Raw genomic sequence first — 114066 nt, 5'->3', positions numbered from 1 at the left:
GCGGCATCGCCAGAATCGAGCCGACACCCAGGCACAGCAGCAATAACCCCAGCGTGCCCTCATCCAGCCCGGCCCGCGCCTTGGCATACGGCACCAGCGGCGCCCACGCGGCGATGCCGAGGCCAGCAATGAAAAAAGCGACGCGGGTGGACATCTGTTGCAGACGTCCGGGGACGAAGGTGTCTTGGGGGTTGAGACTGGTCATATCGATCCTTGGCAAAAAAACAACTGCATCCCGAGTGACATTCTGACGGCGTTGAGGTTCGATCTCAGGCCTTCGGGGCATAACGGTGAACATCCTACCCTGTGGGAGCGAGCCTGCTCGCGAAAGCGGTGGGTCAAATATGGAATTGTCGACTGACGCACCGCCTTCGCGAGCAGGCTCGCTCCCACACTGGTTTGCGGTTTACAGTCGGATTTTCGCCAGCATGGAATATGGGAACAAGGCATGACGAAGTTCTACGACGCACGCGGCAATATCTACGCCGTGGTCTCACCCCAAGCCTTGCGCGAGGCCGGAATCGCGTTGCCCACAAGCGCCGACGCCTGCGCCGCATCTCGGCAGCACTGGAGCGAAGCCGCTATCGCCCTGTGCTGCGATTGGCCGGAAGGCCAGCGTCCGGCCAACGGCAAACCCCACCGCAGTGACGGCCTGCTGATCGGCCCGTTTCAGGCATCTGCGCCGTTCGATGTGCTGATCGTCAACACCGACGGCAGTCTCGCCGAGCGCAGCGGTAACGGCCTGACGATTTTTCTCAGGCATTAACCGAGCAAGGCTTGATGGCGGAGCAGGGCGCCATGCTGCGCGTTCATCATGACAAAGGCGCGGCGCTGGAAACCTCAGTGAGACCCGCCGAAGTCGAAGGCGTGCGCGGTTTCTGGCTCGACCTCGGCCGGCCCGGATTCGGCCCGCGAGCCGTTGGGGCGCAGGCAGTCGAGAGCGTTCAAATCAATAATCGCGACGTCAGCCATGTCCAGCCCCTGGCGCAACTCGATCCCACTTGGACCCACAGCCAATTCGTCCGCATCGGCAATCCGCACTGTGTAACGCTGCTAAGCGATCCGGCCATGTTGCCGAGTAACGAGCAGATGCTTGAATCACCGCTGAACGAAAGGCTGACGGCAATTGCCTATGCCATGCCCACCGGTACCGGCAATCCCTGCCCGGCGGGCGTCAATCTGCAATGGGCCGCGCTGGCGTCGCCGCAGCAAATCCTCGCCCGGGTATTCGAACGTGGTGAGGGACCAACCGCGTCATCCGGCACCAGCGCCAGTGCGGTCGCGTGTGCCGCGTGGCGGGTGGGTTGGGTCGAGGCGGGAGAAGTGCGGGTGGTCATGCCGGGTGGCACCGCACCGGTTTTGCTTGAGGTTTCACAAGGGGAATTGCTGCGCGTCAGATTGTTTGGCACGGCGCGGTTGATGGATTGATTCGGCCGACGCTATCGCTGGGATCTACTGTGGGAGCGAGCCTGCTCGCGAAGAGGTCGGCACATCCAACATCGAGGTGCCTGGCATGGCGCTTTCGCGAGCAGGCTCGCTCCCACAGGTTTTGCTCTCGGCCCATCAGGTTCAGCGTACTTCTCAACTGAACTCCACCACCGGCATCTGCCGCTTCATCAACACCTTGCCGCCGCGAATCGAATACAGCGGCAGGCCTTGGCTGCGGATCACTTCGTAGTCGCTGTCCGCCGAGAGAATCAGCAGGTTCGCCGGGCGGCCCTGTTCCAGTCCGTAACGCTCGCCCAGGTGCATGGCTTTGGCGCTGTTGTCGGTGACCAGATCCAGCGCGCTTTGCAGGTTGCGATAACCGAGCATGTGGCAGATGTGCAAACCCGCTTCAAGTACGCGCAGGATGTTGCCGTTACCCAGCGGATACCACGGGTCGACGATCGAATCCTGACCGAAACACACGTTCATGCCGGCTTCGAGCAGTTCGTTGACGCGGGTCACGCCCCGGCGTTTCGGGAAGTTGTCGAAACGTCCTTGCAGGTGAATGCTTTCGGTCGGGCAGGAAACAAAGCTGATGCCGGAATGGCCGAGCAGGCGGAACAGTTTGGCGCAGTAGGCATTGTCATAAGAACCCATCGCCGTGGTGTGGCTGGCGGTGACGCGGGCGCCCATGTCGCGGCTGCGTGCTTCTTCGGCAAGCACTTCGAGGAAACGTGAATGCGGATCGTCAGTCTCGTCGCAGTGCACGTCGACCAGGCAGCCGGTACGCTCGGCCAGGTCCATGAGGAACTTCACCGAGCTGACGCCCTGATCGCGGGTGTACTCGAAATGCGGAATGCCGCCGACCACGTCAGCGCCCATGCGGATCGCCTCTTCCATCAGCTCGCGCCCGTTGCGGAACGACTCGATGCCTTCCTGCGGGAACGCGACGATCTGCAGGTCAATCAGGTGACGGCTTTCCTCACGCACTTCGAGCATGGCTTTGAGCGCGGTGAGTTGCGGGTCGGTGACGTCGACGTGGGTGCGCACGTGCTGAATGCCGTGGGCTGCCAGGGCCTGAATGGTCTTCTTGGCGCGGGTCTTGGTGTCTTCTTCGGTGATGGTGACCTTGCGCTCGCCCCAGCATTCGATGCCTTCGAACAGCGTGCCGCTCATGTTCCAGCGCGGCTCGCCGGCGGTGAGGGTGGCGTCGAGGTGGATGTGCGGCTCGACGAAGGGCGGCACCACCAGATTGCCGCCGGCATCGAGGTCATCCGGGCCGAGGGTCGGCGCTTCGGTCTGACGGGCGATGCTGTGGATCAGCCCGTCTTCGAGGTGCAATTCGTGCAGGCCTTCCTGGTTGCGCAGGCGGGCGTTGATGATGTGCATCAGGCAAATCCTTTTTATAGGTCTTGTAGTGGTGCGCTGACGCGACGGGCGCCCAGCACACCGGTGACGATGACATACGTTAGCGCGGCAGCGGCAATGCCTACCAGCGGCGCGACCCAGGGCGAGCTGAACGCAGCGACGGTTCCGACCCCGTAGGCCCCGAGGCCCGGCCAGTTGAACGCTGGCAACCGTGCGTCGGCCAGACGCGGATAGTGCCCGCGCCAGCGATAGAAAAAGTCAGCCATGATCACCCCGCCAATCGGCGGAATCACCGTGCCGAGCAGGATGAGATACGGCACCAGCATGTCGTACATGCCCAGCAGGGCGAGCAGAGTGCCGATCACCGCGCCACCGAGGGTCACGGTCTTGCGCCGCCCGGTGCGCAGCAGGTTGCAGCCGGCCACGGCGAAGTTGTAGATGGTGTTGTCCTGAGTGCTCCAGATGTTCAGCAACAGCATGGCCATCGCGGCCATGGCGAAGCCCTGCAACAGCAGCACTTCAACCACATCCGGCTGTTGATAGACGATCGCGCCGTACGCGCCGATCAGCACCATCAGCCCGTTGCCGATGAAAAAACCGATCAGGCTGGCCAGCACCGCGACTTTTGCCGAGCGCGAAAATCGCGTCCAGTTGGTGGCTTGCGTTGCGCCGCTGACGAAGGTGCCGAACACCAGGGTGATCGCTGTCGACCAGTCCAGCGAACCGCTCGGCACCACGCTGAGCAAGCCTTCGAAGCCACCGACTTTCACGGTCGCTGCCCACATCGACAGCATCAGCAGCAACATCATCGCTGGCACCGCGATGTACGAGAGAATCTCCAGTCCGCGATAACCGATGTACGCCGTAGCGCAGAAACCCAGACCGAACAGCACCATCAGGACCAGCACGGTGGTTTCATCGAGATTGAAATACTTGCCGATCACCACCGCTGCCGTCGCCGTGCCCCACGCGTACCAACCAATCTGGGTGAAGCCGAGAATCAGATCGCTGAGCTTGCTGCCGACCTCGCCAAAACAGAAGCGGCCCATCAGTACCGAATTGAGGCCGCTTTTGAAGGCGATGTAACCCAGCCCTGCCGCGTACAGGCCCAGCAACAGGTTGCCGACAATGATCACCGCCATCATCTCGGCGAAACCGAACGCGACCCCGAGCTTGCCGCCGGCAAACATGGTCGCAGTGAAAAACGTGAAGCCCAGTAACACCATCGCCGTCGAGGCCAGGCCTTTGCGCGCGTGCATGGGGACTTCACTGAGCGGGTAATCGTTGCCGGGGGCGTTCTGCGTCATGGGGCAGTCCTTGCAGGAAGGGGAAGACGCAGAAGGGTTGCAGCGGTCGTGCCAAGCGGCGCAAGTGACCGAATGTGTAGACGCGAATGGGGTTTTCAGCGCGAAAGCAGTGCACTGAATGCACCAGGAGCCCAATGTGGGAGCGAGCCTGTTATGTGCATGGCAGATGATTCAAACCTGGCGCCGGACTCTTGTGGGAGCGAGCCTGCTCGCGAATACGGAGTGTCAGTCACCGAATAAATTGACTGGAACGGCGCTTTCGCGAGCAGGCTCGCTCCCACAGGGGCGGGGGAGATGTGTGGTGCTTATTCGCCGCGATAGATGCAGCCGCTGGTGCACGTCTCATGAATGCGGATCGCGCTGAGTTCCGGCAGCAATGGCTTCATCTCATTCCAGATGAATTTGGCCAGCACTTCGCTGGTCGGGTTTTCCAGGCCAGGAATGTCGTTCAGGTAGTTGTGGTCGAGGCGCTCATACAGCGGCTTGAAAATCGCTTTGATCTCGGAGAAATCGCGAATCCAGCCAGTGTGCGGATCGAGGTCGCCGCTCAGGTGCAGCGCGACCTTGAATGAGTGGCCGTGCAGGCGGCCGCACTTGTGGCCGTCCGGGACGTGCGGCAGGCGGTGGGCGGATTCGAAAGTAAATTCCTTGAAGATTTCCACAGTATTTTCGGCTCTGTTCAGATGGCGTTCGCCGCAGCGATTCGGGCAGGCGGCGAGTTTATCAGCTTGTCTTTGGCCGTGCTGACTAAAGGGTCAGCAAGCGCTCGGCGAGGCGACCGTTGGCCGTCAGCTCGAGGAATTCGTCACCCAGTCGCCGGCTCTCGTCCATCGCCGCGTGCCAGTATTTCTGCCGGCTCGGCGCATCGCCCATAAAGCGTTTGAAGTCATTTCGATCGGGCAGTTTGCCGTAGGGCAGGCGCGCCAGATATTCCTTCGATGGCGCGACCAGCAGCACATCCTGCAGACGCTGCACCGAAGCGCGGCGCCATGGCAGGGTCTTGTCGAACCAGCCGGGAATCACCCGATCGGTGAAGTGCGGATAGAGCACGATGCCGTCGCCGCTGTAGGGCAGGTCGAGGTGGTAGTCGAGCAAACCGCCATCGCGGAACGTACCCGCGCCGGCGCCGGGCAGGTCGCGCACGCCTTCCATGACCATCGGAATCGACCCGGAAGCGAGCAGGGCCTGGCGCAGGTTGCCGGTATTGAGGGCAACGAAACGCGAGGGGAAATCGGTCAAGGCATCAAGCGGCGGCGCCAGGCGTGGATCGTGGATGATCAGCCGCTCAAAGTGTCGCGACAGCCGTGCACGGCCGCGCAGGTTGTCGGCGATCACCGAACCCAGCGCCAGACCGAGGCGTCCGCGATGGTCTTCGGCGAGGCGGCCCCGGCTTTTCACCACCATGATGTTCAAGCGGTAATCGGCGTTTTCAAGAATGCTCGCATCGCGGCCGTCGAGCAGGTCATTGAGCATGCGCTGCGAGCTCTGGCTGATCTCGGCCATGGTCACGCCTTTGTTGAAATGCTGCTCGGCGTACAGCTCACCGAGGCGGCGAATGCCTTCGGCGGCGTCCGGCAGGCAGGCGCTGGCGAAGCGCCAGGGAACCCACCGAGGCGCCGATCAGCGAACGCTCACGCGGCGCACCCGGCAGCCACTCGCCGAACAACGCCAGATCCAGCCCCTGAATCCCCAGCGCCTTCGGCCCACCGGCCGCACCGGGCAGGGTGCCGACGTCAGCGGCGTGCAAACCCTGCGCACGAATCCGCGCCATGGCCCGTGGGCCGGCCTTGAGGGTGAGGGCGGGAAACTTGATGTGGATGGCGGTCATACCGGTCTCGATCGTTAGCAAGCTGGCGATTATAAGCACATGTTGCAGGCCCATGTCGGAGTGAGCCTGCCCCACAAGGGGGGCAGACGCAAACCAGTGTGGGAGCAAGCCTGCTCGCGAAAGCGGTGGGTCAGAAACATCGTTGCAGCTGACACTGCGCCTTCGCGAGCAGGCTCGCTCCCACAGGGGAGCTTGCCAGCAATGGGGCACAATGATGGCCATTCAGTTTCAGTTAAGTTGACCTCGCTATGGTGCCCACCGTAAGCAACATATAAGAATTCGGAGACACCCATGAAAACCCTGACTGCCCTGACCACTGCCTCGATCCTCGGCCTTGGCGCCAACACTGCGCTGGCGCGCGATCTCGGACCCGACGAAGCGCTTCGTTTGCGCGACGCTGGTACTATCGTCTCCTTCGAGAAGCTCAACGCCATCGCGCTGGAAAAACACCCCGGTTCGGAAATCACCGAGACCGAGCTGGAGGAAGAGTACGGCAAGTTCATTTACCAGATCGAACTGCGCGACCCGAAAGGGCTGAAGTGGGATCTGGAGTTGAACGCGGTCGATGGTGAAGTGCTCAGGGATCATCAGGATACGTAATGAAGCTGAATAGTCGCGCCACCCGCCTGACGGCGCTGGCGCTGGTGTTGTTGTGCAGTACGGCCATGGCTCGCGACCTCGATCAGGACGAGGCGCTGGCCCTGCGTCGCGATGGTGTGATCCTGCCGCTGGAGCAAGTGCTGCAGCAGGCCATGGATCGCTACCCCGGCGCCAAACTGCTGGAAGTCGAGCTGGAAGAAAAACACGACGTGTACATTTACGAAGTCGAATTGCTGACGGTCGAGGGCGTGGCGCGCGAGCTGCACCTGAAGGCCGATACCGGCGAGTTAGTCAAAGACAAGGAAGATTGATCGATGCGTTTGCTTCTGGTGGAAGACCACGTACCGCTGGCCGACGAATTGCTCGCCGGCCTGCAACGCCAAGGCTACGCGGTGGATTGGCTGGCCGATGGCCGTGACGCGGTGTATCAGGGCAGCAGCGAGCCCTATGACCTGATCATCCTCGATCTCGGCCTGCCCGGCGTGCCGGGGCTGGACGTGTTGGCGCAGTGGCGCGCGGCCGGTCTGGCGATTCCGGTGCTGATCCTTACCGCGCGCGACTCCTGGGCCGAGCGCATCGAAGGGCTGAAAGCCGGCGCTGACGATTACCTGACCAAACCGTTCCACCCGGAGGAGCTGTACCTGCGCATTCAGTCACTGTTGCGCCGCTCCAAGGGCCAGGCCAACCAGCCGACCCTGCAAGCCGCCGGCCTGCATCTGGACGAAGGCCGCCAGTGCGTGGTTCGCGACGGCGCCGACATCCAGCTGACCGCCGCTGAATTCCGCCTGCTGCGTTATTTCATGCTGCACCCCGAACAGATCCTCTCGAAAAGCCACCTCGCCGAACACCTCTACGACGGTGAGACCGAGCGTGACTCCAACGTCCTCGAAGTCCACGTCAATCACCTGCGGCGCAAGCTCGGCAAAAGCGTGATCGAAACCCGTCGCGGTCAGGGATACCTGTTCGGCGGACAAGCTTCATGAGATCAATCCAGCGCCGTTTGAGCCTGGGTCTGATCAGCGTGATGGTGGTGGTCGGTCTGGTACTGGCGCAAACCAGCCTGTGGTTGTTCGAAGTCGGTTTGCAGCGCTACCTCGAAGCCGGCCTGCGCAACGACAGCGAAAGCCTGCTGGTAGCGCTGGTGCGCGGCCCGCAAGGTTTGCAGCTGGATGAGCGGCATCTGTCGCCGGCCTATCAGCGGCCGTTTTCCGGGCACTACTTTCGCATCGATTTCTCCGACAGCCACTGGCGTTCGCGCTCGCTGTGGGATCAGGAACTGCCGCTGCTGCAACACCCGGGGCTGCACAGCAATCTGCAACTTGGCCCGGACGGGCAACGCTTGTTGATACTGCGCTCGGACTATCGACGCCTGGGTCAGTCGATCTCGATCAGCGTCGCCCAGGATTACACGCCGGTCAGCGACAGTTTCCAGCGCATGCGCCAGATCGGCCTCGGTCTGGGGCTGGCGGCGTTGCTGTTGATCCTGTTCCTGCAACGCCTGACCGTACGCCGCGCGCTGAAACCGCTGGAACGCGCGCGCGAGCAGATCGCTCAGTTGCAGCAGGGCCAGCGCTCGCAACTCGACGATCAGGTGCCGGTGGAGCTGGAACCGCTGGTGGCGCAGATCAACCATTTGCTCGCCCACACCGAAGACAGCCTCAAGCGCTCGCGCAATGCCTTGGGCAACCTTGGCCACGCGCTGAAAACCCCGTTGGCGGTGCTGCTCAGCCTGGCCTCCAGCGACAAGCTCGATGACCATCCCGAGCTGCGCAGGATCCTCAAGGAACAACTGGAGCAGGTGCAGCAGCGCCTCAATCGCGAACTCAATCGCGCGCGGTTGGCGGGGGATGCGCTGCCCGGCGCGTTGTTTGATTGCGATGCCGAGTTGCCGGGGTTGCTGGCGACCTTGAACATGATTCACGGCGAGCATCTGGCCTTGAGCTACGTCGCACCGCCGGGTTTGCAACTGCCGTGGGACCGCGAGGACTTGCTCGAACTGCTCGGTAACCTGCTCGACAACGCCTGCAAATGGGCCGATGCCGAGGTGCGCTTGAGTGTGATCGAAAGGTCTGACGGCTTTGCCCTGAGCGTGGAAGATGATGGGCCGGGGATTCCCGAAGAGCAGCGCACTCAGGTGTTCAGCCGTGGCACGCGGCTGGATGAGCAGACCCACGGGCATGGGCTCGGCCTTGGGATCGTGCGGGATATTGTCGATACCTGGGGTGGCTTGCTGGTGCTGGGCGAAAGCGAGTGGGGCGGGTTGAAAGTGGTGATTGAACTGCCTCGGCGGTGAGCCCTTGAAAAGCCCCTCACCCTAACCCTCTCCCAGAGGGAGAGGGGACTGATTGTGTTGTTCTTGAGAGATGCACCCACTTGAAATCCGAGTCGAACTCAGGACTTGAATGGCATGAAAATCGGCTCCCTTTCCCCCTCGCCCCCCTTGGGGGGAGAGGGCTGGGGTGAGGGGGGATTGGAACTGACACCCCGCACTTGTGCATCAAACGCGAAACTGATCCATCAACCGCTGTTGCTGATTCGCCAGGCTGTTGAGCGACTGGCTCACGCGAGCCGATTCATTGGCCTGCCCGGACAGCGACTCGGTCACATCGCGAATCGTCGCCACGTTGTTGTTGATCTCCTCAGCCACTGCGCTCTGCTCTTCGGCGGCACTGGCGATTTGCAGGTTCATGTCGCTGATCACCGTCACCGCATCGCCGATCTGCCGCAACGCCGTGACAGCCTGACCCACCTGCTCAACGCTGCCCTGGGCCTGACGATGGCTGTTGCCCATCGCACCGACCACTTCCTGCGTGCCGTTCTGCAATTGCTCGATGACCTGGCGGGTTTCCTCCACCGACTCCTGAGTGCGGCGCGCGAGGTTGCGCACTTCATCGGCGACCACGGCAAAACCGCGTCCGGCTTCACCGGCGCGGGCGGCTTCGATGGCGGCGTTGAGTGCGAGCAGGTTGGTCTGCTCGGCGATGGCGCGGATGGTTTCCAGCACCGTGCCGATTTTCTCGCTGTTGGCGGCCAGGCCTTCGACCTGAACCATCGCTGCGCTCATGTCGGCGGCGAGGGTGTCGATGCTCGCGGTGGTGTGGTCGATCACGGTCAGACCCTGGCGGGTGGCGCGGTCGGCGTCCTTGGCGGCTTCGGCGGCCTGGGCGGCACTGCGCGCGACGTCCTGGGCGGTGGCGCTCATTTCATGGGACGCGGTGGCGACCTGATCGACCTGACGGTATTGCTGCTCCATGCCGGCGCTGGTCTGGGTGGCGATGGCCGAAGACTGGTCAGCAGTGTTGCGCGCGTCCTGCACCGAGCGTTTTACCTCGGCAATGATCGGCTGCAACTTGTCGAGGAACTTGTTGAACCAACCGGCCAACTGGCCGAGCTCGTCCTGCTTGTCGTAGGCCAGACGCCGGGTCAGGTCGCCTTCGCCGCTGGCGATGTCTTCAAGCATGTGCGCCACACCGAGGATCGGCTTGGTCACGCTGCGCGCCATCAGCCACACCAGCAGCAGACCGATCAGGGCGGCGAACAGGCCGAGGCTCAGTTCGATCAGCGTGCCTGAGGTATTGCTCGCATCCAGTTGCTGCTTGAGCGCTTCGGCACGGCTGACCAGGACTTTCTCCGGCACATCGAGCAATACGCCCCACGCCGGTCCATCGGGAATCGGCTGGAACGGCGACAGCACTTTCAACTGGCCGTTGCTGTGCAGGCTGCTCACGCCAGTGCTCGAGGCGAGCAGGCGCAGCAACTCGCTGCCGCTGGGCTGATCTACCGCATCCATGCGCTGGCTGAGTTTGCCGGCATCCGGGCTGTAACCGGCGAGCAGGCCGGCGGGGCTGACAATACTGACGGCGGTCTGACCGTCGTAAAGCTTGCGGCTGGCGTTCTGGCTGATCGCTTGCAGGCTATTGAGGTTGATGTCGACTGACAGCGAGGCGATGACTTTGCCATTGACCTGCAGCGGGAAGACGATGCTGGTCATCAGCACTTTCTGGCCGTCGATGACATAGAAGTACGGCTCGATCACGCAGGGTTTGAGCGTGGTGCGCGGGCAGGTGAACCAGGCATTCGCAGCCTGACCGCTGGGGCCGGTGCTGGTGTCGCTCATGTCGCTTTCCGGCAGCGCCATCGAAGTGACTTTGCCCGGGGTCGGCTGCGACCAGTACAGGGCAAAACGGCCCTTGTCGTTGCTGCCCAGCTCAGCCTGATCGGCGAACAGTTCGTCCTTGCCGTCCAGCGCATTGGCTTCGAACACCAGCGACAGGCCGAGCAGGTCCGGGTTGGCTTGCAGCGCGGATTTGACCTGACGGGTCATGTCCTCGCGCAGGTCGAAGGCATCGAGAAAGCGCTTCTCGGCCTGCTCACGCAAAAACAGTACCTGCCGCGAGAAACCGTGGCCGTACTGATAGGCGTCCATGAATTGCTGACGAATGCCGGCGGCCTGCACTTCACCTTGCGATTCGATCCGCGCCTGCGCCGACTCGGTGAGCATCTCCATGCTCGAGGCCTTGACCAGCGCCGAGCTGTGTTCCATGCGATACAGCGAAAGACCGACCAACAGGGTCACGATACCGGCCAGGCAGAGGCCGGCGAGCAGGGTGATTTTCCACTGGATGGAAAGTTGTCTGAGCGCCATGGAAAACATCCTTATCCGATAAATATCTGAGACTTTGCACTGTAGCGGCCGCGTTTCGGCTTTCTTTATGCCGTGAGCGCAATATGACCGATTGCCGCATGCGGGGCCTGTGGTCCTGTGATCCTGTGGTCCTGTGGTCCTGTAGTCCTGTAGTCCTGTGGCGAGGGGATTTATCCCCGTTCGGCTGCGAAGCAGTCGTGACACCTGCGTATTGATCGTTCCCACGCGCAGCAAAGGAATGCCTCAACGGACGCTCCGCGTTCGGCTCTGGAAGGGACGCGGAGCGTCCCGGGCTGCATTCCCACGCAGAGCGTGGGAACGATCAATCCCCTCGCCACAGGGCTTTGACAGCGCCGCCACTCTGCGGCACAGTGCGCGCCCTCTAATAAGACCCTTCATACAAATCCGCCGGCCAGCGCCGGGCGGACTCATCCTGTCTGGCGGTGTGTTTCCACCCGCAGTGTTTTTTGAGGTAGTGAAATGAATGCAGTCATAGCAGCCGTCGGCGTCATGCTGATCCTCAGCCTGTCGCGCGTGCATGTGGTGATCGCGCTGATCGTCGGGGCGCTGGTCGGTGGCCTGACCGGCGGTCTGGGCATCGACGCAACACTCAAGGCGTTCAACAGCGGGCTGGGCGGTGGCGCGACCGTGGCGTTGTCCTACGCCTTGCTCGGCGCGTTCGCCGTGGCGATTGCCAAATCCGGCCTCGCCCATGCGCTGGCCGACAAGGCCCTGGCCATGGTGGATCGGCAGCACGCAACCGGCGGCGGTAACGTCAAATGGCTGCTGATCGGCCTGCTGTGGGTGGTGGCGATTGCCTCGCAGAACATCCTGCCGATCCATATCGCGTTCATTCCGCTGCTGGTGCCGCCACTTCTATATGTACTGACCAAGCTGCAACTCGATCGCCGTCTGATCGCCTGCGTCATGACCTTTGGCCTGATCACCCCGTACATGTTTCTGCCGGTGGGTTTCGGCAACATCTTCCTCAACGAAATCCTGCTGGCCAACGTCGCCCGCAGCGGCGTCGACATCAGCGGCATCAATGTCACCCACGCCATGGGCATTCCGGCGCTGGGCATGGTTTTCGGCCTGGCGATGGCGTTCATCAGCTATCGCAAGAAGCGCGTGTATGACCTGGCGAAGATCGAACAGGTCGAGCAGACGGCGGTGCACTACAACCCGCTGAGCCTGATGATCGCCGGTGTGGCCATCGCTTCGGCGTTTGTCGTGCAGTTGCTGTTGGACTCGATGATTATCGGCGCTCTGGTCGGGTTCCTGATTTTCTCGGTGTCGGGCATCGTCAAATGGCGCGAGACCGATGACCTGTTCACCGAAGGCATGAAAATGATGGCGATGATCGGCTTCATCATGATCGCCGCCTCAGGTTTTGCCGAAGTGATGAAGGCCACCGGGCAGGTGCAGACGCTGGTCGAATCGTCGGCGGCCTGGATCAATCACAGCAAAGGCGTCGGGGCTTTGTTGATGCTGCTGGTGGGCTTGCTGGTGACCATGGGCATCGGTTCGTCGTTCTCCACCGTGCCGATTCTCGCAGCGATTTTCGTGCCGTTGTGCGTGCAACTGGGCTTCAGCCCGATCGCCATCGTCTGCATCGTTGGCACTGCCGGTGCGCTGGGCGATGCCGGTTCGCCGGCCTCGGACTCGACCCTCGGCCCGACCTCGGGCCTGAACATCGACGGCCAGCATCACCACATCTGGGACACCGTCGTGCCGACCTTCCTGCACTACAACCTGCCGCTGCTGGTGTTTGGCTGGGTTGCGGCGATGGTTCTCTAAAAAATCCACAATTGCCCCATGTGGGAGCGAGCCTGCTCGCGAAGGCGTCGTGTCAGTCGACACACAGGTTGCTGAGCCAACGCTTTCGCGAGCAGGCTCGCTCCCACAGGGGGGCGGCGATGTTTCAAGACTCAACTTTTGCCCCGGCGTGCCGTTAAAGCCTTTAACCACGCCAACAAAATCAAAAGAGTGAGTCCCCCGATGCGCCTGAGTCTCAAGGCTAAAGTCCTGTCCCTTGCCGTTCTGCCGGTGCTGCTCTTTGCGCTGGTCATCAGCGTGACCACGCTGTTCATCCTCCAGGAACAGGCGCGCAAGGAGGTCGAACAGACCCGCGAGCGGCTGCTCGGCGACGCCAAGGCCACCCTGCAAAGTTACGTCGCCGTGGCCATGACCACGATCAAACCGCTGTACGACGCCGCCGCACCGGGCGACGACGCGGCGCGGGCGCAGGCGATCAAGTTGCTCTCGGGCATCCGCTACGGCAAGGATGGCTACTTCTTCGGCTACGACTCCGAAACCGTGCGCCTGTTCAAGGCCAACGACCCCGACGGCGTGGGCAAAAGCTTCAAGGACAACCGCGATCCGAACGGCGTCTACGTCAACCTCGGCCTGGTCAAAGTGGCCAAGGACGGCACCCACTATCTGCAATACAGTTCGCCGCTGCCGGGTAACGCCAAGGTGCTGGTGCCGAAACTCGGCTACACCGAATACCTGCCGAAGTGGGACATGGCGGTCGGTACTTCGGTCAACCTCGACGGCATCGAAGCGCAAGTGGCGCAGGTCGAGGCGCAAGTGCAGGAACGCGTGCAAGGCGTGGTGCTGAGCATCGTCGGCGTTGCGGTGCTGGTGCTGTTGGTGATCGCGGCGGCGGGCATGCTGCTGGCCAACACCATTCTGCGCCCGCTGACCCTGATGAAAGCCAACCTCGACGACATCGCGGCGGGCGAGGGCGACCTGACCCGGCGCCTGAACATCACCAGTCAGGACGAACTCGGCGAACTGGCCGGCTCGTTCAATCGTTTCGTCGACAAGATCCACGGCCTGGTGCGGCAGATCACCGAGATGACCACGCAACTGACCGGTCTGGTCACCCAGGTCTCGGAACAGGCGCAGCGTTCCGATCAGGCCATGGAGCGTCAGCGCCACGAAACCGATCAGGTCGCCACGGCGATCAACGAAATGTCCGCCGCCGCTCAGGAAGTGGCGAAGAGCGCGCAAAACGCCGCCGTCGCCGCTCAGCAGACCGACGAAGAAGGCCAGAGCGCCAAGCGCGTGGTCGCGGGCAGCATCAAACAGATTCATGCACTGGTCGACGACATCCGCAACAGCGGCGTGTCGCTGGACAGCCTGCAGCAGGACGTCAGTTCGATTGTCGGCGTGCTTGGGGTGATTCGTTCGATTGCCGAGCAGACCAACCTGCTCGCGCTCAACGCCGCGATCGAAGCGGCGCGCGCCGGTGAGGCCGGGCGCGGGTTTGCGGTGGTTGCGGACGAAGTACGCGCACTGGCCAGCCGCACGCAGATCAGCACCCAGGAAATCCAGGGCATGATCGACCGCTTGCAGGCCGGCACGCAGCAGGCGGTCGAAGCGATGCGCCGTTCCAGCGAGGCCGGCGACGGCACTTCGCAGCAAGCCAATCAGGCCGGTGCATCGCTGGACGCCATGGCGCAGTTGATCGCGACGATCAACTCGATGAACGCGCAGATCGCCAGCGCAGCGGAAGAGCAGACGGCGGTGGCCGAAGAGATCAACCGCAGCGTGCATCAGATTGCCGTGGCGGTGGACAGCGTCGCCGATGAAACGCAACTGGGCGCGCAAACGTCGCGCAGTCTGGCGGAGCTCGGGCAGCGGTTGGGCAAGCTGGTCGGGCAGTTCCGTATCTGATGGCCTGAAAAGCCCCTCACCCTAGCCCTCTCCCAGAGGGAGAGGGAACCGATTGGGGAATATTGCGGGATTACGCCGACCTGAAAGTCCTGCTTTGAATCCATAATCGACGCGGTTTTTCAGGTCGATGCAGTAGGTGGGACACCTCGGTCGGTTCCCTCTCCCTCAGGGAGAGGGCCAGGGTGAGGGGGCTCTTGATCTTCAGGCTCTGTCCCAATAGGGAATCTCGCCAAAGCACTCGACAAAAAAATCAATCACCGTCCTCACCTTCACCGACAACCGCCGACTCCCCGGCCACAGCACCGCGATCTGCTGCGGTTCCAGGCTGTTCGACACCTGATACTCCCTCAGCACCGGCACCAGCGTGCCCTCGCGCACCGCTTCGCCAATCAGCCACGACGGAAACATCACCAGCCCGAGGCCTTGCTGAGCGGCCTGGGTCAGGGTGTCGGCGTGGTTGCCGGTGATCGGGCCTCTGACCGTGTATGGCGTCCAGTCCTCGCCGTCGCGGCGGAAAAACCAACGCTGCTGACCGGCCGCGCCTTTATAGGCCAGGCACTGATGTTGCGCGAGTTCGTCCGGGTGCTGCGGCGTGCCGTGGCGTTTGAGGTAGGCCGGGCTGGCGGCGACCTGAAAACGGTGCGGCGCCACAATGCGTGCCTGCATGCTCGAATCGTGCAGCGCGCCGATGCGAAACAGCAGGTCGGCGCCTTCCTGTAGCGGGTCGATGTAATGGTCGGTTTGCTGGATATCCAGTTGCAGCTTCGGATAGCGCGCGCAGAGCTGGCCGAGCCAAGGCGTCAGATGGCGCTGGCCGAACACCACCGGGGCGTTGATGCGTACCAGTCCGGTGGGCTCGCTTTGCTGTTCCTGCAACGCCTGCTCGGCTTCTTCCAATTGCACCAGCAGTAACCGCGCATGGTGGCCGAGCGTGCGCCCGGCTTCAGTCGGCGTGACGGCGCGGGTGTGGCGGTAGAGCAATTGCTGGTTCAGCGCCTGTTCCATCAACTGGATCTGCCGCGAAATGGAGGAGGGCGCGACCCCTTCGCGGCGGGCGACTTCGGAAAAACTGCCGTGGTCGAGGACCGCCACAAACAGCCTTAACGCTTTGAATCCGAGTTCGTTGAGCCCGTGCATGCCGTGTCTCGCTGTGCGTGTTGCGCAAAAGTGTTGTCCGGATGCTCCCATTTATCGCACAGCGGCGCCAGCCGATAATCCGCGCCATTGTTTTTGAGTGTGGAAGGTTATGTATGCAGACGTTGGATGAAGGGGTGGTTGCTGCACCGGTGAAAAGATCGGTGTTGCGTCTGCTGTTGCTGCCACTGGTAATTCTCGCTGGCATGGGCTTGTCGGTAGAAGCCGGATTGCTCGGGCCGCTGGGTGAGCAGGTCGGGCATTTGTGGGCGACGTTGAGCATCTTCGGCGTGGGTTCGGCGATTCTGTTTTTGCTCTTGCTGTTTGCCGGTCCGCAAAAAGGGCCGGCGCTGACCGAACTGCCGCGCTGGCAGTTGATCGGCGGTTTTCTCGGGCCGATCTACGTGGTGGTGCTGACGCTGGCGACGCCGCATATCGGCATTGCCATGACGATGATCGCGATTTTGTCCGGTCAGGTCGGCAAGAGTGTGCTGATCGACCATTTCGGCTGGTTCGGCGCGACGCGCAAGAAGGTCAACGGCGAGCGCTGGCTGGCGTTGGGCTTGATTGTGGTGGCTTTGGTTCTGATTGCGCGGGGGTGAGTGATGGGTTTGGTGATTTTGTTGGCGGTGGTGGTATTGGCCGGTGCGGTGTTGAGTGTGCAGGCCGCGATCAATGGGCGTCTGGGTGAAACGGTGGGGGTGCTGCGTAGCAGTTTGCTGACCTTTGCGGTGGGCGCAGTGGTGACCGGGTTGTTGATTCTGTTTTTCGAGCCGGCGCAGGCGGTGAGTCTGCTTGAGGTGCCGAAGTGGCAGTTGACCGGGGCGCTGTTCGGCGTGGTGTACATGATGGTGATGGTGGGTGCGGTGCCGGTGGTCGGGACGGCTGTGGCGACGGTGGCGGTGATTGTCGGGCAGTTGGGGATGGGGATGTTGATCGACAATTTTGGCTGGTTGGGGAATCCGGCGATCGGCTTGTCTGCGAGTCGGATGTTGGCGATGGTGTGTCTGGCGGTGGCTTTGGTGTTTATGTATCGGAGTTCGCGGCAGGCGCAGTGATTTTATTTGTTTGACTGTGTACATATCCGTTGCTGCGGGTGTTGCTGATTACGGTTCCGCTCTTACAGCGGGTCACTTTTTCAGACGCCAAAAAGTAACCAAAAGGCTTGGCCCCGGCGTTCGGCCCGCTCGCTGGGGCTCGGGGTTCCTTCGCTGCGGGACCGATCCCTCCACTCAGCCTGCCGATGGGGCCGGCACGGCAAGATCAAGGGCGGTACGCGAGCTTGCGCTCATTGTGTTGAGTGGTCAGGAGCGGGTGGTGTCTGGCTTTGGTTTTGTGCCGGGATTCGCCCCTCACCCCAGCCCTCTCCCGAGGGAGAGGGAGCCGACCGAGTTGTTTCGCGTTATACAGCGAACTGAAAGACCTTATCGATTATGGATTCGGTGACGCACGATCAGGTCGGTGTACTTTTGAAGCACTCCCCAATCAGTCCCCTCTCCCTTTGGGAGAGGGCTAGGGTGAGGGGCTTTTGATGTCATGTGCAGGTCTGTGCAGCGCGATGTCGTTCTGGTGGGAGCGAGCCTGCTCGCGAAAGCCATCTCTGCGTCGCCCAATCTCTCAACAGTTGGTCAGCCTGCAACACCACCTTCTACACTGTCCCTTACGGCTTACCACTCAAGCCTCAGACAACCACTACGCAAGGAGTCTGTCCCATGTCCGATAAAAAATGCGACTGCCCGGGCTGCAACTGCACGATCAAAGAAGGCGAACATTCCTACGCTGTACACGGTAAACACTATTGCTGCGAGGCTTGCGCTCATCACCACAAACACGGTGAAGAATGTGCGATGAAGGGCTGCGGTTGCGCTCATCCGAAATAAGCGCGGCAAAAAAAAGTGGAGCCTAATCAGGCTCCACTTCCATTTTCAGACTGTCGTCTTCCTGTCGTTCAAAGTGCCTCACCGTGCCTTGCAGTGTTCGCCCTTCGACCTTGACCACCACAACCTTGGCTTGGTGGAGGTCTTCCGGTACCGGTGCCTGGACGCACAAGGTGAAGCGGTAAGGGTCATCCGCGACCGTTTCCAGTGCGACTGCGCAATTCACCGTTTTGGTGATCTGGCCGAAGAAGGTGGTCAGGCCGTAGTCCAGTCGGGCCGTGTGATAAGTGTCGGTCATCGGTCGATTCCCCCTGTCGATTGCCAAGCCTGCGGTGGAGGCGGTGGGGTCAGTTGGTCTGGCGCCAGGTGACGTTTTCCAGACCGAATTTTTCTGCCATCGGTTTGCTGGTCTTTTGCACTTTCTCGCGGCCGAAGCGCGGGATGCGACCCACGCCCGCGTCGCAGCTTGCCCAATGCCAGGCTTCGGCGTTGTCCATTTTGTCCGAGCGGATAATGAACGACTTGGGGGTGCCATGCAGTGTGTAGTCGATGACGTAAAGTTTTGCGTTGTTCATAAAGCCCGAATTCCTCCCTGTGGTATTAAACGGATCGCGCTGTGCCGGGAAAATTCATTCGGATTGTCCGACGGTATCTATCGTTGGCGAGTGCGCGGCGTGCTGGTTACCATGGCGGCTTCGCCAACCCCCTGTGAATGCTCGCCATGGCCCTCGCCGCGCCCCCTGATCTGACCGACACCGATGTGCCCGTGCAACCGCTGGCGCGGACCTATCCGCGTGGTTTGTTCATCGAGCCGCACGAGCATGTCTGGGGGCAGTTGCTGTATGCGATGAGCGGGGTGATGTGGGTCGAAACCCCGCACGAAGCGCTGGTGGTGCCGCCGCAGCGGGCGGTGTGGTTGCCGCCGGGGGTGCCGCACGGGATTCGGGTGGTGTCGGATTTGCAGATGCGCAATATCTACCTGCGCCCGGCGCTGGCGGCGACGCTGGATGCGACGGTGCAGGTGATCGAGGTCGGTGGTTTGCTGCGAGAGTTGATCGTCGGGCTGGTGGCGCAGGGCGATGCCGGCGAGGCTGAGTATTACGACGCACTGGTCGGGCTGGCGTTGCTGGAGCTGCGCCGGGCCAGGCGTTCGCAGTTGAAGATTCCACTGCCGGACGAGTCCGACCGGCGTTTGATGAATCTGTGTCAGGCGGTGATGGCCGCGCCGTCGCTGGAGATCCCGTTCGAGCAGCATGCGCAGAACGCCGGGGCCAGCGTGCGTACCCTGGCGCGCTTGTTCAAGGACAGCCTCGGCATGGGCTTCGCCGAATGGCGACGGCAGGTGCAGTTGGCGACGGCGGTGGCGGCGTTGATTCAAGGCGTGGCGGTGAGCGTCATTGCTCGCGAACTGGGTTATTCACCGAGCAGTTTCAGCGACATGTTTCGCCGGGAACTTGGCGTAGCGCCTTCGCAATTCTCGGCAACTTGAACAGATCCATGTGGGAGCGAGCCTGCTCGCGAAAGCTTTGCACCAGGCAATGAAGTGCTGACTGGAAGACGCTGGCAAGCCAGCTCCCACAAGGATCTTTTTGAATTGGATTTTTTGTCCGAAATTCAGAAGTCCTTGGCCGATACCGCTCCGCCCGTTTCCCTAGACTCTGCCCATCACTTATCGCGGCGGAGTTCCCCCATGAACTACCTCATTTCTCTGGCCATTGGCCTGGGCGTCGGCCTGCTTTACGGCGCGCTCGATTTCCGTTCTCCCGCCCCACCGGCCATCGCGCTGGTCGGTCTGCTCGGCATGTTGGCCGGTGAGCAGTTGTGGCCGTTGGGCCGGCAACTGGTCGCTGGCTGGGTGTCCTGAATTTCCTCTTTCTTTTCGGTGGATGTGCCCATGAAAGCGTTGCAATTCGATCAGACCGGCGACCTGTCTTCCCTGCGTTTCGTCGACGTTCCGACCCCGGTGCCCGGCGCCGATGAAGTGCTGGTGCAGATCAAGGCTGCCGGGCTCAACCCCAGCGATGTGAAAAACGTCCTTGGGCGTTTTCCTTACACCACACTGCCACGGGTTCCGGGTCGGGATTTTGCCGGGGTGGTGGTCGAGGGGCCACAAGCACTGATCGGTCAGGAGGTCTGGGGTACCGGCCGCGAGCTGGGCTTCTTCGCTGACGGCGCCCATGCGCAATTCGTCAAATTGCCGGCCAGCGGCGTGGCGCACAAACCGGTGCATCTGAGTTTCGCCCAAGCGGCCAGCTTGGGCGTGCCGTACACCACGGCGTGGGATGCGCTGGAACGCAGCCTGGTCAGCGCCGATACGCGTTTGCTGGTGATCGGCGGCGGGGCAGTGGCAACTGCGGCTTTGGCCCTGGCAAAAGTGCGCGGCGCGCAATTGCTGGCGGCGGCGCGCCGGCCCGAGCAGGTCGCGGATCTGCAGAAGCAGGGCTATCAGACGATTCAACTGGATAAGCCTGAAGACCTCGGTGCCCAGGTCAATGCGGTGTATCGCGGCGGCGCCGATGTGATCTTCGACACCACCGGTTTCTGGCTGCCCGCCTCGGTGGCGGCACTGGCGACCTTCGGCCGCATCGCCATCATCGCCGCACCGGTCGACGGCCATGTGCAATTGCCGGCGCTGGCGCTGTATCGCAAGGGCGGCTCGGTGGTCGGGATCAATTCGTTGTTGTACGGCGTTGAGGCGTGCGCGGCGATGCTCGAGCAGTTCGGGCGGTTCTTCGATGAGGATCGCTTGCCGCTGCCGCAGGGCTTGGTGGAGGTGCCGCTGGCTGAAGGGCCGGCGCGCTATGCTGAGGTCAATCAAGGTGGTGGCGACAAGATCATCTTGCTGCCCTGATTCACGCAAATCCCTGTGGGAGCGAGCCTGCTCGCGATGACGGTAGATCAGTTAAACCGTCGGCGACTGACACACCGTTTTCGCGAGCAGGCTCGCTCCCACAGGGGAAAGGCATAGGATTCGGGATCATTTCCGTAGGATCCAGGGCGTTTCTCTGTGGGCCACGTCCTTTTCGCTCGCAGACCGGCAAAACAGGGAAACCTCTGACTTCACCCATTGCAGTGCACCGTTGCACAGTCCCGTCTTTCACTCAGACACAGGGACAGGTGGATGCGCATCGCTGGCAGGCCCGTTGTTTTCACTCTCGAGATAGAAGGCGTTTCCCACGATCTTCAAGTGTTCGATTTTCGCACCCGGGAAGTGCTCAACCAGACCTACGAACTGGATCTCGAGCTGGTCAGCGAGCGCCCCGATGTGGATCTGGAAGGCTTACTGCATCGGCCGGCCTTTCTCTGTTTCGGTGCCGACGGTAGCGGCATGCACGGGCTGGTCTATCGGGTCGGCCAAGGTGATTGCGGTGTTCGGCTGAGCCGTTACCAGATCACCCTGGCGCCACATCTTGCCTACCTCGCGCATCGGCGCAATCAGCGGATTTTCCAGAACCTGAGCGTGCCGCAGATCATCGCCAATGTGTTGAGCGATCACGGTATGCAGGCCGATGCCTGGCATTTTCAGCTCAGCGCCGAGTACCCGGCGCGGGTGTATTGCGTGCAATATCAGGAATCCGATCTGCACTTCATCCAGAGGCTGTGCGAAGAGGAGGGTCTGCACTTTCACTTCCGTCACCGCCGTGAGGCGCACCTGTTGGTGTTCGGCGACGATCAAACGGCGTTCCTCAAACACGACGTGACGACGCGCTATTTGCAGGGCAACGGCCTGGTTGCCGATGCGCCGGTTATCGACCAGTTCACTGTGCGCCTGGAGCCACGCTCCAACCTCGTCGAGCGCCGCGACTATCACTTCGAAAAGCCCGCAGTGCAGTTGGACGCCAAGGTCAGCGCAGCGTGCGTTCCGCTGCTGGAAGATTATGAGTTTCCCGGGCAGTTCACCCATCGCGAGCGCGGCAAGCACCTCAGCCAGCGTGCGCTGGAGCGCCATGGTGCCGACTATCGTCTGGCTAACGGGCGCAGCAATCAGGCGCTGATGCGCGGCGGCAGTTTCATGACCATGGCGGATTACTCGCGCGCCGACTGCAACGATTTATGGTTGCTGAGCGAGGTCGAGCACATCGGCAAACAGCCGCAAGTGCTCGAGGAAGCGTTCACCGAGCAGGCTGACGCAGATGGTTTCAGTCAGGGCTATCGCAACCATTTCGTCGCGACGCCGTGGGACGTGGTGTTTCGCCCGCAGCTCAAGCATGTCAAACCGCGCGTCAGTGGCAGTCAGTTGGCGGTGGTGACCGGCCCGCCCGGCGAAGAAATCTACAGCGATGCCTACGGCCGCGTGAAAGTGCAAATGCTCTGGGATCGCGACGGCCAGCGTGATGAACAGTCAAGTTGCTGGCTGCGCGTGGCCACTGCCTGGGCGCATGACCGCTACGGCAGCGTGCAGATTCCTCGCGTCGGTATGGAAGTGCTGGTGGGCTTCACCGATGGCGATCCGGACAAACCGTATGTGCTCGCCTGCCTGCCCAACGCCGAAACCCCGGTGCCACTGGACCTGCCGGCGCAACAGACGCGCAGTATCTGGCGCAGCCAGAGCAGTCCCGGTGGCGGTGGTTACAACGAACTGCGCATCGAGGACCGGCAAGGCGCGGAAGAAATCTCCATCAGGGCGCAGCGCGACTTGGTGCAGCACGTGCTCAACGACTTGCGTGTGCAGATCGACAACCTGCACAGCCAAGTGATTGGCGGCGTTTCCAGCCTTGAGTTGCGCGACGAAGAACATCACCTGACCCACGGCAACCGCCTGACTGAACTCAAGCAGGACGATCATCTGTGGGTGCAGGGCGAGCAGCATGTGCGGGTCGCCAGCCAGCGCGTCAGTGCCGCGCAGCAGCTGCATTTCGGCGCGGGCGAGCAGGTGGTTTTCAACAGCGGCCTGCAGATCACCCTGGCTGCTGGCGGGCATTGGCTGACGGTCGGCGCCGCCGGCATTTTCAGCAGTGTGCCGGTGGTGCAGGGGCGGGGCGCCAACGGTGTGTCTGCCAGCGGAACCGTTGCTACCGGGGGCTGCGCCGTTGCTCAAGGCGACGTTCGATGCCGTGCAGCAACGGCATGCGCTGCTGACCACGCGGACCTCGCGTTGCCTGATTTGCGAGGCGGCCCAGGCATGAGCCTTTTGACGGATTGGCCTGAAGGTTTGCCGTGGGCTGAGCAGCAGGCGTTTGTGCTGCTCGACGGCGCGACGATCGCCGATTTACCGGCGCAACTGCGAAGGCTCGACCCCGCCGCCAACGCTTTTGCGCTCTACGACCAGCCACCGTTTTCGGCCCTGCGCGATGTCTCGCCGCTGCTGGTGGCGCTCGCGGACGCTGACGATCCGGTGGCGCGGTTTTATCGCCAGCATGCCCAACAGGAATGGGGCGTGCTGTTGTTCAGCGCCGCGCCGGCGCATGAAATCGTCGCGCATTTGCGCCAGTTGCTGATCGTCGAGTTGCCGGTCGGCTCGCCGGTGTTGTTGCGGCTGGCGGATGCCGCCGTGGCGCAGGCGCTGTTTGCCAGCGGCGATGCGAGTCTGTTCGGGCCGCTGGGGTGTGTGGTCACGGCGGATGGCGCGCGGGGAGTCTGGCACTGTCAGCGACCTCGGCACGGGCAGGGTGGGGCGCTGGTGGTGCCGTATCGGTTGAGTGTTGAGCAGGATGCCGCGCTGGATCGGGTGGATCGGCGGCGGGTGTTGCTACAAGTCGATGCGTATTTGCTTGAATATTTTCCCCGGTTTCATACCGGGGAAACCATCGCTGAACGTTGGATGCTTCTGGAACAAATCGAGGCAAAAGCCAGCGCGCTCGACCTGAGCAGCCAATCGGAATGGCTTTACTTCGCCAACCTTGTCGCCTCTCTCAACGGCGCTGATCCGGATGAGCATCCGCAGATCCAGCACTTGCTACACGAGCCCTCCCTGCAACCGATCGGTGAGCGCTTGACGCTGGCCGTTTCAATGGCCCGCCAATGGGCGTCTGAAAGAGTCCGACCATGAACCATCCCGCCGACCTTGCGGCAGCCGCCGCGTCCAAAGCCCCGATCATCGGTCCCGCCGCCTGCCCCTTGCGCAACACCCACGTGCAACTGCTGCCCCTCGCGTACGGCCTTGTCGAAAAACCCTTCGACCCCAGCACCGAAATCACGCTGCCTTACACCCTGACCACGCGTCCCATGGGCATCCGCCGCCTGCGCGATGGCTGGCTGTACATCGTCGACAGTCTCAGCGGTGAGCTGTACGAATATCGCGTGCTCGACGGCGTGATCAGCGCATTGCTGCATCGCGGCAAAAGCGTCAGCGAGGAGCAGCGCAGCGCCATCGAAGAACGTCCGGCGTTGATCTTCTCGCGTAAAAGCACCCTCTACGTGACCTTCGCCGACGTGCAGTTGAGCGCGGCGAAGTGCCGACAGGTGCTGGACAGCGCGGAGGAGCGCGAGCACTTCATGCAGGCGGTCGATCTTGGCCCGGTGCATTGTCTGATCGGCGGCGAGCATCTGCTCACCGTGGCCCAGGCGAAACAGTGGCTGGCGGAAGTGGCCTGCACAGCGAAACCGCTGGCCGAGGCCGACGCCACGCGGATGTCGACGGTGCAGGTCAGCGACGCGCCGGAGCACGAACGCGAACCCTATCTGTGGGAAAACCCGCGACGTTTTCGCGAGGCGCATATCGGCGAATTTCTTGGTCGGGTGCGCGGACCTTATCAGGACGACACGCTGTTTCTGCTGGTCAACGACGACCTTGGAGTAATGCGCGATCTGGCCGATTATCAGGACCTGGTAGTCGGCTGGATCGAGCAGTGGAGCAACACCGACAACAACGAGCGCGACTATCTGCTGGCCAGTTACATCGAGTCGCTGAGCCAGCTCGGCGCTCAGGATTTCGACACCTTGGCCAAGGCCAGCGACGATCCGCGCGCCCAGGCATTGTTTGCTGAACTGGAGCAATTGCCCGAGCCGGATCGGGAAAATACCCGGCAGGCGCTGCTCGACTATTTGAACAAGGGTGGTGAGGTCGAGCCAGTTGCAGTCGAAGCCACGCCTGAGTTGCAACAGCTTCGCGAAAAGGCATTGGACGAGTCACTGGCGCTGAACCGCTTCGACGGCGTTGCCCCGGATTTCACCGCGCACGCTCGCGTCACCGCCGAGGCGGACCGACGCTTTTACACCCGCGAATATTTTTCTGAAGTCGCCCCGGCCGACTTCGTCGAGCGCCACCTGAACACACTGGTCGACCTCGGCAAGGATCAGAGCCGACGCATGAAAGACGTGCTCGACGGCCCATTGCTCAGCGGCAAACGCGGCATCAACGACCTGATCGACCGCCCGGCCATGGACGAGGTGCTGAACAGTCATCGCGACAACCTCGGACGCTGGAATCGCCTGCTCGAACGCATCACCGCCGATCGCGCGCAACTGCTGTGCGCCGGGCGTTTCCATCGCTCGGCGTGGTATTTCGACGGCCAACTGCCGGCGCAGATCGATCAGGCGCTCGCCAGCGAATACGCCTGCCTCAAGGACATCGGCCGTAGCGACGCGGCCAATGAGCAAATGCTCGATTACCTCGAACAACACCCGCAACTGACCCGCCCGCTGTTCTACACCTTGCCGCTGCGCTTGCAGACCGAACAGGCCGGGCAATATTCAACGCTGTTCAACGCCGGCATGGCGATGTTCAACAACCTGCCGGACTGGCTGGCCAAATTGCAGAGCATCGAGCAGCCGCAGCTGCCGGCCCTCGACGATCTGCCCGCACACAGCCGCGTCCTCGCCGATGCCGTGCAAGACACCTACAGCCCGGCGCTGAACCTCGGCCTGAGCCGGGCGCTGGAAGGCTTTGATCTCGCCGGCGAGAAAATCCCCGACCTCGACGAACTGTTCCAGCGCCTGCCCAAAGCCCTGCGCCTGCGCGTCTTCGACGCCGCGCGAACCAGCGGCGTGACCTTCACCGTATCCACCCCGGCGGAACAAGCGGCGCTGCAAGCCACGATCAAGGAAGTGCTGCGCGAACGCGACTACCTGAAAACCCTCAACCGTGAACGCAACCAGCTCACCCACAACAAAAACCGCCAGGGCCACAAAACCGCCCGCGCGGTGGAATTGCAGCAGGAAATCGTCCGCGTGCGCACGCAACTGGGCTTGTTCGAAGGAAGACTGGCGGCAGCGTTAAGCCCGATCGACGAACTGCCGGATCGCTCGGCCCGGCTGTATGGCGCCACACCGGCGAAAGCGGGCGTGACGGTGGTGTTTCCGCCGGCGCAGCAAGGGGAATTGCGCGGGTTGCTGGAGAACATTCGCGCGGGGGTGGCGGGGGTTTCGAAGGCGAGTCTGGTGCGGACGGAGGGGATGGGGTTGTTGGTGGTGTTGGTGCAGGTGGTGAATTTGGTGGGGGTTTATCGAGAGGTGATGAAGCAGACGAGGGACAGGAAGAAACGGGCGGATTTTGTTGCTGCCGTAATCGCGACAGGCGCAGCCGGATTTACCGCTGCGCAAGGGCTTGCCGATACGGCGCTCAAGGCTCGAAGCGCGAGTCTTATTGCCAGCATGCAGGTTGAAGCGCTGCGACAGGTTCATGTGCAGATGGGGAAGTTGCATGTTGGGTTGGGGGCGTTTACTTATGTTCTGGGTTTGAGAACTTCGTTTGCCAGCTTCAGAATTAGCGATCGAAAGTGGCAAGATGCAATTCGTAGTGGCACTCAATTTGAGCAGAAAGCGGCTGCGGTGGCGACGTTGGGCGCCGCAGGTATAGTTGCAACTAACGGATATGGGGCGAGCAACACTTTTCACGCTTCTTTTAAAGTGTTGACTGCAGCGAACAGTTCGGCACGCGCAGCGGCGTGGGCTGCCGCTGGCACACGTCTTTCTACTGTATTTTTTCGCTTCAATCTCGCCGGTGCGTTGTTCACCGTGCTGGAATTCGTCGGAACGTGGCTATTCCATCGCTACAACCTCTCTGCCCACGATAAGTGGTTGAAAGTCACGCCCTGGAGCCGTGATGAAGAGATGCGCGGTGACCACTCCCTGGATGACTATCAAAATTATCTGGCGTTTTTGATACACGCTCCTTACGCCCAATCAGGACCTGATCCCAGTGACACCTGGCTGAAGACTTTATTATTTGGCGCCAAACCCAGTGATATTCATTTGGTTCTGCCGAGGCTGGCGCTAAACGATCTTCTGCCGCCGTTAAACGGTAAACCGAGTCGACGCTTGGGAATCGGTGCCCATCGACTTGTTGCACCGCTGCATGGTCGCGGTGTGCCGCAAGTGCGCAAGGAAGTCATCAGTGAGGAGATATTGAGCAGTCTGCGAATCGTGAAGTCATCACCAGATGGTTTGGTGCTTTGTCTTCAGTACCCCATCCGTCCCGATTCTGACTATACGCCTGCAAAAGAAACGCTCGAACTTGCCATATGTATCCAGACCGTCAATGGCAAAGGTGGGGCGGAGTCAAGAACGCGCGTGATTCATATTGACCCTCTGGATAGCGGTCATTTTGCTGTAGTAACTCCCGGCTCAATTAAAGACAACCCTCCGGTTTTGCTGGTAGAAACTCAATACCTCGAATGGGCTGACCATGCTGAATAATCGCAGTAATCCTCCTTCCAGTTCGGAATATGAGGGGGTTAAAAAAGCGGGCGATATTGAGCCGTTCCCAAGCGGGAAGATTACCTATCTCGCACCGTTGCCATTACCTACATCAATGCCGCCTTACGGACCTCATATCGGAGCGTTCAATGACGGATACATGGACTTTGGTCTCGGCTCACTGGAGGTATTCCCATGGCAGCTAATTCTCGGCGCGACGACCGCAGGAACTTTTATGGTTCTCGTTTTGATTCCTTTATTTACGGGCTTGCTAGGGATTCTTTTTGGCTATGGAAACGAGGCGATTTGGGAATCAATGGTTGGTGTATTCGAAGTGGCGTTGGAAAATGAATTAATTTGCGGTCCCTTGATCTTGCTCATCGGTATTGGTGTCTGGCATCACCACCACAAAAAACGTCTCTCCCTCATCCCAACCCGCTTCAACCGTCAACGCCGCGAAGTCTGCTTCATGCCCGAAGGCGCCACCGAGCCGGTCTTTGTCCCGTGGGAGTCGCTCAGCGCCTGGATCATCGAAGCCAAGGGTGCCACCCAGTTCGGCATCCATCGCCAATACGGCATGGGCATCGGTTTCTACCAAGGTGAAACCCTCATAAGCCAGGAATTCCAATGCGCCGGCCTGGAGCTCGCGATCAGCCATTGGGAAGCAATTCGCGGTTACATGGAGTACGAAGTCAACGACCTCAAATCAATTCAGGATTTGCAGGATCTGCAAGGCCCGGACGACCCACCCCACGAAGGCCTGCACACTTTTCGTAACGCCCGGGCGCGGATGCATCAGCAGATCCGTGAAGGCCGCCGCTCGCGGTTGTCGGGATTTTTTTGGTACCTGTATCACGTCATGACTTTATGGACGATTCCCAATCGTCTGGTCGAATGGGAAGTGCGCCGTCTGGAAAGAATCGGCAAACAGGCGTTGCCGGAAGTCATGCGCGCCTGGTCCGAGCCGCTGCCCGAAGAGCAATGGGCCAAGCCCAGTGAAGAGTTGTTGCGACTGAGTGAACAAGTGCGGCGGATGCACAAGCGCCAGCCGCATCGGCCGATTACGCAGATTTTCGCTGAGATTTGCAGGCGGGCTGTGGACTGATGCAGAGCAGTTTTGTGACCAGAGGAGGGGGAGGTTTTTTGCCTGTTTGAGCGCCTTCGCGAGCAGGCTCGCTCCCACAGGGGACCGCGCTGGATGCGGATGTTTCGGTTGATCTTGGCCGAGGTGGGAGACCCTCGGGGTGGCGGCCATTTCTCAGTTGTTGCTACCGGGTCGGTCAAGGAAAACCCGATGGTTCTGCTGGTAGAAACTCAATACCTCGAATGGGCTGACCATGCTGAATAATCACAATGAGCCTATTGTTGATGCGCAATGTGAGGTGGTCAGAAAAGCGGGCGATGTAGAGCCATTTCCGAGTGGAAAAATTACCTATCTCGCACCATTGCCCTTACCTACAGCGATGCCGCCTTACGGACCTCACATCGGAGCGTTCAATGACGGATACATGGACTTTGGTCTCGGCTCACTGGAGGTATTCCCATGGCAGCTAATTATCGGCGGAACGACCGCAGGCACTTTTATAGTTCTCGTTTTATTTCCTTTGTTCACGGGCTTGCTAGGAATTCTATTTGGCTATAGAAACGAGGCAATTTGGGAGTCAATGGTTGGTGTATTCGAAGTGGCATTGGAAAATGAATTAATCAGCAGCCCCTTGATCTTGCTTATTTGTCTAGGCGTCTGGCACCACGCTCACAACAAACGCGCCACTCTCATCCCAACCCGCTTCAACCGTCAACGCCGCGAAGTCTGCTTCATGCCCGAAGGCGCCATCGAGCCAGTCTTCGTCCCATGGGAATCGCTGTCTGCCTGGATCATCGAAGCCAAAGGCGCCACCCAGTTCGGCATCCACCGCCAATACGGCATGGGCATCGGTTTCTACCAAGGTGAAACCCTCATAAGCCAGGAATTCCAATGCGCCGGCCTGGAGCTCGCGATCAGCCATTGGGAAGCGATTCGCGGTTACATGGAGTACGAAGTCAACGACCTCAAATCCATTCAGGATTTGCAAGACCTTCAAGGCCCGGGCGACCCGCCCCACGAAGGCCTGCATACATTCCACAATGCCCGCGCGCGGATGCACCAGCAGATCCGTGAAGGCCGCCGCTCGCGGTTGTCGGGATTTTTTGGTACCTGTATCACGTCATGACTTTATGGACGATTCCAAACCGTTTGGTCGAATGGGAAGTGCGCCGTCTGGAAAGAATCGGCAAGCAGGCGCTGCCGGAAGTCATGCGCGCCTGGTCCGAGCCGCTGCCGAAAGAGCAATGGGCCAAGCCCAGTGAAGAGTTGTTGCGGCTGAGCGAACAAGTGCGGCGGATGCACAAGCGCCAGCCGCATCGGCCGATTACGCAGATTTTCGCTGAGATTTGCAGGCGGGCTGTGGACTGATGCAGAGCAGTTTTGTGACCAGAGGAGGGGGAGGTTTTTTGCCTGTTTGAGCGCCTTCGCGAGCAGGCTCGCTCCCACAGGGGACCGCGTTGGATGCGGATGTTTCGGTTGATCTTGGCCGAGGTGGGAGACCCTCGGGGTGGTGGCCATTTTTCAGTTGTTGCTACCGGGTCGGCCAAGGAAAACCCGATGGTTCTGCTGGTTGAAAATCAATACCTCGAAAGGGCTGACCATGCTGAATAATCGCAGTAATCCTCTTTCCAGTTCGGAATATGAGGGGGTTAAAAAAGCGGGCGATATTGAGCCGTTCCCAAGCGGGAAAATTACCTACCTCGCACCGTTGCCATTACCTACATCAATGCCGCCTTACGGACCTCATATCGGAGCGTTCAATGACGGATACATGGACTTTGGGCTTGGACTGCCAGAGGTATTTTCGTGGCAGGTAATTCTCGGCGCGCCAACCGCAGGCGCCTTTATGATCATCGTTTTATTTCCTTTATTTACCGGCTTGCTAGGTATTATTTTTGGCTATGGAAACGGGGCAATTTGGGAATCAATGATTGGTGTATTCGAAGAGGCTTACAAGAACCAATTAATCTGCGGCCCCTCGATCCTACTTATTGGCCTAGGCGTCTGGCACCACGTCCACAAAAAACGTCTCTCCCTCATCCCAACCCGCTTCAACCGCCAACGCCGCGAAGTCTGCTTCATGCCCGAGGGCGCCACCGAACCAGTCTTCATCCCATGGGAATCGCTGTCCGCGTGGATCATCGAAGCCAAAGGCGCCACCCAATTCGGCATCCATCGGCAATACGGCATGGGCATCGGTTTTCATCACGGCGATACCCTCACCAGCCTCGAATTCCAATGCGCCGGCCTGGAGCTCGCGATCAGTCATTGGGAAGCGATTCGCGGTTACATGGAGTACGAAGTCAACGACCTCAAATCGATTCAGGATTTGCAAGACCTTCAAGGCCCAGACGACCCACCCCACGAAGGCCTGCACACTTTTCGTAACGCCCGCGCGCGGATGCATCAGCAGATCCGTGACGGCCGCCGCTCGCGGTTGTCGGGATTTTTTTGGTACCTGTATCACGTCATGACTTTATGGACGATTCCCAATCGTCTGGTCGAATGGGAAGTGCGCCGTCTGGAAAGAATCGGCAAGCAGGCGCTGCCGGAAGTCATGCGCGCCTGGTCCGAGCCGCTGCCCGAAGAGCAATGGGCCAAGCCCAGTGAAGAGCTGTTGCGACTAAGCGAACAAGTGCGGCAGATGCACAAGCGCCAGCCGCATCGGCCGATTACGCAGATTTTCGCTGAGGTTTGCAGGCGGGGCTGACTGGGCGGTGCAGGCAGGTTCGATAGCTTTCGCGAGCGGGCTAGCTCCCACAGGAGACCACCGTACAAATGTGGGAGCGAGCCTGCTCGCGAAGGGGCCGCTCGGTCAGCACAAAAATCTGCGCTCTCGCGCTCTGCTAGAATCCGCCCCATTCATTGCCAGAGACTCTCCCATGAGCGAGCCGATTCGTCTGACCCAATACAGCCATGGCGCCGGTTGTGGCTGCAAGATTTCCCCACAGGTGCTGGAAGTGATCCTCGCCGGCAGCGGCGCACAGAACCTCGATCCAAAACTCTGGGTCGGCAATGCATCGCGTGATGACGCGGCGGTGTATGCGATCGATGCCGAGCGCGGTGTGGTGTCGACCACCGATTTTTTCATGCCGATTGTCGATGACCCGTTCGACTTCGGCCGCATCGCCGCAACCAATGCGATCAGCGATATCTATGCGATGGGCGGCGATCCGTTGATGGCGATCGCGATCCTCGGTTGGCCGGTGAATGTGCTGGCGCCGGAGGTGGCGCGGGAAGTGATTCGTGGCGGTCGCTCGGTGTGCGACGCGGCGGGCATTCCGTTGGCGGGGGGGCATTCGATCGATGCGCCGGAGCCGATCTTCGGCCTCGCCGTCACCGGCCTCGTGGAAAAGCGCCACATGAAACGCAACGACACCGCCACCGCCGGTTGCCTGTTGTACCTGACCAAACCGCTGGGCATCGGCATCCTCACCACCGCCGAAAAGAAGGGCAAGTTGCGCGCCGCCGACGTCGGTGTCGCCCGCGACTGGATGTGCACCCTGAACAAGCCCGGCAGCCGTTTCGGCAAACTCGCCGGCGTCACCGCGATGACTGACGTCACCGGTTTCGGCCTGCTCGGGCATCTGGTGGAAATGGCCGACGGCAGCCAGTTGACCGCGCGCATCGCCTATGACCGCGTGCCGCGTCTGGACAGCGTCGAGTACTACCTCGATCAGGGCTGCGTGCCGGGCGGTACGCTGCGCAACTTCGACAGCTATTCGAGCAAGGTTGGCCGCGTGCAGGAACTGCACAAACGCGTGCTGTGCGATCCGCAGACCAGCGGCGGTCTGCTGATTGCGGTCACGCCTGAAGGCAATGACGAGTTCCTCGGCGTTGCCGCCGAACTGGGCCTGAACCTTGCGCCGATCGGCGAACTGGTTGAGCGACAGACGAACGCGGTCGAGGTGATTTGATGCTCCGCGACTGCACCGACTACCGCGATATTTTCCTCAACGACCGGCCAATGATGGATGTCCGCGCGCCGGTTGAATTTTCCCACGGCGCGTTCCCGGGTGTGATCAATCTGCCGCTGATGAACGACCGTGAGCGCGAACAGGTCGGCACCTGTTACAAACAGCACGGGCAGCAAGCCGCGATTGCACTGGGTGAGCGGCTGGTGTCGGCCGAGGTTCGGGAGGCACGCATTCAGGGCTGGGTCGAATTCGCCCGTAACCACCCCGACGGCTATCTCTATTGTTTCCGCGGTGGCCTGCGTTCACAGATCGTCCAGCAATGGATCAAGGACGAGGGTGGCATCGATTACCCGCGTGTGGGCGGTGGCTACAAGGCCATGCGCACGTTCCTCCTGGAAACCGTCGATCAGGCTGTGGCCGAATGCGATCTGGTTCTGCTCGGTGGCATGACCGGTACTGGCAAGACCGAAGTGCTGGTGCAGTTGAGCAATGGTCTGGATCTTGAAGGCCATGCCAATCACCGCGGTTCGAGTTTCGGCAAGCGCGCCACCGGGCAACCGGGCAACATCGATTTCGAAAATCGCCTGGCTGTCGATGTGCTGAAAAAGCGCGCCCGCGGGATCGGGCAATTTGTCCTGGAAGATGAGAGTCGGGTGGTCGGCAGCTGTGCCTTGCCGTTGCCGCTGTACCGGGGCATGCAAGCGGCACCGCTGGTCTGGCTTGAAGACAGCCTCGAGAATCGGGTAGAGCGAATCCTGCAGGATTACGTGATTGACCTGCACGCCGAGTTCGTCGCCTTGCATGGCGAGCAGGTGGGTTTCGCCCTATATGCCGAGCGATTGATTGCCAGCCTGAACAATATTCAGCGTCGCCTGGGTGGCGAGCGCTATCAACGACTGTACGGTCAGATGGAGGCTGCACTGGCCGAACAGGCCCTTAGCGGTTCGGTCGAGTTGTTTCGCGATTGGACAAGCGTGTTGCTGCGCGAGTACTACGACCCGATGTATGTATTCCAGCGCGAGAAGAAGGGCGGGCGGATCGAGTTTGCCGGGGAGCGTCAGGCGGTGATCGAGTATTTGCGCGAGCGGGTCAGCCAGAAGGCTTGAGGTGCAAGCAACTGGCCTCTTCGCGAGCAGGCTCGCTCCCACAGTTGAAATGCGTTCCCCTGTGGGAGCGAGCCTGCTCGCGAAGACGCAAGATCGGGCGATACAAAACTCAGGTCGGGCAAGTGTCCTTGCCGTTATCCAGCCCCTGTTTGTAGACATGGCTCTGCAAACTGGCCTTGCCGTTGTGCCACTTCAGGGTCAGCACATACAGCGAATCGAAGTCATCGCCGGCCCAGTCATCGGTGATCTTCTGTCGCTCGCCCACTGCGTTGCCGGCGACCTTGTTGATCAGATCCGGCAGATAACCGTGGGACCAGGCGGTGTAGATCGTCGAGTTGTGGTACTTCTCGTCCAGCAGCTCGCGGGCCAGATCGCTGGTGTCGTTGGCAGAGAATTCGATGTTCACCGGCAGGCCGAGCTTGATCGCGGCCGGGCTGATGGTCATCAGCGGACGAATGTAGCTGTAGGAATTATCCAGCTCGCCTTCCTCGACATTGCGCGTGGGGTTGGCGGCGAATACGTAATCGGCCTTGCCGAATTTTTCCGGCAGCAGCGTCGACAGGTCGATGGCGCGGTTCAGGCCCTGGCAGTTGAGCTGGCCGAGGCCGCCTTCGGGCTTTTCCGCGTGGCGCAGGAACACCAGCGTCTGTGTGCCGTCCGCCGGTTGGGCGCGGCTTTCGCTGGATTCGAGGGACAGAAAAAGCGCGCTGACTGCCAGCAGGGAGGGCAGGGCCACGTACGCGCGATGTTTGAAACGTTTGGCGAAACTCATCAGGTTCGTCATCAATTCGAGGGTTCTTCAGCAAAATCGGTTAAGGCTGACAAACCTTGGCACCGCGGGCTCCCAGCACCGGGTGTTTCCCTGTCATAAACAGCTTCCTCTGCGAGAAAGGCATAACTCAGAGTCCTGTAATGCCCGTTTGGTTCGATCCGGGCCAGTGCGCAGCACTCTAACGGCAACCTTTGCGGGCATGCAGGCAGGTTAGCGACAGGATGTTACGGTTCGTGTAGGCGCGGCAGCAGGCCTACTTTATGATCGGTTTTCAATTTGTGACTGGATGCTTCCAATGACCGATCTGTCTGCATTCCCGATTACTCAGAAATGGCCGGCGCAGTACCCGGACTGGATTCAGCTCTACTCCCTGCCGACCCCCAACGGCGTCAAAGTGTCGATCATGCTCGAAGAGATCGGCCTGCCGTACGAGCCGCACCGCGTCGGTTTCGACACCAACGACCAGACCTCGGCGGAATTTCTCTCGCTGAACCCGAACAACAAGATCCCGGCGATCCTCGACCCGCATGGCCCGGAAGATAAACCCCTGCCGCTGTTCGAATCCGGCGCGATCCTGATTTATCTGGCCGACAAGAGCGGCCAGCTGCTCGCTCAGGAAGGCGCGCTGCGCTACGAGACCATCCAATGGCTGATGTGGCAGATGGGCGGCATTGGCCCGATGTTCGGCCAGCTCGGTTTCTTCAACAAATTTGCCGGTAAGGATTACGAGGACAAGCGTCCACGCGATCGGTATGTCGAGGAGAGCAAACGCCTGCTGAATGTGCTCAACACTCGCCTCGAAGGCCGCGACTGGATCATGGGCGAGCGCTACACCATCGCCGACATCGCCACGTTCCCGTGGGTGCGCAATCTGCTCGGGTTTTATGAGGCCGGGGATCTGGTCGGCATTCAGAATTTCCCCAATGTCACCCGAGTGCTGGAGCGGTTTCTAGCTCGCCCGGCCGTCATTCGTGGCCTGACCATCCCGTCCTGACTTTCAGTTGTACACATGCCCCCTGTGGGAGCTGGCTTGCCAGCGATGAAGCCAGCACAGTCAACATCATTGGTGACTGACCTGCCGCCATCGCTGGCAAGCCAGCTCCCACAGGAATTTGAAATGTACATGCAAGATTATTACAAGCCCGGTAACGCTCTCTTGATTGATCCAGGTTTGTCCCGCACCCGCCGCAAGGCATAAGCTTCGCCCCCTACGACTTTCGTCTCATCCGCTGTTTTCAGGAAAGGCCCCATGTCCAGTCAGTTCCCCGAAGCACGTCCCCGCCGTCTGCGCCGCAATGCTAGCCTGCGCAGTCTGTTCCAGGAAACCGAGTTCAGCCTGAACGATCTGGTGCTGCCAATCTTCGTCGAGGAAGACATCGACGACTTCGTGCCGATCACCAGCATGCCCGGCGTGCAGCGCATTCCCGAGCGTAAACTGGCCAGTGAAATCGAGCGCTATGCCCGTGCCGGCATCAAGTCGGTGATGACCTTTGGCGTGTCCCATCATCTCGATGCCAACGGCAGCGACACCTGGCGCGAAGACGGTCTGGTGTCGCGCATGTCGCGCATTGCCAAGGACGCCGTGCCGGAAATGATCGTGATGTCCGACACCTGCTTCTGCGAATACACCGATCACGGCCATTGCGGCGTGATGCACAACCACGAAGTCGACAATGACCAGACCCTGATCAACCTCGGCAAACAAGCCGTAGCGGCCGCCCGCGCCGGTGCTGACGTGATTGCGCCGTCGGCGGCGATGGACGGCCAGGTGCGCGCGATTCGCCAGGCGCTCGACGCTGCCGGCTTCACGCAGATTCCGATCATGGCTTATTCGACCAAATTCGCCTCGGCGCTGTACGGTCCGTTCCGCGAGGCTGGCGGCAGCGCGCTCAAGGGCGATCGCAAAAGCTATCAGATGAACCCGATGAACCGCCGCGAAGCCCTGCGCGAATCGCTGCTCGATGAACAGGAAGGCGCCGATGCGCTGATGGTCAAACCGGCCGGCGCCTACCTCGACATCATCCGCGACATCCGCCAGGCCTCGAACCTGCCACTGGCGGCGTATCAGGTCAGCGGCGAGTACGCGATGATCAAGTTCGGCGCCCAGGCTGGGGCGATCGATGAGGATCGCGTGGTCCGCGAAAGCCTTGGCGCAATCAAGCGTGCGGGGGCGGATCTGATCTTCACTTACTTTGCGATGGATCTGGCGTTGGCGGGGATCTGAGAAAGGAATCGCAACTTGCAGCATTGCCTGTATGGAATGGTTGCTCCTTGTAGGCAGAGGCGTCAGGTTGCGATCGTCTCCATGATTCGATTTTTATCAGAAAAGAGCTTTGCTGAGTTTGACACCTAGCGACGCAGTGACATACAGCGTTGAAGCACCAATTTTGTGTTCGACTGGATCGAAATCAGCTTTGATTACTCCACTGAAACGAGTTTTATTTTCAGAAATCGTTAGATGCAAGATTGATTGATTGGGCGATGCGTACGTCCAACCTGCATGATTTGCAAAGTAGAATGCGGCGTACTGGTAGTAGGTCGAAGGTATTTCATATGTTCCATCTTCCAGATCGCTGAAAATTTGAAATATAAAAGACCTGTCGTTGGCCTCCGTTCTCCCTCGGAACTCATATTTTACCCGCTGGGTTGAACGCAACTCGATCAAAGCAGCATTTAAAGGTTGGTGGTCGGCGACTTCGAACAGTGCGTTTAATGTTCCAGTGACCTCTATGTCTTGCACTTGGTCTGCGGTGGACAGTTCCATCTTGATTGCTCCTTGAAAACGGTGAGCAATGATTAGAGGTGGCGCTGCGCAATGCGTCCACTGTCAGAGTTGACAGGTGTTCAGGTCTTTCCGACGAATGGCTGGCCAACAAAGTGTGAAGGTCACTGAAAAGGCCGGATGCCGTGATCGCGGAAGTAGCGTTCGATCACCTTCGGATCGGCACTGCTATCGGCAATCGCCACATAGGTATCCGGCCGCAACAGATAAAATCCGTTGCGCCCCAATCCCGCCGTTTCAAACGCCGGGCGCCAGTCGAAGACGTGCAGCGGCAAGTGGTGTTCGGCGCACCAGGCGATCATCTCGTCGCTGGTGTCGCCATAGACATGCACCTGCCAGCATGGCTGCCGTAGCGGTTCGAAATTATCCCCTTCGCCATCATGCGCCCACGGCAAGCGGTCGCCGCCGTGCACGTGGCCGGCTTCACCCTGGCTCAGTGGCATGCCGCGATAGTTGAGGGTGACTTGCGAGACCGTGCGAAACAGGAATTCGCGGCTGGCTTCGAACCCGGCCATTTTCGGCAGCAGAAACGGCGCCACACGCATCCGTAGCAGATCGGCCATGCGACCCTGCGCGGTGACGAAACTGAAGACCTTGTCGGTGGTGGAGACCAGTCGGCGAGCGAAGGCGATGCGCTCGGTTTCGTAGGTGTCGAGCAGTTTCGGTTCGGCACCACCGCTGAGCACGGCGGCGAGCTTCCAGGCCAGATTGATTGCATCGCCAATGCCCGTGTTCATGCCCTGGCCACCGGCCGGACTGTGTACATGGGCGGCATCGCCGAGCAGAAACGCCCGGCCGTTGCGAAAGTGCTCGGCCACGCGGTGATGCACGCGGTAGGTGGAGAACCAGTGCACGTCTTCGATATGCACTTTCAGGTGTTCGATGGCGCGGCTGCTGACGTCGGCAAATTGCAGGGTTTCGGCACGCTCGGCGCGTTCGTCACGCACCGTGCCGATCAGTCGCGCGCGGCCTTCGCCGGCCAGTGGAAACACCGCGAGAAAATCCGCTTGGTCCAGGTCCAGATGCAACTCGCCATTGAGCGCCGGGCCGCTGGCCGTGATATCGGCGACGTAGAAAATCTGCTGATAGGTGCCGCCGGGGAAGTCGGTGTCGAGGGCTTTGCGCACCACCGAACGGGCGCCGTCGCAACCGGCCAGATAGCAGGCCTGACAAACTTCCTGCCGGCCATCGGGCAGGCGCAGGTGGGCGGTGAGGGTGTCGCCGGTTTCCTCGAAGCTGTCCAGTGCGGTATTGCGCTCCACACTGACGCCGTAATCTTCGAGGCGCTCGAGCAACAGCCGTTCGTGCTCGTCCTGCGGGAAAATCTCGACAAACGCGTAAGGCGTCAGGCCTTCGCCGATGCGCTTGAGTGGCAGGTGCGCGACCGGTTTGCCGTTGACCCAGAAATTCGCCGCAGCGACCTGATGGCCGCGACGCACGATGGTGTCGGCGAGGTCGAGTTGGCGATACAGCTCGAGGGTGCGTGCCTGCACGGCCAGAGCGCGGGAAGTGGTGCCTGGCGCCGAGGTCTTGTCGATGATGCGCACGCGCACGCCGAGTTTGCTCAGCCACAGCGCCAGGACCAGACCGGTCGGGCCGGCGCCGATGATCAGCACGTCGCTGCGGTTCATGGGGCTGTCCTCCTGTGGCTGTGCAGCAAGTATGGATCAGGTCGCCAGTTCCGGCCTCTTCGCGAGCAGGCTCGCTCCCACAGGGAACGCATTCCAGTGTGGGAGCGAGCCTGCTCGCGAAGAGGCCGGATCAAGCACCACAAAAACCAGAAAGGCCCCGCAACCGTGAAGCTGCGGGGCCTTTTTTACGACGCGATGACGCTTAGAAGTCGATCGTCCCCGATAACTTCGCCACTCGCGGTTCGCCCTGGGTCAGGTAGCCGCCCTGAGCCGATTCCCAGTACTTCTTGTTCGCCAGGTTCTCAACACCGAACCGCACGGTCACGTCCTTCTCCGACACCTTGAACGCATAACGCGCGCCTGCATCGAAGCGGTTCCACGTCGGCAGGCTGAGGTTGTTTGCTGCGTCGGCGTATTGTCCGCCGGTGCGCAGCATCCGCGCGTTCAGCGCAACGCCTTGCAGGCCTGGCACGTCCCAATCCACGCCAGCGTTGAACTGGAAGGTCGGTACGCCGATGGCGTGGTTACCGTCGTTGGCGCCGTTGAGGGTGTTTTTCAGTTCGGTGTCCATCAGGGTCAGGCCACTGATCAGGCGCAGGCCGTCGATCGGCTCGCCGAACACGTTCATCTCCACGCCTTTGTTGATCTGTTCGCCTTCACGGACGTAGGTGCAAGTGGTCGGACTGTTGATTTCGCAGTAGCCATCGCTTGGCTGTTCGATGCGGTAAACACCGAGGCTCGCACCGTAGGTGCCCATGTCGACTTTCACGCCCAGTTCGGTCTGCTTGGAGCGTTTCGGTGCGTAGACCTCGTTGCCGTTGGTGACGCGGAAACCGCCGGAGCTGGTCGGCGAAGTCGGCCCTTGGGCCAGGCCTTCGATATGGTTGGCGTAGAACGACACATGCTCCCACGGCTTGAACACGATGCCGTACACCGGAGTGGTGATCGATTCGTCGTAGCTCGACGAACGCGGGCCGCTGCCGTAGCTGGCGTAGCTGTAACCCTGCACCACCAGTTGCTGGCGACGCAGACCGGCGGTGACCAGCAGGCGATCATCGAAGAAACCGAGGGTGTCGGAAATCGCCACGCTGCGGTTGAAGGTCTTGCCGACGATGCCCGGATCGTTGAGATCGCCACCGGCGAAGTTGCCGACCGGCGCTGGGGTAGTGATCGGGTGATAGATGTTGTTGGAGTAGCGGGTCAGGTCGAAGTCATAAGCGCTGCGCTGCTCGGCCCAGATCCCGGTCAGGCCGAAATTCAGCTTGTGGCTGACTGGCCCGGTGTTGAATTTGCCGTTGAGGCCGGCCATGACGCTGGTGTTGTCCTCATCGTGGGGGACGAACGAGCCGGTGGTGAACGAGGCGCCGCTGTTGCCGACCAGCGTGGTCGAGTTATAGCGCCCGACTTCACGGGTGTGCTTGGCGCCACCGGCGGCGTAAGCGGTCCAGTTGTCGTTGAGGTCGTACTCGGCGCGGAGCATGCCGAAGGTGTCTTCGATGTCGGTGTAGCCCCATTTCGGCGCGTAGTTGGTGTCCGCCGATGGCGCATCCGGGATGTGCGTGGCGGTGCCGAGGTTGACCGAGCTGCGGCCGCCGTTGACGCGTTCCTTCTGATAGGCGAAGTCACCGGAAACCCGTAGCGCATCGCCGCGATAATCCAGACCGATGGCGAACAGTTTCGAGCGCTGGTTCTCGTGATCGATGCCGGTGTCGCCCTCGCGTTGCGACAGGTTGACCCGCGCACCGAAGCGGTTGTCTTCACCGAAACGCTGGCCGATGTCGAAGTGATGACCGATGCGGCCTTCGCTGTTGATGTCGGTGGTGTAACGACGCAGCGGCACGTCGCCGGCCCGCTTGGGTTGCAGGTTGACGCCGCCGCCGATGCCGGAACCGGTCGGGGTCACGCCGTTGATGAAAGCGTTGGGGCCTTTGAACACTTCCACGCGCTCCAGCGCATCGGTGGAAATGATTTGCCGGGGCAACACGCCGTACAGGCCGTTATAGGAAATGTCGTCGCCATTGAGCGGCAGGCCGCGAATCATGAAGACCTGCGCCTGGTTGGAGAAGCCCGAGGCCTGGCGCACGGAAGAATCGTTGAGCAGTACATCGGCGACGTTTTCCGCCTGCTGATCCTGGATCAATTGCTCGGTGTAGGACGCGGCGCTGAAGGGCACGTCCATCATGTCCTGATTGCCGAGCACGCCCAACTGGCCGCCGCGCGCAACCTGACCGCCAGCGTAGACCGGGGGCAGGGCGTTGGGTGTCGGGGCTTGGGCATTGACGTTGACGTCGTCGAGCACCAGCTCTTTGCTGTTTTGTTCAGCGGCGTGGGCGGTAACGGTCAGGGTGCACAGCAGGGCAAGCAAAGTCGGGCGAAATGGAGCGCCGAGTCGAGCTGAAGCGGGCATGTCGGATCCTGGAGGCGAGCGGCCAAAGAAAAATAAGGGCGGCGCGGAACTCCTTGCGCTAATGCGACTCCAGGCGCGAATGATAGGGTTTCGCAGTAACGTTTTGCAATCAGTTTGTCATCAGCGTGTAGGAGCTGCCGAAGGCTGCGATCTTTTGATTTTGATCTTGATCTGATCTGCAAAAAGCAAGATCAAAAGATCGCAGCCTGCGGCAGCTCCTACGGGGGTTGTGTATGGTGTTGTGGCTAATTTGATTGGATGGAGCAACATGCGATTACTCATTACTCTCGGCGCGGTGCTACTGCTCGCCGGTTGCGCCAGCCAGCGCAGCAACGAACCGGCGCCGCGTCCGCCGGCTGAAGTGAAGGCGGAAATCGTTCGGCTGTTGCCGGCAAAAACCGCCGACCGTCAGGGCTGGGCCACGGACATCTACGCTGCGTTTGCCGCACAAGGCATCAATACCACCACGCAGAATCTGTGTTCGGTACTGGCCGTGGCCGAGCAGGAATCGACTTTCCAGGCTGACCCGACGGTGCCCGGCCTGGGCAAGATTGCCCGCGACGAAATCGACCGCCGCGCCGCCAAGGTGCACATCCCCAGCCTGCTGGTCAGCGGCGCTCTGCAAGTGCGCTCGCCCAACGGCAAGAGCTACAGCGAGCGTCTGAATGCGGCGCGCAGTGAAAAGGAACTGAGCGCGATTTTCGACGACTTCATCGGCATGGTGCCGATGGGCCGCACGCTGTTCGGCGGCTTCAACCCGGTGCACACCGGCGGGCCGATGCAGGTCAGCATCGAATTCGCCGAGGAGCACGCCAAGGATTATCCGTACACGGTGGACGGCACGATCCGCCGTGAAGTGTTCAGCCGGCGCGGCGGCATGTATTTCGGCATCGCCCATTTGCTTGGTTACCCGGTGAATTACCGCGAGCCGTTGTATCGTTTCGCCGATTTCAACGCCGGCTGGTACGCCAGTCGCAATGCCGCGTTTCAGAATGCGGTCAGCCGCGCGTCCGGCATTCCGCTGACTCTGGACGGCGACCTGATTCGCTACGACTCGATCATGCCCGGTAGCACCGAACTGGCGGTGCGCACCCTCGGCAAGTCGCTGGGCATGCGCAACCCGACGATTCGCGATCAACTGGAGAAGGGCAAAACCCTGGAATTCGAAGAGACCAAACTCTATCAGCGCGTGTTCGAACTGGCGGAGCGGGCCGAAGGCAAGGCGTTACCGCGCGCGGTATTGCCGGGGATTGTGCTGCAGAGTCCGAAGATCACTCGCAAACTCACCACAGCCTGGTTCGCCAAACGCGTGGACGAGCGTTACAAGCGCTGCATGGCGAAGGCCGGATAAAACACGCAGACATAAAAAACCCGGCTGCGGGAGCCGGGTTTCTCTGCGGTGTTGCGCTTGCAGTGATGCATCAGGCAACACGGCGTTCGATCAGACGATCCGAACCACCTTCGGCAACACGGCGTTCGATCAGACGATCCGAACCACCTTCGGCAACACGGCGTTCGATCAGACGATCCGAGCCACCTTCAGCAACGCGGCGTTCGATCAGACGATCCGAACCACCTTCGGCAACGCGGCGCTCGATCAGACGATCCGAACCACCTTCAGCAACGCGGCGTTCGATCAGACGATCCGAACCACCTTCGGCAACACGGCGTTCGATCAGACGATCCGAACCACCTTCGGCAACGCGGCGCTCGATCAGACGATCCGAGCCACCTTCGGCAACGCGGCGCTCGATCAGACGATCGGAACCACCTTCGGCAACGCGGCGTTCGATCAGACGATCCGAACCGCCTTCAGCCAGACGGCTTTCGATCAGTTTGTCCGAGCCGCCTTCGGCGATCATGGTGTGCGCCGGGGTGGCGGCGAAAGCATTAACTGCGAAAACCGAGAAAGCGATGCTGAGAAGAGTCTGGCGTTTCATGATGGTGTGCTCCGGGGTGTTGTTGGTTGGTATGGAGCTGATGTTACGCCCGGAATTTTTTATGAGAACTTCATTGCCGTGATGGTGAACATCGACGTCGATGATGGTTGCGGACAACCGCGTAGCAGAGCCTCAGAGCACCTTCACCGCACGCCCGATCGCCTGAATCGGCCCGGTCGGTTTGCCGATCGGTGAGCCATTGGCGCCTTCCAGGGTCAGCTCAAACAGCTGGTTGGGTTGCAGCGGCGGCAACTTGTCCAGCGGCACCGACAACGCTTGCCCCGGTTTGACCAGTCCCAATGAAACCGGTCCCGACCAGCCGTCAGCCTTGGTCCAGAACTCCAGCGCCTTGTCCGCCGGCACCTCGACCACCCCCAGCGGAATCAACTGGATCTCCCGCGCATTGCTCGCCTGAATCACCCAACCCGGCGCCTTGTCCTGCGGCGCCACCAGCACGACCAGATAACTCGGTTTCGGCGCAGTCTGGGTCAGTAGCATCGCGCCCAGAATCAGCGTCGCAGCCAGGCCCGCCGCACTCAAACCGCGCCATAGCGGCAGCAGGTTCCACCAGGAAGCGAGAGGTTTTCTCACCGTCAGCCGCTCGAGACTGCGCTCGATACGTGGCCATAACTGCGCCGAGGGTTGCTGAGGTTCGGCCAGATCGGTCAGCTCCAGCAGACGTCGCTCCCATGCGTCGACTGCCGCGCGCAACTCAGGATCGTTCGGCAGGCGCCGTTGCACCTCGATGCGCTGTTCGAACGACAAGGTGCCGAGCACGTATTCGCCGGCCAGTTCATCCCGTTCCTGCGCTGATTCGCCGGTCATCCCATGCACTCCCGCAAAGCATTGAGGCTGCGCTTGATCCACGCTTTGACCGTGCCCAGCGGCGTGTCGAGGCGCGCGGAAATCTGCGCGTGGCTATAACCGTCGACGTAGGCATGGAGGATGCAGCTGCGCCGCTGCGGTTCCAGTTGTTCGAGGCAGCGATGAATGCGCGCCGAGTGAACATCGACCGCCTCATCAGACGCCGCTGTCTCATGTTCTTCGCTGAACGGCGTTTCCCGACTTTGCTTGCGCAACTGATTCAAGGCCAGGTGCCGGGTCACGCTGAACATCCAGCCCCGCGCCGAGCCGCGCGCCGGGTCGAACCCGGCCGCGCCGTGCCAGATCTTGATGAATGCCTCATGCACAATGTCCTCCGCCAGCGCCGTATCGCGCACCAGCCGCTTGGCCACACCGAGCAGGCGCGGGCCTTCCTGCACATACAAATCGCGCAAAGCCGCGCGCTCGCCTCGGGCACAGGCGGCGAGGCGGGCTTCGTAATCGAAAACGGATTCGGGTAAAGGCATGGGGTGCAATCTAGCTCACATTTCCCAAACATCCAGAGGCATGGTTCCCTGTGGGAGCGAGCTTGCTCGCGAATGCGGTGGGTCAGAAAGTAATAAGGCGACTGACACTCCTTCTTCGCGAGCAAGCTCGCTCCCACAGGATTGTGCACTGCTTCCGGATATCAGTTAGCCGCCCAGAAAATATAATCCGCTTGGTACTTCACCACTTCCTGCTTGCCCTTGTTCGCCATGGTGCACTCACTGCCCGGCGCGACGCCGCCCTTGAGCGCAACACGCTGGATGTAGCTGACCCCGGTCATCGCGCCTTTGCCCTCGGCCGGATTGGCCTTGACCAGTTGATAGGGCAGGTTGCCCGGGCTCGACGGTGCCACGGCCAATTGCGTGCCGGTGACTATCGAACCGTCCTTGGCTTGCCAGGTCGCTGGCGGGCCGAAATAGGTGCCGACCTGTTTGCCGCTGCGATCATTGAGCACCGCTTTCGGGCCGACAAAGGTCCATTCGGTCTGCCCGGCCATATTGGGCTTGTCGCGGCATTCGTAGGTGATCTCGCCAACCCCGGTGGTTTCCAGGGCAATCTTGTGCCCGTCCGGCACCTTGATCGCGTCGGGATAACTGCTCTGGGCGAAGGTGGTCGCGGTGAAGGCGAGCAAACCGGTGAAGCCAATCAGCTGGGTGATGTTCATCCGATGATTCTCCGAAAAGGGAAGGGCGCTGACAGCACCAGAGTGGGCTGTTACAGGGACTACCCGTGGCGGAGGCGATTGGATGCAGTGCCGGAAAAATAAATTTCAAACACCACCTATCAAACCTGTGGGAGCGAGCCTGCTCGCGAAAGCGTCGGGCCAGCCAGCACTTATGTGACTGATGCACCGCATTCGCGAGCAGGCTCGCTCCCACAAGGTTCTTCATCAGGCTTCAGGCCGGAGGCTTTCAGGAGTTCCTGGGTATACGGATGTTGCGGCGCAGCGAAAATCTCCCGCGACGAGCCTTGTTCAACCACCTTGCCGTCCTTGATCACCATCAAGTCATGCGCCAGCGCATGCACCACCGCCAGGTCATGGCTGATGAAGAGGTACGTCAGCCCATGCCTGATCTGCAACTGGCGCAACAACTCCACCACTTGCTTCTGCACCGTGCGATCCAGCGCCGACGTCGGTTCGTCGAGCAGGATCAGCGCCGGTTCCAGCACCAGTGCGCGGGCGATGGAGATGCGCTGGCGCTGGCCGCCGGAAAACTCGTGGGGGTAACGATGGCGGCTTTGCGGATCGAGGCCGACTTCCTCGAGCACGCGAATCACCGCTGCCTCGCGCTCGGCCTCGCTGCCGATGCCATGGGTCAGCAAGCCTTCGGCGATGATCTGCTGCACCGACATGCGCGGGCTGAGGCTGCCGAACGGGTCCTGAAACACCACCTGAATCTGCCGGCGCAACGGGCGCATCAGACGCTGATTGAGCAGGCTCAACTGCTTGTTGCCGAAACGGATATTGCCCTCTGATTCGACCAGGCGCAGGATCGCCTGGCCCAGCGTCGACTTGCCCGACCCCGATTCGCCGACAATCCCCAGGGTCTTGCCGCGTTGCAGGGTGAAACTGACGCCGTCCACCGCTTTGATGTAATCCTGCTGGCGGCTGAAGAGTTTTTTCGGCAGGGCAAACCACACCTTCAAATCATCGACTTCCAGCAGGTTGTGCTCGTACTCACTGGGCACTGGCGCGCCGCTCGGTTCCGCTTCGATCAACAACCGGCTATAGGGGTGTTGCGGCGCTTGGAACAGCGTCTCGCAATCGGCCTGTTCAACGATCTCGCCCTGACGCATTACGCACACGCGCTGAGCGATCCGGCGTACCAGATTGAGGTCGTGGCTGATCAGCAACAGCGACATGCCGAGGCGCTGCTGCAACTCGATCAGCAGTTCAAGAATCTTCTGCTGTACGGTCACGTCCAGCGCCGTGGTCGGTTCATCGGCAATCAACAGTTCCGGCTCGTTGGCCAGCGCCATGGCGATCATTACCCGTTGGCGCTGACCACCGGAAAGCTGATGCGGATAGGCTTTGAGTCGCTGCAACGGCTGGCGAATACCCACCAGTTCCAGCAGCTCCAGCGTCCGCGCGCGGGCGGCGCGGCCCTTGAGGCCCTTGTGGATTTCCAGCACTTCGCTGATCTGTTTTTCCACCGTGTGCAACGGGTTCAGCGAAGTCATCGGCTCCTGGAAAATCATCGCAATGCGATTGCCGCGCAGACCACGCATCTGCTGTTCGCTGGCGTGCAGCAAATCCACGCCGTTGTAGCGAATCGCGCCGCTGCTGCTGACGTTCTTGCCCGGCAACAAACGCAGAATCGAATGCGCCGTCACTGACTTGCCCGAGCCGGACTCGCCGACCAGCGCCAGACACTCGCCACGGCGGATATCCAGATTCACACCGTGCACCACTTCCTGCCCGGCGAAGGCGACGCGCAGGTCGCGGATCTCGATTAAATGGTCTTGCATGTCAGCTCCTCGGATCAAAGGCATCTCGGCACGCTTCACCGATGAAAACCAACAAAGACAGGATCAGCGCCAGGGCAAAAAACGCTGTCAGCCCCAGCCACGGTGCCTGCAGATTGCGTTTGGCCTGGCCGATCAACTCGCCCAGCGACGCGGTGCCGGCGGGCATGCCGAAGCCGAGAAAATCCAGCGCGGTCAGGGTGGCGATGGCGCCGGTGAGAATGAACGGCAGGTAGGTTAGGGTGGAGGTCATGGCGTTGGGCAGAATGTGCCGGCGCATCAGTTCGCTGTCGGTCAGGCCCAGCGCCCGCGCGGCTTTCACGTATTCGAGATTGCGTCCACGGAGGAACTCGGCGCGCACCACGTCGACCAGCGCCAGCCAGGAAAACAGCGCCATGATCCCCAGCAGCCACCAGAAACTCGGCGAGACGAAGCCGGACAGAATGATCAGCAGATACAGCACCGGCAGCCCCGACCAGATTTCCAGGACGCGCTGCCCGAGCAAGTCGACCCAGCCGCCGTAGTAGCCCTGCAAGGCCCCGGCGACAATGCCGATCAACGCGCTGATCGCGGTGAGGATCAGCGCAAACAAAATGGAAATCCGCGTGCCGAAAATCACCCGCGCCAGAACATCGCGGGCCTGATCATCGGTGCCCAGCCAATTGCTCGATGACGGCGGGCTGGGCGCCGGTTCGGTGAGGTCGTAGTTGACCGTGTCGTAGCTGAACGGGATCGGCGGAAACAGCATCCAGCCGCCCTGATCCTCGATCAGTTTGTGCACATAACTGCTGGCGTAATCCGGTTGGAACGGCAACTCGCCGCCGAAATCGGTTTCCAGATAATCGCTGAGGATCGGAAAGTAAAAGGCGTCGTGGTAGCGGATCACCAGCGGCTTGTCATTGGCGATCAGCTCGCCACCGAGGCAGATCAGGCACAGGCCGATAAACAGCCACAGCGACCAGCGCCCACGGCGGTTGGCCTTGAATTGCGCGACGCGGCGCTGGCCCAGAGGCGACAGTGTGAACATCAGGCAGTCCTCGCCGAGAAATCGATGCGCGGGTCGAGCAGGGTGTAACAGAGGTCGCCGATCAGCTTGATCAGCAGGCCGAACAGGGTGAACAGAAACAGCGCGCCGAACACCACCGGATAGTCACGCGACACCGCCGCTTCGTAGCTCATGCGCCCGAGGCCGTCGAGGTTGAAGATGGTTTCGATCAGCAGGGAACCGGCGAAAAACACTTCGATCAGTGCCGACGGCACGCCGGCCACCACCAGCAGCATGGCGTTGCGAAACACGTGGCCGTAGAGCACGCGCCGCTCGGTCAGACCCTTGGCTCGTGCGGTGATCACGTACTGCCGGCTGATCTCGTTGAGAAAGCTGTTCTTGGTCAGGATCGTCAGCGTGGCGAAGCCGCCGATCACCAGCGCCGTGACCGGCAGTACGAGGTGCCAGAGGTAGTCGCCGACCTTGCCCAATGTGCTCAGTGTGGCGAAGTCGTCCGAGACCAGTCCTTGCACCGGAAACCAGTTGACGTAACTGCCCCCGGCGAACACCACGATCAACAGAATGGCGAAGAGAAACGCCGGCATCGCATAGCCGACGATGATCGCGGTGCTGCTCCAGACATCGAAGGCGCTGCCGTTCCTGATTGCCTTGCGAATGCCCAGCGGGATTGAAATCAGGTAGGTGATCAGCGTCGCCCACAAGCCCAGCGACAGCGACACTGGCAGCTTCTGCACGATCAGGTCGGTGACCTTGGCGCCGCGAAAGAAGCTGTTGCCCAGATCCAGTTGTGCGTAGTTTTTCAGCAGCAGCCACAGGCGTTCGTGCAGCGGTTTGTCGAAGCCGTAATGGTGTTTGATTTCCTCGATCAGCGCCGGGTCCAGCCCACGGCTGCTGCGCCCGGCACCGCCGACCGCCGCGACTTCGCCACCGCCGCCCATGCTGTGCCCGCCAAAGCCTTGCAGGCGGGCGATGGCTTGTTCCACCGGGCCGCCGGGCGCGGCCTGCACGATAAGAAAATTCACCACCAGAATGCACAACAGCGTGGGGATGATCAGCAGCAATCGGCGACTCAGATAACGCAGCATGTCACTGGCCTCCCGCAAGCTGAGCGCTCATCTGCTGAGTCGTCAGCGGCCTGGCCGAGACTTCCCACCAGGTGTTGAGACCTTCGTCATACGAAGGTTGCACGGCGGGCATGCCGAAGCGGTTCTGATACACCGTCGGCGTGCCTTTGGAGTAGTAGTTGGGAATCATGTAGTAACCCCATTGCAGCACCCGGTCGAGGGCGCGGGCGTAATGCACCATGGCTTCGCGGCTGTTGGCCTGGACCAGCCCGTCAATCAGTTGATCGATTGCCGGATCGGCCAGCACCATCGCGTTCGAGCTGCCGACTTGCGTGGCACTTTGCGAGCCGTACAGGCTGTACAACTCGCGGCCCGGGGAGACGATCGGATCGCCACTGCGCGGGAACGCGCAGACGATCATGTCGTAATCGCGGGCGTTGAGACGGTTGATGTATTGCGCCGAATCGATGCGGCGCAGATTGAGCGTGATGCCGATCTGAGCGAGGGTGCGTTTGAACGGCAGCAGCATGCGATCGAAGCCGCCCCGGCCATCGAGAAAGGTGAATTCCAGCGGCTCGCCGGCGGCGTTGACCAGACGATTGTTTTTCGCCGTCCAACCGGCTTCGGCGAGCAGCTTCAGCGCTTGCAGTTGCTTGTCGCGGATGTAGCCGCTGCCATCGGTTTTCGGCGCTTCATAGACCGTGGTGAACACCTCGTCAGGGACCTTGCCGCGCAGCGGTTCGAGGATCTTCAATTCCTCGGCATCGGGCAGGGCGCTGGCGGCCATTTCACTCTTGGGCCAGAAGCTGTTCTGACGCACGTAGAAGCCGCGCATCATCTGTTTGTTGGTCCACTCGAAATCCCAGAGCAGGCTGATCGCCTGACGCACGCGGCGATCCTTGAAGAACGAGTTCTGCAGGTTGAACACGAAGCCCTGAGCGGCGGTGGGTTTGTCCGGGGCGAGGATCGACTGTTGCAAACGACCGTCGCGCAATGCCGGGCTGTCATAGCCGACCACATAACCGGACGAGGAGAACTCGCGGTTGTAGTCGAACGCGCCGGCCTGCAACAGCTGGCGGGCGACGTCGGTGTCGCCGTAGAAATTCACCGTCAGGCTGTCGAAGTTGTACATGCCGCGACTGACCGGCAGGTCCTTGCCCCACCAGTCCGGGTCACGCTGGAAACTGATGCTGCGCCCGGCGTCGACCTTGCTCACCCGGTACGGGCCGCTGCCCAGCGGTGGCTCGAAGCCGCCGCCGTTGGCGAAGTCGCGGGTTTTCCACCAGTGCTCGGGCAGCACGCGCAGCGTCGCCAGATCCAGCGCGAGGGTGCGATTGAGGTTGTTCTTGAAGGTGAAACGGACCTGCCGTGGACCTTCGACCAGCACGTCCTGCACGTCGGCGTATTGCTGGCGGTAACTCAGGCTGCCCTTGGTCATCAGCAGGTTGAAGGTGTAGCGCACGTCTTCGGCGGTGATCGGCGTGCCGTCGGCAAAGCGTGCCTTGGGGTTGAGGGTGAAGCGCACCCACAAACCTTCGGGATCGCGCTCGATCTGCTGCGCGACCAGAGCGTAAACCGTGTAGGGCTCGTCCAGCGAGCGGAACGCCAGCGGCGCGTATACCCAGTCATTGACCTGCACCACCGAAATGCCCTGATCGGCATACGGCGTGATGTAGTTGTACTGACCGATCTCCATCGACGCACGGCTGAGCGAACCGCCCTTGGGCGCGTCAGGGTTAACAAAATCGAAATGCTTGAAGCCGGCCGGATACTTCGGCGCTTCGCCGTACACCGTCAGCGCATAACTGCCGCCGGCCAACGCCGACGCCCCGAAGCACAGCAGCGCACTGCCGAGCAGCAGGCCAGCCATGTTGCGCAAAAAACTCATGAAGTCACCTTGAAATCCCTGAAGGAACCCGGACCCGATGTGAGGCGAGCTTTTGTGGCGAGGGGATTTATCCCCGATCGGCTGCGCAGCAGTCGCAAGATCAATGCATGCGGTACTTCTGATTCTCCGCGTCGGCAGGTCTTGGGGGCGCTTCGCACCCCATCGGGGATAAATCCCCTCACCACAAAGGCTCGCTCCCACAGGGGGATGCGCTTTATCTCGGGTTAGAAGTGGTAAGTCATGCGCGCAAACAATGTCCGGCCCAGCGGGTCGGTGTAGCGCGGGTCATAGCCGCTCTGGAAGTTGTAGGCCTGGTTGGAGAACGGCGGGTTGCGGTCGAAAACGTTCTTCATTCCGGCATCAACGTCGAGCACTTTGTTGAAGGTGTAACCGGCCGACAGATCCCACACCGAATACGACGCCACCCGCGCGTGCGTCTCGCGGTCGTAATCGTTGTAACCGGTGGTGAAGCGGTTGGTCAGCGCTGCCCGCGCCGCCCCCGGGCTCCAGCTGCCGGTGAGGTTGTGCTTCCAGCGCGCGATCACGCCGTCACCCTGAAAGTCGCCGACCTTGTCGGTGAACGGGCCTTTGATGGTGCTCTGGAAGTCGTACTCGTCGACATAGGTGCCTTGCAGGCCGAGACCAAACTGACCGTACGGCGTGTTCGGGAAGCGATAGTCGAGCGACACGTCGACACCGTTGGTCTCGACGATGCCGAGGTTGGCGTTGCCGGTGACGATGTAGTTGAGCGTGCCGTCGGCGTTGCGCACGAAGCGATCCTGATAGGCGCCGGCCTGATCGAACACGGTGGATTCCGGGAACGGCTGGATCTGGTTGGAGATGTGAATCCACCAGAAATCCAGACCCACTGACAGATTGCTGATCGGCTGGTAGACGAAGCCCAACGTCACGTTGCGCGCCTTCTCCGGGGCCAGATCCTCGTTGCCGCCAATCTGGTTGAGGAATTGCTGACCGCAATCGCGCCCGCCGTTGCCGCCCGGTTGCACCACGCCGCCGGTACACAGCACCGGATCGTTGTAGTAACCCTGAGTGAACGTGATGCTGCGCGGCGAATACAGCTCGTACAGCGATGGCGCGCGGAAACCTTCGCTGTAGGCACCACGCACCACCAGCTCTTTGATCGGCTGATAACGGAACGAATATTTCGGGTTGGTGGTACTGCCGAAGTCGCTGTATTTGTCGTGGCGCACAGCGGCGGACAGTTCGAGGCTGTCGAGCACCGGCACGTTGAGTTCGGCATAGGCGGCCTTGACGCTGCGGTCGCCCTCGACGCTGCCGGCCGGGTCGATGCCGAGGCTCTGGATGTCGCCGGCGAACGACTCGAAGTCCTGATGGAATTTCTCCTTGCGGTACTCGCCGCCCAGAGCCGGGCCGGACGGACCTGCGCCGAACCAGTCACCGATTTCACGGCTGACGCGACCATCGAACCCGGCGACGCGACCCACGGCTGTGGAGTAGGCGCCGTGGTAGGCGGCGGCATCGATGTACTGCTGGCCGGCAGCGGTCTGCGGGCCGAACGGGTTGAGCAAACCGCTGGCCAGGCCGTCAATCATCGCCTGATCGCTGACATAGCCACTGGTGACGCTGGAGACGATTTTGTTCTGGTTGTACGAGGCGCCGACGTTGTAATCCCAGCCGCCAACCAGACCATCGAAGCTCAGCAGAAAGCGCTGGCTGGTGTTCTGGTCTTTCGATTCACGCGGGCCGGCGGCAGTCTCGCGCCAGTTGACGTCGACTGGCTGCGTCGGGTCGAGGGCGAAATCGGTCGGCGCCGGGGTGATGCCGTTGCCGGGGTAGTAGGGCGACGAAGCGTCAAGGCTCAGACCGGTCAGTGGCGCCGGGCCGACGGCGACGGCGTTGTTGTTGCGCGACCAGAAATATTCAAGGTTGGCGTTGTGATCATCGCCGAGCTTGGCAGTGGTCTTGCCGAAGAACGAGGTCTTCTCGGTCTGTGGCACCAGATCGATGTATTCACGGGTGCTGAAGCGGCACAAGCCGTCGCGGGCGATCAGGTTGGGGCCGTTGCAATTGCTGTTGGCCAACGGGTTGGTGGCGTTGCCGTTCTGGCTGTAGTTGCCGGGGAACGCGGTGCCGGAAGTCTGATCGAGACCGCGACCGGGCGCATAGTCGGTGGCGAAGGAGCGGTCGTTGGCGTCGAGGTTCTGCTGCTTGTTGTAGTTGAACACGCCGAGGACGTTGAAGCGGTCTTCTTCGAGATCGCCGTAGCCCCAACTGGCGCTCATGTCTTTGGTCGCGCCGCCACCGCTGTGGGTCGGCGTTTCGCCGCCCAGGGTCAGGGCGCCATCGGTGAGAGATTTTTTGGTGATGAAGTTGATCACACCGCCGATGGCGTCGGTGCCGTACAGGGCCGAGGCGCCGTCGCGCAGCACTTCCACGCGTTCGATGGCGGCAAACGGGATCATGTTCAGATCCACCGCGCCGCCGGCCGAGTTGGTCCCCGACAGGGCGTTATTGGCCAGGCGTCGACCGTTGAGCAGCACCAGCGTTTTGTTCGCGCCGATGCCGCGCATGTCGGCAAACGACGCACCGCCAGTGGCCGCGCCGACGGAGCCGGCGCTGTTGTTGATCGACTGGCTGCCGGTGATGCGCTGCACCAGTTCGGCGGTGGTGGTCACGCCCTGTTTGCGCAGCTCGTCAGCCTTGAGGATGGTGATCGGCACCGCCGTTTCCGCATCGACCCGGCGAATCGCCGAACCGGTCACTTCGACCCGTTGCAGTTGCGTGGTCGGCGCCGCCACGACAGCGGCTGCCGGCGTGGCACTGTTGTCGTCCTCGGCCGCTTGCACGGTCCCGGCGCCCATCCCCATGGCCACCAGATACAGCGGAACAAAACGGTGGCGAGACATCGTTGCCACCAAAGGTTTGAGCGTGAAGCGTGGAGTGTTCATCAGCATGGTTGTTTCCGATTTTCAGACGTTATCGAATTGGCCTTGTGAGCCGCTCATTGCTCCGCTTCCGGTGATACCGCGCGCGGAAAACCACTTTCTTCAAGCAAGCCGATCCCCTCCGAAGACGCGGGGCGTTTTTTCGGTCGGCCGGGTGCGACGGGATTTCTTTTTTCAGCGGCGCCGGGCGGGTGTTTCAACACCCATCCGGCACCGCACTCAGTGGGTGGTCATCACCGAAATCTTGCTGATGCCGGAGCGTTCGATCGATGCCATCGCCTTGGCCACCTGGCCGTAATTGACGGCGGCATCGGCCTGCAATTGCACACGCACTTCGGCGTCTTTGGCCTTGACCTCCTTGAGGCTGGCCTCGAGGGATTCCGGGGCCAGTTCGGTCTTGGCCAGATAGAACTTGCCATCCTGATCGACGCTGACCACCACCGGGTCTTTCTTTTCGGCAGGGGCGACGGCGTCGGTTTTCGGCAGGTTGACCTTGATCGCGTTGGTCATCAGCGGCGCGGTGACAATGAACACCACCAGCAGCACGAGCATGACGTCGACCAGCGGCGTGACGTTCATTTCGCTGAGCACTTCATCGCTGTCTTGAGTGGAGAAGGACATCAGCTGGCCTCCCGCACGGCGGTGGTGCTTTTGCTGGCGATGGCCTGGCGGCTGATGGAAAACGCACTGCGCGAGGCGAGGGCGTCGAAGTCGTGGGCGAAGTCGTCCATGTCCGCTGAGGCCAGTTTCAGCCGACGCAGGAAGAAGTTGTAGATCAGCACCGCCGGCACCGCGACGGCGATGCCCACGCCAGTGGCGATCAGCGCGTGGCCGATAGGCCCGGCGACCGCCTCAAGGCTGGCCGAGCCGGTTTCGCCGATGCTTTGCAGGGCTTCCATGATTCCCCACACGGTGCCGAACAAACCAATGAACGGCGCGGTGCTGCCGATACTGGCGAGGATCGCCTGGCCGTTTTCCAGCGAGCGACGTTCCTTCTGGATCTGCTGGCGCAGGTTGCGTTCCAAGCGATCGGAACGGTTGATGGTGTGCGCCAGTTGCTGCGTGGTACGCGGCGAATCTTCCACCAGCAGGGCTTCAAAACCGCTGCTGGCGATGCGCGCCAGCGAGCCCGGATACTGGCTGGCGTGTTCGGCGGCGGTGAGCAGGTCCGGCGCGCTCCAGAAGGCTTTGGCGAACTGTTTGTTCTGCGCTTTCTGGCGCAGGTACTGGGCCGACTTGACCAGCAGGATCGCCCAACTGACCACGGAAAACAGCACCAGACCCCAGAGCACACCGGGGACAATCATCGAAGACAGTGAATCGTTCATGGCTACACCTCGCTTGCGTTAATCAGTAATGAGTCGGTTGCGCCGTCATTGCGGCAATTTGAAATCGATGGTCTGGGTGGCGAAGCCGTCGATCGGCGTGTCACCGCGCTTGGCCGGAATGAACTTCCAGTTCTTCACCGCCGCGACGGCCGCCTCATCCAGTTGCGCCTTGCCGCTGGACTTGGTCACCGTCACCGCACCGGCACGGCCGTTGGCCAGCACCTGAATGCGCAGCACCACGCTGCCTTCCCAATTGCGGCGCAGCGCCAGCGACGGGTATTCCGGCGGCGGGTTGCCAAGGCTGGCCAGGCCGGAAATCGCCGCCGACTCCTTGACCGGAGCGGGCGCAGCAGGTGGTGCCGGTGGTGCGCTCGGTGTCGTCGGCGCCGCAGGTGCGGCAGGTTGCGCCGGGGCCGGCGGCGCTTTCGGTGGCTCGACTTTCTTCACCGGTTTGGGTTTCTCGACCGGTTTTGGTTTTTCGATTGGCTTGGACTTCTCCACCGGTTTGGGCGGCGGCTTGACCGCGTCCTCGTCTTCCACCGGCTGCTCGGGTTCCGGCGGCGGTGGAGGCGGGGGCGGCGGTGGTGGTTCCGGTGTCGGTGGGGCCGGAGGCGTCGGGCTGGTCAACTCGACGGTCATTTCCGGAATTTCCGGCGGCGTCGGCAGTGGCTCCGGCCGCGCCTGATGGAAGAACCACCACGCGCCGCCGTGTATCAGCGCCGACACGGCGATCAGCAAGAGCAACTGTGGTTTGTTCAACCCGCCGGGTCGTGACGTGTTGGCTGTAAACGCCGGCCTGCCCGGGGGCGGCGGGACCGGCGCTTGCCGCAACGGCCCCGGCAGGGTTTTGTGCTTTACCGCATCGTTCATTAAAGCTCCCTCGGGTCAGATGAAGGGCAATAAGGTGCCGTCCGAACATATGGCTGATGTTCGAGTGAGTGGGTGCAACTTTCTTCAAGGTGTACGCGAGCCGATAGTTGAACTATCTGTTTAAACGGCCTCGAACAAACTTAATGGCTTAGTAGCATCTATATCGATTGTTCATTACCCATTCCGTGGCTTGTTGTTGTGCGGAGACGTGAGCTGTCTCAGGTTTGTTACAGTTTGCAACAGGTGTGCCAGATGTTGCTGAAACCGGTTGAGCGCATATCTTCGGTGTTGCTGATGTCGCATTTATATAAGTTTCAAGTTCGCCCGCTGTTTATTCGGCGCGAAGTGGTCCTCAAGTCCTCGCAGAAGGGCTTTTTCCAGAGCGAGTCAGAGGGAACGCTCTATCACGCCGATCGGCGGGATAGAGCGGCTGCTCGGTGATCAGGCTTAGCACCTATCGGTGCGTGGCGAATCGATTTGGTGCAGGTCAGTCATTCAGCGGTTCACAGGGCATGCTCCTTATTTTGATTCTGGAGTATTGGTTAACTGCATCACATTCGGGCGTGCGGTTTTGGTGCAACTTCAATGACGGAAAGTCATTGTTCGACAATCTTGTTGTTGTGCCTTTTATTAATTGTCGTATTTAAAAAATAAATAACACTCTGCGTCCGGCGATCGCTCGATCGCCAGGCACGCAAAGTGTGCATTGGGTTTCAGGTAATAAAGGAGAAATGCGCCAGGCTGAATAGGCTCGGCTGAACTTGGGGCTGGATTTGCGAGTGAGTGGGGTATGTCGTACGGCGGAGCATTTGAAGATTCACGGAGGAACTCCTTATTGCCAGCTCGGACAGGCGAACTTTTGGTTCGCTGTCGCACCTTACAAGAACGCGGATAGCGTTCGATGAATGCTCTTGGTGCGGGATGGGCACCGCCAGCGCTGATTGGCGAAGGTCGATTTCGCAAGTCGGCAGTGCATGGGAAAAACGTGCCAATCACGACACATTTGCAGAATTTTCTACGTCAGGCCAGCCAGCCATCTACCCTGTGCAAAGGCCTTATCGGGGGAACGGACATGTACCAGCTCTACGGTCACAAGAATTCCGGCGCGGCTGCCATCGAGGCGGCACTGGAGTTGTGCCAGATCGCCTATCGTTTCATTGATACCGAAGCCAGCGCCGAGGCTGACGAGGCGCTGAGCAAACTCAATCCGTTGAAACAGATACCGACCCTGCAACTGCCGGACGGCAGTGCCATGACTGAAAGCGCGGCGATCCTGATTCACCTGGGCCTGACGTTTCCCAAATCCGGCCTGCTGCCGAGCAAGGCTGCCGATCGTGATCAGGCGATTCGCGGTCTCGCCTACATCGTCAGCAATTGCTACGCAGCGGTTGGCATCATCGATTACCCCGAGCGCTGGCTGAGCGCGCCTGACGAGAGCGCACGGCAAAACCTGATCGCCGGCACCCGCCAGCGCCTGCACTTCAGTTGGGAGGTGTTTGCCGATCAGTTTTCCGGGGAGTTGTATCTGGATGATGAAACGCCCGGTGCACTGGATGTGCTGGCGGCCGTGGTGAGCCGCTGGGCCGGCAGCCGCGAACACCTGCGCCAGACCCGCCCGGGCTTTTATGCGTGGCTGCAAAGGATCGACCGGCACCCGGTGCTGGCACCGGTGTTTGAGCGGCACTGGCCGGCCTGACAGGCGTGATCGTTCCCACGCTCTGCGTGGGAATGCCTCAACGGACGCTCCGCGTTCGGCTTTAGAGGGACGCGGAGCGTCCCAGTGCTGCATTCCCACGCAGAGCGTGGGAACGATCATCACTGACCTGGCGCATTCGCGAGCAGGCTCGCTCCCACAAGGGGATCACGGCGGTGGGCTCAGTCGCCGCGAATGTACTGCTCCAGCTGTTTGATCAGCTCGGCCTGTTCGGCAATTGCCTCTTTCACCAGGTCGCCGATCGACAGCAAACCAATCAGTTGCCCGTCCTCGACCACCGGCAGGTGGCGCAGGCGTTTGTCCGACATGATGCCCAGGCAGGTGTCGACGGTTTGTCGGGTATCCACGGTAATCACGTCCTTGACCATGATGTCGCGCACTGGCGTACCGACCGAAGAGCGCCCGTGCAGTACCAGTTTGCGTGCGTAGTCACGCTCGCTGATGATGCCGACCACTTTGTCGTCTTCGACCACCAGCAAGGCGCCGACGTTTTTCTCGGCCATCTTCATCAGCGCTTCGAGCACCATGTGATCGGGTTTGATCTGGTGCACTTCCTGATTTTTCTGATCTTTGAGCTTGAGCAGTTGGGCGACGGTCTTCATGGCGGTTACTCAGGTGTTGTCGTTGTTCATCAAGCATCGTAGACGCAGCTGCGCAGAGCAAGGTGGCAAAGCGGCAGTTAGCGTGCAAAAAACGCCATTTGCCGGAAAAAACTTCTTTGTATCGGTAAATGAAGCGTCTGTGGCTAGGGGATTTATCTGTAACAAGGGGGGATTATCTGTGGCAGAGGAATTATCTGTGGCGATGGGATTTATCTGTGGCGAGGGGATTTATCTGTGGCGAGGGGATTTATCCCCGCTGGCCTGCGCAGCAGGCCCTTTCATTAAAAGCGGGGCCGCTTCGCGGCCAGCGGGGATAAATCCCCTCGCCACAAATGCTGCGTAGAATGGCGTTCTGATTGAAACGTTGAGGTCGCATTGGTGGATTTACAGCAGGGCTTCGTCCTGACCCGGCATTGGCGCGATACGCCGGCCGGCACCGAAGTCGAGTTCTGGCTGGCAACGGACACCGGGCCGCGCCGCGTGCGTCTGGCGCCTCAGCCATCGGTGGCGTTTATTCCCGCCGCCCAGCGGGAAGCGGCCGAGCGTCTGCTGCACGATGAAAAGAATGTAGAGCTGCGACCGTTGGCCTTGCTCGATTTTCAGCATCGTCCGGTGCTCGGTCTGTATTGCCAGCAGCACGGCCAGTTGATGCGCCTCGAAACCGCGCTCAACCGCGCCGGCGTCGACGTCTTTGAAGCCGACGTGCGCCCGCCGGAGCGCTATCTGATGGAGCGCTTCATCACCGCGCCGGTGCTGTTTGGCGGCACGCCTGATGCTGACGGCGTACTGATCAACGCCCAACTGAAACCCGACCCTACTTACCGGCCGAAACTGCGCCTGGTCTCACTCGACATCGAAACCACCGAAAACGGCGAGCTGTATTCCATCGCTCTGGAAGGCTGTGGCGAGCGCCAGGTGTACATGCTCGGCGCGCCGAATGGCGACGCCAGCATTGTCGATTTCGACCTTGAATACTGCGATTCGCGCACGCTCATTCTGAAGAAGCTCAACGACTGGTTCGCCCGCCACGACCCTGACGCGATCATTGGCTGGAACGTCGTGCAGTTCGATTTGCGCATCCTCCATGAACACGCACGGCGTCTTGGCGTGCCGCTGAAGATCGGTCGTGGCGGCGAAGAAATGCAGTGGCGCGAGCACGGCAGCCGCAATCACTACTTCGCCTCGGCAGCGGGGCGGCTGATCATCGATGGCATCGAGTCGTTGCGTTCGGCGACCTGGAGTTTTCCCTCGTTCAGCCTGGAAAACGTCGCGCAGACCCTGCTCGGCGAAGGCAAGGCGATCAACAACCCATACCAGCGCATGGACGAGATCAACCGCATGTTCGCCGAGGACAAACCGGCGCTGGCCAAGTACAACCTCAAGGACTGCGAACTGGTCACGCGGATCTTCGCCAAGACCGAACTGCTGACTTTTTTGCTCGAACGCGCCAGCGTCACCGGTTTGCCGGCCGACCGCAGCGGCGGTTCGGTCGCCGCGTTCACCCATTTGTACATGCCGTTGATGCATCGCCGGGCTTCGTTGCACCCAATCTGGGCACCAATCCACCGCAGGCCAGCCCCGGCGGGTTTGTCATGGATTCACGCCCGGGGCTTTACGAATCGGTGTTGGTCCTCGATTACAAAGCCTTTACCCGTCGATCATCCGCACCTTTCTGATCGACCCGGTGGGCTTGATCGAGGGCCTGCAACACCCGGATGACGCCGACTCGGTGCCGGGTTTTCGTGGCGCACGCTTCTCGCGCACCCGCCATTGTCTGCCGTCCATCGTGGCGCGGGTGGCCGAAGGGCGCGAAACCGCCAAGCGCGAGCACAATGCGCCGCTGTCCCAGGCGTTAAAGATCATCATGAACGCCTTCTACGGCGTGCTCGGCTCCAGTGGTTGCCGTTTTTTCGATACCCGGCTCGCCTCGTCGATCACTTTGCGCGGCCACGAAATCATGCTGCGCACCCGCCAGTTGATCGAAGAACAGGGCCACGCGGTCATTTACGGCGACACCGATTCAACCTTCGTCTGGCTGCGCAGTCTGCACGGCCAGGAAGAAGCAGCGCAGATCGGCCATGCGCTGGTCAAGCACGTCAACGATTGGTGGCGCGCGCATGTGCGCGAGGAATACGGGCTGGAAAGCGCGCTGGAATTGCAGTTCGAGATTCACTACAAGCGCTTCCTGATGCCGACGATTCGCGGCGCCGAGGAGGGCAGCAAGAAGCGCTACGCCGGCCTGGTCACCCGCGCCGATGGCAGCGAGGAAATGGTCTACAAGGGCCTGGAAACCGTGCGCACCGACTGGTCGCTGCTGGCCCGGCAATTTCAGCAAGAGCTGTATGAGCGGATTTTTCAGCGCAAGCCGTATCAGGATTACGTGCGCGACTACGTGCGCAAGACCCTCGCTGGCGAGTTCGACGATCGGCTGATCTACCGCAAACGCCTGCGCCGCACCCTCGACGATTATGAACGCAACGTGCCGCCGCACGTCCGCGCGGCGCGGCTGGCCGACGAATACAACGCCGAGCATGGCCGGCCACGGCAATATCAGAACGGCGGCTGGATCAGCTACGTCATCACCCTGGCCGGCCCGGAGCCGCTGGAGGTGCGCCGCGCCGCCATCGACTACGACCACTACATCACTCGGCAGCTGCAACCAGTGGCGGATGCGATTCTGCCGTTTGTCGACGACGACTTCTCAACCCTGATCGGTGGGCAACTGGGCCTGTTTTGAGTCGAGCAATTGCAGCGTCCATTCATCGAGAATGCCGTGGAAGTAGCGCTCCAGTGCCTGATGGAACAGGCTGTCCTCGGCGCTGAACTGGGCGAACAAAGTCATCGAAGAATGAAATTTCAGGTCATCGGGATGGCCGAAAATGTCTGCAATCGAGCGCTGCGGCACATTCAGCACCAGTTGCGTGCAGGTGCGCAGCCGCGCCCCGAGCAGTTCATGGGCCAGATACGCCTGGGCTTCCTCGGCTGAACCAATGGCAAAGCGCCGGGCCATCTCGCTGCCGCCCAACCCGGCGAACTGCGGGAAGACGAACCACATCCAGTGGCTGCGCTTGCGGCCCGTCTCGAGTTCACGCTGGACCCGTTCGAACACCGGGTCCTGAGCCTGGACAAAACGTTGCAGGTTGTACGGGTCGTGCAGATCTGTGCTTCTCATGGCGAAGCCCTCGCAGTCGGCAGCTCAGACCATGGCCAGTCGCTGCTTGCGTTGTGGCGCCGGAAACACCTTGTCCAGCGCCGCCAGATCCCCGGCGTCCAGTTGCAACTGCGCCGCCTCGGCATTGAGTTGCACATGCTCCGGGCGCACAGCCTTGGGAATCGCAATCACGCCGTCCTGGCGCAGGAGCCACGCCAGCGAAACCTGCGCCGGGGTGGCGTTGTGACGGCTGGCAATGTCTTGCAGGACCAGCTCGGCGAGCATCGCGCCGCCCTGGCCGATCGGGCAGTAAGCCATCAACGGCAGGCGCTGATGCTGGCACCACGGAAGCAGATCGAATTCGATGCCGCGCTCCTCGAGGTTGTACAGCACCTGATTGGTGGCGCAGGCCGAGCTGGACAGTTCTTCGAGGTCGTCGACATCGAAATTCGACACGCCCCAACGGCCGATCTTGCCGTCCTCGCGCAGGCGTTCGAAGGCTTCGACGGTTTCCTCCAGCGGATACTGACCGCGCCAGTGCAGCAGATACAGATCGATGTAGTCGGTACCGAGCCGACGCAAACTGCGCTCGCAGGCTTGCGGGATGCCCTGGCGGCTGGCGTTGTGCGGGTAGACCTTGCTGACCAGAAAGACTTGATCGCGCAGACCGGCGATGGCTTCGCCGACCACCGTTTCGGCACCGCCCTCGGCGTACATCTCGGCGGTGTCGATCAGGGTCATGCCGAGCTCGATGCCCGTGCGCAGCGCCGCCACTTCACGGCTGTGCGCCGAACGATCCTCGCCCATGCGCCAGGTGCCCTGACCAATCACCGGAACCTGTACGCCGGCCAACTCAAGGGTACGCATTCAAACCTCCTGCCTTAAAGAGTCGATATCTTTAGTGGGCAGCAGGATAGAGCAAGGGTTCCCGGAAGGAAGTCAAGGATGAAACCAGATCAATTGTGGCGAGGGGATTTTGTGGCGAGGGGATTTATCCCCGCTGGGCTGCGAAGCAGCCCCAAAAACCTGCAATAGAACGCTGTCTGATACAGCGCGTGTTGCAGGATCAGGGCTGCTTCGCATCCCAACGGGGATGAATCCCCTCGCCACAGGGGGAGCATGGCAGGTTACTTGGCGGAGAACTTGAGGATCACGCTGTGGGCGTAAGTCTGCCCCGGATCAAGCCGCGTGCTCGGGAAGTCCGGCTGGTTCGGCGAATCCGGGTAGTGCTGGGTCTCGAGGGTGAACGCGCCCCAGTGTGGATAGACCTTGCCGCCCTTGCCCTTGACCGTGCCGTCTAGGAAGTTGCTGGTATAGAACTGCACGCCCGGCTCGCTGGTGAACAGTTGCAGGACGCGTCCGGATTGCGGGTCGCTGACTTCGGTGGCGAGCTTGCTGACATCGCCCTTGGTGTCCAGCGCCCAGTTGAAATCGAAGCCGCCCTGTTTCGGCTCGGCGAACTTCAGCTGCGGATGATCAGCCTTGATGTGCGTGCCGATTGCCGTCGGTTTGCTGAAGTCCATCGGCGTACCGGCGACAGGCGCCAGCTCCCCGGTCGGGATCAGTTTGGCGGTGACTGGCGTGTAATGGCTGGAGTTGATCATGGCGACTTGCTTGAGAATATCGCCATTGCCGGCACCGGCCAGGTTGAAGTAGCTATGGTTGGTCAGGTTGAGCACGGTCGGCTTGTCGGTGCTGGCCTTGTAGTCGATGCGCAGCTCGTTGTTGTCGGTCAGGCGATAGGTGACTTCGGCGGTCAGATTGCCCGGGAAGCCCATCTCGCCGTCGGCCGAGAGGTAGGTCAGGGTTACGCCAACCGAATCCTTGTCCTTGGTTTCTTTGGCCTTCCAGACTTTCTTGTCGAAACCTTCGGGGCCGCCGTGCAGGGCGTTGGATTTGTCGTTCTGCGGCACTTGATAACGCTTGCCATCAAGTTCGAAAGCACCTTCGGCCAGGCGGTTGCCGAAACGGCCGATGGTCGCGCCGAAGTACGCGGTGCCTTTCTGATAGCCCTGCACATCGTCAAAACCCAAGACGACGTCGTCGAACTTGCCGTGTTTGTCAGCGACTTTCAGCGCTTGCAGGGTCGCGCCGTAGGTGATCACGGTGGCCTGCATGCCGTGGCTGTTGCGCAGGATGTACTGTTCGACAGGCGTGCCGTCATTGGTTTTGCCGAAGGCTTTGTGTTCGGCGGTCAGGCCCGCCGCGTTGGCGGAAAGGGTAGCGATCATCAGGGACAGTCCGAGGCCGGAGAGCAGGTGACGGGATTGAAGCATGGTTGACCTTCCTTTTTGTTGTTGTTTTCGCATTGACCGTAGGAGCTGCCGAAGGCTGCGATCTTTTGATCTTGATCTTGATTTTTAGAAGCAAGATCAAAAGATCGCAGCCTTCGGCAGCTCCTACATGTCACTAGTCATGCTATTTGAGTCGAGAGAGAAGATTTATAGCGGATTTACCGCTGTTGGCAAATATAAAGTCCGACTAATTGACATGGCGAAAAGCGCCGAAGGTCGGCTTCACCGCCGGAGCACTGCACTTTTTCGCAATCGGCGGCTCTATGCATGGCCAGGATGCGGTGACTCCCGCCGCACAGGAATGTGCCTGTCCGAGACTTCATGCCGAGTGTTTTTGCCCTGATCACCGTCGCTCACCGCCGCCCGTGCCTGCTGCTGGCCTGCCTGTTGTCGCTGTTGCTCAGCGGCTGCAGCCATCAGAACGGCAATGGATTTTTCAATCAGATACGAGAAGGGCAGCCGCAGGAATTTCTGCAGACCAGCGTCGACCGCATGGCCACCCTGGCGATGCGCGACAACCTCGACAGCCTCTATCGATTGATGGGCAAGCTTTACCTGCGCAACCCGGAAGAACTGCGCAAATCCGGTTTCCTCACCGTCAACGCCGCCGTGAAACAGGTGCGTCTCGCTGTCGAGCAACAGCAGCCGTTGCCCGTGCTGGGCGGGCGCAAGGACCTGGCGGCGCTGAGCTATGCGATGAGTCCGGAATTCCTCGGCGACCGCGTCGGCGCCTTCATCTATGCGATCGGCAGCATGCTGGTTACCGCTCACGGCAATCGCACCGAGTTCTACATGACCGACGCGATCAACCCGACGTTCGTGCACAACGCCGCGCGTAACATCGAAAAAGCCATGTGGATTCTGTCGCAACGACAAAACAAGGAAGGCCAGCCGTTGCTGTTCTCCAACGAAATCTCGGAGGAGGGCAGCAACCTCAGCTTCGCCACCGAATTCAGCAAAATCGTCGCGCGCCTGGATCTGCTCACGCAGATGCTCGATGAGCGCTATCGCAGGATCGGCCTGAATTACGCGCAGAGCCTGCTGTTCTTGAATTTCCTGCCGGTGCAGTGAGCCCGGCAGGTTTTCTGTAGCGCCAGGGGCCACTGTGGGAGCGAGCCTGCTCGCGAATGCGTTGCGTCATTCAACTCATCGGTCGGCTGACACCCCCTTCGCGAGCAGGCTCGCTCCCACAGGTAACTGCAGCAAATTCGATATGGCATAACGATAGACCGCATCGATATATGTGGTTATAAGAAAAATCGCTATGCTGCGGGCCAGATTTTCCTGTCGTTTTCTGGACGTTTGAATGGAATTGGCAAATTTCGGCCTGGTGATTGCCGGGCTGGTGGTGGGGTTTATCGTCGGCATGACCGGTGTGGGCGGCGGTTCGTTGATGACGCCGATCCTGCTGTGGTTCGGCATCAACCCGGCGACGGCGGTGGGTACGGACCTGCTGTACGCCGCGATCACCAAATCCAGCGGCGTCCTCGTTCACAAGAAGAACAAGAACATCGACTGGGCGATCACCGGCTGGCTGACCCTCGGCAGTGTGCCAGCCGTGGCCATGACCCTGTGGTTCCTCAGCACCCTGCACACCGCGCCGGACGCGATGAACGCCATTATCAAACAGGCGCTCGGTTTCGTCCTCTTCGCCACGGCGCTGGCGATTTTCTTCAAAAAACGCTTGCTCGAATTCGCCCACAAACGCGCGGGTGGCAACTACAACCCGAGCGGTTCGCACCTGAATATCATGACGGTGATCACCGGTCTGATCCTTGGCACCATGGTCGCCCTGACCTCGATCGGCGCCGGCGCACTCGGCACCGTCGCCTTGTTCATCCTCTACCCGCTACTGCCAACCCGGCGCCTGGTCGGCACCGAAATCGCCCACGCCGTACCCCTGACCCTCGTCGCCGGCCTCGGCCACGCAAGCATGGGCAACATGGATTGGGGCGTGCTGGGCTTCCTGCTGATGGGCTCGCTGCCGGGCATCTGGCTCGGCAGCCACCTGACCGGTCGCATCTCCGACGAAGTCCTGCGCCCGTGCCTGGCGACGATGCTGGTGTTGATTGGTTACAAGTTGGCGTTCTGATTCAGCCTGGAAAAAACACTTCCTGTGCAGCGGCCGTAGGGAGGTGCCGATGATCGCTTACGTCATGTTGCGCAAAGTTCTCCCTGACCTAAGCTTCTGACAGGGCAATGCCTTTTTGCCAGACGCCGCCGGAACAATCGCCACGATGCGCAATCAGTAGTGCGTGGATATCAAAAGGAGATGCGCATGCTCATCAGGTCCCTGACCCTGACCCTCTTGCTGGCAATCGCCGGCCCCCTGTTCGCCGCTGACAGCGATTCACCCCTGGCCGGGGACGTGGGCCGCGCCCGCCCGCTGATCGTGATTGCGCAAAGCACCGTCGACCCGGTCTGGCTGAGCCTGAAAAAGTCACTGGAAGACCCGGCCAACAAAAAGGGCGTCACCGACCGCAACATCAAGGTCTACACCATCCTCAGCATGTCCGGCCAGCTCGACGGCAAGGACATGGGCCAGCAGGACACCATGGCCCTGCTGCGCTCGCTGAAGCTCGGCGCCGGCGCTTATCCAAAAGTGTTCCTGGTGGGCAAGGACGGCGAAACCAAGCTCTCCGCCTCGGGTGACGAAGCCAAGGCATTGAGCCTGGCGAAAATCTTCGAAACCATCGACGCCATGCCCATGGCCGAAAAAGAAGCCGCCGCTGCGGCCGCCGCCGCACAAACGCCTGCCGCCACCGAGCCGGAACCGGCCAAAGGCGCTAAGGGCAGCAAACCGGCGAAACCGAGCAAACCGCCGCAGATGCCGGATGATTGATTGCGCGTTGCGTGAGTGAAGCAAAATCCCTGTGGGAGCTGGCAAACCAGCTCCCACATTTTTTTGTGAAGTGCACAGTTCAAATGTGGCAGCGAGCCTGCTCGCGATAGCGGTTTTTCAGGCGCTGAAAGGTGACTGATCGAGCGCATTCGCGAGCAGGCTCGCTCCCACAAGTCATCTGCTGATCGAAAGTTGTTGCAGCCTGCGACACCTCCAACGTTAACCGAGTGAAAACCCGATCCTGTAGGAGCCGCAGAAGGCTCGGGCTGCGATCTTTTGCTCTTAATCCGCCAACGCCGCGAAAACCGTGTGCGCAATCTTCACCCGTTCGACGTTCGGGTAATTCTTGTTGGCCAGAATCACGATGCCCATGTCCCGCGACGGCACGAACGCTACATACGCACCAAAGCCGCGCGTAGAACCGCTTTTGTTGAACAGCACATTGGCCGGCTCAGCTTGCGGTGGGGTCAGCCACTCGACTTTGTGAGGTTCCATGGCCATGGGGGTCGAGTTGCCGTTTTGCAGTTTTTCCAGGCTGATCGGGTAGGCGTAGCGTTCCCAGCCCAGGCCTTGGGTCATGTCGCCGACGCGGTAATAACCGACGTGGGTGTTGGCGATGGCTTGGTGCAGATCAGGCGCAAGGCTGGCCGGTTTCAGTTGTGCCTGGACGTAACGCAGCAGGTCGGCGGCGCTGGTTTTGATGCCGTAGGCCTCGGCGTCAAGGGCGCCGGGGCTGACGCGCACGGGTTGGTCGGCGCTGTCGTAGCCTTGGGCGTAAAGCTTCGACTGCGCTGGCGGCACGCTGAGGAAGGTGTGCTGCAAACCGAGTTTCGGCAGCAGGGATTGGGTCATTGCCTGCTCGAACGGCTGACCGAGGCTTTTCGCCGTCAGGTAGCCGAACAGGCCCAGGCTCGGGTTGGAATACAGGCGATGGCTGCCGACGGGAAATTGCGGTTTCCACTGCTGGTAATAGCCGAGCATCTTGTCGGAAGAATCCGCCTCGGCAGGAAATTGCAACGGCAGACCGCCAGCACTGTAGGTGCCCAGTTGCAGCACGCTGATGTTGTCGAAGGCGCTGCCCTTGAGCTCCGGCCAGAGCTGGCTGGCCTTGCTCGACAGGTCAAGTTTGCCGGTGGCCTGGGCGTAACCGGCGAGGGTGGCGGTGAAGGTTTTGCTCACCGAGCCGACTTCGAACAGGGTGTTTTCACTGACTTTTTGCCCGGTGTCTTTGGCAGCGACTCCGTAATTAAAGTAATGCGCCTGGCCATTCAGCGTGATCGCTACGGTCAGCCCCGGGATGTTGTTTTGCTGCATCACCGGGGTGACGGCTTAGCTGACCAGTGCCTGCAATTGCGCATCCGTCGGCGTTGCGGCATGACAGGCAACGCTGCCGAAGAACAGTGCGAAAGCGCTGTGGGAAAAGACCTTGCTCGGGTTGAAGGAACACATGAGTGAATCACTCTCCATGAGTGTCGTTTGTTGTATCCCGCTACACTGCGGGTGATTTTTTCATCGGGCGGCTGATCAGCGCGGTTAATTTAGGCACTTTGCCGACCTTCGACAAACGATGAAAACTCGCACGAACCCTTAGAAAAATTTGGGGCAACCCATGATTCGACCGCAACTGCCGCTCAACGCTCTGCGCGCGTTTGAAGCCTCGGCACGTCATCTGAGCTTCACCCGCGCCGCCGTCGAACTGTGCGTAACGCAGGCAGCGGTCAGCCATCAGGTCAAAAGCCTGGAAGCGCAGCTCAACCTGACCCTGTTCAAACGCCTGCCCCGTGGGCTGATGCTGACCAGTGAAGGCGAAACCTTGCTGCCGGTGCTCAGCACCTCATTCGATCACATTGCGCAGATGCTCGAGCGTCTGGCTGGTGGGCAGTATCGCGACATGTTGACGGTCGGCGCGGTGGGCACGTTTGCGGTGGGTTGGCTGTTGCCGAGACTGGCGGATTTTCGCGGGAAATATCCGCTGATCGATTTACGCCTCTCGACGAATAACAACCGGGTCGATGTGGCGGCGGAAGGGCTGGATTACGCGATTCGGTTCGGCGCTGGCGCCTGGCATGGCATTGAGGCGACACGCTTGCTCGATGCGCCGTTGTCGGTGTTATGCGTGCCGGAGATTGCCCGGCAACTGCACGCGCCGGCGGACTTGTTGCAGCAGACCTTGCTGCGTTCCTATCGCACTGATGAATGGCCGCAGTGGTTTCAGGCGGCGGGCCTGGCGACCCAGGCTGCGCCACCGCAAAGCATCGTCTTCGATTCGTCGCTGGCGATGATTGAAACGGCGTTGCAGGGCGGCGGCGTGGCGTTGGCGCCGCCGCTGATGTTCGCCCGGCAACTGGCAGCGGATGCGATCTGCCAGCCGTTCGCGATCGAGATCACCACCGGCAGTTACTGGCTGACGCGGTTGCAGTCGCGAGCGGAAACGGCGGCGATGAACGCGTTCAAGGCGTGGTTACTGCAAGTTTCTGCCTGACACAAACCCCCCTTGTGGGAGCGAGCCTGCTCGCGAAAGCGGTGCATCAGCGACAGCACTATCGACTGACCTGACGCCTTCGCGAGCAGGCTCGCTCCCACAATTGAAATCAGCGGCGCCTGCTGGATCACCGCACCAGACACGGCCGTTTGTTATCGAATTTCCACCCCGGAATCAGGAACTGCATCGCCACGCTGTCGTCCCGCGCGCCGAGGCCCATGCCTTTGTACAGTTCGTGAGCCTTGGTCACTTGATCCATGTCCAGTTCCACGCCCAGTCCCGGTTTCTGCGGCACTTGCACGCAGCCGTCGACAATTTGCAGCGGTGCCTTGGTCAGACGCTGGCCGTCCTGCCAGATCCAATGGGTGTCGATGGCCGTGATCTCGCCCGGTGCCGCAGCGGCGACGTGGGTAAACATCGCCAGAGAGATATCGAAGTGGTTGTTGGAATGCGAACCCCAGGTCAGGCCCCATTCGTGGCACATCTGCGCGACGCGTACCGAACCCTGCATGGTCCAGAAGTGCGGGTCGGCCAGCGGGATGTCCACTGACTGCAACTGAATCGCGTGACCCATTTCGCGCCAGTCGGTGGCGATCATGTTGGTCGCGGTTTTCAGCCCGGTGGCGCGGCGGAATTCAGCCATGACTTCGCGCCCGGAATAACCGTTTTCCGCGCCGCAAGGGTCTTCGGCGTAGGCGAGTACGTGGTGCTGATCGCGGCATAGACGAATCGCCTCTTTCAATGACCATGCACCGTTCGGATCGAGGGTGATCCGCGCGTCGGGGAAGCGCTCGGCCAGTGCCGTGACCGCTTCGATTTCGGCATCGCCACTGAGTACGCCGCCCTTGAGTTTGAAATCCTTGAAGCCGTACTTGGCGTGCGCCGCCTCCGCCAGACGCACGACCGCTTCGGCGGTCATGGCCTTCTCGTGGCGCACACGGAACCAGTCGTTGTCGGCGTCCGGTTCGCTGCGGTAGGCGAGATCGGTTTCGTGTTGATCGCCAACGTAAAACAGATAACCGAGCATTTTCACTTCGTCGCGTTGCTGACCTTCACCGAGCAGCGCCGCCACCGGCACGTCCAGATGCTGGCCGAGCAGGTCGAGGAGGGCGGCTTCCGGTGCCGGTGACCGCGTGAATGGTGATGCGCAGGTCGAACGTCTGCAGGCCACGGCCACCGGCATCGCGGTCGGCGAAGGTCTGGCGCACCTGATTGAGAATTTTCTGGTAGGTGCCGATGGGGCTGCCGACCACCAGATTGCGCGCGTCTTCCAGTGTCTGGCGAATGCGCTCGCCACCGGGCACTTCGCCGACGCCGGTATGGCCGGCGTTGTCCTTGAGGATGACGATGTTGCGGGTGAAAAACGGCCCGTGGGCGCCGCTCAGGTTGAGCAGCATGCCGTCGTGACCGGCCACCGGAATCACTTGCATGTCGGTGATGATCGGAGCTTTGGCGGTGTCGTGAACAGTCATTATTGTTTTCCTTGTCGAGACGAAGTCAGGCGTGTTTCGGCGCGGCGTCGGCCACGGCTTTTTCAGCAGCGGGTTTCGGCGTGGTGCGCGCAGCGAAGACGATGATTGCGGCGATGATCGAGGTCGCGGCCAGACCATAGAGGCCGCCCTGAATCGAGCCGGTGTGTTGCTCCAGCAGGCCAAAAGTGGTCGGTGCGACGAAGCCGCCGAGGTTGCCCACCGAGTTGATCAGCGCGATTACTGCCGCCGCAATGCGTGCATCCAGATAAGCCTGGGGAATCGGCCAGAACAGCGACGAGGCGGATTTGAAACCCAGCGCCGCAAAGCAGATCGCGACGAAGGCAAAGATCGGCCCGCCAGTGGTGGACATGAACATCCCCGCTGCGGCGATCAACAGGGCGGTGGCGACCCAAGCTTGTTGATGTTTCCACTTCGCCGACAGCGAGGCGAAGGCGTACATGCCGACGATCGACAGCAACCATGGAATCGAGTTGAACAGGCCGACCTGCACGTCGCTGAGTTCGCCCATCTTCTTGATGATGCTCGGCAGCCAGAAAGTCGCCGCATAAATGGTCAACTGAATGAAGAAGTAGATTAGGCAGAACAGAATGATCTGCCGGTCCTTGAGCAGTTTGCCCAGCGACGGCCGGATCGGCGTCGCCGCTTCGCGGGCCTTTTGCTCGTCGTCGATGGCGCTGACCAGCGCATCCTGTTCGGCGCGGCTCAGCCATTTCGCGTCGTGGGGTTTGGCGTCCAGCCAGAACCAGACAAACACGCACAGGCACACCGAGAACATCCCCTCGATGAAGTACATCCATTGCCAGCCGTGCATGCCCAGCCCATTGATCTGCAGGAGCAGGCCGGACAGCGGACCGGAGATCAGCGAGGCCACGGCCGAGCCGCTGAGGAAGATCGCGATCGCCTTGCCGCGCTCGACGCCGGGCAGCCAACGGGTGAAGTAATAAATCACCCCGGGAAAAAACCCGGCCTCGGCGACACCGAGCAGGAAACGCAGGATATAGAAGTGGGTTTCATTCTGGATGAACGCCATGCAGGCCGCGACTATGCCCCAGGTGAACATGATGCGGGTCAGCCAGATCCGCGCGCCGACTTTTTGCAGAAGCATGTTGGACGGCACTTCGAACAGCGCGTAGCCGATGAAAAACAGCCCGGCGCCGAAGCCGTAGGCGGCAGCACCAATTCCCAGATCGGTTTCCATGTGGGTGCGGACGAAGCCGATGTTCACCCGGTCAATGTAATTGACGATGAACATGATCACGAAGAGCGGCAGGACGTGGCGTTTGACTTTGGAGATGGCTGAGGCGAGCGTCGGATCGACGCTGTCCTGCATCCCGGAGACGGAGGTTTTCACTGATGTTTCTCCCACTGATTATTTTTATGCGGGTAGGACTGGGTGCTGCGTTGTTGATAGACATCATACAACTGTGTTTTTTTGTCCGACAAGTGGCGAGGGACGATTAAATTCTTCTGATTGTTCGGTTTCTTATGCGAAAACAGGATTTAAGCTCGTATTTATTGATTGTTGCGCCAGTCGAGCGGAGCGCCTTTTTGAGATATGAATGGTGATGCGTGATGGCTGGCTATCGAAAATATTTCGACGTAATTGAGTGTTGTCATACAAGTCAATGGCCTATCGACCGCTAAAATCCATCTCAACCGTCATTCCGCAGTGCTACGATCGGCAAGCCCCGATCACCGGAACCGATCATGCAAGAAGACCTCGACGCGCCCGCGCGCAAACGCACGCACAACCTCGCTCATGACCTGGTGGAAAAGCTCACCCAGAGCATCCTGCTCGGGCAACTGTCACCCGGTGACAAGCTGCCTTCGGAGAACTCCATCGTGCAGGAGCACGGCGTCAGCCGCACGGTGGTACGCGAGGCGATTTCCAAGTTGCAGGCCTCGGGGCTGGTGGAGACGCGCCATGGCATCGGTACTTTCGTCATCGAGCGCGCAGCGGAGCAGGGCCTGCGCCTGAATGTCGACACGGCGCTCGGCGTGCGCAGCATTCTTGAGCTGCGCATGGGCCTGGAAACGCAAGCGGCGGCGCTGGCGGCGCAGCGGCGCAGTGAGCAGCAGGTCCAGCAGATGCGTCAGGCGCTGGATGACTATCAACGGCTGCTGGCGAACAACGACAGCTGCGTGGAGGCCGATCGGCGTTTCCATCTGCTGATCGCCGAGGCCACCGGTAATGCTTGCTTCAGCGAAATCATGCAGCACCTGGGCAGTGCGATGATCCCGCGAAATCGCCTGAATGCTGCCGAGCGTGGCGCGGCGGATCTGAGCAAGCTCGGCCACTTGGCCAATCTGGAACACGAGGCGATTCTGAACGCGATCAAACGTCAGGACGCCGATGCCGCCCGTGCCGCGATGTGGTTGCACCTGACCAACAGTCGCGATCGCTTTACCGCCCAAGGCTGATACCGCTGGTCTGATCTATCGCACGCCCTCAGCACCCGCGCTTCCAAGTAATACGCCCCGGATAATCCGGGCCAGTATTGTGAGGTGCAGCATGGCTGATGACTCGCTTGTTCCCGGTGGCATGGCGCCCACCGAGCAGACCCGCCCCGTATCCGGCACTGACGAGCCGACCCTGAGCGATCACGACGCACCGCCGGGCATGGATCCGGGCCGCGACCCATTGAGCGATGCCGACCGGCCGGATGACTGGAAGGATCCGCCGGATGACGACAATGTACCGCCGGCGGACGAGCCGACGCCGTTGTCGGATGATTTGCGCTGAGGTCTGGATTATTCATTGAGTGGGCCGGCCTCTTCGCGAGCAGGCTCGCTCTCACAGTGGATGACACAAACTCCCTGTGGGAGCGAGCCTGCTCGCGAAGACGGCATCGGCTTCGCAGCAAATTACAGCCATGCTGCGAGTGCCAGACAAGATCGCCAGTCAACCAACACGCAAATCCCGCATCAACAACCCAAAGCGCAAATCCACCGCATCCGGAATCGGCACGTACACCGTATGCCCGTCCCCCGGCGCCACTTCGATCGCTTGCCCGCTGACACTCTGCAACTCATGCAGATCAAAATGGAAATTGCCCTTGGGCGTCATCAGTTCCAGATGATCGCCCACGGCAAAACGATTCTTCACTTTCACTTCGGCCAGGCGATCACGGCGCTCGCCGGTCAGCTCGCCAACGAACTGCTGACGCTCCGACACCGAACTGCCGTGTTGATAATTCTGATATTCGTCGTGCACATGTCGGCGCAGAAAACCTTCGGTGTAGCCGCGCTGGGCCAGCGATTCCAGATCCAGCATCAGGCTGCGATCGAACTCGCGCCCGGCCACGGCATCATCGATCGCCCGGCGATATACCTGGGTGGTGCGTGCGCAGTAGAAATGCGATTTGGTCCGGCCTTCGATTTTCAAGGAGTGCACGCCCATGCGCGTCAGCCGCTCGACATGCTGCACCGCGCGCAGGTCCTTGGCGTTCATGATGTAGGTGCCGTGTTCGTCTTCGAACGCCGGCATCAATTCGTCGGGGCGATTGGCTTCCTGGAGCAGGAAGACTTGATCGGTCGGTGCGCCGAGACCCAGCGTCGGCTCGGGCTGAAAGGTCGGGACGATCTCGCCGAGCTGGTTTTCCGTGGCTTCCTGCGCCGTGTACTTCCAGCGGCAGGCGTTGGTGCAGGTGCCCTGATTGGCATCGCGCTTGTTCATGTAACCGGAAAGCAGGCAGCGCCCGGAATAGGCCATGCACAGCGCGCCGTGCACGAACACCTCCAGCTCCATGCCCGGCACCTGCTCGCGGATTTCACCGATTTCTTCGAGCGAGAGTTCGCGCGACAGGATGATCCGGCTCAGCCCCTGTTGCTGCCAGAACTCGACGCTCGCCCAATTCACCGTGTTGGCCTGCACCGACAGGTGAATCGGCATCTGCGGAAAATGCCGGCGCACCAGCATGATCAGGCCGGGGTCGGACATGATCAGCGCATCCGGGGCCATCTCGATCACCGGCGCCAGATCCTTGAGAAACGTCTTCAGCTTGGCGTTGTGCGGGGCGATGTTGACCACGACGTAGAAACGCTTGCCCTGCGCCTGCGCCTCACGGATGCCCAGCGCCAGGTTGGCATGATCGAACTCGTTGTTGCGCACCCGCAGGCTGTAGCGCGGCTGGCCAGCGTAGACCGCATCGGCGCCGTAGGCGAAGGCGTAGCGCATGTTTTTCAGGGTGCCGGCGGGGGCGAGAAGCTCGGGGGCGATGAGAGTCTGCATTTGGATGTCAGTCGCAAAAGCCGCGCAGGGTAGGGCAGCTGTTGCGAGGGTTCATTGATCTGGATCTATGCTCCATGAATAAACATGGCACTCGCGCGCTCGGCGGCTGACTAAGTGGGGCGGGCGTGCGTGACGCCTGACTGACATGGACCGGATATGAACGAAAAGAGTCTGCAATTCAAATCCCTGACAGTGCTACTGGTGCTGGTCACGGTGGCCTTTATCTGGATTCTGCTGCCGTTCTACGGCGCGGTATTCTGGGCTGTCATCCTCGGCATTCTGTTTGCACCGGTACAGCGCAGGTTGCAGCAGAAGTTCGGCTGGCAACGCAACGTGACGTCGCTGTGCACCTTGAGCCTGTGCCTGGTGGTCGCGATTCTGCCGGTGATCATCGTCAGCATCCTGCTGGTCCAGGAAGGGGCGACGGTCTACAAGAACATTGAAAGCGGCGAGCTGGACATCGCTGCGTATCTGGCGCAGTTCAAGCACAGCCTGCCGCCTTACTTTCAGCACTTGCTCGACCGCTTTGGCATGGGCGAACTCGACAGCTTGCGCGAGAAGATCGTCAAAGCGGCGATGCAGGGCAGCCAGGCGCTGGCGACTCAGGCGTTCAGTTTCGGCCAGGGCACGTTCGAATTCGTGGTGAGCTTTTTCATCATGCTGTATCTGCTGTTTTTCTTTCTGCGTGACGGCCCCGAGCTGGCGCGCAAGATGCGCACTGCCGTGCCGCTGGAAGAAAACCACAAGCGCCGCCTGCAACTGAAGTTCAACCGCGTGGTGCGCGCGACAGTCAAAGGCAACGTGGTGGTGGCCGTGACCCAAGGTGCGCTGGGCGGGCTGATTTTCTGGTTTCTCGACATTCCCAGCGCGTTGCTCTGGGCGGTACTGATGGCGTTTCTGTCGCTGTTGCCAGCGGTGGGCGCGGGGATTGTCTGGGCGCCGGTGGCGGTGTACTTCCTGCTCAGCGGCATGATCTGGCAGGGTGTGGTGCTGGGCTTGTTCGGCGTATTCGTGATCGGCCTGGTCGATAACGTGCTGCGCCCGATCCTGGTCGGCAAAGATACCAAGATGCCCGATTACCTGATTCTGGTCTCGACCCTCGGCGGCCTCGCGGTATTCGGCCTCAACGGCTTTGTGATCGGGCCGCTGATTGCCGCATTGTTCCTGTCGAGCTGGGCGCTGTTCGTCGAGACCAAGCCCAAGGTGCAACTGCCCTAAGCGTGAAATGTGCTGCTGGCGACTTGTTGCGACAAGGCCTGCGCTGCTGGCAACGACGTGAGCGGGCCGCTGATCGGCTCGCCATCGCGCACCAGATACCAGCAAGCGAGCAAACCGGATGCACGCAGCGAAGCGGGAACTGCGCTGCCGATCACCGACATGATTTGAACCTGTGCCATGGGAAAACCTCCATCAAACTGATGGGGCTACCTTAGGGATTTGCCGGCACGACGGACAATCAACGCTTTCGATAGTGGTCATTGATGCCAGTGAGGTCTGGCGTCATTCGACCACTTGATCGAGCATGTGCATGACTTCGCGCTCATTGAGCAGGCCCTTGTGCACGAGGTTTTCGGCGAGCAGGGACAGCAGCTTGGCGCAGCGATGGCCTTCCAGGTGCTTGAGCTCGGTGAGCGCGCTGTACACCTTGTTCGAGGTGCACAGACCGACGATGCGGTGCGGGTTTTGTGTGGGCATACAGTCGTCCTTGTTGTTATCGATCTGTTGTTTACGGACGGATTCAGATTGCGGTTCCGTCATGACAAAGCGGTGACCGTTTGATGAAAAAAATCACTACGGTCGATTCCATCATGCCGACTTTAGCTGCTCAAACTGTTCTCACAGCGACCTTGGCGAGATTTTTCAGACGTTGGCCGACCAGCGGTCATAAAAAGCCCCGCTTGAAAACGGGGCTCTGTGTTGCGCTTACCAGCGTGGACCGCCGTAGTAGCCATGCGGGCCGCCGTAGTAGCCGTGGGGGCGACCGTAATAACCACGAGGCGGGCCGTAATAGACGGGGGCCGGCTGCACGTAGACCGGTTGCTGCACATACACCGGCGCCGGCTGGTAATAGACCGGTGGCGGCGGTTGCTGCACGTAGACCGGTTGCGGCTGAACATAAACCGGCTGCTGCTGCACGTACACCGGCCGATCCTGGTTGATCAGTGCCGAGCCGATGATGGCCGAGCCGACGATCGCGCCAAACACTGCAGGGCCCTGCCAGCCATGGCCACCACCCGCTTCAGCCTGGCCGGTGACGGCAAGTGCGCCAATCAACAAAGCCATGATGGGAAGTTTACGAATCATGATAAGTCCTCGGTTCTTCGACCCGGCGCCGCGGCCTGAGTCAGGCCCACAGTTGTCGCGGGGATACAGCTAAGACAGCAAATTTGCGAAATTCAGCACAGCCGCTGGGTAAATTTTGTGTAAGGTCTGTACCGGCTTCTTTACCCGGCTACGCGGCGCCACAAACAAGCCGCAATGATGATTCAGAACCCGGTGGGCTGGCCAATCCCGTCCATCCGAAAGTGCGTTTGAAGGAGAAGTTTCATGCAGATGAACCCGAACAAAGACACCCAATTGTGCATGTCCCTGTCCGGGCGGCCGGGGAATTTCGGTCTGCGTTTTCACAACCATTTGTATGAACAGCTGGGCCTGAACTTCTACTACAAGGCGTTCAGCAGCCAGGACCTGACCGGCGCGGTCGGTGGCATCCGGGCACTGGGCATTCGTGGCTGCGGCGTGTCGATGCCGTTCAAGGAAGCCTGCATTGCGCTGGTCGATGAGCTGGATGCGTCGGCGGCGGCGATCCAGTCGATCAACACCATCGTCAACACTGGCGGCCACCTCAAGGCCTACAACACCGATTACATCGCCGTCGCGCAATTGCTGGAGAGCCACGCGGTGCCGAAGGATTCCACCTTCGCCCTGCGCGGCAGCGGCGGCATGGCCAAAGCGGTGGCCAGCGCCCTGCGCGATGGTGGCTACAAGAACGGTTTGATTGTCGCCCGTAACGAGCGGGCCGGCCGCGCCCTGGCGGATTCGCTGGGTTATCGCTGGCAGGCCGAGCTGGGTGACGAGCGCCCTCAGATGCTGATCAATGTCACCCCGGTAGGCATGGACGGCGGGCCGGAGGCGGGGCAACTGGCGTTCGATCCTGAAGTGATCAAAGCGGCTGAGACTGTATTCGACGTGGTGGCGATCCCTTCGGAGACGCCGCTGATTGTGCGGGCGCGGGCCGAGGGCAAGCGAGTGATTACCGGGCTTGAGGTGATTGCGATTCAGGCGCTGGAGCAATTTGTCCTGTACACCGGGGTGCGCCCGAATGAGGCGCAGTTTGCGGCGGCGGTGGATTTTGCGCGTAGCTGATTGATCTTTTAGTGGCTGGGCTGGCCTCTTCGCGAGCAGGCTCGCTCCCACAGGTTGAGCTGGAATGCGATTGAATGTGGGAGCGAGCCTGCTCGCGAAGGCCGCGCTGCGGTTCTGGATCACTATCTATAATCCTCGCCAGCACGCACAGATGTGCCCACCACAAAAACCCTAACCGAGGCCGCCCATGCATCCGCCCATCCTCAACCTCAACGAGGTCGAACTCGAAGCCCTTCCCGAAGCCCTGGCCCCTGAAGGCGACACCGCCGGGCGTTATCAGCAGCGTTTCGCGCGCATCGGCCAGCAACTCGGTGCGCAGAAACTCGGTTACCGTCTGTACGCGCTGCCAGCGGGCATGCGCGGCAGTCCATTCCACAGCCATCGGGTCAATGAGGAGATGTTCTACGTGGTGGCCGGGGAGGGCGAGGTGCGCTTGGGAGGCGAGCGTTTTCCGATCCGCGCCGGTGATGTGATCGCCTGCCCACCGGGCGGACCCGAGAAGGCGCATCAGATCATCAATACCAGCGCGGATGAGCTGCGTTATCTGGCGATCAGCACTCAGCAGCAGCCGGAGATCTGCGAGTACCCGGATTCGAACAAGTATGCGGTGATGGATAATTTCGCGGTGGATGCCGAGGGCAAGGCCTCGGGCTTTGTCGCTGTCGCGCGGCAGGTGGATGGGGTGGATTATTGGGATGGGGAGTGACGCGGGCTGCTGAATATCGCGCAGACCCTGTGGGAGCGAGCCTGCTCGCGAAGGCGGCGGGTCATCCAAGATCGTGGTGACTGACACTACGCTTTCGCGAGCAGGCTCGCTCCCACAGAGGTTCTGTTGCGATTATTCGAGGCGGGCCAGGCGTTCTTCCAGTGCGGCGATCCGCGCTTCCAGTTCTTCGATACGCTCCAGGGAAACACCAGCGCTCGAGCGCTCCCCAGGATTTTGCCGCGCCGCCAATATCGCCTCGATATCCGCCGGGTCGCCCAGGGCATGGGTATAACGATCCTCACGCTGCCCGGCCTGACGCGGAATCAATACCGCCAGACCGCGTGCGATCAGCCGTTCAAGCTGATGAACCACCTGCTCGGCGTCCTCGAACTCGTGCATGCGCCCGCTGCGGGTCAGCAGTTCGTTGACGGTCTGCGGTCCGCGCAGAAACATCAAGCCAGTCAGAATCACCTGTGCCGGCACCAGCTCCAGCGCCTTGTCTACCTTGTGCTCCCAGCGGTCGGCACGGCTGCCCATGACCAGCCGGGTGAAACCTCGACCTTCCAGCGCCCGCAGGCTCTGCCCGACCTGACCCTGATTGAGGTTCATCACCGGCTCGCGACTGGTTTTCTGATTGCAGGCCAGCACCAGCGCGTTGAGGGTCAGCGGATAGGTTTCCGGGCTGGTGGCCTGTTTTTCGATCAGCGCACCGAGAATGCGGATTTCCGTGGCATTTAACCGTGGCTGTTCGGAGGTGGATTCTTGTTCGTTGCTCATCGCGCGTTCCCTCTGCAGTCGAAGCCGCCTAGCCTAATCCTTGCCAAACAAAAGGCAAGCCGTGTGCTCATCAAGCATGGCTATAATCGCCACCACGTATTACCCAGCCATCACATGAGACTGCCATGACCATTTCACTGTACGCCGCATCCGTCCCGGTTTTTCAACAAATGCTCAACGCCCTGAGCGATGTGCTGAAAAAGGCCGAAGCCCACGCCAGCGCGAAAAACATCGACCAGAGCGTCTTCCTGCAAGCGCGTCTGTACCCGGACATGTTCCCGCTGGTGCGTCAGGTGCAGATCGCCGTGGATTTCGCCAAAGGCGTGTCGGCGCGTCTGGCCGAAGTCGAACTGCCGAAGTACGACGACACTGAAACTACCTTTGCCGAACTGCAAGCGCTGATCACCAAGGTTCTGGCCTTCATTGGCGAGATCAAGCCAGAGCAGATCGACGGCAAGGAAGGCATCGAAATCGTGACCCGTCCGGGCACGCCGAAAGAGAAGCGCTTCAGTGGTCAGGCGTATCTGCTGACTTACGGCTTGCCGCAGTTCTTCTTCCACGTCACCACCACCTACGCGCTGCTGCGTCATAACGGCGTTGAAGTGGGCAAGCGCGATTACATGGGCGCGTTCTAAACGCCCGGATACGAAAAAAGCCCGCCAAGGTTCGCGCCTTGGCGGGCTTTTGTTTTTCTGTGGGAGCGAGCCTGCTCGCGAATGCGGCGTATCAGGCGATATTAATACTGAATGTCTCGCCCCTTTCGCGAGCAGGCTCGCTCCCACAAGGTAAGGCGGTTACGCCGTACGCTGAGCCTTCTCTTCCTCGCCCAGGCAAGCCGCCGCGGTAAACAGCACGTCAGTCGACGAGTTCAGCGCGGTCTCCGCCGAATCCTGCAGCACGCCAATAATGAAGCCCACCGCCACGACCTGCATGGCGATCTCGCTCGGGATGCCGAACAGGCTGCACGCCAGCGGAATCAGCAGCAGCGAACCACCGGCCACACCGGACGCGCCACAGGCGCAAATGGCTGCGACGACGCTGAGCAGGATTGCGGTCGGAATGTCCACTGCGATGCCCAAAGTGTGCACCGCCGCCAGGGTCAGCACGGTAATGGTGATCGCCGCACCGGCCATGTTGATGGTCGCACCCAGCGGGATCGATACCGAGTAGGTGTCTTCGTGCAGGCCCAGGCGCTTGCTCAATTCCAGGTTGACCGGAATGTTCGCCGCCGAGCTGCGGGTGAAGAACGCGGTAATGCCGCTTTCACGCAGGCACATCAGGGTCAGCGGGTACGGATTGCGGCGCAGCTTCCAGAACACGATCAGCGGGTTCATCACCAGCGCGACGAACAGCATGCAGCCCAGCAGCACCGCCAGCAGGTGCGCGTAGCCCAGCAGCGCGCCGAAACCGGAGGTGGCCAGTGTCGACGCGACCAGGCCGAAGATGCCCAGCGGCGCGAAGCGAATGACCACACGGACGATCACGGTGACGCCGTTGGACAAGTCACCGAGCACTTCGCGAGTGGTGTCGCCGGCATGCCGGATGGCAATGCCCATGCCGATCGCCCAGGCCAGAATGCCGATGAAGTTGGCATTCATCAGCGCGCTGACCGGGTTGTCGACGACGCTCAGCAACAGGCTTTGCAGGACTTCGCCGATGCCGCCGGGCGCAGTCACGGCAACGTTCTCGGTGGACAACACCAGATTTGACGGGAACGCCATGCTGGCGACCACGGCCACCACCGCAGCGCTGAATGTACCCAGCAGGTAGAGGAACAGGATCGGGCGGATGTGGGTTTCCTGACCGTGCTTGTGGTTGGCGATCGAGGCCATCACCAGCACGAACACCAGAATCGGCGCCACGGCTTTCAACGCCGAGACAAACACCTTGCCGATGAACGCGGTGGATTTCGCCAGCTCCGGTGCAATCAGGGCCAGGGCAATACCGGCGATCAGACCAATGACGATCTGGCTGACCAGACTCAGGCGTTTCAGGCGTTGCAGTAACGAAGGGGATGAAGCGGTCATAGCGGCATCTCTGTTTTTTATAGGGTGCGAAGCGTCGTGGGCAGTCACGAAACGCCTGTCGAAGTGACATCAACGCCGCCAAACGGCACGTTGAACAACTGTACGATTTTCAGGGCGCGGACTTTATCACAGCGTAGGCGTGAACCTTCAGGCCTGTGACGATCTGCCACCGGATCGGCCCGGCAGATCGGCAGTTTTGGGCAACTCAGTGCGGACGCAGTCTGTTAAGCTTCGCCATCCTCATTTTCAAGTTCTGCCAGCGGGCCTCCGGGTCATCGCTGGTGTCGTCGTTTTGCTGGAGTTGCGCATGCTGTTGCCTATTCTTCTGTTGTCCGCTGCCGGGTTCACGGTGCTGACCACGGAATTCGTCATTGTCGGCCTGTTGCCGGCGATTGCCCGAGACCTCGAAGTCAGCATCCCGCAAGCCGGGCTGCTGGTGACCTTGTTCGCCTTTACCGTGGCGCTGTTCGGCCCGTTCCTGACCGCGTATTTCGCCCGATTCGAACGGCGCAAACTGTTCATCAGCATCCTGATCATGTTTGGTCTGGCCAATACCGTGGCAGCGTTGGCGCCGAACATCTGGGTGATGGCCATCGCGCGTCTGATTCCGGCGTTGGGTTTGCCGGTGTTCTGGGCCTTGGCCAGCGAGACGGCGGTGGATATCGTCGGCCCGGATTTCGCCGGCCGCGCCATCGCCAAGATCGGCTTCGGTATTGTCTGCGCCACGGTGTTTGGCATTCCGGTCGGCACGCTGATTTCCGATGCGTTCGGCTGGCGCAGCGCATTCGGCATTCTGGCGTTGATCGCGTTTGCCAAAGCCTTGCTGCTGTTTGTCTATCTGCCGAAAACCAGTCTGCACCAACATCAGGTCAGCTTCCGTTCGCAATTCAAGATCCTGCGCAGCCCACTGATGCTCGGCCATATCTTGTTGTCGATTCTGGTGTTCAGCGGCATGTTCACCGCGTACACCTACCTTGCCGACATCCTCGAACGTCTGGCCGGTTTCAACGGCACCGTAGTCGGTTGGTGCCTGATGGCGTTTGGCGCCGTCGGGCTGATCGGCAACTCGCTTGGCGGGCGCGCGGTGGATCGGCATCCGCTGGGGGCGTCGGTGTTGTTCTGCGCGTTCATGATCGCCGGTATGGTTTCGCTGGTGCCGAACATTCATTCGCCAGTCGGCCTGGCGGTGGCGATGGGCATTTGGGGCGTGACCCAGGCGGCGTTGTTCCTGGTTAGCCATGTGCGCTTGATGAAAGCCGCGCCGGAAGCGCCGGCCTTCGCCGCGTCGCTGAACATCGCCGGAGCCAATCTCGGTATCGGCTTGGGGGCGATGGTCGGCGGCCGGGTGATCGACAGCGCCGGTCTTGGCTTTCTCGGCTTTGCCGCTGCCGGCTTCATTTTGCTTTCGGTGTTCCTCGCCATGGTGCTGATGACGCTGAAGCCGCGCGAAGTCTGCGCTTCATAATCCGGTAAACAGCTCGCGTCGGGCACCCTCGGTAATCGCTACGATGCCCGGGTGCTTGACCTTGCGCTCCACCGAGATGGCATAGAACGACTCGCTCACCGCGTCGGTCTGGCCGATCAACTCGACGCCGTACTGACGCTTCACTTCCTCGGCAATCACGCTCGGGCCAATAAAGATCCCGCTGCCGGATTGGCCGAAGGCCTGCATCAAAGCACTGTCATCGAACTCGCCGACAATCTGCGGCTGGATCTGCTGTTCGGCGAACCAGCGCTGCAAACGGCTGCGCACTACGGTTTCCGCGCCGGGAATCAGCAACGGTGCGCCGTGCAGGCTGCGCGGGAAATCCTGGCCATACTGCGCGGCAAGTTCGGCGGTGGCGAAGAAGCTGATCCCGCACTCACCGAGCTTCTGGCTGTAGCCTTTGATGTCCAGATGCGAAGGCATCGGACTGTCGGAAATCACCAGATCCAGACGCTGGATGGCCAGATCAGCGAGCAGGCGTTCGAGTTTGTCTTCGCGACAGGTGATGCGCAGCGGCTCGCTCAATTCCATGGTCGGCGCGATCAGGCGATAAACAATGGATTTGGGCACCACGTCGGCCACGCCGACGCGAAAGAGGATCTGCTGCTCGTTGGGCTGCGCACGCAGCATCAGCTCCAGCTCGCCGCCCAGTTGAAACATTTGCTCGGCGTAGGGCAGGGCCTGGCGCCCGGCTTCGGTGAGCTCCAACTGGCGGCCAACCCGGCGAAATAATTCCACGCCATAGGTTTGTTCGAGCAGTGAAATCTGTCCGCTGATCGTCTGTGGCGTCAGGTTCAGCTGCTCGCACGCCCGGACGATGCTGCCGGTTTTGGCTACAACCCAGAAGTAATGCAGTTGTCGGTAATTGAGCATAGTGATGGCCACTTCGTGAAAACCGAAGTATAGCCGCTAAAAATACGAATTTTCCTGAAGTGTTCGTCTCCCTAGAATGCCCAGCCATCGACGGCCGGTGTGTGCGCCTGTCTGTTCATTCGAAGGAAACCTTATGAAATACACATTTCCCGCAGTGATGTTTGCGTCTTTACTGGTTCTGGCCGGTTGTGATCAGGCGGAAAAAAGCGCCCAACAACTGATGGGCGCGGCGGCTGAAACCGCCAAACAAGCAATCGACGACACCCATAAAGCCGCTGAGCAAGCGCTCAGCGATGCCACTGGTGGTTTGATCGAGAAAAAAGAAACACCGGAAAAACAAGCGGAAGAATCCGAATCTTCCTCCAAGACCATCTAAACCGTCTTACACAGAGTCAGGACTGACCCATGGAATATCTGTTAGAACTCGCCGCCAGCCCCACCGCTTGGGTTGCTTTGGCCACACTGGTGGTAATGGAAATCGTGCTTGGCATCGATAACCTGATCTTTATTTCGATCCTGACCAACAAACTGCCCGAACAGCATCGGCAGAAGGCGCGTCGTATCGGTATCGGCATGGCCCTGATTCTGCGTCTGGCCCTGTTGAGCACCATCGCGTTCATCGTGCAGTTGACCGAGCCTGTGATCGAAATCCTTGGCCAGGCGTTCTCCTGGAAGGACATGATCCTGATCGCCGGTGGCCTGTTCCTGGTGTGGAAGGCCACGACCGAGATCCATCACAGCATGGACCCGTCGCCGGAAGACCCGAAGACCGCGACTTCGACCGTAACCCTGGGTTTTGCCGCGGCCATCGGTCAGATCCTGATGCTCGACATGGTGTTCTCGATCGACAGCATCATTACCGCTGTCGGCATGACCGAACACTTGCCGATCATGATCATCGCGGTGGTGGTGTCGGTGCTGGTGATGCTGCTGGCGGCTGATCCGCTGGCCAAGTTCATCAACGACAACCCGACCGTGGTCATGCTGGCGCTGGGCTTCCTGATCATGATCGGCATGACGCTGATCGCCGAAGGCTTCGGCGCCCATGTTCCGAAAGGTTATGTGTACGCGGCCATGGCGTTCTCGGCCGGTATCGAAGTGTTGAACATGCTGTCGCGCCGGGCGAAGCAGAAGAAGGTTGTTCAGCAGGCGTAATCGCTGAGAACACAAAAAACCGCCTGGGCTGTTGAGCTCAGGCGGTTTTTTTTCGCTTTGATGTTGGGGGGTGGTTTAGAGCTTGCCCCTCATCGGAACGCCGCCCGCCCAGCCCTCTCCCGAGGGAGAGGGGGCCGGTCAGTTCCCTCTCCCTCCGGGAGAGGGCTAGGGTGAGGGGCTCTTGATCTTCAATGCGCAGCAGCGTGCCGCACTGGATGCTTCTCTGTCTTCTCAACCGGCATCGTCTGCACCGGATGATGATGCCGCCGCGAAATCCGCAGCACGCCCCACAACATGGCAGTCGCCACGGCCAGCCAGCCGGCTATCAACATCACGATGGTCATGGTCAGGCTCATTGGTGCCTCCTCTTCGCCCTGCGTCGGGCGCTCGCTTTTCGCAATTCGCTCTATTTCAGTGACAGTCTAGTCAATGGGGTGTTTCAAGCTATTGACCAAAGGTCGTTAGTGACCAATCAGTTTGCTCTATGCAATCGCCCGCTCTGCCGTTTAAGGCTATACCTCTGGCGGGTGCGGCTCTATGATCGCTGGCGTTGCCGGAACACGATGACCGGCGTCTGGAAGAGAGTGATTGATGGTGCAGGTATTTTCTCGAGTGCGCGGAGCGTTGCTTGCCGGCGCTTGCGCGGTGGTGCTGAGCGGATGTGCGGGCAACGTAGCGCCAGAAGTCAAACGCTTGCCAGAGCGAGTTGAACTCAGCGGCACCTTCTATCGTGGCGAAGCCAACCAGAGTGGGCCACAGGTGCTGGCCAGTCTGCTGTCGCAACAAGGCATCGTCATCACCCCGGGCCTTCTGGAAAAACCGCTGCACTTGCCGGGGGCTGAGGACAAGCTGCAGCAGAACATGCAGAACCTCGCCCGCGAATATGGCCTGGTGGTTTATCCGCTCGACAGCCAGCTGCCAGCCTTGCTGACCCAGGTCGCGGCGGGCTACCCGGTCATGGTGCGTTTCAGTGAAGGTTCGGCATTCTGGGCCGAGCCGCGTTACGCGATCCTGTCCGGCTACGACCGCAACAAACAGAAGGTCCTGCTGCGCGCCGGCATGAATCGTCGGCAGTTGATGGATTTCGGCAGCTTTCAAGCAGCGCTCGAAAAGGCCGGTGGCTGGGCGATCCTGATTCAGAAACCGTCGCAGATCCCGGCTGCCGTCGACCGCTCCCTTTGGCTGAAAGCCGCCGATGAACTGGCCCAGGCCGGTGAAGAAAACGCTGCGGCGCAGGCGCGAAAGGCTCTGGCGGCGCAATAAACCTCCGTTCGTCATCTGCCGGGCACGACTGCGCCGGGCCGGCCTCTGAAGATTAATGCCCGTGCTTCGCGGGTGAATCAAGGAGGCAACATGGCAGATTCCCAAACCCCGAAAGGCCCACACTCGTCCGAACATTCCTCGGGCGATGATCTGGGCTTCGATCCGGATTCGCCGGACCTCGAGGATCCGCAAGTTGATCCGGTCGGTCCGGCTAAGGCCCCGCAGGATGTCGAGCCCGGTGAAGATCCGAAGAAACCGGCCAAGCCCTATGATCCGTTAGCCGATCTGAAACCTTGATGTGAGGTGCGTATGAGTACCGATTCAAGCTTCGATGACCACAAACCTGACAGCGTACCGACCACGCCGGAGCCGGAGGTTGATCCGGTGCTGGACCCGGACAGCCCGATGCGCGACCCGATGGCGCGGCCAAATGTGCTGACGCCGGACGTTTCGCCAGAGCCGAGCTCGGGCGATGGCATTCCTGATGACGACAAGATGCCACTGCCCAACGACTGACGCGCAGACGAAAAAAAGCCCCGAACATTCGGGGCTTCTTCATGATTGCCGGATCTACTTTGCCGCTTCGACCACGCCGCTCTGACGGCTCTTGAGGTTCTTGTCGGCTTTGTACTGCTGTGCCACCGCTGGAACACTGGCGCTGCGCCCGGTTTCCACCCAGCTGCGGATACGGCTGGCGTCGGCAAAATGCGTGTATTTGCCAAACGCATCGAGAATCACCAAAGCGACCGGACGGTTGCCCATCTTCGTCACCAGCACCAGGCAATGGCCGGCCGGGTTGGTAAAACCGGTCTTGGTAATCTTGATGTCCCAATCGGCCTTATTGACCAAGTGGTCGGTATTGCGGAAGCCCAAGGTGTAGTTGGGCTTGCGGAACGCCACGGTCTTTTCCTTGGTGGTGGTCAGTTGCACCAGAAGCGGTTGCTTGTGCGCGGCCACCAGCAATTTGCTCAGGTCGCGCGCGGTGGAAACGTTGCGCTCTGACAGCCCGGTCGGCTCGACAAAGTGCGTGCTGGTCATGCCCAGCGCCTTGGCCTTGGCGTTCATTGCCGCAATAAAAGCAGCGTAGCCACCCGGATAGTGGTGCGCGAGGCTGGCGGCGGCGCGGTTTTCCGAAGACATCAAGGCGATCAGCAGCATCTCGCGGCGCGGCAGCTCACTCTTGAGTTTGACGCGGGAGAACACACCCTTCATTTCCGGAGTGTTCCTGATGTCGACATCGATCCATTCGTCCATGTTCTGTCGAGCTTCCACCACGACCAGGCCAGTCATCAGCTTGCTGACGGAAGCGATCGGCACGATCACGTCAGGGTTGCTGGAATAGATGACTTTATTGGTCTGCATATCCATGAGCAGGGCGCTGCCGGACGCGATCTTCAATGTCGAAGCGTCACGTGGAGCAGCGGTGGTTTCCGCAGCGTTGATCGTTGGCGTGATGAATGTGCCTGTAACAGCAAACAACAGGCTCAGAATCGAGAGACGAATTTTCACGCGGGCGAACTCTAAAAGGTTGGATATACCGTTAGTTTGTAACGGGTTATTTCTCAAAACCGGCGCATTTTAGGAGTATGGCTGAAGAACTGTCGATGGTTGTTTGTAAGACCTGAAAATCTCGTGAAAAGGCCTGTAAAAAGAGCGGTTTCCGGCGAACGGTTGAAGTTTTTTCTCAGGCAAGAAAAACCCCGCACGAGGCAGGGTTCTGATGCGGCGTAAAAACCCGGTCAGACGTGCAGGGTTTCTGCGGCGTAGAGCGTGTTTTCCAGCAGGCAGGCGCGGGTCATCGGGCCAACGCCGCCCGGTACCGGGGTGATCCAGCCGGCGCGGGGCAGGGCGGTTTCGTAAACGACATCACCGACCAGTTTGCCGTCGTCCTGACGGTTGATGCCGACGTCGATCACGATCGCGCCTTCCTTGATCCACTCGCCCTTGACCAGGCCCGGCTTGCCGGCGGCAACGACCACCAGATCAGCGCGGCCGACGTGGCCCGCCAGATCCTTGGTGAAGCGGTGAGTCACAGTGACGGTGCAGCCGGCCAGCAGCAATTCCATGGCCATCGGGCGACCGACGATATTGGAGGCGCCCACGACTACCGCGTCCATCCCGTAAAGATCAGCGCCAGTGCTTTCCAGCAAGGTCATGATGCCTTTCGGGGTGCATGGGCGCAGCAGCGGAATACGCTGGGCCAGGCGGCCGACGTTGTACGGATGGAAACCGTCGACGTCTTTGTCCGGGCGGATGCGTTCCAGCAGCTTGGACGCGTCGAGGTGTTCGGGCAGAGGCAACTGCAGGAGAACGCCGTCGATAGCCGGATCGTCGTTGAGGCGATCGATCAGATCGGTCAGGGCGTCCTGAGTGGTGTCGGAGGGCAGGTCGTAGGCTTGAGAGAGGAAGCCAACCTCTTCACAGTCTTTACGCTTGTGCGAGACATAAACCTGAGAGGCAGGATCGCTGCCGACCAGGATCACCGCGAGGCCGGGCGTGCGCAGGCCTTGCTGGCGACGCTCGGCAACTCGTTGGGCGATCTGCTGGCGCAGGCTGGCGGCGATCGATTTGCCGTCGATTAGTTGTGCAGTCATTGCGCGTGATTAACCATCGAGAGGGGAAAAATGAGAACGCATTCTCGCATGTCGAGCGGTGAGGGCAAAGGCGCTTGGTCAGCAAATTCCTCTAACTCCTTTAATTAAATGAATTTTTTTCAAAAAGGATTTGACGACCTTTGGAGCCCTCTATACTATTCGTCGCACTTGTCGGGCACAGCCTAGCACTGGTTAAGAAGGTGAAGCGGAATCAAGGTTCTGCGACACTGGAAAGCACTTAGTTTGTAGTCCTTTAAGAGTACAGATTAACAAGGCGCCCGTAGCTCAGCTGGATAGAGCATCCGCCTTCTAAGCGGATGGTCGCAGGTTCGAGTCCTGCCGGGTGCGCCATTAGGCAGCTTTGGCACAAGTAACGCGATATGGTGGGCGTAGCTCAGTTGGTAGAGCACGGGATTGTGACTCCCGTTGTCGTGGGTTCGATCCCCATCGTCCACCCCATATTTCGAAAGGCGCCAGATTTAACGGTCTGGCGCCTTTGCTTTAAAAGCTTCATCCGCGGATGTGGTGGAATTGGTAGACACACTGGATTTAGGTTCCAGCGCCGCGAGGCGTAAGAGTTCGAGTCTCTTCATCCGCACCAAATAAAGCTTCACCTGTGCCTAGGGCCTGATGAAGTTTCGACAAAGAAGTTGTTTGGCTTTTTTGTTACGCAATATGGTGGGCGTAGCTCAGTTGGTAGAGCACGGGATTGTGACTCCCGTTGTCGTGGGTTCGATCCCCATCGTCCACCCCATATTTCGAAAGGCGCCAGATTTAACAGTCTGGCGCCTTTTTTGTTTTAGCGGTTTCGAAATCCGGCCACGGCCGATTTCGCAGCGCAGGGCAGGGCACTTCATCGCTTTTAAAGGATCGGATGACGCTGAACTGCTCGTCGTTCCGGTTTGGCCGGAACGCCTGTCGGGGCGTATCTGATAGTTGCTTCTATATATAGAAGCGTTGCTGCAGAGCCCTGACGTGATCGCTTGTATTCGCCAGTGGAGTGCACGGCATTCGTGCGGCGCTCCCTATAAATTGCCTGCTGTTTTTTTACCCGTTTCCAGTAGGGTGACTTCTTGAGTTTGACCCACTAGAATGCATGCCCTTGATTCTGGGGTCGGAAACGGCCGGCTAACGTCTGTGCAACGAGGAATATCCATGCAAGTTTCTGTTGAAAATACTACTGCTCTCGAGCGCCGCATGAGCGTCACCGTGCCGGCAGAGCGCATCGAGACTCAGGTCAACAAGCGTCTGCAGCAGACTGCCCAAAAGGCCAAAATTGCTGGCTTCCGTCCAGGCAAAGTGCCAATGAGCGAAATCAAGCGCCGTTTCGGTGCTGATGCGCGTCAGGAAGCGGTAGGCGACGTCATCCAGTCTTCCTTCTACGAAGCTGTGGTCGAGCAGAAGCTCAACCCTGCCGGTTCGCCTTCGATCGAGCCAAAGTCGCTCGAAGCGGGCAAGGATCTGGAATACGTTGCTGTATTCGAAGTCTTTCCTGAGTTCACCGTTGCTGGCTTCGAAGGCATCACCGTTGAGCGTCTGAGCGCTGAAGTGGCTGACGCTGATCTGGACAAGATGCTCGACATCCTGCGCAAGCAGAACACCCGTTTCGAAGTGGCCGACCGCGCTGCGCAGAACGAAGATCAGCTGAACATCGATTTCGTTGGCAAGGTTGACGGCGAAGTGTTCGCTGGCGGCTCCGCCAAGGGTACTCAGCTGGTGCTGGGTTCCGGCCGCATGATCCCGGGCTTCGAAGAAGGCCTGGTTGGCGCTAAAGCCGGCGAAGAACGCGTTCTGAACCTGACCTTCCCTGAGGACTATCAGAACCTGGACCTGGCTGGCAAAACCGCCGAGTTCACCGTGACCGTCAACACTGTGTCCGAGCCTAAGCTGCCTGAGCTGAACGAAGAGTTCTTCGCTCAATTCGGCATCAAGGAAAGCGGCATCGACGGTTTCCGCACCGAAGTTCGCAAGAACATGGAGCGTGAACTGCGTCAGGCGATCAAATCGAAGGTCAAGAATCAGGTAATGGACGGTCTGCTGGCCACCAACCCGATCGAAGTGCCAAAGGCTCTGCTGTCCAACGAAGTTGACCGTCTGCGCGTGCAGGCTGTTCAGCAGTTCGGCGGCAACATCAAGCCAGACCAACTGCCGGCCGAGCTGTTCGAAGAGCAAGCCAAGCGCCGCGTCGTGCTGGGCCTGATCGTTGCTGAAGTAGTCAAGCAGTTCGATCTGAAGCCTGATGAAGCTCGCGTTCGCGAAATGATTCAGGAAATGGCTTCCGCTTACCAGGAGCCAGAGCAGGTCGTGTCGTGGTACTACAAAAACGAGCAGCAACTGAACGAAGTGCGTTCGGTTGTGCTGGAAGAACAAGTTGTGGATACTGTTCTGCAGAAAGCTAGTGTGACCGACAAATCGGTCTCCTACGAAGAAGCAGTCAAGCCGGTAGAAGCTCCAGCAGCCGACTGATTGATTTTGCGTTAGAAGTGCACACCATAAGCCAGCTCTCGAGCTGGCTTATGCGTATTCAAGACATAACTATTTGGGAGCGACTGCAGAGCATGTTCCGTAATTCTTATATTCAGCAGAACTCTGATATCCAGGCCGCCGGCGGCCTGGTCCCGATGGTTGTCGAGCAGTCCGCTCGTGGCGAACGCGCCTACGACATCTACTCGCGCCTGCTCAAGGAGCGAGTGATCTTTCTGGTGGGCCCGGTAGAGGACTACATGGCCAACCTGATCTGTGCGCAACTGCTGTTCCTTGAAGCGGAAAACCCGGACAAGGACATCCATCTGTACATCAACTCGCCGGGCGGTTCGGTGACTGCCGGCATGTCGATCTACGACACCATGCAGTTCATCAAGCCGAACGTGTCGACCACCTGCATCGGTCAGGCGTGCAGCATGGGCGCATTCCTGCTTACCGCAGGTGCACCGGGCAAGCGTTTCTGCCTGCCGAACTCGCGCGTGATGATTCACCAGCCACTGGGCGGTTTCCAGGGCCAGGCGTCGGACATCGAAATCCACGCCAAGGAAATCCTCTTCATCCGCGAGCGTCTGAACATGCTGATGGCCAAGCACAGCGGCCGTACTCTGGAAGAAATCGAGCGCGATACCAATCGCGACAACTTCATGAGTGCCGAAGCTGCGAAGGAATACGGCCTGATCGACGAAGTGATCAACCAGCGTCCAGCTTAATATAAGCAGCGCAAAACAGGCCTGATCGGCATGTCCGATCAGCGGCGGGCTTGAAAAAGCCCGCAATAGCCTTCATCTTGTGTTGCAAGCCTATCGGATTTGGATCGAACGAATGACTGACACCCGCAACGGCGAGGACAACGGCAAGCTGCTCTATTGCTCCTTCTGTGGCAAAAGCCAGCATGAAGTGCGCAAATTGATTGCCGGCCCCTCGGTCTTTATCTGCGACGAGTGCGTCGACCTGTGCAATGACATCATCCGCGAGGAGGTGCAGGAAGCACAGGCCGAAAGCAGCGCGCATAAATTGCCTTCGCCTAAAGAAATCAGCGGCATCCTTGACCAGTACGTCATTGGTCAGGAGCGTGCGAAAAAGGTTTTGGCCGTAGCGGTGTACAACCACTACAAGCGCCTGAACCAGCGTGACAAAAAGGCTGACGACGTCGAACTCGGCAAGAGCAACATTCTGCTGATCGGCCCGACAGGCTCCGGTAAAACCCTGCTGGCCGAAACACTGGCCCGCTTGCTGAACGTTCCGTTCACCATTGCCGACGCAACCACCCTCACTGAGGCCGGTTACGTGGGTGAAGATGTCGAGAACATCATTCAGAAGCTGCTGCAGAAGTGCGATTACGACGTAGAGAAAGCCCAGATGGGCATTGTCTACATCGATGAAATCGACAAGATTTCCCGCAAGTCCGACAACCCGTCGATCACCCGCGATGTTTCCGGTGAAGGCGTGCAGCAGGCCTTGCTCAAGTTGATCGAAGGCACGGTCGCTTCGGTACCGCCGCAAGGTGGCCGCAAGCATCCGCAGCAGGAATTCCTGCAGGTCGACACCCGTAACATCCTGTTCATCTGCGGTGGTGCGTTCTCCGGCCTGGAAAAGGTCATTCAGAACCGTTCCACCAAAGGCGGCATCGGCTTCAACGCCGAAGTGCGCAGCAAGGAAGAAGGCAAGAAGGTCGGTGAATCCCTGCGTGAAGTCGAGCCTGACGATCTGGTCAAGTTCGGTCTGATCCCGGAATTCGTCGGTCGTCTGCCGGTCCTGGCGACACTGGACGAGCTCGACGAGGCTGCGCTGATGCAAATCCTCACCGAGCCGAAAAATGCTCTGACCAAACAGTATGCCAAGCTGTTCGAGATGGAAGGCGTGGATCTGGAATTTCGTTCCGACGCGCTGAAATCGGTCGCCAAGCGTGCCCTGGAACGTAAAACCGGTGCCCGTGGCCTGCGTTCGATTCTCGAAGGTGTGCTGCTCGACACGATGTATGAGATCCCCTCGCAGTCCGAGGTGAGCAAAGTCGTGATCGATGAAAGCGTGATCGAAGGCAAGTCCAAGCCACTGTATATCTACGAAAACAGTGAGCCGACGGCCAAGGCAGCGCCGGACGCGTAAGCGTTCACAGCGCCGCAACAAAGAAGGGGCCTTCGGGCCTCTTTTTTTTTAAGTCGTTTTTTACCTCCGCTTTGCGCTTGTTTTTTTTCGAGGCAGCCCCCATCTTGGTTTCAAGCTTAATTCCATCTGATTACGGCCATACGGCCGCCGTAGAGGCGAAATCATGAAGACAACCATCGAATTGCCTCTCCTGCCATTGCGTGATGTCGTGGTTTATCCGCACATGGTTATCCCGCTGTTCGTGGGGCGCGAGAAATCCATCGAAGCCCTCGAGGCAGCGATGACGGGTGACAAGCAGATTCTGCTGCTGGCCCAGCGAAACCCGGCTGACGATGATCCCGGTGAAGACGCTCTCTATCGCGTAGGTACAATTGCCACGGTTCTGCAACTGCTGAAGCTGCCTGACGGCACCGTCAAGGTTCTGGTCGAAGGCGAGCAGCGTGGTACTGTCGAGCGCTTCAGCGAAGTCGATGGCCACTGCCGCGCCGAAGTTTCTCTGATCGAAGAAGTCGACGCCGCCGAGCGCGAGTCGGAAGTCTTCGTGCGCACGCTGCTGTCGCAGTTCGAACAATACGTCCAGCTGGGCAAGAAGGTTCCGGCTGAAGTCCTGTCGTCGCTCAACAGCATCGATGAGCCCGGTCGTCTGGTCGACACCATGGCCGCGCACATGGCGCTGAAAATCGAGCAGAAGCAGGAAATCCTCGAGATCATCGATCTGTCGGCCCGTGTCGAGCACGTGCTGGCACTGCTGGATGCCGAAATCGACCTGCTCCAGGTTGAAAAACGCATTCGCGGTCGCGTCAAAAAGCAGATGGAGCGCAGCCAGCGCGAGTACTACCTGAATGAGCAGATGAAGGCCATTCAGAAAGAACTCGGTGACGGCGACGAAGGCCACAACGAAATCGAAGAGCTGAAAAAGCGCATCGATGCTGCCGGCTTGCCGAAAGACGCGCTGGCCAAGGCCACCGCTGAGCTGAACAAGCTCAAGCAGATGTCGCCGATGTCGGCTGAAGCCACCGTGGTGCGCTCCTACATCGACTGGCTGGTGCAGGTGCCGTGGAAGGCGCAGAGCAAAGTACGCCTCGACCTGGCCCGTGCAGAAGACATTCTCGACGCCGATCACTACGGCCTCGAAGAGGTCAAGGAGCGCATCCTTGAATACCTCGCCGTGCAGAAGCGCGTGAAGAAAATCCGTGGCCCGGTGTTGTGCCTGGTTGGTCCTCCAGGTGTGGGTAAAACCTCGCTGGCGGAATCGATTGCCCACGCCACCAATCGCAAATTCGTACGTATGGCCTTGGGCGGCGTGCGTGACGAAGCGGAAATTCGTGGTCACCGCCGGACTTACATCGGTTCGATGCCGGGTAGATTGATTCAAAAGATGACAAAAGTGGGCGTACGCAACCCGCTGTTCCTGCTCGATGAAATCGACAAAATGGGCAGCGACATGCGTGGCGATCCGGCTTCGGCGTTGCTGGAAGTGCTTGATCCCGAGCAAAATCACAACTTCAACGATCACTATCTGGAAGTCGATTACGACCTCTCTGATGTGATGTTCCTGTGCACCTCGAACTCGATGAATATCCCGCCAGCGCTGCTGGACCGGATGGAAGTCATCCGTCTGCCGGGTTACACCGAAGACGAGAAGATCAATATCGCTGTGAAATACCTCTCGCCGAAACAGATCGCCGCCAATGGTCTGAAGAAGGGCGAGCTGGAGTTCGATGAGGAAGCGATTCGCGACATCATCCGTTATTACACCCGTGAAGCGGGCGTGCGGGGGCTCGAGCGACAGATCGCCAAGGTCTGCCGCAAGGCAGTCAAAGAGCATGCGCTGGAAAAACGCTTCTCGGTAAAAGTGACAGCTGACCTGCTCGAGCATTTCCTCGGCGTGCGCAAGTTCCGCTACGGCCTGGCCGAGCAGCAGGATCAGGTGGGGCAGGTGACTGGCCTGGCGTGGACTCAGGTTGGCGGTGAATTGCTGACTATCGAAGCCGCAGTGATTCCGGGTAAAGGTCAACTGATCAAGACCGGTTCGCTGGGTGATGTGATGGTCGAATCGATCACTGCCGCACAGACCGTTGTGCGCAGCCGCGCCAAGAGTCTGGGCATCCCGCTGGACTTCCACGAGAAGCGCGACACGCACATTCACATGCCGGAAGGTGCTACGCCGAAAGACGGCCCAAGTGCTGGCGTCGGTATGTGCACGGCGTTGGTTTCGGCATTGACCGGTATTCCGGTGCGCGCCGATGTCGCCATGACCGGTGAGATCACTCTGCGTGGGCAAGTGCTGGCAATTGGCGGTTTGAAAGAAAAACTGCTGGCGGCTCACCGCGGCGGAATCAAGATTGTGATTATTCCGGAAGAAAACGTCCGCGATCTGAAGGAGATTCCTGACAATATCAAGCAGGATCTGCAGATCAAGCCGGTTAAATGGATTGACGAGGTCCTGCAAATTGCGCTGCAATACGCGCCGGAGCCCTTGCCGGATGTGGCTCCGGAGATAGTTGCCAAGGACGAAAAACGCGAGTCTGATGCCAAGGAAAGAATTAGCACGCATTAATACGTTTTAGCCTGGGGGCTTTCCTTGACAGCATTTTAGAGCCCTTGTTATAAAGCGGCTCTTAAGTGTCTGTAGGCCATTCAGCACTCGTTTTTGCTTTCACCAAAAAACTTAGAAACATCTCAAAATAGATATAAGGGGACTTAGAGTGAACAAGTCGGAACTGATTGATGCTATCGCTGCATCCGCTGATATCCCGAAAGCTGCTGCTGGCCGTGCGCTGGACGCTGTAATCGAATCCGTCACTGGCGCTCTGAAGGCTGGCGACTCCGTTGTTCTGGTTGGTTTCGGTACTTTCTCCGTGACTGACCGTCCGGCTCGTACCGGTCGCAACCCGCAAACTGGCAAGTCTCTGGAAATCCCGGCTGCCAAGAAGCCAGGTTTCAAAGCCGGTAAAGCGCTGAAAGAAGCTGTTAACTGAGTTTCCAGGTTTTTACCCATCCGGGTCGGGGTCAAGCCTGACTTGGCAGCGGAGCGGTAGAACAGGTGGCTGAAAGAGCTACCTGTAACGCCGGGATCGAGGGTTCGAGCCCTGTCCGCTCCGCCAGTTACGAGAAGGCGCATCCTCGGATGCGCCTTTCTTCTATCCGGATTCTACCCACGCTCCACGGTTGCCTAAATTGAAGTTCAACCGTTTCTGGGGGACGCATGCTGCAAAATATCAGGGACAATTCACAAGGCTGGATTGCCAAGACCATTATCGGGGTCATCGTTGCACTGATGGCCCTGACCGGTTTCGATGCCATTTTCCAGGCCACGACTCACAAGAACGAGGCGGCCAAGGTCAATGGTGACGAAATCAGCCAGAACGAGCTGAGCCAGGCCGTTGATATGCAACGCCGTCAGCTGATGCAACAGCTGGGCAAGGACTTCGATGCGTCCTTGCTCGACGAAAAAATGCTGCGCGAATCGGCGCTCAAAGGCCTGATCGACCGCAAGTTGCTGCTGCAAGGCGCTGAACAGGCGAAGTTCTCGTTCTCCGAAGCCGCGCTGGATCAAGTGATCCTGCAGACGCCTGAATTCCAGGTCGACGGCAAGTTCAGCTCCGAGCGCTTCGACCAGGTGATCCGTCAACTGGGCTACAGCCGCATGCAGTTCCGTCAGATGCTGGCTCAGGAAATGCTTATCGGCCAGTTGCGCGCTGGTGTTGCCGGCAGCGGTTTCGTCACCGACGCCGAAGTGCTGGCTTTTGCCCGTCTGGAAAAACAGACCCGTGATTTCGCCACTCTTAACGTCAAGGCCGACCCGGCTGCGGTCAAGCTGACCGATGACGAGGTCAAGGCTTACTACGACGAGCACGCCAAGGAATTCATGACGCCGGATCAGGTGATCATCGATTACGTCGAGCTGAAGAAATCGTCGTTCTTCGATCAGGTTGCGGTCAAGGATGAAGATCTTGAGGCGGCTTACCAGAAAGAGATCGCCAACCTGTCGGAACAGCGTCGTGCCGCGCACATCCTCATCGAAGTGAACGACAAGACTACCGAAGCGCAGGCAAAGGCGAAGATCGACGAAGTCCAGGCGCGTCTGGCCAAGGGCGAGAAGTTCGAAGCGTTGGCCAAGGAGTTCTCGCAGGATCCGGGTTCCGCCAACAATGGTGGTGACCTTGGTTATGCCGGTCCTGGCGTTTACGATCCAGCTTTTGAAAAGGCTCTGTACTCGCTGTCGAAAGACCAGGTGTCCGAGCCGATTCGTACCGACTTCGGTTATCACCTGATCAAGCTGTTGGGCGTGGAAGCGCCTGAAGTGCCGACCCTGGCCAGCCTGAAAGACAAGCTGACGCGCGAGCTGAAAGCGGCGCAGGTCGAGCAGCGTTTTGTTGAGGCGACCAAGCAACTGGAAGACTCGGCGTTCGAAGCCTCTGACCTGGCGCAGCCAGCAGCGGATCTGAAACTGACCGTGCACACTTCCAAACCGTTCGGCCGTGAAGGTGGCGAAGGTGTTGCCGCCAACCGTGCCGTGGTCACTGCCGCGTTCAGCCCGGAAGTGATTGATGAAGGTGCCAACAGCACCGCCATCGAGCTGGATCCGGAAACCGTGATCGTGCTGCGTTCCAAGGAGCACCTGAAGCCTGCGCAACTGCCGCTGGAAAGTGTGAGCGCGGCGATCCGTACTCAACTGACCAAGGAGCACGCCAGTGCCGAGGCCAAGACCCGTGCCGAGAAGCTGATCGCTGATCTGCGCGACGGCAAGGCGCCGCTGGACAAGGCCATCGATGGCCAGAACTGGAAGATCACCGAAGCGGCCACCCGTGGTCAGGAAGGGGTTGATCCGGCTGTGCTGCAGGCACTGTTCCGTATGCCGAAGCCGGCTGCCAAGGACAAGCCGACGTTCTCCAGCGTTACCTTGCCGGATGGCAGCCTGATGATTGTGCGTCTGAATGGCGTCAATGAAGCAGCTGCACCGACGGAAGAAGAGAAAGCGCAATATCGTCGTTTCCTCGCTTCCCGTGAGGGCCAGCAGGACTTTGCGGCGTATCGCAAGCAGTTGGAAGCTGAGGCGAAGATCGAGCGGTTTTGATCTTTTGACTGACGTTTGAAGGAGCCCCGGCCTGGTTGGTCGGGGCTTTTTTGTTTTTTGGGCGTGGCGGCCTTTGGGCCGGCCATGCTCTGGGTGGTTTGGGTGAATATCCGTTGCTGCGGGGGTTGCTGATTACGGTTCCGCCCTTACGGCGGGTCACCTTTTCCAAACGCCGAAAAGGTAACCGAAAAGGCTTGCTCCTACGTTCGGCCCTCGCAAGCTCGGGTCCCTTCGCTCCGGGACTGATCCGGGCGCAGCGGCTCCGGTTTGCTTCGCTGCACCTCCTTCCGCTGTGTCTGGCTGCGCCAGACGGTCGCTACGCTCCCACACCCGGATCAATCCCTCCACTCAGCCTTCCGACGTCGCCGGTGGATCAAAAGCAAGATCAGAAGCACTCGAGCTTGCGCTCATTGTTGAGTGGGGCGGCTTTGCCGCGGGCAGCTGCGCTGCTTTGCTTTTCTGTGGGAGCGAGCCTGCTCGCGAAGGCGGCCTGACAGCCGACCTGATCTTGAGCTTTTACCTTTCTTTTGCATTTAGAACACGCCGGTCGGTTCTGGGGTTAATGGCCGTCGAGCCGACAAGCCATGGCGAAATTGCGCGCATTGATTGATCATTTGTCGGCGCGGCTTTTTCCTGACGGCCATGACCGGTAAAGTTGTAACCGATTCTTGACACTATTCCATGCGCCATGGGGCGACGATCTGTTGCACAATACGCCCCGGACTGTTTTCCCTCAGGATGTTCAATGTTGATTTCCACTCCCATGCGTGTTGTCGGGCTGGCGCTTTTGTTGACTGCGGTGGCCGGTTGTTCGAAGGACAAGCCGATCTATGAGCATGAGAACTTCGATGACTCCGGCACCTTTTCGCGCAATTACCCGGTAACCGACACCGCCAGTTGCGAAGCGGCCCGGCGCGCGTTGCTCAGTCAGGGCTACATCATTACCAGCAGTGATCCCAAACTGGTCAGCGGGCACAAGAGCTTCCAGCAGACCGGCGAGACGCACCTCGAGATCAGTTTCAACGTGGTCTGCGCCGAAGATGGCAGCGCCGGGCATCATGCGACGGTGTTCGCCAACGCCTTGCAGGACCGTTATGCGTTGAAGAAGACCAACAATTCCGCCAGCCTCGGTGTCGGTGTGTTGGGCTCGGTGTCGATGCCGATCGGCTCCTCGGACGACTCGATGGTCAAGGTCGCCAGTGAGACGGTCATTGCGCAGAAGTTCTACGAGCGTTTCTTCACACTGGTGGAGCAGTTCCTGCCCGCCGATGCGAAGAAAGCTGCACACATCGAAGAAAAGCCGAAAACCGATCTTGGTGTGCCAGAACCAAAAGCGGCACCTGCACCTGCGCCTCTGGCGCCGACACCTGCAGCGGAACCGGCCCCCGCGCCGACTGCGGAACCTGCACCGGCCCCGGTTGAAACCGCGCCAGTGAGTTCCGAACCGATGGTACCGCCAGCGGAGTCGACGCCGATTACGCCTGCGCCAGCGCCCGTGGAAGAGCCAGCGCCGGCCAGCGAAACCATCACCCCGCCGACCAACCCGGATATTCCGCCACCATCCGAGCCGATTCCGGCGATGCCTGCGTCGGGCCAATAAGAAACCAAGCGAAACCCTGTGGGAGCGAGCTTGCTCGCGAAACGGTGTATCAGTCGACAGATGATTAAACTGACACACCGCTTCGCGAGCAGGCTCGCTCCCACAGTGGTTTTCGGGTTGGCTTAAAATCTGGTTACACACCTGCGGGATCATCGCCGCGATAAATCCCCAACCACCTGCTACGTTTTATTCATGAAGGCCGCGTTTCACTTTTCCTTCATACGGGCACTTTATGCTCGGGGCACAGGTCGATTGATCAGGCCATTTTCATAGCGAGCAGTTGGGGGATTTATACGATGGATGAGTATCAGGAAGAACTGCTCGAATACCAGGCCTTTGAACTGGATCAACCAGAGCCGGCTGACGACGCCACGGAGCTCTGAACTTCAAGCTCCCGAGCGGTAATTTCGTCGGGATTCGCCGGGCGTCTGCCCGCTCCAGCGCTTGAATGCGCGTTGGAAGGCTTCAGCTGAGGCAAAGCCCAGCAGGTAGGCGATTTCGCCGAATGCCAGTTCGGTGTCGCGGATGTAGGTCATCGCCAGATCGCGGCGTGTGTCATTGAGGATCGCGCGAAACTGCGTGCCTTCCTCGGCGAGTTTGCGGCGTAAGGTCCAGGTCGGCAGTTTCAGGCGTGCCGCGACTTCCTCGAGATCCGGCTCGCGGCCGCCGTTGAGCAGCGGGCCGAGCAACTGAGTGATGCGCTCGCGCAGGCTGCGGGTGCGGGTCAGTTGTTCCAGCTCCCGCTCGCACAATTGCAGCAGATGTCGCCAGGTGCTCGGGCAATGTTCAGGGTTGCGCAGGGCGAGGCTGCTCAGGCTCAGGCGCAGTTGGTTGCGCTCGGCGCTGAACTGGATCGGGCAGTCGCCGAGCATTGTGTAGGCGTCGCGGTAATCCGGCGCTTCGAATTCGATTTCGATTCGCTCGGCGCGCAACGTTTCGCCGCACAGGCTCGACAACTGATGCAGCCAGCCGGCGAGGATCGAGTCGACCACGAAGCGGTTATAGGTGTTGTACGGGCTGATCGAGTAGAAGCGCAGCCAGGCACCGTTGGCATCTTCATGAAAACTGGACTGTCCGCGATAGTTCGAGCCGTAAAGCGGCTCGAAGCGCGTCAGGCAGCGGGCCGCTTCACGCACGGTGGGTGCTTGCGCCGCAGTGATGCCGGCCAGACCGGCCTGATTCAAGCGGATCATCCGGCCCATGCGCAGGCCCAGGGCCGGGTCGCCGGTGAGTTGAATCGCCGCATGGCCCAGGCGCATGTAACGCGGGATCGACAAGCGCGCTCCGGCCTCGGCCAGTCGCGCTGCATCAAGGCCATATTGTTCAAGCAGAGGCAGCGGATCGGCGTCGTGGCTGCGCACGGCGTCGGCCAGACTATGGACGAAGCCCACCGACAGATCCCCGAGGCGCATCGGCTGCGGCTTCATGGTTTACAGCCAGACGTTCAGCAAGCGCGCACCACGGGCCTCGCCATCGGCGAACTGCTGGCCGTTGCTGCTGAGGAAGCTTGTGCCGGTACTCGACTTGTCCCAGAACTGCCCGCGCATGAACACACTGACGCCGGCAATCGCGTGGCTGCTTGGCGGTTGCGCGGTGAGGGTCAGTCGGTGCCAGGCTTGACCTTCACTGAGGTCGCCGGGCTTGAGGCTGACCGAGCCCGGCGTGCTCGAACCCTTGTAGCCACGCCATGGCTTGTCCCGGGCGCCTTGGCCGATAACCTGCGCCGGCACGGCCACCAGTTGCGCGCCTTGCTCATCGAGGGTGCGGTAGTTGCCGGGGTACCAGCTGTCACTGCCGATCAGGATGCCCAGGCGTCCGGCCGGGGTATCGACGACCTGTATGGCGTGTTTGTCTTCGGCCTTAATCACACCTTGCTGATCAAAGATCGGATGCATCTGCCGCTGCGGCTGGCCCAACGGTACGCCGTCGCGACCAAACACCACGCTGCTGTTGAACAGGGCGCCGCTGCCGGGCTTGAGCCGGCCGTCGCGGATGCTTGGCTCCGGCAGCACGATGGAGCCGGCCACCAGGGTGACCTGGAACTCCTTGGCCAGACCGCCGAACAGCGCCTGGTAATCCTTGGCCATGGCCTTCGCTTTCATCCGCAGATAAGCGTCATCCAGGCGTTGCTCGCCCTTGGCCCGCAGCCAGGCACGGGCAAACAGCAGTGGATTGCTCGCCGCCAGCCAGTTCATTGCCTCCGCCAGCGTTGGCGCCTGATACAACTCGTCTTTCTCGCCGCTGACCATCAGCCAGGTGCCGACGTGCTCGGGCAACACCACCACGGTTTTTTCGTTGAGCAATCCCTGATCGCGGGCCTGCTGCAGATACGCCGCGAGTTTGCGGTGCAGGCGTGCGGAGCTTTGGTAATCGGTGGGGAACAGTTCGGGCTGGATGCCGAGCAGATTGCCACGGTCGCCGGGCGTGCCCTGATTGACGGCGAGCTTGATGCGCAGGTCCGACAGGTAATGTCCCGCCGGCCGGTCTGCCGCCCACATGGCGTAGGTGGTCAGGGCGGCAACGAGGGCCATGGAGAAAAACAGATACAGAAGTTTGCGCATGAAAACCAACAACAGCCGGGTACAGGATGTGCCGACTAGGGTAGGGCTCATGGCCCGGGTTGCCAAGGGGCGCTGCGCATTTGGATCAATAACTTGTCAGTTACGGTCATTGAGTGACAGCGGTGCGACTCTTAGTCTGTCGAACATGACTGACGGGGGACGCAGAGCTCCCGCAATTTTTCCGTGATCGCTCGTTGTGGAGTTACCGATGACCGCCGCTCATTACCCGCATCTGCTGGCCCCGCTGGACCTGGGATTCACCACGCTGCGCAACCGTACCCTGATGGGCTCGATGCACACTGGCCTTGAAGAAAAGCCGGGTGGCTTCGAGCGCATGGCGGCGTACTTCGCCGAACGTGCCCGTGGCGGTGTCGGCCTGATGGTCACTGGCGGCATCGGCCCGAATGACGAGGGCGGGGTGTATTCCGGCGCGGCCAAGCTCACAACTGAAGAAGAGGCGCTCAAGCACCGCATCGTCACCCGCGCGGTGCACGAGGCGGGCGGCAAGATCTGCATGCAGATTCTTCACGCCGGGCGTTACGCCTACAGCCCGAAACAAGTAGCACCGAGCGCGATTCAGGCGCCGATCAACCCGTTCAAGCCCAAAGAGCTGGACGAAGAGGGCATCGAAAAGCAGATCAGCGATTTCGTCACCTGCTCGGTATTGGCGCAAACCGCCGAATACGACGGCGTCGAGATCATGGGCTCGGAAGGTTACTTCATTAACCAGTTCCTCGCCGCGCACACGAATCACCGCACCGACCGCTGGGGTGGCAGCTACGAAAACCGCATGCGCCTGCCGGTAGAAATTGTCCGTCGTGTGCGCGAAGCGGTCGGGCCGAATTTCATTATCATCTTCCGCCTGTCGATGCTCGATCTGGTCGAAGGTGGCAGCACCTGGGATGAAATCGTCATGCTGGCCAAAGCCATCGAGCAGGCCGGTGCGACCATCATCAACACTGGTATCGGCTGGCACGAAGCGCGGATTCCGACCATCGCCACCAAGGTGCCGCGTGCAGCGTTCAGCAAGGTTACGGCCAAGTTGCGCGGCTCGGTGAGCATCCCGCTGATCACGACCAACCGCATCAATACCCCGGAAATTGCCGAGCAGATTCTTGCCGAGGGCGATGCCGACATGGTCTCCATGGCCCGACCATTCCTCGCCGATCCGGATTTCGTCAACAAAGCCGCCGAAGGCCGCGCCGACGAAATCAACACCTGCATCGGCTGCAACCAGGCGTGCCTCGACCACACCTTTGGCGGCAAGCTCACCAGTTGCCTGGTCAACCCGCGCGCCTGCCACGAAACCGAACTCAATTACCTGCCGGTGCAGCAGATCAAGAAAATCGCCGTGGTCGGTGCCGGCCCTGCAGGCTTGTCTGCCGCCACCGTGGCCGCCGAGCGCGGTCATCAGGTGACGTTGTTCGATTCGGCCAGTGAGATCGGTGGCCAGTTCAACATTGCCAAGCGCGTGCCGGGCAAGGAGGAATTTTTCGAAACCCTGCGCTACTTCAACCGCAAGCTGCAAACCACCAATGTCGAGGTGTGCCTGAACACCCGCGTCGACGTGGCCAAGTTGGTTGAGGGCGGCTACGACGAAATCATTCTCGCCACCGGTATCGCCCCGCGCGTGCCGGCGATTCCGGGCATCGAAAATGCCAAGGTGCTGAGTTATCTGGATGTGATCCTCGAGCGCAAACCGGTCGGCAAGCGTGTCGCGGTAATCGGTGCAGGCGGGATCGGTTTCGATGTCTCGGAATTTCTCGTTCATCAAGGCGTGGCCACCAGTCTGGATCGCGCGGCGTTCTGGAAAGAGTGGGGCATCGACACGCAACTGGAGGCCCGTGGTGGTGTGGCGGGAATCAAAGCGGCACCGCATGCGCCGGCCCGTGAGGTGTTCCTGTTGCAGCGCAAGAAAACCAAGGTTGGCGACGGTCTGGGCAAAACCACCGGCTGGATACACCGCACCGGTCTGAAGAACAAGCAGGTGCAGATGCTCAACAGCGTCGAATACCTGAGCATCGATGACCAAGGCTTGCACATTCGCATCGGCGAAAGTGGTGAGCCGCAACTGCTGGCAGTGGACAACATCGTGATCTGCGCGGGGCAGGATCCGTTGCGTGAGTTGCACGATGGTCTGGTTGAAGCCGGGCAGAACGTGCACTTGATCGGCGGCGCGGATGTGGCGGCGGAGCTGGATGCCAAGCGCGCGATCAATCAGGGCTCGCGGCTGGCGGCTGAGTTGTAAGCACATTCCGTAGGAGCTGCCGAAGGCTGCGATCTGTTGATCCTGATTTCCAAAGCAAGATCAAAAGATCGCAGCCTGCGGCAGCTCCTACTAGTATGTGGTCTTTTCCAGATTGTGCAGTGCCCATGCTTTTGCCTCCCTCCAACTGGCTACCCCCGGCCCCTCTCGAACCGCTCCATCTGGACTGGCTGGCAGACGCCGGCATCGAGGTCGCGATCCTGCGCCTGGACCGCATCGACCCGCTGATCAGCGGCAACAAGTGGTTCAAACTCGTCGAACACCTCAAAGCCGCCGAGCGTGCCGGCGCCGAGGGCATCATCAGCCTCGGCGGTGCGCATTCCAATCACCTGCATGCGCTGGCGGCGGCGGGCAAGCGGCTGGGTTTCAAAACCGTGGGACTTCTGCGCGGGCACCCGCAGGACACGCCGACAGTGCGGGATCTGCAAGCGTTCGGCATGCAGTTGCATTGGCTGGGTTACGCCGGCTACCGCGCGCGGCACGAAGCGGGATTCTGGGTACCGTGGCACGCGCAATATCCTACGCTGCATGCAGTGCCCGAGGGCGGTGGTGGCGTGGCCGGCGCACTGGGTTGCGCAGCGATCAGGCAGCAAGCCGAAGAGCAATTGGCCAAGCTGGGCTGGGATGATTTCGACGCCTGGTGGCTGGCCTGTGGCACCGGCACGACACTGGCCGGGCTGGCGCTCGCCGAGAAAGGCAAGCGCGTGGTGTACGGCGCTCTGGCAGTGCCGGATGATCACGGCGTAGCGCCGAACATCGAGTCGATCCTCGCGCCCGCCACCGAGCATGCGGCGGGCTATCAACTGATCGACGCCAGCCGTGGTGGTTTCGCCAAAGTTGACGAGGCGTTGCTGACCTTCATCGATCAGACCGAGCAAACCAGCGGCATCCCTTTGGAACCGCTGTACACCGGCAAGGCCTTGCTGGCGCTCAAGCAGCATGTCGAAGCAGGCGAATTTGCCATCGGCACGCGTCTGATCTTTATCCACACGGGGGGCTTGCAGGGGCGACGCGGATTTGCAATGACATAGCCGATGGACGCGATCAGTACATGCCAGCGTTTCGGCGTAATGATATTTGCAACACACAAAAGTCTTATTTGTACGGTTTATTATTTCTGCTTATTTAAAGTTGTTGGTGTGCGTTGAACTGTGGGCGTAACTCTATGTTGCTTATATCTTGTAGGTTCTTTTGGTTTGAATAGTTTGTTGTGCGTGATTATTGTTGGTTCGGCTCTTTAGTTTGTTATTAAAGATCATAATTATATTTGTAAATTTGAGTGTGAATATGAAAAGTCCGATCTCCAAGCCTCGCCCCACTACCACTACACCAAAGCCAGTGGCGCCAACCAAACCCGTAGCACCGACCAAACCCGTAGCACCGACCAAACCAGTGGCACCAACCAAGCCAGTAGCACCAACCAAACCGGTAGCGCCGACCAAGCCGGTAGCGCCAACCAAGCCAGTAGCACCAACCAAACCGGTAGCGCCGACCAAGCCAGTGGCACCAACCAAACCGGTAGCGCCGACCAAGCCAGTGGCGCCAACCAAGCCAGTAGCACCGACCAAACCAGTGGCGCCAACCAAACCGGTAGCCCCAACCAAACCAGTTGCGCCGACCGCACCAGTAGCGCCGGTCGATACCAAGCGTCCGCCAATGCCATGGCCGACCCTTAACATCAACATCGATCCGGTGGCCTTGATTACGCTGATTCAAACACTCGGTGCGACCGTCAATGTCGATGGTTCGACCACACTGCCTGACGGTAGCGTGGTTGACGTTGATAAGACTTCGATCAAGCGTCCCGACGGCATCATTCAATATGACGACGGCCGGGTAGAGTATCCGGACGGGCGAATCGTATGGTCTGATAATACCGTTGAATATCCGGATGGCCGTATTGTCTGGGAAGATGGTACTGAACAATTGCCTGACGGAAGCGTTAAACATCCCGATGGTAGTGCGTACGACGCAGAGGGCAACCTTGTTTCAGAGTAAGTAATAACCGGGAAATATATTTATTTAAGACAGTGCAAAAAAACACCGCTGATTGTCATGGATCAGCGGTGTTCCGGTTATCGGCCTCAGGCGTTTTGCGGCATCTCACCGTTGGCCAGACGCTTGTTGATGTCGGCGATCACTTCCGGCAGATCGCTGATGGTGTCGATCATGTAATGCGGCCGCGAACTTGCGAACAGCGCGTGGATGCGCTGGCGCTCGCTGGCCAGTTCATCGCTGCCCAGCGCGCGGAAACCCTCATAATCCAGACCCAGCGCGTTGCCCGAGCAAATCAGCGCAACCGTCCACATGCCGGCCCGGCGACCTTCGAGAATGCCCGGCACGGTGTCGTCGATCTTCACGCACGCTGCAACATCGTCGATGCCCAGAGCGATCACGTTGGCCAACGCTTGCGCCGGCCATGGACGACCGTTTGGCACTTCGTCGGTGGCGACCACGTGGTCGGCGACGTAGCCGTTGCTGGCGGCGAGTTCGACGACTTTGTCCATCACCGCTTTCGGGTAGCCGGAGCAGGAACCGATCTTGATCCCTTGCTGGCGCAGTTGGGCGATGGCGTCCAGCGCGCCGGGAATCAGTGCCGAGTGCTCGGCGATTTTCTCGATCTGCAACGGCATGAAACGGTTGTAGATAGCGGTGACGTCATCGTCGGTCGGCGTGCGACCGAATACCTTGCGATAACGCTCGGCCACTTGCGGCTGATCACAGAGGGTGCGGATGTGATCCCACTTGCCCATGCCCATCGGCCCACGGGCCTCTTCGATCGACACCTGCACATCGAACTCGGCGAAGGCTTCGACGAAGATCTGCGTCGGCGCGAACGAGCCGAAATCGACCACGGTACCGGCCCAGTCGAGGATCGCGGCTTGCAGCTTGCTTGGATTGGTGTAGTTCATGGCAATCAATTCCTGATTTGAAAATGAGATCAAAATGTGGGAGCGAGCCTGCTCGCGAAAGCGGTCTGACATCAGCGTATGTGTCGCCTGGGACGACGCTTTCGCGAGCAGGCTCGCTCCCACAGGGGATTTTTGGTGAGGCTCAGATATCGAGCACTTCCATCTCGCGCAGCACTTCACCTACTGCTGCTACGGCCTGGCGCATTTCGTCCGGGGTGACGTGGCCGATGCAGCCGACGCGGAAAGTTTCGACCTGGGTCAGTTTGCCGGGGTAGAGGATGTAACCCTTGGCCTTGACCCGCTCATAGAAGTCCTTGAACTGGTAGCGCGGATCCTGCGGGGCATGGAAAGTGGCGATGATCGGCGCCTGAATCGCCGCCGGCAGGAAGCTGCGCAAGCCGAGCTTGTTCATCTCTTCCATCAGCGCCTGACAGTTGGCGGCATAACGCGCATGCCGCGCTGGCAGACCGCCTTCTTCGCGGTATTGCAGCAACGCTTCGTGCAGCGCCGCGACCACATGGGTGGGCGGGGTGAAGCGCCATTGCCCGGTTTTCATCATGTAGGCGTGCTGGTCGTACAGGTCCATCGCCAGCGAGTGCGAGTTACCGGCAGATGCGGCCAGCGATTCCTTGCGGGCGAAGACAAAACCCATCCCCGGTACGCCTTCCAGGCATTTGCCGGAAGCGGCAATCAGCGCGTCGAATGGCACTTTTTGCGCATCCACCGGCAACGCGCCGAATGAGCTCATGGCGTCGATGATCAGACGTTTGCCGTGTTGCGCGACGACCTCGGCGATTTCTGCCAGCGGATTGAGAATGCCGGTGCTGGTTTCGCAGTGGATCAGCGCCACGTGGGTGATGTCAGCGTCGGCGCGCAGCAAACGGTCGACGTCGGCGGCAGTGGTCGGCTCGTCTTCGGCGGTTTCGAAGGTGCTGAACGAGCGCCCAAGTACATCGCAGATCTTCGCCAGCCGTTTGCCGTAAGCGCCGTTGATCAGCACGAGGATTTTGCCATCACGCGGTACCAACGTGCCGATCGCCGCTTCGACAGCGAAGGTGCCGCTGCCCTGTAACGGTACGCAATGGTGGCTGGCGGCGCCGTTGAGGATGGCCAGCAATTGCTCGCACAGGCTGGCGGTCAGCTGGTTGAAGCGGTCATCCCACGAACCCCAGTCGACCATCATGGCCTGACGGGTGCGGGCCGAAGTGGTCAACGGGCCGGGAGTGAGCAGAATCGGTGCGGCGGTACTCATTCGGGTGTCCTCGCGAGAACGCTGTGGGATGAAGCTACGGCGTCTACGTTGCAATTCGCCGCTGCATCAATCAAATTGTTTGTTGTTATGCCAGCCATCAGTGAGGGTTATCCATGAACCTGTTTCAGCTGCGCGCCTTCGATGCCGTGGCCCGCGAAGGCAGCTTCACCCGCGCGGCTGCGCGGTTGTTCATCAGCCAGCCGGCGGTCACCGGACACATCAAGGCACTGGAAGAGCGCTACCAGATCACCTTGCTGCGGCGCACCGCGCGACGGGTGGAACTGACCGAGGAGGGCACCAAACTGGCGGCGATCACCCGCGCCATGTTCGGCCTGGCGGAAGAAGCGCAGACGCTGCTCGAGGCCAATCGGCAATTGTTGACCGGGCGTCTGGAGGTGGCGGCGGATGGGCCGCACATGGTCATGCCGATGCTGGCGAGCCTGCGCGCACGCTATCCGGGGATCACCGTCAACCTGCGTCTGGGCAACGCGCAGGAAACCCTGGCGGCGCTGTTGTCGGAGCACGCCGATGTCGCGGTGCTGACCGAGGTCGAGCCGCGCAAGGGCCTGCATCTGCAAGCGCTGAGCGAATCGCGGATATGCGCGCTGGTGCCGGCGGGGCATCGCTGGGCGAATCGCTCCGGGGAAGTGAAACTCAAGGAGCTGGACCAAGTGATCATGGTCCTGCGCGAGCCGACTTCGATTACCCGGCGCACGTTTGACCAGGCGTGTATGCAGGCCTCGATTCAGCCGCGGGTGTTGCTGGAGCTGGACAGTCGCGAGGCGGTGACCGAAGCGGTCGCGGCCGAGTTGGGGGTCGGTGTGGTGTCATCGGTGGAGGTCAGTCATGACCCGCGCGTGGTGGCGATCCCGATTGCCGGGGAAGGGCTGGTGAACCGGCACATGATTGGCTGCATGGAGCGCCGGCGCGAGTTGCGCTTGATTCAGGCGTTTTTTGATCTGGCGCTAGCCGCACCGTGATCGTTCCCACGCTCTGCGTGGGAACGCAGCCCGGGACGCTCTGCGTCCCATCCAAAGCCGAACGCGGAGCGTCCGTTGAGGCATTCCCACGCAGAGCGTGGGAACGATCAGGACAGGGAGTGAGTCAGGTCAGGCTCTCGCGAACCATATCGAGAAACGTCGCCACCACCCGCCGCGAACTCTGTTCGCGCAAACACACCAGGGTTTCGGTCAGGCGCCTCGTGCAATCGGTGATCGGCAACGCGCAGACCCGTGAGTCGGCGCCGAACTCCGCCGCTGAAACCACACCAACCCCGATCCCCACCACCACGGCTTCGCGCGCCGCTTCCCGACCTTCAACCTGAATCGCCGGGCGGATGCGCAAACCTGCGCGGGCCATTTCCTCTTCCAGGGTCTGCCGTGTCACCGAACCGGTCTCACGCAGCACCAGTGGCGTGTCATCCAGATCGGCCAGACAGATCGATTCGCGTTCGGCCCACGGATGATTGCGCGAAACGAACGCCACCATCGGATCGTTGCGCAACGGCACACACAGCAAGCGTTCATCGGTTACATCGCGGCCGAGCAGCGCCAGATCGGCCTGATAGTTGAACAGGCGAAACAGCGATTCATCGGTATTGCCGGTCTCGATTTTCACGCTGATGCCCGGGTAGCGCTCGCAGAACCGCGCGATCTGCGGCAACACGTGGATCGGCGCGTCCACCGCGAGAATCAGGCTGCCGGTCTGCAGGGCCTGGGATTCCTGCAGCAATTCCTGCGCTTCGGCTTCGATCACGAACAGGCGCTGAGTGATCGCCAGCAGGCGCTCGCCGAGATCGGTCAGGCGTACGGAACGTTTATTGCGGTGAAACAGCAGCACGCCGAAGCGTTCTTCGAGTTTGCGTACCTGGTCGGAAATCGCCGGTTGCGTCAGATAAAGCCGCTCGGCGGCGCGGGTGAAGCTGCCATGGACGGCCACCGCGTGGAACGCTTTGAGTTGGGCGTGAGAGACAGACATGGTGACTCCAGTAACAAGCTCGGCTTATGTGTGAAATACGATAAATCGATTTTATTTATTAAACAGTAATTGCTTTGATCGGCTCACGCCATCGCTGACTGCTCGGTCGAACAGCAGCGCTGGCCCATGAGCCTGTGCGTGCAACAGCAGACTCATCTGACCGTTATCGCCGAAGGGAAGGGGCGGTATCGCAGTGCTCAACAATAAAAAACACAGGCGTTTTTCTTAATCGATTCTGCCGGCACACTCACACCCTGAGGTCAGAACCACCATGAACAAGCACATCGGCACCCTGGCGCGTTGGCGCGTGCAGATCTTCGCTATTACCTGGCTCGCGTACGCCGCGTTCTACTTCACCCGCAAAGCATTTTCGGTGGCCAAACTGGGCATCGCCGAAGACCCTGATTTCACCCTCGACAAAATGGCCATGGCCAACCTCGACGCGATCTATCTGGCGGCGTATGCCCTCGGACAGTTCACCTGGGGCATGCTCGCCGATCGCTTTGGCCCGCGAGTCGTAGTGCTTGGTGGTTTGCTGATATCCGCCGCTGCGGCGCTGGTGATGGGCAGTTTCGCTACATTGCCGATCTTCGCCACGTGCATGTTGATTCAAGGTCTGGCGCAGTCCACTGGCTGGTCGGGGCTGTGTAAAAACCTTGGCAGCTTCTTCCCGTCAGAGCAGCGCGGGCGCGTGCTCGGCTTGTGGAGTTCCTGTTACGCGTTTGGTGGTCTGGTCGCCTCGCCGTTCGCCGGCTGGTGGGCCTACACGCTGGTCGGCACCTGGCACGCGGCATTCATTTCCAGCGCGGCGGTGGTCGCGGTGGTGGCCGTGCTGTTCTTTATCTTCCAGCGCAACAAACCGGAAGACGTCGGCTTGCCGGCGGTGGAGCCCGAGCCGGAACTGTCCGCCGAGGAAACCGCAGCCAACAGCAAACTCAGCGTGTGGGAGCCGTTAAAGGAAATCCTGCGCAACCGCACGGTGCTGGTGCTGGGCTTGGCGTATTTCCTGCTGAAACCGGCGCGCTACGCGATTCTGTTGTGGGGGCCAGTGATTGTTTTCGAGCAGATGCCCAGTGTCGGCAAGGTCGGCGCGGCGATCATTCCAACCGCGTTTGAACTGGCCGGATTGCTCGGGCCGATCATGATCGGCCTGGCCTCGGACAAACTCTTCGGCGCCCGACGCATGCCGGCCTGCGTGCTGAGTCTGTTGGCGCTGACCGTAACGCTGGCGCTGTTCATGGCTGCGCTGAACACCGGCAGCGTGTTGCTGGTTGTCGCGTTGCTGTTCGTCATGGGCCTGACGTTGTACGGCCCGGACTCGATGATCAGCGGCGCGGCCGCCATCGATTTCGGCAAGGCCAAGGCCGGTGCCACCGCCGCCGGTTTCGTCAACGGCTGCGGCTCCGTTGGCGCAGTGCTCGGCGGTTTGCTGCCGGGCTACTTCGACTCGGTGACGGTGTTCATCGTCTTCGCCGGATGCGCGCTGTTCTCGGCGCTGGTGCTGATTCCGCACTGGAACAGTCGGCCGGTCGGCGTGATGGAGCCGCGCGCGGCGATCCCCAACTGCCCGCTGAGCGTCAAACCGCTGCGTTCCTGAAACCCTTCGCCCCGTGGCCTGCTGCGCGGTGCGCGGCAGGCTGCGTCGTGGCTTTCTGACTGGAGATTTCCCATGCGACCGTTCTGGCTCGAGCAAGCCTTGCAGGCCGACCCATCCGAGCAGTGTCCACCGCTGCAAGGCGAGGTGCGCACCGATGTGTGCATCGTTGGCGGCGGCTACACCGGATTGTGGACGGCGATCATGCTCAAGCAGCAAAACCCCGAGCTGGAGGTGCTGCTGATCGAGGCGGACATCTGCGGCGCTGGCGCCAGTGGCCGCAATGGCGGCTGTGCGCTGTCGTGGTCGGCGAAATATTTCACCCTGGAACGCTTGTTCGGCGTCGACGAGGCGGTGCGTCTGGTCAAGGAATCCGAGCGCAGCATCCATGCGATCGGCGAGTTCTGCGAGCAGTACGGCGTCGATGCCGACTACCGCCTCGACGGCACGCTGTACACCGCGACCAATCGCGCCCAGGTCGGCGCAACTGACGCGGTGATCGCGGCGCTGGAGCGTAACGGCATCAACTCGTTCAGCCAGCGACCGCTCGCCGATGTGCAGCGCATGGCTGGTTCGTCAAAACATCTGGAAGGCTGGTTTTCCCCGGCGGCTGCCAGCGTGCAACCGGGCAAACTGGTGCGCGGCCTGCGCCGGGTGGCGCTGCAATCGGGCGTGAAAATCCATGAAGGCACGGCGATGACCGGACTGGAAGAGGGCCGCCCGGCACGTATTCACACGCCCGGCGGCAAGGTCATCGCCGACCGCGTGGTGCTGGCGATGAATGCGTGGATGGCCCGCGCGTTTCCTCAGTTCGAGCGCAGTGTGGCGATCGTTTCCAGTGACATGCTGATCACCGAACCGCGTCCGGAGCTGCTGCAGCAAATCGGTTTGACCAGCGGCGTCAGCGTCCTCGATTCGCGGATTTTCGTGCATTACTACCACAACACCCCGGACGGCCGGATCATGCTCGGCAAGGGCGGCAACACCTTCGCCTATGGCGGGCGGATGCTGCCGGTGTTCGATCAGCCGTCGCCTTATGCCGGATTGCTCAAGCGCAGTCTCGCGGATTTTTTCCCGGCGTTCGCCGAGGTCAAAATCGACGCGACGTGGAACGGCCCGTCGGATCGTTCGGTGACCGGTTTGCCGTTTTTCGGCCAGATGAGCTCGGCGGGCAACGT

At 60.4% G+C, this 114066-nt stretch carries 99 protein-coding genes, 4 tRNA genes and 7 pseudogenes (2 of these 110 running past the window's edge); 61 read left to right on the top strand and 49 right to left on the bottom strand.

The window, feature by feature from the left end; all coding sequences use genetic code 11:
* Positions 1-205: the beginning of an MFS transporter gene (locus AB4O12_RS12230; RefSeq protein ID WP_460062131.1), read on the bottom strand. It extends 947 nt beyond the left edge of the window; the window shows 205 of its 1152 coding nt (coding positions 1-205); it begins with the start codon at positions 203-205; its stop codon lies off the left edge, out of view.
* A gap of 243 nt (positions 206-448) precedes the next feature.
* On the opposite strand from AB4O12_RS12230, the pseudogene AB4O12_RS12225 reads away from it, so the two are divergent.
* Positions 449-1428, top strand: a pseudogene (locus tag AB4O12_RS12225) (diaminopimelate epimerase).
* 153 nt (positions 1429-1581) lie between these two features.
* On the opposite strand, the gene codA reads toward AB4O12_RS12225, so the two are convergent.
* The 4 genes and pseudogenes from codA to AB4O12_RS12205 form a co-directional block, all read right to left on the bottom strand.
* Complete coding sequence (gene codA, locus AB4O12_RS12220; protein WP_071172997.1) at positions 1582-2817, bottom strand: cytosine deaminase; 1236 nt, start codon at positions 2815-2817, stop codon at positions 1582-1584.
* A 14-nt stretch (positions 2818-2831) separates the two neighbouring features.
* Entirely contained in the window at positions 2832-4103 is a 1272-nt protein-coding gene (gene codB, locus AB4O12_RS12215) for a cytosine permease (RefSeq protein WP_460062129.1), read from the bottom strand.
* Between the two features lie 305 nt (positions 4104-4408).
* Positions 4409-4765, bottom strand: a complete 357-nt coding sequence (queD, locus tag AB4O12_RS12210; protein WP_007915588.1) for a 6-carboxytetrahydropterin synthase QueD — start codon at positions 4763-4765, stop codon at positions 4409-4411.
* Positions 4766-4850: 85 nt separating this feature from the next.
* A pseudogene (locus AB4O12_RS12205) lies at positions 4851-5931 on the bottom strand (patatin-like phospholipase family protein).
* A 291-nt stretch (positions 5932-6222) separates the two neighbouring features.
* Between AB4O12_RS12205 and AB4O12_RS12200 the strand changes: the two are divergent.
* Genes AB4O12_RS12200 through AB4O12_RS12185 form a run of 4 tightly spaced genes read left to right on the top strand, consistent with a single transcriptional unit; the run spans position 6223 to position 8824 of the window.
* The gene (locus AB4O12_RS12200; protein WP_016775414.1) at positions 6223-6531 is read left to right on the top strand and encodes a PepSY domain-containing protein; all 309 of its coding nucleotides are present in this window, start codon (positions 6223-6225) and stop codon (positions 6529-6531) included.
* On the top strand, positions 6531-6842 hold the full coding sequence (locus AB4O12_RS12195; protein WP_016775413.1) for a PepSY domain-containing protein: 312 nt from the start codon (positions 6531-6533) through the stop codon (positions 6840-6842). Before AB4O12_RS12200 ends, AB4O12_RS12195 begins: the two co-directional genes overlap by 1 nt.
* A gap of 3 nt (positions 6843-6845) precedes the next feature.
* Positions 6846-7514, top strand: a complete 669-nt coding sequence (locus tag AB4O12_RS12190; protein ID WP_016775412.1) for a response regulator transcription factor — start codon at positions 6846-6848, stop codon at positions 7512-7514.
* The gene (locus AB4O12_RS12185; protein WP_460062124.1) at positions 7511-8824 is read left to right on the top strand and encodes a sensor histidine kinase; all 1314 of its coding nucleotides are present in this window, start codon (positions 7511-7513) and stop codon (positions 8822-8824) included. Before AB4O12_RS12190 ends, AB4O12_RS12185 begins: the two co-directional genes overlap by 4 nt.
* A 204-nt stretch (positions 8825-9028) precedes the next feature.
* On the opposite strand, the gene AB4O12_RS12180 is transcribed toward AB4O12_RS12185, so the two are convergent.
* On the bottom strand, positions 9029-9733 hold the full coding sequence (locus tag AB4O12_RS12180; RefSeq protein WP_370695146.1) for a methyl-accepting chemotaxis protein: 705 nt from the start codon (positions 9731-9733) through the stop codon (positions 9029-9031).
* A gap of 201 nt (positions 9734-9934) precedes the next feature.
* Positions 9935-9991 (bottom strand): annotated as a pseudogene (locus AB4O12_RS12175) (hypothetical protein); the annotation flags it as partial.
* A 1665-nt stretch (positions 9992-11656) separates the two neighbouring features.
* Between AB4O12_RS12175 and AB4O12_RS12170 the strand changes: the two are divergent.
* The 3 genes and pseudogenes from AB4O12_RS12170 (at position 11657) to AB4O12_RS12160 (ending at position 14857) form a co-directional block, all read left to right on the top strand.
* A complete protein-coding gene (locus AB4O12_RS12170; RefSeq protein ID WP_024013513.1) occupies positions 11657-12973 on the top strand; it encodes a Na+/H+ antiporter family protein in 1317 nt (438 codons plus the stop codon).
* A 201-nt stretch (positions 12974-13174) separates the two neighbouring features.
* A pseudogene (locus tag AB4O12_RS12165) lies at positions 13175-13951 on the top strand (cache domain-containing protein); the annotation flags it as partial.
* A gap of 84 nt (positions 13952-14035) precedes the next feature.
* A complete protein-coding gene (locus AB4O12_RS12160; protein ID WP_370695145.1) occupies positions 14036-14857 on the top strand; it encodes a methyl-accepting chemotaxis protein in 822 nt (273 codons plus the stop codon).
* 201 nt (positions 14858-15058) lie between these two features.
* On the opposite strand, the gene AB4O12_RS12155 is transcribed toward AB4O12_RS12160, so the two are convergent.
* The gene (locus tag AB4O12_RS12155) at positions 15059-15994 is read right to left on the bottom strand and encodes a LysR family transcriptional regulator (protein WP_252882377.1); all 936 of its coding nucleotides are present in this window, start codon (positions 15992-15994) and stop codon (positions 15059-15061) included.
* 113 nt (positions 15995-16107) lie between these two features.
* Between AB4O12_RS12155 and AB4O12_RS12150 the strand changes: the two genes are divergently transcribed.
* The 3 genes from AB4O12_RS12150 (at position 16108) to AB4O12_RS12140 (ending at position 17871) form a co-directional block, all read left to right on the top strand.
* Positions 16108-16593, top strand: a complete 486-nt coding sequence (locus AB4O12_RS12150) for a DMT family transporter (protein ID WP_016775407.1) — start codon at positions 16108-16110, stop codon at positions 16591-16593.
* A gap of 3 nt (positions 16594-16596) precedes the next feature.
* Positions 16597-17049 carry a DMT family transporter gene (locus tag AB4O12_RS12145; protein WP_243243397.1) on the top strand — a complete coding sequence of 151 codons (453 nt, stop codon included), beginning with the start codon at positions 16597-16599 and terminating at the stop codon, positions 17047-17049.
* Positions 17050-17703: 654 nt separating this feature from the next.
* Positions 17704-17871: a metallothionein gene (locus AB4O12_RS12140; protein ID WP_016775405.1), complete on the top strand. Its 168-nt coding sequence runs from the start codon at positions 17704-17706 to the stop codon at positions 17869-17871.
* A 22-nt stretch (positions 17872-17893) separates the two neighbouring features.
* Here AB4O12_RS12140 and AB4O12_RS12135 read toward each other — a convergent pair whose 3' ends face one another.
* Together AB4O12_RS12135 and AB4O12_RS12130 are read right to left on the bottom strand one after the other, a co-directional pair.
* Entirely contained in the window at positions 17894-18166 is a 273-nt protein-coding gene (locus AB4O12_RS12135) for a hypothetical protein (protein WP_056791362.1), read from the bottom strand.
* A gap of 49 nt (positions 18167-18215) precedes the next feature.
* On the bottom strand, positions 18216-18443 hold the full coding sequence (locus tag AB4O12_RS12130; protein WP_016775403.1) for a DUF6555 family protein: 228 nt from the start codon (positions 18441-18443) through the stop codon (positions 18216-18218).
* A 137-nt stretch (positions 18444-18580) separates the two neighbouring features.
* Between AB4O12_RS12130 and AB4O12_RS12125 the strand changes: the two genes are divergently transcribed.
* The 11 genes from AB4O12_RS12125 (at position 18581) to mnmH (ending at position 33551) form a co-directional block, all read left to right on the top strand.
* On the top strand, positions 18581-19357 hold the full coding sequence (locus AB4O12_RS12125) for an AraC family transcriptional regulator (RefSeq protein WP_460062118.1): 777 nt from the start codon (positions 18581-18583) through the stop codon (positions 19355-19357).
* 201 nt (positions 19358-19558) lie between these two features.
* Entirely contained in the window at positions 19559-19732 is a 174-nt protein-coding gene (locus tag AB4O12_RS12120; protein ID WP_081932387.1) for a DUF1427 family protein, read from the top strand.
* Positions 19733-19762: 30 nt separating this feature from the next.
* Positions 19763-20719 carry a quinone oxidoreductase family protein gene (locus tag AB4O12_RS12115; RefSeq protein WP_460062115.1) on the top strand — a complete coding sequence of 319 codons (957 nt, stop codon included), beginning with the start codon at positions 19763-19765 and terminating at the stop codon, positions 20717-20719.
* A 336-nt stretch (positions 20720-21055) separates the two neighbouring features.
* Positions 21056-23857: a type VI secretion system tip protein TssI/VgrG gene (tssI, locus tag AB4O12_RS12110; protein WP_460062113.1), complete on the top strand. Its 2802-nt coding sequence runs from the start codon at positions 21056-21058 to the stop codon at positions 23855-23857.
* Positions 23854-27444, top strand: a complete 3591-nt coding sequence (locus tag AB4O12_RS12105) for a toxin VasX (protein ID WP_460062110.1) — start codon at positions 23854-23856, stop codon at positions 27442-27444. The genes tssI and AB4O12_RS12105 overlap by 4 nt, the downstream gene beginning before the upstream one ends.
* Positions 27434-28549, top strand: a complete 1116-nt coding sequence (locus AB4O12_RS12100) for a hypothetical protein (RefSeq protein WP_252876615.1) — start codon at positions 27434-27436, stop codon at positions 28547-28549. Before AB4O12_RS12105 ends, AB4O12_RS12100 begins: the two co-directional genes overlap by 11 nt.
* Positions 28550-28781: 232 nt before the next feature.
* Entirely contained in the window at positions 28782-29654 is an 873-nt protein-coding gene (locus AB4O12_RS12095) for a hypothetical protein (protein ID WP_460062108.1), read from the top strand.
* Positions 29651-29896 (top strand): hypothetical protein, encoded by a 246-nt coding sequence (locus AB4O12_RS12090; protein WP_460062106.1) that lies wholly within the window; start codon positions 29651-29653, stop codon positions 29894-29896. Before AB4O12_RS12095 ends, AB4O12_RS12090 begins: the two co-directional genes overlap by 4 nt.
* A gap of 202 nt (positions 29897-30098) precedes the next feature.
* A complete protein-coding gene (locus AB4O12_RS12085; RefSeq protein ID WP_460062104.1) occupies positions 30099-31238 on the top strand; it encodes a hypothetical protein in 1140 nt (379 codons plus the stop codon).
* Between the two features lie 172 nt (positions 31239-31410).
* A complete protein-coding gene (gene selD / locus AB4O12_RS12080) occupies positions 31411-32445 on the top strand; it encodes a selenide, water dikinase SelD (RefSeq protein ID WP_024013506.1) in 1035 nt (344 codons plus the stop codon).
* Positions 32445-33551: a tRNA 2-selenouridine(34) synthase MnmH gene (mnmH, locus tag AB4O12_RS12075; RefSeq protein ID WP_236169570.1), complete on the top strand. Its 1107-nt coding sequence runs from the start codon at positions 32445-32447 to the stop codon at positions 33549-33551. Before selD ends, mnmH begins: the two co-directional genes overlap by 1 nt.
* A 109-nt stretch (positions 33552-33660) precedes the next feature.
* Here mnmH and AB4O12_RS12070 read toward each other — a convergent pair whose 3' ends face one another.
* Entirely contained in the window at positions 33661-34335 is a 675-nt protein-coding gene (locus tag AB4O12_RS12070; RefSeq protein WP_024013504.1) for a hypothetical protein, read from the bottom strand.
* 283 nt (positions 34336-34618) lie between these two features.
* Between AB4O12_RS12070 and AB4O12_RS12065 the strand changes: the two genes are divergently transcribed.
* A complete protein-coding gene (locus tag AB4O12_RS12065) occupies positions 34619-35317 on the top strand; it encodes a glutathione binding-like protein (RefSeq protein WP_122611212.1) in 699 nt (232 codons plus the stop codon).
* 255 nt (positions 35318-35572) lie between these two features.
* Positions 35573-36547, top strand: a complete 975-nt coding sequence (gene hemB / locus AB4O12_RS12060; RefSeq protein WP_016775388.1) for a porphobilinogen synthase — start codon at positions 35573-35575, stop codon at positions 36545-36547.
* A gap of 96 nt (positions 36548-36643) precedes the next feature.
* On the opposite strand, the gene AB4O12_RS12055 is transcribed toward hemB, so the two are convergent.
* The 3 genes from AB4O12_RS12055 to AB4O12_RS12045 all read right to left on the bottom strand — a co-directional run bounded on the left by AB4O12_RS12055 (position 36644) and on the right by AB4O12_RS12045 (position 41143).
* Positions 36644-37087 (bottom strand): hypothetical protein, encoded by a 444-nt coding sequence (locus AB4O12_RS12055; RefSeq protein WP_056788647.1) that lies wholly within the window; start codon positions 37085-37087, stop codon positions 36644-36646.
* Between the two features lie 122 nt (positions 37088-37209).
* Positions 37210-38736, bottom strand: a complete 1527-nt coding sequence (locus AB4O12_RS12050) for an FAD-dependent oxidoreductase (protein WP_460062099.1) — start codon at positions 38734-38736, stop codon at positions 37210-37212.
* 202 nt (positions 38737-38938) lie between these two features.
* Positions 38939-41143, bottom strand: coding sequence for a TonB-dependent receptor (locus tag AB4O12_RS12045; RefSeq protein ID WP_056788653.1), 2205 nt, complete (start codon positions 41141-41143; stop codon positions 38939-38941).
* Positions 41144-41411: 268 nt separating this feature from the next.
* On the opposite strand from AB4O12_RS12045, the gene AB4O12_RS12040 reads away from it, so the two are divergent.
* Positions 41412-42494 (top strand): DUF1615 domain-containing protein, encoded by a 1083-nt coding sequence (locus tag AB4O12_RS12040; RefSeq protein ID WP_460062096.1) that lies wholly within the window; start codon positions 41412-41414, stop codon positions 42492-42494.
* A gap of 70 nt (positions 42495-42564) precedes the next feature.
* On the opposite strand, the gene AB4O12_RS12035 is transcribed toward AB4O12_RS12040, so the two are convergent.
* From AB4O12_RS12035 to AB4O12_RS11980, 12 genes are all read right to left on the bottom strand, one after another.
* Positions 42565-43083 (bottom strand): phage infection protein, encoded by a 519-nt coding sequence (locus AB4O12_RS12035; RefSeq protein ID WP_217862971.1) that lies wholly within the window; start codon positions 43081-43083, stop codon positions 42565-42567.
* Positions 43084-43215: 132 nt separating this feature from the next.
* The gene (locus tag AB4O12_RS12030; protein ID WP_095182135.1) at positions 43216-43908 is read right to left on the bottom strand and encodes an anti-sigma factor; all 693 of its coding nucleotides are present in this window, start codon (positions 43906-43908) and stop codon (positions 43216-43218) included.
* Complete coding sequence (locus AB4O12_RS12025) at positions 43905-44432, bottom strand: sigma-70 family RNA polymerase sigma factor (protein ID WP_095182134.1); 528 nt, start codon at positions 44430-44432, stop codon at positions 43905-43907. Before AB4O12_RS12025 ends, AB4O12_RS12030 begins: the two co-directional genes overlap by 4 nt.
* 161 nt (positions 44433-44593) lie before the next feature.
* A complete protein-coding gene (locus tag AB4O12_RS12020) occupies positions 44594-45115 on the bottom strand; it encodes a DUF3455 domain-containing protein (protein ID WP_460062091.1) in 522 nt (173 codons plus the stop codon).
* A gap of 170 nt (positions 45116-45285) precedes the next feature.
* Positions 45286-46920, bottom strand: a complete 1635-nt coding sequence (locus AB4O12_RS12015) for an ABC transporter ATP-binding protein (RefSeq protein WP_460062088.1) — start codon at positions 46918-46920, stop codon at positions 45286-45288.
* A gap of 1 nt (position 46921) precedes the next feature.
* Positions 46922-47944: an ABC transporter permease gene (locus AB4O12_RS12010; RefSeq protein WP_123442070.1), complete on the bottom strand. Its 1023-nt coding sequence runs from the start codon at positions 47942-47944 to the stop codon at positions 46922-46924.
* A complete protein-coding gene (locus tag AB4O12_RS12005) occupies positions 47944-49008 on the bottom strand; it encodes a microcin C ABC transporter permease YejB (protein WP_150741201.1) in 1065 nt (354 codons plus the stop codon). Before AB4O12_RS12005 ends, AB4O12_RS12010 begins: the two co-directional genes overlap by 1 nt.
* A gap of 1 nt (position 49009) precedes the next feature.
* Positions 49010-50875 carry an extracellular solute-binding protein gene (locus AB4O12_RS12000; RefSeq protein ID WP_460062085.1) on the bottom strand — a complete coding sequence of 622 codons (1866 nt, stop codon included), beginning with the start codon at positions 50873-50875 and terminating at the stop codon, positions 49010-49012.
* A gap of 224 nt (positions 50876-51099) precedes the next feature.
* Positions 51100-53811: a TonB-dependent receptor gene (locus AB4O12_RS11995; RefSeq protein ID WP_460062083.1), complete on the bottom strand. Its 2712-nt coding sequence runs from the start codon at positions 53809-53811 to the stop codon at positions 51100-51102.
* A gap of 210 nt (positions 53812-54021) precedes the next feature.
* Positions 54022-54423 carry an ExbD/TolR family protein gene (locus tag AB4O12_RS11990; protein ID WP_016775377.1) on the bottom strand — a complete coding sequence of 134 codons (402 nt, stop codon included), beginning with the start codon at positions 54421-54423 and terminating at the stop codon, positions 54022-54024.
* Positions 54423-55130, bottom strand: a complete 708-nt coding sequence (locus tag AB4O12_RS11985; protein ID WP_041477200.1) for a MotA/TolQ/ExbB proton channel family protein — start codon at positions 55128-55130, stop codon at positions 54423-54425. Before AB4O12_RS11985 ends, AB4O12_RS11990 begins: the two co-directional genes overlap by 1 nt.
* Positions 55131-55175: 45 nt before the next feature.
* Positions 55176-56000, bottom strand: coding sequence for an energy transducer TonB (locus tag AB4O12_RS11980; protein ID WP_460062080.1), 825 nt, complete (start codon positions 55998-56000; stop codon positions 55176-55178).
* A gap of 252 nt (positions 56001-56252) precedes the next feature.
* On the opposite strand from AB4O12_RS11980, the gene AB4O12_RS11975 reads away from it, so the two are divergent.
* Positions 56253-56441, top strand: a complete 189-nt coding sequence (locus tag AB4O12_RS11975; RefSeq protein WP_423662275.1) for a hypothetical protein — start codon at positions 56253-56255, stop codon at positions 56439-56441.
* Between the two features lie 631 nt (positions 56442-57072).
* The gene (locus AB4O12_RS11970; RefSeq protein WP_236169580.1) at positions 57073-57696 is read left to right on the top strand and encodes a glutathione S-transferase N-terminal domain-containing protein; all 624 of its coding nucleotides are present in this window, start codon (positions 57073-57075) and stop codon (positions 57694-57696) included.
* 179 nt (positions 57697-57875) lie between these two features.
* Here AB4O12_RS11970 and AB4O12_RS11965 read toward each other — a convergent pair whose 3' ends face one another.
* The gene (locus AB4O12_RS11965; protein ID WP_041477195.1) at positions 57876-58316 is read right to left on the bottom strand and encodes a CBS domain-containing protein; all 441 of its coding nucleotides are present in this window, start codon (positions 58314-58316) and stop codon (positions 57876-57878) included.
* 378 nt (positions 58317-58694) lie between these two features.
* On the opposite strand from AB4O12_RS11965, the pseudogene AB4O12_RS11960 reads away from it, so the two are divergent.
* A pseudogene (locus AB4O12_RS11960) lies at positions 58695-61053 on the top strand (DNA polymerase II).
* Here AB4O12_RS11960 and AB4O12_RS11955 read toward each other — a convergent pair.
* The 3 genes from AB4O12_RS11955 to AB4O12_RS11945 all read right to left on the bottom strand — a co-directional run bounded on the left by AB4O12_RS11955 (position 61018) and on the right by AB4O12_RS11945 (position 63743).
* Positions 61018-61488 carry a DUF1810 domain-containing protein gene (locus tag AB4O12_RS11955; RefSeq protein ID WP_056788700.1) on the bottom strand — a complete coding sequence of 157 codons (471 nt, stop codon included), beginning with the start codon at positions 61486-61488 and terminating at the stop codon, positions 61018-61020. The pseudogene AB4O12_RS11960 and the gene AB4O12_RS11955 overlap by 36 nt on opposite strands.
* A 24-nt stretch (positions 61489-61512) precedes the next feature.
* Positions 61513-62334: an aldo/keto reductase gene (locus AB4O12_RS11950; protein WP_460062076.1), complete on the bottom strand. Its 822-nt coding sequence runs from the start codon at positions 62332-62334 to the stop codon at positions 61513-61515.
* Positions 62335-62594: 260 nt separating this feature from the next.
* The gene (locus tag AB4O12_RS11945) at positions 62595-63743 is read right to left on the bottom strand and encodes an aldose epimerase family protein (protein ID WP_423662267.1); all 1149 of its coding nucleotides are present in this window, start codon (positions 63741-63743) and stop codon (positions 62595-62597) included.
* Positions 63744-64082: 339 nt separating this feature from the next.
* On the opposite strand from AB4O12_RS11945, the gene AB4O12_RS11940 reads away from it, so the two are divergent.
* The 3 genes from AB4O12_RS11940 to AB4O12_RS11930 all read left to right on the top strand — a co-directional run bounded on the left by AB4O12_RS11940 (position 64083) and on the right by AB4O12_RS11930 (position 66603).
* On the top strand, positions 64083-64832 hold the full coding sequence (locus tag AB4O12_RS11940; protein WP_056788708.1) for a hypothetical protein: 750 nt from the start codon (positions 64083-64085) through the stop codon (positions 64830-64832).
* Between the two features lie 235 nt (positions 64833-65067).
* Positions 65068-65853, top strand: coding sequence for a sulfite exporter TauE/SafE family protein (locus AB4O12_RS11935; RefSeq protein ID WP_460062072.1), 786 nt, complete (start codon positions 65068-65070; stop codon positions 65851-65853).
* A gap of 186 nt (positions 65854-66039) precedes the next feature.
* Positions 66040-66603, top strand: a complete 564-nt coding sequence (locus AB4O12_RS11930; RefSeq protein WP_016775365.1) for a DUF4174 domain-containing protein — start codon at positions 66040-66042, stop codon at positions 66601-66603.
* Between the two features lie 282 nt (positions 66604-66885).
* Here AB4O12_RS11930 and ampC read toward each other — a convergent pair.
* Positions 66886-68052, bottom strand: a pseudogene (ampC, locus tag AB4O12_RS11925) (class C beta-lactamase).
* A 160-nt stretch (positions 68053-68212) separates the two neighbouring features.
* Here ampC and AB4O12_RS11920 point away from each other — a divergent pair.
* Positions 68213-69085, top strand: coding sequence for a LysR family transcriptional regulator (locus AB4O12_RS11920; RefSeq protein ID WP_236169586.1), 873 nt, complete (start codon positions 68213-68215; stop codon positions 69083-69085).
* A 127-nt stretch (positions 69086-69212) separates the two neighbouring features.
* Here AB4O12_RS11920 and gudD read toward each other — a convergent pair.
* Positions 69213-70557 (bottom strand): annotated as a pseudogene (gene gudD / locus AB4O12_RS11915) (glucarate dehydratase).
* Positions 70558-70582: 25 nt separating this feature from the next.
* The gene (locus AB4O12_RS11910; protein ID WP_016775359.1) at positions 70583-71929 is read right to left on the bottom strand and encodes an MFS transporter; all 1347 of its coding nucleotides are present in this window, start codon (positions 71927-71929) and stop codon (positions 70583-70585) included.
* Positions 71930-72285: 356 nt separating this feature from the next.
* On the opposite strand from AB4O12_RS11910, the gene AB4O12_RS11905 reads away from it, so the two are divergent.
* Positions 72286-72999 carry a FadR/GntR family transcriptional regulator gene (locus AB4O12_RS11905; protein ID WP_056788733.1) on the top strand — a complete coding sequence of 238 codons (714 nt, stop codon included), beginning with the start codon at positions 72286-72288 and terminating at the stop codon, positions 72997-72999.
* 91 nt (positions 73000-73090) lie between these two features.
* A complete protein-coding gene (locus AB4O12_RS11900) occupies positions 73091-73321 on the top strand; it encodes a hypothetical protein (protein ID WP_150634898.1) in 231 nt (76 codons plus the stop codon).
* 159 nt (positions 73322-73480) lie between these two features.
* Here the strand turns inward: AB4O12_RS11900 and trhP are convergent, their stop codons facing one another.
* Positions 73481-74809 (bottom strand): prephenate-dependent tRNA uridine(34) hydroxylase TrhP, encoded by a 1329-nt coding sequence (gene trhP / locus AB4O12_RS11895; RefSeq protein WP_460062066.1) that lies wholly within the window; start codon positions 74807-74809, stop codon positions 73481-73483.
* A gap of 156 nt (positions 74810-74965) precedes the next feature.
* On the opposite strand from trhP, the gene AB4O12_RS11890 reads away from it, so the two are divergent.
* The gene (locus tag AB4O12_RS11890) at positions 74966-76027 is read left to right on the top strand and encodes an AI-2E family transporter (protein WP_041477173.1); all 1062 of its coding nucleotides are present in this window, start codon (positions 74966-74968) and stop codon (positions 76025-76027) included.
* On the opposite strand, the gene AB4O12_RS11885 is transcribed toward AB4O12_RS11890, so the two are convergent.
* The 3 genes from AB4O12_RS11885 to AB4O12_RS11875 all read right to left on the bottom strand — a co-directional run bounded on the left by AB4O12_RS11885 (position 76024) and on the right by AB4O12_RS11875 (position 77113).
* The gene (locus tag AB4O12_RS11885) at positions 76024-76206 is read right to left on the bottom strand and encodes a hypothetical protein (protein ID WP_041477171.1); all 183 of its coding nucleotides are present in this window, start codon (positions 76204-76206) and stop codon (positions 76024-76026) included. The two genes, AB4O12_RS11890 and AB4O12_RS11885, sit on opposite strands and share 4 nt — an antisense overlap.
* A 103-nt stretch (positions 76207-76309) precedes the next feature.
* Positions 76310-76504, bottom strand: coding sequence for a hypothetical protein (locus tag AB4O12_RS11880; protein WP_056789862.1), 195 nt, complete (start codon positions 76502-76504; stop codon positions 76310-76312).
* 228 nt (positions 76505-76732) lie between these two features.
* The gene (locus AB4O12_RS11875; protein WP_024013471.1) at positions 76733-77113 is read right to left on the bottom strand and encodes a hypothetical protein; all 381 of its coding nucleotides are present in this window, start codon (positions 77111-77113) and stop codon (positions 76733-76735) included.
* A 243-nt stretch (positions 77114-77356) separates the two neighbouring features.
* Between AB4O12_RS11875 and AB4O12_RS11870 the strand changes: the two genes are divergently transcribed.
* Positions 77357-78175 (top strand): shikimate 5-dehydrogenase, encoded by an 819-nt coding sequence (locus tag AB4O12_RS11870; RefSeq protein WP_056788742.1) that lies wholly within the window; start codon positions 77357-77359, stop codon positions 78173-78175.
* Between the two features lie 187 nt (positions 78176-78362).
* Positions 78363-78881, top strand: coding sequence for a cupin domain-containing protein (locus AB4O12_RS11865; protein ID WP_460062060.1), 519 nt, complete (start codon positions 78363-78365; stop codon positions 78879-78881).
* A 132-nt stretch (positions 78882-79013) separates the two neighbouring features.
* Here AB4O12_RS11865 and AB4O12_RS11860 read toward each other — a convergent pair whose 3' ends face one another.
* Entirely contained in the window at positions 79014-79658 is a 645-nt protein-coding gene (locus AB4O12_RS11860) for a YceH family protein (protein ID WP_041477166.1), read from the bottom strand.
* 125 nt (positions 79659-79783) lie between these two features.
* On the opposite strand from AB4O12_RS11860, the gene AB4O12_RS11855 reads away from it, so the two are divergent.
* Positions 79784-80293 (top strand): DUF1993 domain-containing protein, encoded by a 510-nt coding sequence (locus tag AB4O12_RS11855; protein ID WP_041477165.1) that lies wholly within the window; start codon positions 79784-79786, stop codon positions 80291-80293.
* Positions 80294-80452: 159 nt separating this feature from the next.
* Here the strand turns inward: AB4O12_RS11855 and sstT are convergent, their stop codons facing one another.
* Positions 80453-81685, bottom strand: a complete 1233-nt coding sequence (gene sstT / locus AB4O12_RS11850; RefSeq protein WP_024013468.1) for a serine/threonine transporter SstT — start codon at positions 81683-81685, stop codon at positions 80453-80455.
* Positions 81686-81992: 307 nt separating this feature from the next.
* On the opposite strand from sstT, the gene AB4O12_RS11845 reads away from it, so the two are divergent.
* Positions 81993-83150: an MFS transporter gene (locus tag AB4O12_RS11845; protein WP_024013467.1), complete on the top strand. Its 1158-nt coding sequence runs from the start codon at positions 81993-81995 to the stop codon at positions 83148-83150.
* Here AB4O12_RS11845 and nhaR read toward each other — a convergent pair.
* A complete protein-coding gene (gene nhaR / locus AB4O12_RS11840; RefSeq protein ID WP_016775345.1) occupies positions 83145-84044 on the bottom strand; it encodes a transcriptional activator NhaR in 900 nt (299 codons plus the stop codon). The genes AB4O12_RS11845 and nhaR overlap by 6 nt on opposite strands.
* A gap of 133 nt (positions 84045-84177) precedes the next feature.
* On the opposite strand from nhaR, the gene AB4O12_RS11835 reads away from it, so the two are divergent.
* Together AB4O12_RS11835 and AB4O12_RS11830 are read left to right on the top strand one after the other, a co-directional pair.
* Positions 84178-84420: a hypothetical protein gene (locus AB4O12_RS11835; RefSeq protein ID WP_024013465.1), complete on the top strand. Its 243-nt coding sequence runs from the start codon at positions 84178-84180 to the stop codon at positions 84418-84420.
* 29 nt (positions 84421-84449) lie between these two features.
* Positions 84450-85199 (top strand): TerC family protein, encoded by a 750-nt coding sequence (locus tag AB4O12_RS11830; protein WP_056788748.1) that lies wholly within the window; start codon positions 84450-84452, stop codon positions 85197-85199.
* Between the two features lie 188 nt (positions 85200-85387).
* Here AB4O12_RS11830 and AB4O12_RS11825 read toward each other — a convergent pair whose 3' ends face one another.
* The gene (locus AB4O12_RS11825) at positions 85388-85555 is read right to left on the bottom strand and encodes a hypothetical protein (RefSeq protein WP_016775342.1); all 168 of its coding nucleotides are present in this window, start codon (positions 85553-85555) and stop codon (positions 85388-85390) included.
* 235 nt (positions 85556-85790) lie between these two features.
* Between AB4O12_RS11825 and AB4O12_RS11820 the strand changes: the two genes are divergently transcribed.
* The 3 genes from AB4O12_RS11820 to AB4O12_RS11810 all read left to right on the top strand — a co-directional run bounded on the left by AB4O12_RS11820 (position 85791) and on the right by AB4O12_RS11810 (position 86978).
* Positions 85791-86462: a cysteine peptidase family C39 domain-containing protein gene (locus tag AB4O12_RS11820; RefSeq protein WP_305381124.1), complete on the top strand. Its 672-nt coding sequence runs from the start codon at positions 85791-85793 to the stop codon at positions 86460-86462.
* A 90-nt stretch (positions 86463-86552) separates the two neighbouring features.
* The gene (locus AB4O12_RS11815) at positions 86553-86759 is read left to right on the top strand and encodes a DUF6021 family protein (RefSeq protein ID WP_056788754.1); all 207 of its coding nucleotides are present in this window, start codon (positions 86553-86555) and stop codon (positions 86757-86759) included.
* Positions 86760-86771: 12 nt separating this feature from the next.
* Positions 86772-86978, top strand: coding sequence for a hypothetical protein (locus AB4O12_RS11810; protein WP_041477156.1), 207 nt, complete (start codon positions 86772-86774; stop codon positions 86976-86978).
* Positions 86979-87032: 54 nt separating this feature from the next.
* On the opposite strand, the gene pbpG is transcribed toward AB4O12_RS11810, so the two are convergent.
* Together pbpG and folD are read right to left on the bottom strand one after the other, a co-directional pair.
* On the bottom strand, positions 87033-87971 hold the full coding sequence (gene pbpG, locus AB4O12_RS11805; RefSeq protein ID WP_073471341.1) for a D-alanyl-D-alanine endopeptidase: 939 nt from the start codon (positions 87969-87971) through the stop codon (positions 87033-87035).
* Between the two features lie 230 nt (positions 87972-88201).
* Complete coding sequence (folD, locus tag AB4O12_RS11800; protein ID WP_016775338.1) at positions 88202-89056, bottom strand: bifunctional methylenetetrahydrofolate dehydrogenase/methenyltetrahydrofolate cyclohydrolase FolD; 855 nt, start codon at positions 89054-89056, stop codon at positions 88202-88204.
* 274 nt (positions 89057-89330) lie between these two features.
* Between folD and AB4O12_RS11795 the strand changes: the two genes are divergently transcribed.
* The 11 genes from AB4O12_RS11795 (at position 89331) to AB4O12_RS11745 (ending at position 100326) form a co-directional block, all read left to right on the top strand.
* Positions 89331-89407: transfer RNA gene (locus tag AB4O12_RS11795), tRNA-Arg, on the top strand.
* A 32-nt stretch (positions 89408-89439) separates the two neighbouring features.
* A tRNA-His gene (locus AB4O12_RS11790) sits at positions 89440-89515 on the top strand.
* A 57-nt stretch (positions 89516-89572) separates the two neighbouring features.
* A tRNA-Leu gene (locus tag AB4O12_RS11785) sits at positions 89573-89657 on the top strand.
* A 77-nt stretch (positions 89658-89734) separates the two neighbouring features.
* Positions 89735-89810 (top strand) — tRNA-His (locus tag AB4O12_RS11780).
* Positions 89811-90211: 401 nt separating this feature from the next.
* Complete coding sequence (tig, locus tag AB4O12_RS11775; protein WP_016775337.1) at positions 90212-91522, top strand: trigger factor; 1311 nt, start codon at positions 90212-90214, stop codon at positions 91520-91522.
* Between the two features lie 92 nt (positions 91523-91614).
* The gene (clpP, locus tag AB4O12_RS11770; RefSeq protein ID WP_016775336.1) at positions 91615-92250 is read left to right on the top strand and encodes an ATP-dependent Clp endopeptidase proteolytic subunit ClpP; all 636 of its coding nucleotides are present in this window, start codon (positions 91615-91617) and stop codon (positions 92248-92250) included.
* Between the two features lie 112 nt (positions 92251-92362).
* Positions 92363-93646: an ATP-dependent Clp protease ATP-binding subunit ClpX gene (gene clpX, locus AB4O12_RS11765; RefSeq protein WP_016775335.1), complete on the top strand. Its 1284-nt coding sequence runs from the start codon at positions 92363-92365 to the stop codon at positions 93644-93646.
* 163 nt (positions 93647-93809) lie between these two features.
* A complete protein-coding gene (lon, locus tag AB4O12_RS11760; RefSeq protein ID WP_016775334.1) occupies positions 93810-96206 on the top strand; it encodes an endopeptidase La in 2397 nt (798 codons plus the stop codon).
* A gap of 148 nt (positions 96207-96354) precedes the next feature.
* Positions 96355-96627 (top strand): HU family DNA-binding protein, encoded by a 273-nt coding sequence (locus AB4O12_RS11755; protein WP_016775333.1) that lies wholly within the window; start codon positions 96355-96357, stop codon positions 96625-96627.
* Between the two features lie 227 nt (positions 96628-96854).
* Positions 96855-98726, top strand: coding sequence for a SurA N-terminal domain-containing protein (locus tag AB4O12_RS11750; RefSeq protein WP_460062046.1), 1872 nt, complete (start codon positions 96855-96857; stop codon positions 98724-98726).
* A gap of 745 nt (positions 98727-99471) precedes the next feature.
* Positions 99472-100326 carry a DUF2242 domain-containing protein gene (locus AB4O12_RS11745; protein ID WP_252882309.1) on the top strand — a complete coding sequence of 285 codons (855 nt, stop codon included), beginning with the start codon at positions 99472-99474 and terminating at the stop codon, positions 100324-100326.
* Between the two features lie 386 nt (positions 100327-100712).
* Here AB4O12_RS11745 and AB4O12_RS11740 read toward each other — a convergent pair whose 3' ends face one another.
* Both AB4O12_RS11740 and AB4O12_RS11735 read right to left on the bottom strand, forming a co-directional pair.
* Entirely contained in the window at positions 100713-101753 is a 1041-nt protein-coding gene (locus AB4O12_RS11740) for an AraC family transcriptional regulator (RefSeq protein WP_460062043.1), read from the bottom strand.
* A 3-nt stretch (positions 101754-101756) separates the two neighbouring features.
* Positions 101757-102887: a nitrilase-related carbon-nitrogen hydrolase gene (locus AB4O12_RS11735; protein WP_460062041.1), complete on the bottom strand. Its 1131-nt coding sequence runs from the start codon at positions 102885-102887 to the stop codon at positions 101757-101759.
* Positions 102888-103095: 208 nt separating this feature from the next.
* On the opposite strand from AB4O12_RS11735, the gene AB4O12_RS11730 reads away from it, so the two are divergent.
* A complete protein-coding gene (locus AB4O12_RS11730) occupies positions 103096-105135 on the top strand; it encodes an NADPH-dependent 2,4-dienoyl-CoA reductase (protein WP_056788766.1) in 2040 nt (679 codons plus the stop codon).
* A gap of 125 nt (positions 105136-105260) precedes the next feature.
* Entirely contained in the window at positions 105261-106184 is a 924-nt protein-coding gene (locus AB4O12_RS11725) for a 1-aminocyclopropane-1-carboxylate deaminase/D-cysteine desulfhydrase (RefSeq protein ID WP_150741174.1), read from the top strand.
* A gap of 141 nt (positions 106185-106325) precedes the next feature.
* Here the strand turns inward: AB4O12_RS11725 and AB4O12_RS11720 are convergent, their stop codons facing one another.
* Positions 106326-106832 carry a collagen-like protein gene (locus tag AB4O12_RS11720; RefSeq protein WP_082530311.1) on the bottom strand — a complete coding sequence of 169 codons (507 nt, stop codon included), beginning with the start codon at positions 106830-106832 and terminating at the stop codon, positions 106326-106328.
* Between AB4O12_RS11720 and AB4O12_RS11715 the strand changes: the two genes are divergently transcribed.
* Positions 106810-107151, top strand: a complete 342-nt coding sequence (locus AB4O12_RS11715; RefSeq protein WP_143498023.1) for a hypothetical protein — start codon at positions 106810-106812, stop codon at positions 107149-107151. The genes AB4O12_RS11720 and AB4O12_RS11715 overlap by 23 nt on opposite strands.
* A gap of 86 nt (positions 107152-107237) precedes the next feature.
* Here AB4O12_RS11715 and phnX read toward each other — a convergent pair whose 3' ends face one another.
* On the bottom strand, positions 107238-108065 hold the full coding sequence (phnX, locus tag AB4O12_RS11710; RefSeq protein WP_252884494.1) for a phosphonoacetaldehyde hydrolase: 828 nt from the start codon (positions 108063-108065) through the stop codon (positions 107238-107240).
* A 142-nt stretch (positions 108066-108207) separates the two neighbouring features.
* The gene (locus tag AB4O12_RS11705; protein ID WP_460062037.1) at positions 108208-109317 is read right to left on the bottom strand and encodes a 2-aminoethylphosphonate--pyruvate transaminase; all 1110 of its coding nucleotides are present in this window, start codon (positions 109315-109317) and stop codon (positions 108208-108210) included.
* A 113-nt stretch (positions 109318-109430) separates the two neighbouring features.
* Here AB4O12_RS11705 and AB4O12_RS11700 point away from each other — a divergent pair, with 113 nt between their 5' ends.
* Entirely contained in the window at positions 109431-110297 is an 867-nt protein-coding gene (locus tag AB4O12_RS11700; RefSeq protein ID WP_460062035.1) for a LysR substrate-binding domain-containing protein, read from the top strand.
* 124 nt (positions 110298-110421) lie between these two features.
* Here the strand turns inward: AB4O12_RS11700 and AB4O12_RS11695 are convergent, their stop codons facing one another.
* Complete coding sequence (locus AB4O12_RS11695; protein WP_323621054.1) at positions 110422-111294, bottom strand: LysR family transcriptional regulator; 873 nt, start codon at positions 111292-111294, stop codon at positions 110422-110424.
* Between the two features lie 271 nt (positions 111295-111565).
* Between AB4O12_RS11695 and AB4O12_RS11690 the strand changes: the two genes are divergently transcribed.
* Both AB4O12_RS11690 and AB4O12_RS11685 read left to right on the top strand, forming a co-directional pair.
* Complete coding sequence (locus AB4O12_RS11690; protein ID WP_150741171.1) at positions 111566-112891, top strand: MFS transporter; 1326 nt, start codon at positions 111566-111568, stop codon at positions 112889-112891.
* Between the two features lie 72 nt (positions 112892-112963).
* A protein-coding gene (locus tag AB4O12_RS11685) for an FAD-dependent oxidoreductase (protein ID WP_460062031.1) crosses the window boundary here: on the top strand, positions 112964-114066 show its 5' portion. It continues 289 nt past the right edge of the window; 1103 of the gene's 1392 nt are visible here — the first part of the coding sequence; the start codon lies at positions 112964-112966; its stop codon lies off the right edge, out of view.

This window comes from Pseudomonas sp. S2_A05 (assembly GCF_054668485.1).
This window is presented reverse-complemented; position numbering and strand designations above follow the sequence as displayed.

Coding starts and splice junctions, on each gene's coding strand:
- codA (WP_071172997.1), bottom strand. CDS start 2,817: ATGCACATCATCAACGCCCGCCTGCGCAACCAGGAAGGCCTGCACGAA.
- codB (WP_460062129.1), bottom strand. CDS start 4,103: ATGACGCAGAACGCCCCCGGCAACGATTACCCGCTCAGTGAAGTCCCC.
- AB4O12_RS12200 (WP_016775414.1), top strand. CDS start 6,223: ATGAAAACCCTGACTGCCCTGACCACTGCCTCGATCCTCGGCCTTGGC.
- AB4O12_RS12195 (WP_016775413.1), top strand. CDS start 6,531: ATGAAGCTGAATAGTCGCGCCACCCGCCTGACGGCGCTGGCGCTGGTG.
- AB4O12_RS12190 (WP_016775412.1), top strand. CDS start 6,846: ATGCGTTTGCTTCTGGTGGAAGACCACGTACCGCTGGCCGACGAATTG.
- AB4O12_RS12185 (WP_460062124.1), top strand. CDS start 7,511: ATGAGATCAATCCAGCGCCGTTTGAGCCTGGGTCTGATCAGCGTGATG.
- AB4O12_RS12180 (WP_370695146.1), bottom strand. CDS start 9,733: ATGAGCGCCACCGCCCAGGACGTCGCGCGCAGTGCCGCCCAGGCCGCC.
- AB4O12_RS12170 (WP_024013513.1), top strand. CDS start 11,657: ATGAATGCAGTCATAGCAGCCGTCGGCGTCATGCTGATCCTCAGCCTG.
- AB4O12_RS12160 (WP_370695145.1), top strand. CDS start 14,036: ATGACCACGCAACTGACCGGTCTGGTCACCCAGGTCTCGGAACAGGCG.
- AB4O12_RS12155 (WP_252882377.1), bottom strand. CDS start 15,994: ATGCACGGGCTCAACGAACTCGGATTCAAAGCGTTAAGGCTGTTTGTG.
- AB4O12_RS12150 (WP_016775407.1), top strand. CDS start 16,108: ATGCAGACGTTGGATGAAGGGGTGGTTGCTGCACCGGTGAAAAGATCG.
- AB4O12_RS12145 (WP_243243397.1), top strand. CDS start 16,597: ATGGGTTTGGTGATTTTGTTGGCGGTGGTGGTATTGGCCGGTGCGGTG.
- AB4O12_RS12140 (WP_016775405.1), top strand. CDS start 17,704: ATGTCCGATAAAAAATGCGACTGCCCGGGCTGCAACTGCACGATCAAA.
- AB4O12_RS12135 (WP_056791362.1), bottom strand. CDS start 18,166: ATGACCGACACTTATCACACGGCCCGACTGGACTACGGCCTGACCACC.
- AB4O12_RS12130 (WP_016775403.1), bottom strand. CDS start 18,443: ATGAACAACGCAAAACTTTACGTCATCGACTACACACTGCATGGCACC.
- AB4O12_RS12125 (WP_460062118.1), top strand. CDS start 18,581: ATGCTCGCCATGGCCCTCGCCGCGCCCCCTGATCTGACCGACACCGAT.
- AB4O12_RS12120 (WP_081932387.1), top strand. CDS start 19,559: ATGAACTACCTCATTTCTCTGGCCATTGGCCTGGGCGTCGGCCTGCTT.
- AB4O12_RS12115 (WP_460062115.1), top strand. CDS start 19,763: ATGAAAGCGTTGCAATTCGATCAGACCGGCGACCTGTCTTCCCTGCGT.
- AB4O12_RS12105 (WP_460062110.1), top strand. CDS start 23,854: ATGAACCATCCCGCCGACCTTGCGGCAGCCGCCGCGTCCAAAGCCCCG.
- AB4O12_RS12100 (WP_252876615.1), top strand. CDS start 27,434: ATGCTGAATAATCGCAGTAATCCTCCTTCCAGTTCGGAATATGAGGGG.
- AB4O12_RS12095 (WP_460062108.1), top strand. CDS start 28,782: ATGCTGAATAATCACAATGAGCCTATTGTTGATGCGCAATGTGAGGTG.
- AB4O12_RS12090 (WP_460062106.1), top strand. CDS start 29,651: ATGACTTTATGGACGATTCCAAACCGTTTGGTCGAATGGGAAGTGCGC.
- selD (WP_024013506.1), top strand. CDS start 31,411: ATGAGCGAGCCGATTCGTCTGACCCAATACAGCCATGGCGCCGGTTGT.
- mnmH (WP_236169570.1), top strand. CDS start 32,445: ATGCTCCGCGACTGCACCGACTACCGCGATATTTTCCTCAACGACCGG.
- AB4O12_RS12070 (WP_024013504.1), bottom strand. CDS start 34,335: ATGACGAACCTGATGAGTTTCGCCAAACGTTTCAAACATCGCGCGTAC.
- AB4O12_RS12065 (WP_122611212.1), top strand. CDS start 34,619: ATGACCGATCTGTCTGCATTCCCGATTACTCAGAAATGGCCGGCGCAG.
- hemB (WP_016775388.1), top strand. CDS start 35,573: ATGTCCAGTCAGTTCCCCGAAGCACGTCCCCGCCGTCTGCGCCGCAAT.
- AB4O12_RS12055 (WP_056788647.1), bottom strand. CDS start 37,087: ATGGAACTGTCCACCGCAGACCAAGTGCAAGACATAGAGGTCACTGGA.
- AB4O12_RS12050 (WP_460062099.1), bottom strand. CDS start 38,736: ATGAACCGCAGCGACGTGCTGATCATCGGCGCCGGCCCGACCGGTCTG.
- AB4O12_RS12045 (WP_056788653.1), bottom strand. CDS start 41,143: ATGCCCGCTTCAGCTCGACTCGGCGCTCCATTTCGCCCGACTTTGCTT.
- AB4O12_RS12040 (WP_460062096.1), top strand. CDS start 41,412: ATGCGATTACTCATTACTCTCGGCGCGGTGCTACTGCTCGCCGGTTGC.
- AB4O12_RS12035 (WP_217862971.1), bottom strand. CDS start 43,083: ATGAAACGCCAGACTCTTCTCAGCATCGCTTTCTCGGTTTTCGCAGTT.
- AB4O12_RS12030 (WP_095182135.1), bottom strand. CDS start 43,908: ATGACCGGCGAATCAGCGCAGGAACGGGATGAACTGGCCGGCGAATAC.
- AB4O12_RS12025 (WP_095182134.1), bottom strand. CDS start 44,432: ATGCCTTTACCCGAATCCGTTTTCGATTACGAAGCCCGCCTCGCCGCC.
- AB4O12_RS12020 (WP_460062091.1), bottom strand. CDS start 45,115: ATGAACATCACCCAGCTGATTGGCTTCACCGGTTTGCTCGCCTTCACC.
- AB4O12_RS12015 (WP_460062088.1), bottom strand. CDS start 46,920: ATGCAAGACCATTTAATCGAGATCCGCGACCTGCGCGTCGCCTTCGCC.
- AB4O12_RS12010 (WP_123442070.1), bottom strand. CDS start 47,944: ATGTTCACACTGTCGCCTCTGGGCCAGCGCCGCGTCGCGCAATTCAAG.
- AB4O12_RS12005 (WP_150741201.1), bottom strand. CDS start 49,008: ATGCTGCGTTATCTGAGTCGCCGATTGCTGCTGATCATCCCCACGCTG.
- AB4O12_RS12000 (WP_460062085.1), bottom strand. CDS start 50,875: ATGAGTTTTTTGCGCAACATGGCTGGCCTGCTGCTCGGCAGTGCGCTG.
- AB4O12_RS11995 (WP_460062083.1), bottom strand. CDS start 53,811: ATGCTGATGAACACTCCACGCTTCACGCTCAAACCTTTGGTGGCAACG.
- AB4O12_RS11990 (WP_016775377.1), bottom strand. CDS start 54,423: ATGTCCTTCTCCACTCAAGACAGCGATGAAGTGCTCAGCGAAATGAAC.
- AB4O12_RS11985 (WP_041477200.1), bottom strand. CDS start 55,130: ATGAACGATTCACTGTCTTCGATGATTGTCCCCGGTGTGCTCTGGGGT.
- AB4O12_RS11980 (WP_460062080.1), bottom strand. CDS start 56,000: ATGAACGATGCGGTAAAGCACAAAACCCTGCCGGGGCCGTTGCGGCAA.
- AB4O12_RS11975 (WP_423662275.1), top strand. CDS start 56,253: ATGTTGCTGAAACCGGTTGAGCGCATATCTTCGGTGTTGCTGATGTCG.
- AB4O12_RS11970 (WP_236169580.1), top strand. CDS start 57,073: ATGTACCAGCTCTACGGTCACAAGAATTCCGGCGCGGCTGCCATCGAG.
- AB4O12_RS11965 (WP_041477195.1), bottom strand. CDS start 58,316: ATGAAGACCGTCGCCCAACTGCTCAAGCTCAAAGATCAGAAAAATCAG.
- AB4O12_RS11955 (WP_056788700.1), bottom strand. CDS start 61,488: ATGAGAAGCACAGATCTGCACGACCCGTACAACCTGCAACGTTTTGTC.
- AB4O12_RS11950 (WP_460062076.1), bottom strand. CDS start 62,334: ATGCGTACCCTTGAGTTGGCCGGCGTACAGGTTCCGGTGATTGGTCAG.
- AB4O12_RS11945 (WP_423662267.1), bottom strand. CDS start 63,743: ATGCTTCAATCCCGTCACCTGCTCTCCGGCCTCGGACTGTCCCTGATG.
- AB4O12_RS11940 (WP_056788708.1), top strand. CDS start 64,083: ATGCCGAGTGTTTTTGCCCTGATCACCGTCGCTCACCGCCGCCCGTGC.
- AB4O12_RS11935 (WP_460062072.1), top strand. CDS start 65,068: ATGGAATTGGCAAATTTCGGCCTGGTGATTGCCGGGCTGGTGGTGGGG.
- AB4O12_RS11930 (WP_016775365.1), top strand. CDS start 66,040: ATGCTCATCAGGTCCCTGACCCTGACCCTCTTGCTGGCAATCGCCGGC.
- AB4O12_RS11920 (WP_236169586.1), top strand. CDS start 68,213: ATGATTCGACCGCAACTGCCGCTCAACGCTCTGCGCGCGTTTGAAGCC.
- AB4O12_RS11905 (WP_056788733.1), top strand. CDS start 72,286: ATGCAAGAAGACCTCGACGCGCCCGCGCGCAAACGCACGCACAACCTC.
- AB4O12_RS11900 (WP_150634898.1), top strand. CDS start 73,091: ATGGCTGATGACTCGCTTGTTCCCGGTGGCATGGCGCCCACCGAGCAG.
- trhP (WP_460062066.1), bottom strand. CDS start 74,809: ATGCAGACTCTCATCGCCCCCGAGCTTCTCGCCCCCGCCGGCACCCTG.
- AB4O12_RS11890 (WP_041477173.1), top strand. CDS start 74,966: ATGAACGAAAAGAGTCTGCAATTCAAATCCCTGACAGTGCTACTGGTG.
- AB4O12_RS11885 (WP_041477171.1), bottom strand. CDS start 76,206: ATGGCACAGGTTCAAATCATGTCGGTGATCGGCAGCGCAGTTCCCGCT.
- AB4O12_RS11880 (WP_056789862.1), bottom strand. CDS start 76,504: ATGCCCACACAAAACCCGCACCGCATCGTCGGTCTGTGCACCTCGAAC.
- AB4O12_RS11875 (WP_024013471.1), bottom strand. CDS start 77,113: ATGATTCGTAAACTTCCCATCATGGCTTTGTTGATTGGCGCACTTGCC.
- AB4O12_RS11870 (WP_056788742.1), top strand. CDS start 77,357: ATGCAGATGAACCCGAACAAAGACACCCAATTGTGCATGTCCCTGTCC.
- AB4O12_RS11865 (WP_460062060.1), top strand. CDS start 78,363: ATGCATCCGCCCATCCTCAACCTCAACGAGGTCGAACTCGAAGCCCTT.
- AB4O12_RS11860 (WP_041477166.1), bottom strand. CDS start 79,658: ATGAGCAACGAACAAGAATCCACCTCCGAACAGCCACGGTTAAATGCC.
- AB4O12_RS11855 (WP_041477165.1), top strand. CDS start 79,784: ATGACCATTTCACTGTACGCCGCATCCGTCCCGGTTTTTCAACAAATG.
- sstT (WP_024013468.1), bottom strand. CDS start 81,685: ATGACCGCTTCATCCCCTTCGTTACTGCAACGCCTGAAACGCCTGAGT.
- AB4O12_RS11845 (WP_024013467.1), top strand. CDS start 81,993: ATGCTGTTGCCTATTCTTCTGTTGTCCGCTGCCGGGTTCACGGTGCTG.
- nhaR (WP_016775345.1), bottom strand. CDS start 84,044: ATGCTCAATTACCGACAACTGCATTACTTCTGGGTTGTAGCCAAAACC.
- AB4O12_RS11835 (WP_024013465.1), top strand. CDS start 84,178: ATGAAATACACATTTCCCGCAGTGATGTTTGCGTCTTTACTGGTTCTG.
- AB4O12_RS11830 (WP_056788748.1), top strand. CDS start 84,450: ATGGAATATCTGTTAGAACTCGCCGCCAGCCCCACCGCTTGGGTTGCT.
- AB4O12_RS11825 (WP_016775342.1), bottom strand. CDS start 85,555: ATGAGCCTGACCATGACCATCGTGATGTTGATAGCCGGCTGGCTGGCC.
- AB4O12_RS11820 (WP_305381124.1), top strand. CDS start 85,791: ATGGTGCAGGTATTTTCTCGAGTGCGCGGAGCGTTGCTTGCCGGCGCT.
- AB4O12_RS11815 (WP_056788754.1), top strand. CDS start 86,553: ATGGCAGATTCCCAAACCCCGAAAGGCCCACACTCGTCCGAACATTCC.
- AB4O12_RS11810 (WP_041477156.1), top strand. CDS start 86,772: ATGAGTACCGATTCAAGCTTCGATGACCACAAACCTGACAGCGTACCG.
- folD (WP_016775338.1), bottom strand. CDS start 89,056: ATGACTGCACAACTAATCGACGGCAAATCGATCGCCGCCAGCCTGCGC.
- tig (WP_016775337.1), top strand. CDS start 90,212: ATGCAAGTTTCTGTTGAAAATACTACTGCTCTCGAGCGCCGCATGAGC.
- clpP (WP_016775336.1), top strand. CDS start 91,615: ATGTTCCGTAATTCTTATATTCAGCAGAACTCTGATATCCAGGCCGCC.
- clpX (WP_016775335.1), top strand. CDS start 92,363: ATGACTGACACCCGCAACGGCGAGGACAACGGCAAGCTGCTCTATTGC.
- lon (WP_016775334.1), top strand. CDS start 93,810: ATGAAGACAACCATCGAATTGCCTCTCCTGCCATTGCGTGATGTCGTG.
- AB4O12_RS11750 (WP_460062046.1), top strand. CDS start 96,855: ATGCTGCAAAATATCAGGGACAATTCACAAGGCTGGATTGCCAAGACC.
- AB4O12_RS11745 (WP_252882309.1), top strand. CDS start 99,472: ATGTTGATTTCCACTCCCATGCGTGTTGTCGGGCTGGCGCTTTTGTTG.
- AB4O12_RS11740 (WP_460062043.1), bottom strand. CDS start 101,753: ATGAAGCCGCAGCCGATGCGCCTCGGGGATCTGTCGGTGGGCTTCGTC.
- AB4O12_RS11735 (WP_460062041.1), bottom strand. CDS start 102,887: ATGCGCAAACTTCTGTATCTGTTTTTCTCCATGGCCCTCGTTGCCGCC.
- AB4O12_RS11730 (WP_056788766.1), top strand. CDS start 103,096: ATGACCGCCGCTCATTACCCGCATCTGCTGGCCCCGCTGGACCTGGGA.
- AB4O12_RS11725 (WP_150741174.1), top strand. CDS start 105,261: ATGCTTTTGCCTCCCTCCAACTGGCTACCCCCGGCCCCTCTCGAACCG.
- AB4O12_RS11715 (WP_143498023.1), top strand. CDS start 106,810: ATGCCATGGCCGACCCTTAACATCAACATCGATCCGGTGGCCTTGATT.
- AB4O12_RS11720 (WP_082530311.1), bottom strand. CDS start 106,832: ATGTTAAGGGTCGGCCATGGCATTGGCGGACGCTTGGTATCGACCGGC.
- phnX (WP_252884494.1), bottom strand. CDS start 108,065: ATGAACTACACCAATCCAAGCAAGCTGCAAGCCGCGATCCTCGACTGG.
- AB4O12_RS11705 (WP_460062037.1), bottom strand. CDS start 109,317: ATGAGTACCGCCGCACCGATTCTGCTCACTCCCGGCCCGTTGACCACT.
- AB4O12_RS11700 (WP_460062035.1), top strand. CDS start 109,431: ATGAACCTGTTTCAGCTGCGCGCCTTCGATGCCGTGGCCCGCGAAGGC.
- AB4O12_RS11695 (WP_323621054.1), bottom strand. CDS start 111,294: ATGTCTGTCTCTCACGCCCAACTCAAAGCGTTCCACGCGGTGGCCGTC.
- AB4O12_RS11690 (WP_150741171.1), top strand. CDS start 111,566: ATGAACAAGCACATCGGCACCCTGGCGCGTTGGCGCGTGCAGATCTTC.